Origin of the sequence: Bradyrhizobium sp. GCM10028915 (assembly GCF_042666195.1) — a bacterium.
Taxonomy (GTDB): Bacteria; Pseudomonadota; Alphaproteobacteria; order Rhizobiales; family Xanthobacteraceae; genus Bradyrhizobium; species Bradyrhizobium canariense_D.
Map to the genome: position 1 here is coordinate 1 of NZ_JBHTFN010000001.1, position 115,343 is coordinate 115,343.

100 protein-coding genes and 2 pseudogenes (1 of these 102 running past the window's edge) are annotated in these 115,343 nt (G+C 63.1%); 61 read left to right on the forward strand and 41 right to left on the reverse strand.

What is annotated here, in order from left to right; translation table 11 throughout:
* From ACFQX9_RS00005 to ACFQX9_RS00090, 18 genes are all read left to right on the forward strand, one after another.
* Positions 1-3,964: beta strand repeat-containing protein (locus ACFQX9_RS00005; protein ID WP_377785958.1), on the forward strand; the 3,964-nt coding region annotated here is incomplete at its 5' end.
* Between the two features lie 94 nt (positions 3,965-4,058).
* Entirely contained in the window at positions 4,059-5,771 is a 1,713-nt protein-coding gene (locus tag ACFQX9_RS00010; RefSeq protein WP_377785960.1) for a type I secretion system permease/ATPase, read from the forward strand.
* A 9-nt stretch (positions 5,772-5,780) separates the two neighbouring features.
* A complete protein-coding gene (locus ACFQX9_RS00015; protein WP_026233538.1) occupies positions 5,781-7,151 on the forward strand; it encodes an HlyD family type I secretion periplasmic adaptor subunit in 1,371 nt (456 codons plus the stop codon).
* A gap of 405 nt (positions 7,152-7,556) precedes the next feature.
* Positions 7,557-7,796, forward strand: coding sequence for a hypothetical protein (locus tag ACFQX9_RS00020; protein WP_377785962.1), 240 nt, complete (start codon positions 7,557-7,559; stop codon positions 7,794-7,796).
* Positions 7,797-7,813: 17 nt separating this feature from the next.
* Positions 7,814-8,029 (forward strand): hypothetical protein, encoded by a 216-nt coding sequence (locus ACFQX9_RS00025; RefSeq protein ID WP_018458240.1) that lies wholly within the window; start codon positions 7,814-7,816, stop codon positions 8,027-8,029.
* A gap of 101 nt (positions 8,030-8,130) precedes the next feature.
* Entirely contained in the window at positions 8,131-8,637 is a 507-nt protein-coding gene (locus ACFQX9_RS00030) for a prepilin peptidase (protein WP_162496568.1), read from the forward strand.
* A gap of 1 nt (position 8,638) precedes the next feature.
* Positions 8,639-9,604 carry a Flp pilus assembly protein CpaB gene (gene cpaB, locus ACFQX9_RS00035; protein WP_018458242.1) on the forward strand — a complete coding sequence of 322 codons (966 nt, stop codon included), beginning with the start codon at positions 8,639-8,641 and terminating at the stop codon, positions 9,602-9,604.
* On the forward strand, positions 9,604-10,809 hold the full coding sequence (locus tag ACFQX9_RS00040; RefSeq protein WP_018458243.1) for a Flp pilus assembly protein, ATPase CpaE: 1,206 nt from the start codon (positions 9,604-9,606) through the stop codon (positions 10,807-10,809). Before cpaB ends, ACFQX9_RS00040 begins: the two co-directional genes overlap by 1 nt.
* Entirely contained in the window at positions 10,806-12,230 is a 1,425-nt protein-coding gene (locus ACFQX9_RS00045; RefSeq protein WP_377785966.1) for a CpaF family protein, read from the forward strand. The genes ACFQX9_RS00040 and ACFQX9_RS00045 overlap by 4 nt, the downstream gene beginning before the upstream one ends.
* Positions 12,227-13,159 carry a type II secretion system F family protein gene (locus tag ACFQX9_RS00050; RefSeq protein WP_018458246.1) on the forward strand — a complete coding sequence of 311 codons (933 nt, stop codon included), beginning with the start codon at positions 12,227-12,229 and terminating at the stop codon, positions 13,157-13,159. Before ACFQX9_RS00045 ends, ACFQX9_RS00050 begins: the two co-directional genes overlap by 4 nt.
* Positions 13,156-14,064: a type II secretion system F family protein gene (locus tag ACFQX9_RS00055; protein WP_018458247.1), complete on the forward strand. Its 909-nt coding sequence runs from the start codon at positions 13,156-13,158 to the stop codon at positions 14,062-14,064. Before ACFQX9_RS00050 ends, ACFQX9_RS00055 begins: the two co-directional genes overlap by 4 nt.
* 2 nt (positions 14,065-14,066) lie before the next feature.
* On the forward strand, positions 14,067-14,714 hold the full coding sequence (locus ACFQX9_RS00060) for an isoprenylcysteine carboxylmethyltransferase family protein (RefSeq protein ID WP_018458248.1): 648 nt from the start codon (positions 14,067-14,069) through the stop codon (positions 14,712-14,714).
* A 51-nt stretch (positions 14,715-14,765) separates the two neighbouring features.
* A complete protein-coding gene (locus tag ACFQX9_RS00065; RefSeq protein WP_051113041.1) occupies positions 14,766-15,212 on the forward strand; it encodes a hypothetical protein in 447 nt (148 codons plus the stop codon).
* A gap of 9 nt (positions 15,213-15,221) precedes the next feature.
* The gene (locus ACFQX9_RS00070; protein WP_247454318.1) at positions 15,222-16,559 is read left to right on the forward strand and encodes a TadE/TadG family type IV pilus assembly protein; all 1,338 of its coding nucleotides are present in this window, start codon (positions 15,222-15,224) and stop codon (positions 16,557-16,559) included.
* Positions 16,556-16,975 carry a TadE family protein gene (locus tag ACFQX9_RS00075; RefSeq protein ID WP_018458251.1) on the forward strand — a complete coding sequence of 140 codons (420 nt, stop codon included), beginning with the start codon at positions 16,556-16,558 and terminating at the stop codon, positions 16,973-16,975. The genes ACFQX9_RS00070 and ACFQX9_RS00075 overlap by 4 nt, the downstream gene beginning before the upstream one ends.
* Before the next feature lie 494 nt (positions 16,976-17,469).
* Positions 17,470-19,125, forward strand: a complete 1,656-nt coding sequence (locus tag ACFQX9_RS00080) for a type II and III secretion system protein family protein (RefSeq protein WP_377785970.1) — start codon at positions 17,470-17,472, stop codon at positions 19,123-19,125.
* 12 nt (positions 19,126-19,137) lie between these two features.
* Positions 19,138-19,536 (forward strand): hypothetical protein, encoded by a 399-nt coding sequence (locus ACFQX9_RS00085; protein ID WP_018458253.1) that lies wholly within the window; start codon positions 19,138-19,140, stop codon positions 19,534-19,536.
* A gap of 202 nt (positions 19,537-19,738) precedes the next feature.
* The gene (locus ACFQX9_RS00090) at positions 19,739-20,155 is read left to right on the forward strand and encodes a tetratricopeptide repeat protein (RefSeq protein WP_018458254.1); all 417 of its coding nucleotides are present in this window, start codon (positions 19,739-19,741) and stop codon (positions 20,153-20,155) included.
* Between the two features lie 37 nt (positions 20,156-20,192).
* Here ACFQX9_RS00090 and ACFQX9_RS00095 read toward each other — a convergent pair whose 3' ends face one another.
* Positions 20,193-20,963, reverse strand: a complete 771-nt coding sequence (locus ACFQX9_RS00095; protein ID WP_247412792.1) for a hypothetical protein — start codon at positions 20,961-20,963, stop codon at positions 20,193-20,195.
* Positions 20,964-21,561: 598 nt separating this feature from the next.
* Complete coding sequence (locus ACFQX9_RS00100; RefSeq protein ID WP_204510522.1) at positions 21,562-22,824, reverse strand: ROK family protein; 1,263 nt, start codon at positions 22,822-22,824, stop codon at positions 21,562-21,564.
* 256 nt (positions 22,825-23,080) lie between these two features.
* Here ACFQX9_RS00100 and ACFQX9_RS00105 point away from each other — a divergent pair, with 256 nt between their 5' ends.
* The 4 genes from ACFQX9_RS00105 to ACFQX9_RS00120 all read left to right on the forward strand — a co-directional run bounded on the left by ACFQX9_RS00105 (position 23,081) and on the right by ACFQX9_RS00120 (position 28,180).
* Positions 23,081-24,046, forward strand: a complete 966-nt coding sequence (locus ACFQX9_RS00105) for a sugar-binding protein (RefSeq protein ID WP_377785973.1) — start codon at positions 23,081-23,083, stop codon at positions 24,044-24,046.
* Between the two features lie 65 nt (positions 24,047-24,111).
* Positions 24,112-25,638, forward strand: coding sequence for a sugar ABC transporter ATP-binding protein (locus tag ACFQX9_RS00110; protein ID WP_247394706.1), 1,527 nt, complete (start codon positions 24,112-24,114; stop codon positions 25,636-25,638).
* Positions 25,635-26,696: an ABC transporter permease gene (locus ACFQX9_RS00115; RefSeq protein WP_377785975.1), complete on the forward strand. Its 1,062-nt coding sequence runs from the start codon at positions 25,635-25,637 to the stop codon at positions 26,694-26,696. The genes ACFQX9_RS00110 and ACFQX9_RS00115 overlap by 4 nt, the downstream gene beginning before the upstream one ends.
* A 137-nt stretch (positions 26,697-26,833) precedes the next feature.
* Entirely contained in the window at positions 26,834-28,180 is a 1,347-nt protein-coding gene (locus tag ACFQX9_RS00120; protein WP_204510525.1) for a carbohydrate porin, read from the forward strand.
* Between the two features lie 109 nt (positions 28,181-28,289).
* Here the strand turns inward: ACFQX9_RS00120 and ACFQX9_RS00125 are convergent, their stop codons facing one another.
* Complete coding sequence (locus ACFQX9_RS00125) at positions 28,290-29,177, reverse strand: VOC family protein (protein WP_018458262.1); 888 nt, start codon at positions 29,175-29,177, stop codon at positions 28,290-28,292.
* A gap of 166 nt (positions 29,178-29,343) precedes the next feature.
* Here ACFQX9_RS00125 and ACFQX9_RS00130 point away from each other — a divergent pair, with 166 nt between their 5' ends.
* Positions 29,344-30,531, forward strand: coding sequence for a CaiB/BaiF CoA-transferase family protein (locus tag ACFQX9_RS00130; protein WP_204510526.1), 1,188 nt, complete (start codon positions 29,344-29,346; stop codon positions 30,529-30,531).
* Here the strand turns inward: ACFQX9_RS00130 and ACFQX9_RS00135 are convergent.
* Entirely contained in the window at positions 30,528-31,313 is a 786-nt protein-coding gene (locus ACFQX9_RS00135) for a DUF72 domain-containing protein (RefSeq protein ID WP_018458264.1), read from the reverse strand. The genes ACFQX9_RS00130 and ACFQX9_RS00135 overlap by 4 nt on opposite strands.
* On the opposite strand from ACFQX9_RS00135, the gene ACFQX9_RS00140 reads away from it, so the two are divergent.
* Complete coding sequence (locus ACFQX9_RS00140) at positions 31,312-31,623, forward strand: hypothetical protein (RefSeq protein WP_018458265.1); 312 nt, start codon at positions 31,312-31,314, stop codon at positions 31,621-31,623. The genes ACFQX9_RS00135 and ACFQX9_RS00140 overlap by 2 nt on opposite strands.
* 6 nt (positions 31,624-31,629) lie before the next feature.
* Here ACFQX9_RS00140 and ACFQX9_RS00145 read toward each other — a convergent pair whose 3' ends face one another.
* The 4 genes from ACFQX9_RS00145 to ACFQX9_RS00160 form a co-directional block, all read right to left on the reverse strand.
* Positions 31,630-32,778 carry an amidohydrolase gene (locus tag ACFQX9_RS00145; protein WP_204510527.1) on the reverse strand — a complete coding sequence of 383 codons (1,149 nt, stop codon included), beginning with the start codon at positions 32,776-32,778 and terminating at the stop codon, positions 31,630-31,632.
* A gap of 105 nt (positions 32,779-32,883) precedes the next feature.
* A complete protein-coding gene (locus ACFQX9_RS00150) occupies positions 32,884-33,972 on the reverse strand; it encodes a mandelate racemase/muconate lactonizing enzyme family protein (RefSeq protein ID WP_018458267.1) in 1,089 nt (362 codons plus the stop codon).
* Positions 33,973-34,046: 74 nt separating this feature from the next.
* Positions 34,047-35,240, reverse strand: coding sequence for a M20/M25/M40 family metallo-hydrolase (locus tag ACFQX9_RS00155; protein ID WP_204510528.1), 1,194 nt, complete (start codon positions 35,238-35,240; stop codon positions 34,047-34,049).
* 24 nt (positions 35,241-35,264) lie between these two features.
* Complete coding sequence (locus ACFQX9_RS00160) at positions 35,265-36,518, reverse strand: MFS transporter (protein WP_018458269.1); 1,254 nt, start codon at positions 36,516-36,518, stop codon at positions 35,265-35,267.
* Positions 36,519-36,661: 143 nt separating this feature from the next.
* Between ACFQX9_RS00160 and xylB the strand changes: the two genes are divergently transcribed.
* The 7 genes from xylB (at position 36,662) to ACFQX9_RS00195 (ending at position 46,415) form a co-directional block, all read left to right on the forward strand.
* Positions 36,662-38,107, forward strand: coding sequence for a xylulokinase (xylB, locus tag ACFQX9_RS00165; RefSeq protein WP_377785981.1), 1,446 nt, complete (start codon positions 36,662-36,664; stop codon positions 38,105-38,107).
* A 210-nt stretch (positions 38,108-38,317) separates the two neighbouring features.
* On the forward strand, positions 38,318-39,853 hold the full coding sequence (locus ACFQX9_RS00170) for a sugar ABC transporter ATP-binding protein (protein ID WP_377785984.1): 1,536 nt from the start codon (positions 38,318-38,320) through the stop codon (positions 39,851-39,853).
* Positions 39,846-40,901 (forward strand): ribose ABC transporter permease, encoded by a 1,056-nt coding sequence (locus ACFQX9_RS00175; RefSeq protein ID WP_018458272.1) that lies wholly within the window; start codon positions 39,846-39,848, stop codon positions 40,899-40,901. The genes ACFQX9_RS00170 and ACFQX9_RS00175 overlap by 8 nt, the downstream gene beginning before the upstream one ends.
* 153 nt (positions 40,902-41,054) lie before the next feature.
* A complete protein-coding gene (locus ACFQX9_RS00180) occupies positions 41,055-42,002 on the forward strand; it encodes an ABC transporter substrate-binding protein (protein WP_018458273.1) in 948 nt (315 codons plus the stop codon).
* A gap of 247 nt (positions 42,003-42,249) precedes the next feature.
* On the forward strand, positions 42,250-43,629 hold the full coding sequence (locus ACFQX9_RS00185; RefSeq protein WP_247455988.1) for a TadE/TadG family type IV pilus assembly protein: 1,380 nt from the start codon (positions 42,250-42,252) through the stop codon (positions 43,627-43,629).
* Between the two features lie 404 nt (positions 43,630-44,033).
* A complete protein-coding gene (locus ACFQX9_RS00190; RefSeq protein WP_247368254.1) occupies positions 44,034-44,981 on the forward strand; it encodes a phosphatase PAP2 family protein in 948 nt (315 codons plus the stop codon).
* Positions 44,982-45,368: 387 nt separating this feature from the next.
* Positions 45,369-46,415, forward strand: coding sequence for a sensor histidine kinase (locus tag ACFQX9_RS00195; protein WP_247363506.1), 1,047 nt, complete (start codon positions 45,369-45,371; stop codon positions 46,413-46,415).
* 156 nt (positions 46,416-46,571) lie between these two features.
* Here the strand turns inward: ACFQX9_RS00195 and ACFQX9_RS00200 are convergent, their stop codons facing one another.
* The 6 genes from ACFQX9_RS00200 to ACFQX9_RS00225 all read right to left on the reverse strand — a co-directional run bounded on the left by ACFQX9_RS00200 (position 46,572) and on the right by ACFQX9_RS00225 (position 51,887).
* The gene (locus tag ACFQX9_RS00200; protein WP_377785987.1) at positions 46,572-47,645 is read right to left on the reverse strand and encodes an adenylate/guanylate cyclase domain-containing protein; all 1,074 of its coding nucleotides are present in this window, start codon (positions 47,643-47,645) and stop codon (positions 46,572-46,574) included.
* 103 nt (positions 47,646-47,748) lie between these two features.
* On the reverse strand, positions 47,749-48,300 hold the full coding sequence (locus ACFQX9_RS00205; protein WP_368508411.1) for a hypothetical protein: 552 nt from the start codon (positions 48,298-48,300) through the stop codon (positions 47,749-47,751).
* A 130-nt stretch (positions 48,301-48,430) separates the two neighbouring features.
* Complete coding sequence (locus ACFQX9_RS00210) at positions 48,431-49,837, reverse strand: invasion associated locus B family protein (RefSeq protein WP_368508410.1); 1,407 nt, start codon at positions 49,835-49,837, stop codon at positions 48,431-48,433.
* Positions 49,838-50,195: 358 nt separating this feature from the next.
* Positions 50,196-50,546, reverse strand: a complete 351-nt coding sequence (locus ACFQX9_RS00215; protein ID WP_039799972.1) for a hypothetical protein — start codon at positions 50,544-50,546, stop codon at positions 50,196-50,198.
* A 406-nt stretch (positions 50,547-50,952) separates the two neighbouring features.
* Entirely contained in the window at positions 50,953-51,234 is a 282-nt protein-coding gene (locus ACFQX9_RS00220; protein ID WP_085362219.1) for an HGGxSTG domain-containing protein, read from the reverse strand.
* Complete coding sequence (locus ACFQX9_RS00225; RefSeq protein WP_377785991.1) at positions 51,231-51,887, reverse strand: hypothetical protein; 657 nt, start codon at positions 51,885-51,887, stop codon at positions 51,231-51,233. The genes ACFQX9_RS00220 and ACFQX9_RS00225 overlap by 4 nt, the downstream gene beginning before the upstream one ends.
* Before the next feature lie 439 nt (positions 51,888-52,326).
* Between ACFQX9_RS00225 and ACFQX9_RS00230 the strand changes: the two genes are divergently transcribed.
* Positions 52,327-53,301 carry a Bug family tripartite tricarboxylate transporter substrate binding protein gene (locus ACFQX9_RS00230; protein ID WP_377785993.1) on the forward strand — a complete coding sequence of 325 codons (975 nt, stop codon included), beginning with the start codon at positions 52,327-52,329 and terminating at the stop codon, positions 53,299-53,301.
* Here ACFQX9_RS00230 and ACFQX9_RS00235 read toward each other — a convergent pair.
* Positions 53,288-53,770, reverse strand: a complete 483-nt coding sequence (locus ACFQX9_RS00235) for an NUDIX domain-containing protein (RefSeq protein ID WP_085352065.1) — start codon at positions 53,768-53,770, stop codon at positions 53,288-53,290. The two genes, ACFQX9_RS00230 and ACFQX9_RS00235, sit on opposite strands and share 14 nt — an antisense overlap.
* A gap of 102 nt (positions 53,771-53,872) precedes the next feature.
* On the opposite strand from ACFQX9_RS00235, the gene ACFQX9_RS00240 reads away from it, so the two are divergent.
* On the forward strand, positions 53,873-54,997 hold the full coding sequence (locus tag ACFQX9_RS00240) for a DUF1236 domain-containing protein (RefSeq protein ID WP_018457184.1): 1,125 nt from the start codon (positions 53,873-53,875) through the stop codon (positions 54,995-54,997).
* A 49-nt stretch (positions 54,998-55,046) separates the two neighbouring features.
* On the opposite strand, the gene ACFQX9_RS00245 is transcribed toward ACFQX9_RS00240, so the two are convergent.
* Positions 55,047-56,003, reverse strand: coding sequence for a lytic transglycosylase domain-containing protein (locus tag ACFQX9_RS00245; RefSeq protein ID WP_018457183.1), 957 nt, complete (start codon positions 56,001-56,003; stop codon positions 55,047-55,049).
* Between the two features lie 183 nt (positions 56,004-56,186).
* On the opposite strand from ACFQX9_RS00245, the gene ACFQX9_RS00250 reads away from it, so the two are divergent.
* Positions 56,187-57,221 (forward strand): L,D-transpeptidase family protein, encoded by a 1,035-nt coding sequence (locus ACFQX9_RS00250; RefSeq protein WP_368508406.1) that lies wholly within the window; start codon positions 56,187-56,189, stop codon positions 57,219-57,221.
* Positions 57,222-57,567: 346 nt separating this feature from the next.
* On the opposite strand, the gene ACFQX9_RS00255 is transcribed toward ACFQX9_RS00250, so the two are convergent.
* Together ACFQX9_RS00255 and ACFQX9_RS00260 are read right to left on the reverse strand one after the other, a co-directional pair.
* Positions 57,568-58,425: a VOC family protein gene (locus ACFQX9_RS00255; RefSeq protein WP_231188748.1), complete on the reverse strand. Its 858-nt coding sequence runs from the start codon at positions 58,423-58,425 to the stop codon at positions 57,568-57,570.
* Positions 58,426-58,572: 147 nt separating this feature from the next.
* The gene (locus ACFQX9_RS00260; RefSeq protein WP_204510541.1) at positions 58,573-59,763 is read right to left on the reverse strand and encodes a urate hydroxylase PuuD; all 1,191 of its coding nucleotides are present in this window, start codon (positions 59,761-59,763) and stop codon (positions 58,573-58,575) included.
* 234 nt (positions 59,764-59,997) lie between these two features.
* Between ACFQX9_RS00260 and ACFQX9_RS00265 the strand changes: the two genes are divergently transcribed.
* Entirely contained in the window at positions 59,998-61,338 is a 1,341-nt protein-coding gene (locus ACFQX9_RS00265) for a PQQ-dependent sugar dehydrogenase (RefSeq protein WP_377785996.1), read from the forward strand.
* A gap of 168 nt (positions 61,339-61,506) precedes the next feature.
* On the opposite strand, the gene ACFQX9_RS00270 is transcribed toward ACFQX9_RS00265, so the two are convergent.
* Genes ACFQX9_RS00270 through ACFQX9_RS00280 form a run of 3 tightly spaced genes read right to left on the reverse strand, consistent with a single transcriptional unit; the run spans position 61,507 to position 63,685 of the window.
* Positions 61,507-62,307: an SDR family NAD(P)-dependent oxidoreductase gene (locus ACFQX9_RS00270; protein WP_085352069.1), complete on the reverse strand. Its 801-nt coding sequence runs from the start codon at positions 62,305-62,307 to the stop codon at positions 61,507-61,509.
* Positions 62,298-62,858 carry a carboxymuconolactone decarboxylase family protein gene (locus ACFQX9_RS00275; protein ID WP_377785998.1) on the reverse strand — a complete coding sequence of 187 codons (561 nt, stop codon included), beginning with the start codon at positions 62,856-62,858 and terminating at the stop codon, positions 62,298-62,300. The genes ACFQX9_RS00270 and ACFQX9_RS00275 overlap by 10 nt, the downstream gene beginning before the upstream one ends.
* Before the next feature lie 14 nt (positions 62,859-62,872).
* The gene (locus tag ACFQX9_RS00280; RefSeq protein WP_377786000.1) at positions 62,873-63,685 is read right to left on the reverse strand and encodes an SDR family NAD(P)-dependent oxidoreductase; all 813 of its coding nucleotides are present in this window, start codon (positions 63,683-63,685) and stop codon (positions 62,873-62,875) included.
* 232 nt (positions 63,686-63,917) lie between these two features.
* Between ACFQX9_RS00280 and ACFQX9_RS00285 the strand changes: the two genes are divergently transcribed.
* From ACFQX9_RS00285 to cyoD, 4 genes are read left to right on the forward strand one after another with little or no spacing between them, the layout of a single operon-like run.
* A complete protein-coding gene (locus ACFQX9_RS00285; protein WP_377786002.1) occupies positions 63,918-64,751 on the forward strand; it encodes a cytochrome ubiquinol oxidase subunit II in 834 nt (277 codons plus the stop codon).
* Positions 64,741-66,741, forward strand: coding sequence for a cytochrome o ubiquinol oxidase subunit I (gene cyoB / locus ACFQX9_RS00290; protein WP_377786147.1), 2,001 nt, complete (start codon positions 64,741-64,743; stop codon positions 66,739-66,741). The genes ACFQX9_RS00285 and cyoB overlap by 11 nt, the downstream gene beginning before the upstream one ends.
* Positions 66,741-67,382 (forward strand): cytochrome (ubi)quinol oxidase subunit III, encoded by a 642-nt coding sequence (locus ACFQX9_RS00295; protein ID WP_027568767.1) that lies wholly within the window; start codon positions 66,741-66,743, stop codon positions 67,380-67,382. Before cyoB ends, ACFQX9_RS00295 begins: the two co-directional genes overlap by 1 nt.
* A complete protein-coding gene (gene cyoD, locus ACFQX9_RS00300) occupies positions 67,379-67,768 on the forward strand; it encodes a cytochrome o ubiquinol oxidase subunit IV (RefSeq protein ID WP_018457172.1) in 390 nt (129 codons plus the stop codon). The genes ACFQX9_RS00295 and cyoD overlap by 4 nt, the downstream gene beginning before the upstream one ends.
* 217 nt (positions 67,769-67,985) lie before the next feature.
* Here the strand turns inward: cyoD and ACFQX9_RS00305 are convergent, their stop codons facing one another.
* On the reverse strand, positions 67,986-68,774 hold the full coding sequence (locus ACFQX9_RS00305; protein WP_377786005.1) for a thermonuclease family protein: 789 nt from the start codon (positions 68,772-68,774) through the stop codon (positions 67,986-67,988).
* A gap of 196 nt (positions 68,775-68,970) precedes the next feature.
* On the opposite strand from ACFQX9_RS00305, the gene ACFQX9_RS00310 reads away from it, so the two are divergent.
* The 4 genes from ACFQX9_RS00310 (at position 68,971) to ACFQX9_RS00325 (ending at position 73,921) form a co-directional block, all read left to right on the forward strand.
* Positions 68,971-70,569, forward strand: a complete 1,599-nt coding sequence (locus tag ACFQX9_RS00310) for a GMC family oxidoreductase (RefSeq protein ID WP_377786007.1) — start codon at positions 68,971-68,973, stop codon at positions 70,567-70,569.
* 7 nt (positions 70,570-70,576) lie between these two features.
* A complete protein-coding gene (locus tag ACFQX9_RS00315) occupies positions 70,577-71,026 on the forward strand; it encodes a hypothetical protein (RefSeq protein ID WP_377786009.1) in 450 nt (149 codons plus the stop codon).
* A 91-nt stretch (positions 71,027-71,117) separates the two neighbouring features.
* Positions 71,118-72,137: a S1C family serine protease gene (locus ACFQX9_RS00320; protein ID WP_377786011.1), complete on the forward strand. Its 1,020-nt coding sequence runs from the start codon at positions 71,118-71,120 to the stop codon at positions 72,135-72,137.
* A gap of 59 nt (positions 72,138-72,196) precedes the next feature.
* Positions 72,197-73,921 carry an FAD-dependent oxidoreductase gene (locus tag ACFQX9_RS00325; RefSeq protein ID WP_377786013.1) on the forward strand — a complete coding sequence of 575 codons (1,725 nt, stop codon included), beginning with the start codon at positions 72,197-72,199 and terminating at the stop codon, positions 73,919-73,921.
* A gap of 205 nt (positions 73,922-74,126) precedes the next feature.
* On the opposite strand, the pseudogene ACFQX9_RS00330 reads toward ACFQX9_RS00325, so the two are convergent.
* Positions 74,127-77,602, reverse strand: a pseudogene (locus tag ACFQX9_RS00330) (indolepyruvate ferredoxin oxidoreductase family protein).
* Positions 77,603-77,778: 176 nt separating this feature from the next.
* Between ACFQX9_RS00330 and ACFQX9_RS00335 the strand changes: the two are divergent.
* The 3 genes from ACFQX9_RS00335 (at position 77,779) to ACFQX9_RS00345 (ending at position 81,320) form a co-directional block, all read left to right on the forward strand.
* Complete coding sequence (locus ACFQX9_RS00335) at positions 77,779-78,747, forward strand: hypothetical protein (RefSeq protein WP_377786015.1); 969 nt, start codon at positions 77,779-77,781, stop codon at positions 78,745-78,747.
* A 205-nt stretch (positions 78,748-78,952) separates the two neighbouring features.
* Entirely contained in the window at positions 78,953-79,654 is a 702-nt protein-coding gene (locus ACFQX9_RS00340) for a cysteine hydrolase family protein (RefSeq protein WP_018457164.1), read from the forward strand.
* 10 nt (positions 79,655-79,664) lie between these two features.
* Positions 79,665-81,320 (forward strand): regulator, encoded by a 1,656-nt coding sequence (locus tag ACFQX9_RS00345; protein ID WP_377786017.1) that lies wholly within the window; start codon positions 79,665-79,667, stop codon positions 81,318-81,320.
* On the opposite strand, the gene ACFQX9_RS00350 is transcribed toward ACFQX9_RS00345, so the two are convergent.
* From ACFQX9_RS00350 to ACFQX9_RS00395, 10 genes are all read right to left on the reverse strand, one after another.
* On the reverse strand, positions 81,321-82,145 hold the full coding sequence (locus ACFQX9_RS00350) for a carbohydrate ABC transporter permease (RefSeq protein WP_204510551.1): 825 nt from the start codon (positions 82,143-82,145) through the stop codon (positions 81,321-81,323).
* On the reverse strand, positions 82,142-83,080 hold the full coding sequence (locus ACFQX9_RS00355; RefSeq protein ID WP_204510552.1) for a carbohydrate ABC transporter permease: 939 nt from the start codon (positions 83,078-83,080) through the stop codon (positions 82,142-82,144). The genes ACFQX9_RS00350 and ACFQX9_RS00355 overlap by 4 nt, the downstream gene beginning before the upstream one ends.
* Complete coding sequence (locus ACFQX9_RS00360; protein ID WP_204510553.1) at positions 83,077-84,399, reverse strand: ABC transporter substrate-binding protein; 1,323 nt, start codon at positions 84,397-84,399, stop codon at positions 83,077-83,079. Before ACFQX9_RS00360 ends, ACFQX9_RS00355 begins: the two co-directional genes overlap by 4 nt.
* Positions 84,400-84,477: 78 nt before the next feature.
* A complete protein-coding gene (soxA, locus tag ACFQX9_RS00365) occupies positions 84,478-85,257 on the reverse strand; it encodes a sulfur oxidation c-type cytochrome SoxA (RefSeq protein WP_018457159.1) in 780 nt (259 codons plus the stop codon).
* Positions 85,254-85,571 carry a thiosulfate oxidation carrier complex protein SoxZ gene (gene soxZ, locus ACFQX9_RS00370; RefSeq protein ID WP_085352082.1) on the reverse strand — a complete coding sequence of 106 codons (318 nt, stop codon included), beginning with the start codon at positions 85,569-85,571 and terminating at the stop codon, positions 85,254-85,256. The genes soxA and soxZ overlap by 4 nt, the downstream gene beginning before the upstream one ends.
* Positions 85,571-86,038, reverse strand: coding sequence for a SoxY-related AACIE arm protein (locus tag ACFQX9_RS00375; protein ID WP_085352083.1), 468 nt, complete (start codon positions 86,036-86,038; stop codon positions 85,571-85,573). The genes soxZ and ACFQX9_RS00375 overlap by 1 nt, the downstream gene beginning before the upstream one ends.
* A gap of 8 nt (positions 86,039-86,046) precedes the next feature.
* Positions 86,047-86,499 (reverse strand): sulfur oxidation c-type cytochrome SoxX, encoded by a 453-nt coding sequence (gene soxX, locus ACFQX9_RS00380; protein ID WP_085352084.1) that lies wholly within the window; start codon positions 86,497-86,499, stop codon positions 86,047-86,049.
* Positions 86,492-87,763, reverse strand: a complete 1,272-nt coding sequence (locus ACFQX9_RS00385; RefSeq protein ID WP_018457155.1) for an NAD(P)/FAD-dependent oxidoreductase — start codon at positions 87,761-87,763, stop codon at positions 86,492-86,494. The genes soxX and ACFQX9_RS00385 overlap by 8 nt, the downstream gene beginning before the upstream one ends.
* Positions 87,764-87,817: 54 nt before the next feature.
* On the reverse strand, positions 87,818-90,004 hold the full coding sequence (locus tag ACFQX9_RS00390; RefSeq protein WP_085352085.1) for a molybdopterin cofactor-binding domain-containing protein: 2,187 nt from the start codon (positions 90,002-90,004) through the stop codon (positions 87,818-87,820).
* Between the two features lie 11 nt (positions 90,005-90,015).
* Positions 90,016-90,465, reverse strand: a complete 450-nt coding sequence (locus tag ACFQX9_RS00395; protein WP_007594050.1) for a (2Fe-2S)-binding protein — start codon at positions 90,463-90,465, stop codon at positions 90,016-90,018.
* A 257-nt stretch (positions 90,466-90,722) separates the two neighbouring features.
* On the opposite strand from ACFQX9_RS00395, the gene ACFQX9_RS00400 reads away from it, so the two are divergent.
* On the forward strand, positions 90,723-92,342 hold the full coding sequence (locus ACFQX9_RS00400) for a B12-binding domain-containing radical SAM protein (protein WP_018457153.1): 1,620 nt from the start codon (positions 90,723-90,725) through the stop codon (positions 92,340-92,342).
* A 4-nt stretch (positions 92,343-92,346) separates the two neighbouring features.
* Here the strand turns inward: ACFQX9_RS00400 and ACFQX9_RS00405 are convergent, their stop codons facing one another.
* A complete protein-coding gene (locus ACFQX9_RS00405; protein ID WP_018457152.1) occupies positions 92,347-93,735 on the reverse strand; it encodes an MFS transporter in 1,389 nt (462 codons plus the stop codon).
* A gap of 169 nt (positions 93,736-93,904) precedes the next feature.
* Here ACFQX9_RS00405 and ACFQX9_RS00410 point away from each other — a divergent pair, with 169 nt between their 5' ends.
* Complete coding sequence (locus ACFQX9_RS00410; protein WP_085352087.1) at positions 93,905-94,966, forward strand: isocitrate/isopropylmalate dehydrogenase family protein; 1,062 nt, start codon at positions 93,905-93,907, stop codon at positions 94,964-94,966.
* A 299-nt stretch (positions 94,967-95,265) separates the two neighbouring features.
* Positions 95,266-95,556 (forward strand): UBP-type zinc finger domain-containing protein, encoded by a 291-nt coding sequence (locus ACFQX9_RS00415; protein ID WP_198959270.1) that lies wholly within the window; start codon positions 95,266-95,268, stop codon positions 95,554-95,556.
* Between the two features lie 109 nt (positions 95,557-95,665).
* Here ACFQX9_RS00415 and ACFQX9_RS00420 read toward each other — a convergent pair whose 3' ends face one another.
* Positions 95,666-96,409: an SDR family NAD(P)-dependent oxidoreductase gene (locus ACFQX9_RS00420; RefSeq protein WP_085352088.1), complete on the reverse strand. Its 744-nt coding sequence runs from the start codon at positions 96,407-96,409 to the stop codon at positions 95,666-95,668.
* Between the two features lie 163 nt (positions 96,410-96,572).
* Between ACFQX9_RS00420 and ACFQX9_RS00425 the strand changes: the two genes are divergently transcribed.
* The 5 genes and pseudogenes from ACFQX9_RS00425 (at position 96,573) to ACFQX9_RS00445 (ending at position 102,739) form a co-directional block, all read left to right on the forward strand.
* Positions 96,573-97,343, forward strand: a complete 771-nt coding sequence (locus tag ACFQX9_RS00425) for a methyltransferase domain-containing protein (RefSeq protein WP_018457149.1) — start codon at positions 96,573-96,575, stop codon at positions 97,341-97,343.
* Positions 97,344-97,553: 210 nt separating this feature from the next.
* Positions 97,554-98,555 (forward strand): DctP family TRAP transporter solute-binding subunit, encoded by a 1,002-nt coding sequence (locus ACFQX9_RS00430; RefSeq protein WP_018457148.1) that lies wholly within the window; start codon positions 97,554-97,556, stop codon positions 98,553-98,555.
* Positions 98,556-98,706: 151 nt separating this feature from the next.
* Positions 98,707-99,183 (forward strand): annotated as a pseudogene (locus ACFQX9_RS00435) (TRAP transporter small permease); the annotation flags it as partial.
* Between the two features lie 207 nt (positions 99,184-99,390).
* The gene (locus tag ACFQX9_RS00440) at positions 99,391-100,683 is read left to right on the forward strand and encodes a TRAP transporter large permease subunit (RefSeq protein WP_039799985.1); all 1,293 of its coding nucleotides are present in this window, start codon (positions 99,391-99,393) and stop codon (positions 100,681-100,683) included.
* A 124-nt stretch (positions 100,684-100,807) separates the two neighbouring features.
* Positions 100,808-102,739, forward strand: coding sequence for an alkyl/aryl-sulfatase (locus ACFQX9_RS00445; RefSeq protein ID WP_247394681.1), 1,932 nt, complete (start codon positions 100,808-100,810; stop codon positions 102,737-102,739).
* Between the two features lie 133 nt (positions 102,740-102,872).
* On the opposite strand, the gene ACFQX9_RS00450 is transcribed toward ACFQX9_RS00445, so the two are convergent.
* Positions 102,873-103,943, reverse strand: a complete 1,071-nt coding sequence (locus tag ACFQX9_RS00450; RefSeq protein ID WP_018457145.1) for a glycosyltransferase family 4 protein — start codon at positions 103,941-103,943, stop codon at positions 102,873-102,875.
* 110 nt (positions 103,944-104,053) lie between these two features.
* Positions 104,054-104,299 (reverse strand): hypothetical protein, encoded by a 246-nt coding sequence (locus ACFQX9_RS00455; protein WP_018457144.1) that lies wholly within the window; start codon positions 104,297-104,299, stop codon positions 104,054-104,056.
* Between ACFQX9_RS00455 and ACFQX9_RS00460 the strand changes: the two genes are divergently transcribed.
* Genes ACFQX9_RS00460 through ACFQX9_RS00475 form a run of 4 tightly spaced genes read left to right on the forward strand, consistent with a single transcriptional unit; the run spans position 104,222 to position 110,127 of the window.
* A complete protein-coding gene (locus ACFQX9_RS00460; protein WP_026233312.1) occupies positions 104,222-105,985 on the forward strand; it encodes an ABC transporter ATP-binding protein in 1,764 nt (587 codons plus the stop codon). The two genes, ACFQX9_RS00455 and ACFQX9_RS00460, sit on opposite strands and share 78 nt — an antisense overlap.
* Before the next feature lie 56 nt (positions 105,986-106,041).
* A complete protein-coding gene (locus ACFQX9_RS00465; RefSeq protein ID WP_377786026.1) occupies positions 106,042-108,246 on the forward strand; it encodes a glycogen debranching N-terminal domain-containing protein in 2,205 nt (734 codons plus the stop codon).
* Between the two features lie 22 nt (positions 108,247-108,268).
* Complete coding sequence (locus ACFQX9_RS00470; RefSeq protein WP_026233310.1) at positions 108,269-108,790, forward strand: PRC-barrel domain-containing protein; 522 nt, start codon at positions 108,269-108,271, stop codon at positions 108,788-108,790.
* A gap of 23 nt (positions 108,791-108,813) precedes the next feature.
* The gene (locus ACFQX9_RS00475; protein ID WP_204510563.1) at positions 108,814-110,127 is read left to right on the forward strand and encodes an MFS transporter; all 1,314 of its coding nucleotides are present in this window, start codon (positions 108,814-108,816) and stop codon (positions 110,125-110,127) included.
* Positions 110,128-110,165: 38 nt separating this feature from the next.
* On the opposite strand, the gene ACFQX9_RS00480 is transcribed toward ACFQX9_RS00475, so the two are convergent.
* From ACFQX9_RS00480 to fixL, 4 genes are all read right to left on the reverse strand, one after another.
* Positions 110,166-110,864, reverse strand: coding sequence for a helix-turn-helix domain-containing protein (locus ACFQX9_RS00480; protein WP_026233309.1), 699 nt, complete (start codon positions 110,862-110,864; stop codon positions 110,166-110,168).
* A gap of 103 nt (positions 110,865-110,967) precedes the next feature.
* On the reverse strand, positions 110,968-111,390 hold the full coding sequence (locus ACFQX9_RS00485; RefSeq protein WP_018457138.1) for a response regulator: 423 nt from the start codon (positions 111,388-111,390) through the stop codon (positions 110,968-110,970).
* Between the two features lie 59 nt (positions 111,391-111,449).
* Positions 111,450-112,067: a response regulator FixJ gene (gene fixJ / locus ACFQX9_RS00490; RefSeq protein ID WP_377786029.1), complete on the reverse strand. Its 618-nt coding sequence runs from the start codon at positions 112,065-112,067 to the stop codon at positions 111,450-111,452.
* Between the two features lie 3 nt (positions 112,068-112,070).
* On the reverse strand, positions 112,071-113,588 hold the full coding sequence (fixL, locus tag ACFQX9_RS00495) for a sensor protein FixL (protein ID WP_085352093.1): 1,518 nt from the start codon (positions 113,586-113,588) through the stop codon (positions 112,071-112,073).
* Between the two features lie 205 nt (positions 113,589-113,793).
* Between fixL and ACFQX9_RS00500 the strand changes: the two genes are divergently transcribed.
* The 3 genes from ACFQX9_RS00500 to ccoN form a co-directional block, all read left to right on the forward strand.
* A complete protein-coding gene (locus ACFQX9_RS00500; RefSeq protein WP_018457135.1) occupies positions 113,794-114,627 on the forward strand; it encodes a universal stress protein in 834 nt (277 codons plus the stop codon).
* Between the two features lie 38 nt (positions 114,628-114,665).
* Positions 114,666-115,091, forward strand: a complete 426-nt coding sequence (locus tag ACFQX9_RS00505) for an HPP family protein (RefSeq protein WP_085362242.1) — start codon at positions 114,666-114,668, stop codon at positions 115,089-115,091.
* Positions 115,092-115,301: 210 nt separating this feature from the next.
* A protein-coding gene (gene ccoN, locus ACFQX9_RS00510; RefSeq protein ID WP_007607681.1) for a cytochrome-c oxidase, cbb3-type subunit I crosses the window boundary here: on the forward strand, positions 115,302-115,343 show its 5' portion. 1,608 nt of this gene lie beyond the right edge of the window; only the first 42 of its 1,650 coding nucleotides appear in the window; it begins with the start codon at positions 115,302-115,304; its stop codon lies beyond the right edge, outside the window.

Genomic DNA, 115,343 nt, shown 5'->3' on the forward strand with positions numbered 1-115,343 from the left:
CGTGGTTGCGAATTACACGGTCACCGACGAGCATGGCGCCAGCGCCCCCTCGACGCTGACGATCACGCTGACCGGCACCAACGACACGCCGGTTGCGGTTGCCGGTCATACGCTCAACTACACGGAAAACCACGCCGCCACCGCGATCGACCCGGCGCTGACGGTGTCAGACGTCGACAACGCCAATCTCGTCTCGGCGACGGTGCAGATCACCGGCAATTACGTCAACGGCCAGGATGTGCTGGGCTTTACCAACCAGAACGGCATCACCGGATCGTTCAACGCGGCGACCGGGACGCTCACTTTGACCGGGTCATCCAGCGTCGCGAACTACCAGACCGCGCTGGACTCGGTGACCTACTTCAACACCAGTGATAACCCGTCGGGCCTGGCCCGCACTGTCACCATCATCACCAATGACGGGGCCGCCAACAGCGTGGCCGTGACCGACACGATCAACGTGACGCCGGTCAACGACGCGCCGGTGTTGAACGCTAATGGTGGCACGCTGTCCTATACCGAGAACCAGGCGGCGACGGCCATCGACACCGTGCTGACGGCGTCGGATGTCGACAGCACGAATCTGACCGGGGCGACAGTATCGATCACAACCAACTTCGCCTCAGGCCAGGATGTGCTCGGCTTCACCAACCAGAACGGCATCACGGGCAGCTACAATGCGGGGACCGGCGTGCTGACGCTGACCGGTTCTGCGACTGTGGCGAACTACCAGGCGGCGCTACGTTCGGTGACGTATTCGAGCTCAAGCGATAACCCCTCGGGTGCGACCCGCACCATCAGCTATCAGGTGGACGATGGGGCCGGCGCCAATCACGCCAGCAACATCGCGACCTCGACGGTGGCGGTGACGCCGGTCAACGACGCGCCGGTGTTGAACGCTAATGGTGGCACGCTGTCCTATACCGAGAACCAGGCGGCGACGGCCATCGACACCGTGCTGACGGCATCGGATGTCGACAGCACGAATCTGACCGGGGCGACGGTATCGATCACAACCAACTTCGCCTCAGGCCAGGATGTGCTCGGCTTCACCAACCAGAATGGCATCACGGGCAGCTACAATGCGGGGACCGGCGTGCTGACGCTGACCGGTTCTGCGACTGTGGCGAACTACCAGGCGGCGCTACGTTCGGTGACGTATTCGAACTCAAGCGATAACCCCTCGGGTGCGACCCGCACCATCAGCTATCAGGTGGACGATGGGGCCGGCGCCAATCACGCCAGCAACATCGCGACCTCGACGGTGGCGGTGACGCCGGTCAACGACGCGCCGGTGGCGCAGAATGACGCATATATCCTCGACACTTCAGGCGGAAATATCTTGACGGTTACAACGCCAGGAGTTCTCACCAACGACTCTGATCCAGACAGTGCAATAACTGCGGTCAAAGACACCAACCCGACCCACGGAACGGTGACGCTTAACCCCAATGGCTCATTTACTTACACGCGGACAGACTCTTTCTTAGGCACGGATTCGTTCACCTATCATACTTCAGATGGCTCTCTCTCTTCCAATCCTGTGACCGTCACAATAACGTTGGCCGGTAGCGTCAGTGGACACGTGATCAATTTTGGAAACGGTACTGACATTGCCAATTTCGCCAACAATACTTTTGATGGAAATACGCCGGCCCCTTCAGGCAATTGGTCTGTCTTGATGGGCAATGGCGGCGATACTCTGGTGACAGCATGGAATCACATCAACGGGACAACCACCTATAACGGTGGAAATGGTGCAGACGACATCACCCTGGTGTTCTCCTCCACTCAGCTTGAGCAAGTTCTCTCGAATGCAACGTTCGAAGGAGCGTTACAAAACTACTTTAACGGTTCTCCGACAGGAACTCTCGACCTTTTAGCTTCGAGCTGGCAAGCGAGCGCCACCGCTTTCGAAAACGGAAATCTCGCGCTCGCACTCAATGGAGGTGGCGCTGCGACCTATTCCGCGATCGCCGATGACTTGCCCAATCTCCTTGCGGGGTTAACCGGCAATCCTTCGGATAATACCCTGGTTGGAACTGCCAACGGTGAGACAATCTCGGGTAACGACGGCAACGATATCGTGGTGGGTCTCGGCGGCGACGATACCCTGAATGGCGGAAACGGCTCCGATCTGCTTCTCGGCGGTTCTGGAAACGATACGCTCACCGGCGGGGCCGGCATTGATATTCTGTCAGGCGGCACCGGAAACAATACGTTCAGGTATACGGCCGTTACCGACTCAAACCATGCCGGCTTCGATATTGTCACCGATTTTGCGTCGGGGTCTGACAAAATCGCGGCCACCTCGGGCCTTGCAATCACATCGATCGGCACGTCGTTGGCCACGGCGACGAGCTCAGTTGCGGCCCATACATTTGCCTGGTTTGTCGATACTGCCAACAACCAGACGATCGTCTACGGTAACGCCACGAATGGCGCCCTCAACGGCGGCACCGCCAGCCTGCTGGAAATACACCTCGCAGGGGTGACGTCATTGACTGCCACCGATTTTGCGACGGGAGTAGCTCCGGCCGGCATCGCCGGCGAGCAGATCAACCTTGGTCTGACCGATCCCTCGTCGGACCTGAACGACCTGATAACGGTCACAGTCAGCGGTGTTCCGTTGGGGTGGAGTTTGAACGCGGGGACGAACGAAGGCAACGGCACCTGGACGGTGCAAACAAATGATGTCCGGTCGCTAGCAGTTACCACGCTCACCGACTTCGCGGGTGCGGTTGTCCTGAACGTTGCCGAAACGTGGACGGAGGCAGACGGCAGCACGGGAACCAGGGTTGTTTTCGACAATATTGAAGCTTACGCGGCCGGTTCACCAATCTTCGCCATTTCGGGCGACGACAACCTGACCGCTTCGAGCGGCAACGACTTGCTCGTTTTCGCTCAACCGATTGGCCGGGATACGATCTACAATTTTGACACCGCGCACGACCAGATCGATCTGGTCGGTTATGCCGAGTTCACCGGCTTTGGCGACATTCAGGCGCACACGGCCAATGACAGTAACGGCAACGCGGTGATCTCAGCGGGAGAGGGGCAGTCGATCACGCTGCATGGGGTCGATGCCTCGTCGCTCACGGCAAGCGACTTCATCTTCGATCAAACGCCGGTCACTGAAAACGCCGGCCACATGGTGATCGCCGATGGTGCAATCCTGCCGCTCTCCGGCATCATCGACAATACCGGCACGATCGAGTTGAACTCGAGCGGAAGCGAGACCGATCTCGAACTGATCGAGCACGGCATCACGCTGCAGGGCCACGGGCAGGTCATCCTGTCCGACAGCAGTGAGAACGTGATCACCGGAACGGTTTCCGATGTTACGCTGACGAACGTGGACAACACGATCTCGGGTGCCGGCCACCTCGGGGATGGGATGATGGTGCTGGTCAACGAAGGCACGATCATCGCCACCGGCACCAATGCGCTCGACATCGATACCGGAGCTAACGCCGTCACCAACACCGGCACGATCGAGGCAACAGGAACCGGTGGACTGGAGGTCCACAGCGACCTCGTCAACACCGGCGTGTTGTGGGCCAATGGCGGCAACGTCACAATCGATGGCAATGTCAGCGGTAACGGAACGGCTCAGATTAGCGGTTCGGCCACACTCGAATTCGGAGCGGCCTCATCTGCGCATGTCACGCTTGATGCCCAAGCGACCGGGACAATCGTGCTCCATGACTCCTTCGACTTTAGCGGGGTCGTGTCCGGATTTAACGGGGATGACCACCTTGATCTCCTCGATGTGGCATTCGGGGCCGGCACGACCGCGAGCTATGTCGCAAATCAGGCTGGTGCTGGAGGAACCCTGTCGGTGACCGACGGAGTCCATACCGCCAATATTACCCTGTTGGGCCAGTACGACCCCGCGGGCTTCCAAACCGAGGCAGACAAGAACACGGGAACGCTCATCAGCTACCACGACCATCTGGCCTGATGCGCGGCGGGGAAATGGGTCGGGGCGAATGTTGCGGCCCTGACTTTGGATTACGGCGTGATTTTGAAGAGGGGCGGATTTTCCGCTGATCTGTGTGAGTACTCCGTTCAAAAGACCCGACGAACTCCGGCGTTTGCTGCAAAGCTGCCGGGGCTATTTCGTCACTGCCGCGATCTTCAGCTTGGCGATCAATCTGCTTTACCTGGCCGGACCGCTCTACATGCTGCAGGTCTATGACCGGGTGATCGCAAGCGCCAGCGAGATCACGCTGCTGATGCTCACGATCGCGCTGTTGATGGCGTTGCTGGCGCTGGCAGGGCTGGATGCCGTACGCGCCCGCGTGCTGACCCGCGCCAGCATTCGCCTCGACCAGACGATCGCGGCGCGCGTGATGACGGCGATCATTCATCGCTCCGCTGGCGCCGGCGGCGCGCGCAGCCAGCTGCTGCGCGATTTCGACACCTTCCGCCAGTTCGTCACCGGCATGGGGATCCATGCGATCTTCGATCTGCCCTGGGCGCCGATCTACATTGCCGTGATTTTTGTGCTGCACCCGTTCCTGGGGGCGTTCGCATTGGGCTGCTCCATCCTGCTGATTCTTATGGCCCTGTTTAACGAGTGGCGGGTCAAGCTGCCGTTGACGGAGGCCGGCGAGGCGGCTTCCCGGAGCTATAGCTTTACCGAGATGAGCCTGCGCAATACCGAAGTGGTGCGGGCGATGGGCATGACCGAAGGGCTGCTGAGGCGTTGGGCCCGTGATCGCACCCGTATGCTTGAACGGCAGGTCTCTGCGAGCGATCGCGCCGCCACCATGCAGAGCATCATCCGTTTTCTGCGGCTTGCCATGCAGTCGATGATACTTGGCCTCGGCGCCTATCTCGTGATCGAGCGACTTGCAACCGTCGGCGCCATGTTCGCCGCGAGCATTCTGCTCGGAAGAGCCCTGCAGCCGGTAGAGCAGATCGTTGGATCCTGGCGCAATCTTGTATCTGCTCGTGGAGCATTCCTGCGCATCCGCGAGCTCTTGAAAGCCGATCCCCAACGGGAGGTCGGTTTGACGCTGCCGCGCCCGCAGGGCCGACTCTCGGTCGAGGGGCTCTCCTATGTGCCGCCGTTTGGTTCGAAGCCCATCCTGCGCGGGGTATCGTTCGCAATCGAGCCGGGCGAAGTGCTGGGCATCATTGGTCCTTCGGGCGCCGGGAAATCCACGCTTTCGCGTCATCTGGTCGGTGTGCTTGCGCCATCTGCTGGCGCGGTGCGACTGGACGGGGCGGACGTCTCGAGCTGGATCAAGAAGTCACTCGGCCAGCATATCGGTTATCTCCCCCAGGATATTGAGCTGTTTGCTGACACTGTTGCCGTCAACATCAGCCGATTCCAGGAGGGCGAAGACAGGGAGGTGATTCTGGCGGCGCGGATGGCGGACGTGCACGAGATGATCCTGCGCCTGCCGGATGGCTATGATACGCAGGTGGGAGAAGGCGGCGCCATACTCTCGGGCGGTTATCGTCAGCGTATTGGTCTTGCCCGCGCCATCTTCGCCAATCCGAGCCTTCTCGTGCTCGACGAGCCGAGCTCCAATCTCGACGCCGAAGGAGACGCCGCGCTCGCCGATTGCATTCTTCAACTCAAGAAGCGCGGCACGACGGTGGTGATTATCTCCCATCGGCCGGCCACCATCGGCGTGGCTGACAAGATCCTGGTGCTGCGTGAAGGCGTCGTCGAGATGTTCGGACCGCGCGCCGAGATCCTGGCCCGTCTGACGAGGCCCGTACCGATCCACACGGTCCGCGAGACGACGGGTTAGGACATGGTCATGGCGCTGATGGAGTTTACAAGCTGGTCGAAACCACGCGCATTAGCGCCGAGCTCGACGAGTGATCAACTCAGGAGCGGTGCACCGAGCGACTCGATTCGTCGCGTAGCACTCGCGGGATGGCTGATCATCGCCATCTTTTTCGGCGGATTCGGCACCTGGGCGCTGACGGCACCACTCAACGGCGCCGTGGTTGCAAATGCTATCGTAAAGGTCGACGGCAACCGCAAGAGCGTTCAGCACCTCGATGGCGGCATTGTCAGGGAATTGCATGTCCGGGAAGGGGAGCGGGTGCTGGCAGGCGATCTCCTGATCGTTCTGGACGATACGCAGGTCCGTGCCGAGTATGAGGTGCTCACACAACAATATGCCGTGCTTCGTGCAACGGAAGTACGGCTCCTGACGGAGCTCGATCATGGATCCGAGCTGGCCATGCCGGCCGATTTGAGGGCGCGCTCTGATGACCGCTACTTTAAGAGCGTATGGACCGGTCAGCTCAATCAGTTCGACAGTCGGCGAGCATCGCTTGACGGGCAACGAAGCGTCATTCGCGAGAAGATCAACCAGCTTGGGTCACAGATTGTGGGCGCCGAGGCACAGGTCAAGGCCTTCACCGATCAGATCAACTCGGTCCGCAACGAGGCAAAGGATCTTGCGCCGTTGGTCGAACGGGGCCTGATTGCGCGTCCGCGAATTCTCCAGCTGGAGCGGACGGCGTACGGTTTGGAAGGCCAGATCGCCGATACAAAAGCCGGTATCGCGAAGGCCCGACAGGCCATCGCCGAGCAAGAGCAGCAGATCGCCCAACTCGACAATGATCGGATGACAGATGTCACCAAGGACTTGCGTGACACGCAGGCCAGATTGCTCGAGGTCATTCCGAAGGCGTTGAGTGCAAAGTCGGTCCTGGGTCGCATGGAAATTCGGGCGCCCTATACCGGCCGGGTCGTGGGATTGACCGTGTTCGCCGTCGGCAGCGTCATCCAGCGCGGCGACAAGATCCTCGACATCGTACCGGCCGAGGACGCACTCACCATCGAAGCCCAGGTTGCGGTGGAGGACATCAGCGACGTACATCCCAATATGCGCGCCGAAGTCCATCTCACTGCCTACAAGCAGCGCATCGTCCCGATCATTCACGGCGACGTCATTCAGGTTTCGGCTGACCGCCTCACTGATCCCAAGACAAATGCGCCGTACTACACGGCCTTTGTCCGGATTGATCAGAGTGAGTTGGCGGACATGCCGAACATTCGCCTGTACCCTGGCATGCCGGCGACCGTTATGATCCCGACCGTCCAGCGAACCGCGTTTGATTACATCGTCGGGCCGCTCGCGATGTCATTCAATCAGTCGTTCCGGCAGAAGTAACCGGTCAAGCAACCGATGGACGAGGCAATCCAGTAGCGACGCCGAGCCGGACGACGAAGGATCAAATGGCCTCGTCCCGGAGGCCAACTTCGCTTGACGACGCAAATCGCTGCAAAGCCAGAGGCCGAGGAGGTGCGGTGTGAGAGGCACGAGGCCATCAAGGCATTCATAGCGCTTACCGCACGGGCGATATCAACGGCTTGCAGACGGCGCGCTAGGTCATCCGGCCGACCTCGCGAAATTTGATCCATGCACGCTGGTGTCGTCGCTGCATCCGCCGGTCATATGCGAGTGGATTGAAAGGGTTGGATGCACTCCGACAACTCATCGGCTTTGCATAAATATCGAATTTCCGAATAATCAAATTATATCGCCGTCCACCCGTAATAATCCGGTGATTCTTTAATGACTCTCAGCCAGCGCTCTGCCCAGGATTCCGATTGTTGGCCGGCTATCGTCTTTGTATTACGACGTTTTATCGATTTTTGGAATGTCACGACGGCGCGTTTTGCGGCGGTTAATTCAGTATGGTATTATATATTAAATATTGACGCTAATAAACATTTAATGGATAGTTTATCGCTGGCGGCCGGATATAATCCGCAGCCGCTGGAAGTTGCCGAGGTGTCTGCAAATTCATCTTGAAAGAAGGGATTCTTCCAATGTTGCAATATTACATCGAGACCAAGGAAGCGTTGAAGCGTCTGCGGACGGACCAGGATGGCGTGGTGTCATTCGAGTACATCATCGTCGCGGTTTGCATCGTTGGCGCAGTGGGTGCTGTGTTCGGTGGCGGAGCCGGTGGACAGATCGGGGCGGCGTTAACGACCGGGATCACCGCAATCACCACCGCTTTCACCACCGCGATCGCTGGTTGATACGGCCATCTTGGCGCCAGAGGGGGGCAATCCAAGCTGCCCCCCTCCCGCAGGAGTGCTCCCGCTAGTTTGCCTTCCACCTTTTTTGAACCGTGCATTTCATGAGTTGGATTGCTCCCACAGCCTCGACCCTGGAAATCCTGTTGTTGCTCTATGTCGCAACGATGGACGTTGCGACGCGCCTGATCCGAAACGAAATTTGTCTCGCGCTGGCGCTCCTCGGGATCGCCGGTCAGTTGCCTAGCCCGATTCAAGTCGCTGTGTCGCTGATCGCAGCCGCGATCCTCTTTCTGCTGCTTTTTGTCCTATACGCGCGCGGAGGAATTGGTGGCGGCGATGTCAAGCTGCTGGTTGCCCTGGCGGTTGGTCTCCCCCCGAGCGGCGTGATGCAGTTGCTAACGGTCACCGTGCTGGCCGGCGGCGTTCTTGCCTTGGGGCATCTGATGATGCGCCACCTGCCATATCCCAGGTTGGCACCCGCCGGATCGTCGCTCGTACGGCGGATCTACGCGATCGAGCGTTGGCGCCATTTGCGACACGCCCCGCTGCCTTACGGAGTTGCTATCGCATGTGGCGGTATCTGGACCATACTGAGCAAAGGATCGTGAAATGTCATCCGCGCTGCGTCTGTCGATCATCGTGGTGCTTTTGCTTGCAACCACAGCGTTCGGACTGATTGCCTATAGCATGAACCTGCCGAAGGCCACGCCTCCGGTCCCGGTACAGGTGACAGCGACGACCCTCGCGCCGGCGGCGCCGGCGACGGCCGGATACTTTATCGCGGTACGGCCGTTGCCGAGGGGGACGTTGGCCCGCGAAGAGGATTTCGCCGTGCGCGCGGTGCCGCCGGAGCGCGTTCCCCAGGGAGCTATCCTTGAAACCCCCGAGTCCAAGTCCGGACTTCCGGGGTCACTCATCCGCAACTTCGTCGAAGCGGGCAGTCTCATTACATTGCAGGATATCCTGCGTCCGCGGGATCGGGGTTTCCTCGCCAGTATCCTGGCGCCAGACAGCCGTGCCATCAGCATCAAGGTTGACGAGGAGGCCGGTGTCTCGGGCCTCATCAGGCCGGGCGATCACGTGGACGTCGTGTTGACCCAGGTTTTCGAGAAAGTCGATACCGCGCGTCGCGCCCTGAGCGAAACCGTTCTGCGCAATGTTCGAGTCATCGCGATTGATCAGGAGATCGTGCAGGGCGCGCGACCCATTAGCGGGATGGCAGGTAAGCAAACGCAGACTGTTTCACTGGAGCTTACGCAGGTCCAGGTCAAGAAAGTCACCGTCGCAAAGCAGCTCGGGACGCTCTCCTTGGCCGTACGCGCAGCAGTCGATCAGTGGGACAAGGCAGACACCGGCGCGATGTCGAGCTGTGATGTGTCGCCTGAACTTGCCCGCCAGTATGCAATTTCTGCACAGAGAACGGCAGTAGTCGTTCATTCAGGCGGTGAGGTCAAGCAATACACGGTCAGAAAGCAAGTGGAAGACGCTCTCGTCAGCTGCGACGGTGCATCGGATGCCGTAGGCCCGACTGCAACGGCGGTGGGTTACGATAACAGGTTGTCGGAGAAACGCTGATGAACATTGCCATAGCCACTCCGCCTGAAGAATCGACCTCAATCGTCACGCGTAACCGCATCGTCGGTTTCGTAAATGATGAGCTCAGCGCTGCGGCGTTGCGCAAGGGGCTCGAAGGCGCCAACCTCTCGATCAGGCGCGGCACGATCCGCAATGCCATACGGATGCTTGAAACCGACACCGACCTGTTTGCGCTGGTGGCAGACATCAGTGGCATCGATGATCCTTTTACTGAACTGGAAAGGCTGTCCGGCGTCTGTCCACCCGATGTCCGAGTAGCCGTGATCGGCGATAACAGGGAGATTACCTTCTACCGTGAGCTCCTGGAGCTCGGCTTGACGGAGTATCTGCCGCGGCCGCTCACGCGCGATATGGTGCTGGACAAGCTGCGCCCCAAGCTGCTCGGCGACGTGGCAGCCAACCACATCGATCGTGGCGGGCACGTGGTCTCGATCTGCGGGGCGCAGGGCGGCGCCGGCGCCACGAGCATCGCGATCAATCTGGCGCTGCAACTCGCCGAGACAACCAAGGCCAAAGTGGCGCTGCTTGATCTTCATTTGCAGGGCGGCGAGGCCGCCGTGATGCTGGGTGTTCGTCCCGGGCCGGGGCTGCGCATCGCTCTGGAAAATCCGATGCGGGCGGACACACTCTTCCTCGAGCGCGCGGCAATCGAAGTCAACGAAAGGGTTTGCTTGGTCTCGGCCGACGAGGACCTCGATGCGCAGCTCGAAATTACGGAAGCTGGCATACGACACGTGCTGGGTCTGCTGCGTCAACGGTTCAACTACATCGTCGTGGATGTACCCGTCCCGTTTCCGCCGTCGATCTATCCCGTGATTAAACTTTCCCGTCATGTGATGGTGCTGCTCGAATCCGAGGTGACCGGACTTCGCAATGCCCATGCGCTACGCGCCGCCGTGATCAACATCGCGGGCAAGGACCGGGTCTTTACCTTGCTCAACCGGGCCGGTCGTCCCGGGGGCCTGCCGAGGGCGGCGGTCGTCAAGGCGTTGGGTGCAGAGCCCGACATCGTCATTCCCGATCTCGGCAAGGGCATGACCGAGGCGCTCAATCTGGGCATTCCAGCTCTGAAGCACGTCAGAAAATTGCGGCGCCACCTGGCACCGATCGTACGGGAGATCAGCGGTGTCGCTGCTGAGCGGAGTGGCTGGTGGAGGAGGGTGCTCACAGCACATCTGCGATGAAAAAGTTTGGTAGGCGTGAAGACGACGCACCAGCTCACGTATCTTCATTGGCGACAAGCCTCCCTGCATCTGCGATGGGCTTGCCTTTGCCGCCGCTCAGCACGGCTGCATCCGCACCGAGCGTGCCGTCGCCTGCGCCAAGGCGCGACGAACCGCCGATCGACCAACCCATAATCCCGCCTTCGCTGCGTGAACGGGTGATTGAGCAGATCGAGCCATCGGTGGCCGCAACCGTCTCGCGGGAAGTTCTCCGGCGGCAGATTGAGGAGATCATCCATCAAATTGCCAACCAGGAACGGCTCGAGCTGTCGGGCCGTGAGCAGCTGCAGCTCGCAGACGAAATTGCCGACGACATGACGGGCTACGGGCCGCTCCGTCCGCTACTACTGGACCAATCGATCAACGATATCATGGTGAACGGTCCGAGTAATGTCTACGTGGAGCGAAACGGCAAGCTGGAACGAGTTGCGGTGCGATTCCGGGACAATGGTCACATTGCTTCCGTCGCTCAGAAGATTGCCGCGCAGGTTGGCCGGCGTGTCGACGAGTCCAGTCCGATGGTCGATTGTCGCCTGCTGGATGGCAGCCGGGTCAACATCATCCTCCCGCCGCTGGCGATCCATAGTCCGTGCATTTCCATCCGAAAATTTCCAAGCCGCCGTTTGGACATAGCCGGATTGATTGAAAACGGCTCAATGACCGCGGCCATCGGACGTTTGCTGGAGATCGCCGCCCGCTCGCGGCTCAATGTTCTGGTCTCCGGCGGTACCGGATCCGGCAAGACGACGCTCCTGAACGCTATGAGCCAGTTCATCGATCACACCGAACGCATTGTCACGATCGAGGACGCGGCGGAGTTGCAGCTTCAGCAGCCGCACGTGATCAGCCTGGAGACCCGGCCCCCCAGCCTCGAGGGCACAGGGCAGGTGACACAGCGCGATTTGCTGGTGAATGCCCTGCGCATGCGTCCCGACCGGATCGTCGTTGGCGAGGTGCGCAGTGCCGAAGCATTCGACATGCTGCAGGCGATGAACACCGGCCATGATGGTTCGATCTCCACGGTACACGCGAACAGTACCCGGGATGCCCTGACCCGCATCGAAAACATGGTGCAGATGGGACAGGTCAATCTACCGTCGCGCGCCATTCGAAGTCAGATCGTCGCTGCGCTGGATCTCATTGTGCAGGTCGAACGCATGCGGGACGGACAGCGCCGCATCATTCAGATCAGCGAGGTGATCGGCCTTGAAGGGGAGGTGATCACCACCAATGACATCGCAGCCTTCGAGTATCAAGAGGAGGATGTGAACGGGCGGATATCGGGCAGCTATAAGTCCAACCTTGCAACTCCGAAGTTCAAAAGCCGTCTTGTCTATTTCGGGCTAGATGGTGCTTGGGCCGAGGCCATGAGGCAAGTATGATGCTGGAGTCCGTGATCGTCACTGTTCTGGCCCTCGCGATGTGTGCAGCAGCCATCTCGTTGTGGCTCGACGCTCGGGAAAGACGCATCAATCGCCAGTTGGCGATTGCTCTGCCAACGTCGCATCCGGCTAACCTACCATCCATTCGCCGCTTGGAGACCGGGTCCCAGGCTCAGTTTCTCAATCGGCTGTCCAATTACAATCCCGATATACCCTACGTGTTGCATCCGGCCTATGTGCTGCTCGCCGGTGCATTCGGAGCAGCAGCGATCCTTTATGCGAACAGCCAGCTGGGATATTCCCTGGTCTACGTGTCCATCGTCGCCGCAATCACGGCCATTATTGTGATACGAGGCCTGTTTGGATGGCAGAAACGTCGGTTCGCTCTTCAGCTTTTTCGACAGCTGCCTGACGCGATCCAGCTGGTGACAAGTACCGTGCGATCAGGCCTGCCTGTGCACGAGGCATTTCGTGCCCTCGCGCGCGATATGCCGCAGCCAACGGCTGGGCAGTTTGCCATCGTATGCAGCGAAGTGAATCTGGGTAGACCTCCAGAGGAAGCTGTCCAGGCTGTCTATCGGCGAACTCAGGTGGCGGAGTATGCGATCTTTGCGGTGACACTTGCCGTTCAGATGAAGTCCGGTGGCAGCCTGGCCGAGACCTTGCAGAACCTGGGAGACACTGTCAGGCAACGTGTTGCGCTGGCTGCTCGCGCCAAGGCACTGGCGGGAGAGGTGATCTTTTCCTCACGAGCGCTGACGGTCTCGCCATTGATTGCAGGTGGGGTCCTATACGCAGCCAATCCGCAAACCGTCGATCTGTTGTTCACCGATCCGGTCGGAAACAAGCTGCTGGTCTACGCAGTCGTTTCGGTGCTTGTTGGAGCCCTGGTGATAAGTTGGATGGTCAGAAGGGAAACAGCACTATGACCTCTGGTCTCAGTCTGGTGGCCCTCGCAGTCGTGGCTGGGACTGCGTCCTGCATGTTGATTATCCGCGAAATACACGTTCGTACATTGGACGCCCGGGTGTCGAACGCTGTGATGGGCGTTGCTGGCCAGTCTGCCCCCTTCCAGGATGTGACCGGTTGGTTTTCGTCACTCGGCATGCGGTATCGTCGCTTCTATGCTGAGGAAAATCTGGATCAGCTACGAACCATCCTTCAATCATCAGGTTTCAATCATCATCGAGCCTTGCCGACCTGGATCGGTGTCAAAGCCGTCAGCATGGCCCTCTGCCCGATCATCGCCGGGTGTGTCGCTCAGCTTTTCGGGAAGGCACTGCTGGATGTGCTGGTCTTCACACTTATTGGCGTGGCGATCGGCATTTTAGCGCCGCGATTGATACTGGCGGTGCTGAAGCGGCGGTTTGATGCCGCCATTCGACTGGGCACGCCGGATATGATCGATTTGCTGGTTGTGTGCAGCGAATCGGGAATGGGCCTGGAAAGCGGGCTGGCACGCGTAGCGCAAGAAATGCATGAGACCAATCCTGCTATAGCCCGGGTCATGAGCGGCCTTCTTGATGATCTCCGAATCCTGCCAAGGCGCAGCGACGCATTCGATAAACTGGGATCTACGTCGGATGGGCTCCGCCGGTTCGGACTCATGGTCGCCCAAAGCCTGCAATACGGAACGCCGGTGGGCCAGGCTCTGCGGAGTGTCGCTGTCGACCTCCGGCGCGAACGTATTACCAAGCTTGAAGAAAGAGCACACAAGTTGGGCGCCAAGCTGACTATTCCGATGGTGTTGTTCCTGCTTCCAGCCATGTTCGTCATTTTGGGAGGAAGTCCCATTCTGCACCTCGTGCGTTCGTTCGCCAGCTTCGGTAAGTAGCCATGAGCACGATTGCCCTGTCGAAAACCTCCTCTTACGATCGGACGATGCAACTGTTCGGCGGCATGTGGTTCATGTTGCTGGCGCTTGGCGTCGCCATCAAGATCGGATCGTCGGCTCATGATCCCTGGCCGTCGCTCCTGTCGAGTGTTTGCCTCGCTGTCTTCTACGTGCTCCTGGCGCTGTTGATCATCACGCGGCCTCCGGCGAAGGCGCAAGCGAACGGCCGTCTGCCAAGGATAGCGGCGTTCGTCGGTACCTACATGCCGTGGACGATCGCCTTCTTCGGCGAAACCGACAAGGCGTTACCAAACCTGGCGTCCACCGCGTGCGTGTTGATCGGCATGATCATGATGCTGGTCACCATCCGACATCTTGGCAGGTCGTTCAGTCTGGTGCCACAGGCGCGCAACGTGGTGCAAACGGGCCCGTATCGGTGGATCAAGCACCCGCTCTACCTTGCGGAGGAAATCGCCGTGTTGGGCGTGGTGCTGAGAAGCCCGACGCCGCTGACAGCGGCCTTGCTCGTCTTGCATATCGGCGTTCAGGTTTGCCGCATTTATTACGAAGAGGACCTGCTTCGTCGCAACTGCCCGGAATATTCCGGTTACGAAGCATCGCGCTGGAGAGTGGTCCCTTACGTTTGGTGAGTGCTGTTCCGGTCGGAGACCGGAAGGGTGAGTATCGGTGGAGGTCAACTCATGAGCCACAAGAAGTCGTTGATCGTGGATCAACGCGGCGCCGTCGGGCTTGAGGCCATGATCGTCTACATTTTCTTGGCGTCGTTCCTGCTTGTGCCGCTCGCCGACCTGGCTGCTGCGGGCTTCCAGTTTATCTCCGCATGGAGCGCATTGCGCTCCTTCGGGCAGTATGTGCAGTACGCTAATCCGCTCGCCCCTGACGGCACGGTGAGCTGGAAGACAGGGCTACAGACCACAGTCGCAGGTCATGCGATCAGCAACCTTCAGGTTTTGTGCGGCGACGCAGGGGCCACCTGTTCGCCGAGCAATCTTGCTTCTCCAAAGTACATTACATTTTCGACAACCGTCACTTTGGCCCCGCTTGGGGCACGCCCGCCTTTTGTGGGTTCGCTGCTGTGTCCGACCACCTGCACGTACACGCTGCGTCACTCAGAACGCTTCCAGTAGGGTGTTTCCATGCGTGATCTGCTCCGTTCCCAACGAGGTTCCGCCGCATTAGCAACAGTCATCGCTCTCGTGCCGCTCATCGGAGTAGTCGCGATCGGGGCCGAGGCCGGATCGTGGTACGTCACCCGCCAGCACGCGCAGAACGCCGCGGACTCGGCGGCCTATTCGGGCGCATTGCGGCTTTCATGTACGATGGCGGGCGCGGCCTGCGAAACCCAGACAGTGGATTATCGCGGCAAGGAATTCGCGGCACAGAACGGGTTTTGCAACTACAGTCCCAACGACGCTACCGGCTATCCGGGGAGAAACTGTCCGACGAGCCTACCGACCAGAACCTCGCGGGCCGTGCAGATCGATATCGGCGATTACAATGCGGGCGCGTTCACAACGCCACCTGCAGGCACCGGCAATGCCGTTCGCGCCAGGGTCAGCCAGCAACAACCGGCGTACTTGGCGGCAGTGCTGGGTTTGACAACCGTCAACATCCCCGCCCAAGCGATTGCCATGGTTCAGCAGCCGACAAAGGCCTGCGTCCTGGCGCTTGGACCTGACTCAGGCGCGCTCAAGCTTGCTGGCAACCTCAGCAACAACGGAACCGGCTGCGCGCTGATGTCGGATAGCAGTATTCAACTTGCCAGCACTCCAACGTTCACCGGCTCGGGATGGGCAGTTTATGGTGTAAGTGGCTGCACCCCCACGGGCAGCTGCAGCAATGTCAGCGTGCCGCACAACTATTTCATGACGTACGCTAGCAATCCGCTCAGCAAACTGGACACCGCATCGTTTAACAGCAGGACGGGCAATACAAGTATGCCCTGCACCCTTCAGGCGGATGGGTGGAAGCATTGCGCGCCCAATAGCGCGGGGACTGGAGCTTACGGCAATTTCACGGTGCAGAATGGCGACAAGTACGTTTTGGATCCGGGAACATATTTCTTCTACAAAGCAAATATAAAGATGACCGGCGGACAACTGAAAGGCGCAGGCGTAACCCTCGTCTTGCTCGGAGACTCGCAGCTCACCATCAACGGGGGGACGGCTGATCTCTCCGCACCTGCCACTAACACCTTCTCCTCTGATCTAAATGGCGTCTTGATTGATGATCAGGCCCCGAGCAAGACCAGCAACAAGGTCACTATAAACGGCGGCGGCCAGGTTAGCCTGGGCGGGGCTATCTACTTTCCCAAGGTCGACGTTAGCTGGGCCGGTACGACTTCAAGTGCGAATACGACCTGTTCGCAAGTGATCGCCAAAACGATCGACATGAGCGGTGGCGGCTACCTCAGCACGCAAGGCTGTGCGCCGGCCACCATCATTTACACCCAAGTTGTCGCTTTGGTGCAATGATGAGAAAGCTCGACAATCGCGGTATCGCGCCCTTTGAATTCATCGTGGTGTTCGTGGCGCTTTTCACATTGATGTTCGTCATCTTCGATCTTGGGCGCTATGCCATCACGATGCAATCCTTGCGGACGCTTGCGAGTGCTGGCGCCCGTGCGGTCATGATCAGCTGCTATACGCCTGCCTTGCTTCAAAGCCCGCCGCAGTCGCCGGCCGGCTGCACCGGGGATCCCCTGTCCACCGCCGCCAAGAAGAACGCGGCTCCCTTCCTGTTTTTCGGAGGTCTGACGCCAACGCTGACCGTGGGGGCCAACAGCAACAGCTTGAGTGTTACAGCTTCCCAAGCAAAGTTTACGATGCTGATGCCCATATGGGGCACAGCGCTCAATGCGCCGAGCGCCTCCAACCAGATTCCCTTCTAGGGGCGAATATGGCAGCACGCCTGACATGTTTCGCCCGACAGCGCTACGTGGCCACGCCGTTCGGGCGTCCGCTTTTCGATCGGGGATTAAGAAGTTGGTCGAGTTTGGTCAAACGCGCGGGTGCGGAATTTCACCAGAGGGATTTGCACTCGGCCAAGCGAATCTCCGAGCGTGCGACCGAATGTCCTTCGATAGCAAATGCCGCGACGCAAGCGCGCGCCAATTGCACTCGTGCGGCGGGATAGTTCCCCACAGCCAGTGGGAATGATGCGCGCTGGCAACATTGAAGAGTTTTCTTTCCGCTTGCGGCGGTGCGGTAAGTATCTCGTCTTGCAAGCTGCCTGCATCAGGGAGGATGATCTTGGAAACACGAAGTAACGAATTGTAGTGGGACAGATTGTAAGCTCTGCGACGTGGTGCGCAGAGGGGAAATGTTGAGGACGTCGAGCACGTAGATTTGCGGGAATCTTCGTGGATCGCAGTGGGGGACTCGGATGAGTGGCGATGGCGTTTCGGGTAACAAGGTCGGGAGGCTTCTCGCCTTCGGCGTGATGGGTCTGGGCGCGGCGCTCGCCTCGTCTGGGTTCGCTGACCGCGCGGCGGCTGCAGACCGGCGGGGCTCATCCGGCGGCGTCATCGTCAGCGAGATGAACGACGTCCAGCGGGTCAAGCTCGTCCTCAACAAGTCACGTACCTTCAAAGTCGACACGGCCTTTGCGACGATCGTGGCGGGCTCGTCTGACATCGTCGACGTGAAGTCGCTGAGCGATCACCTCATCTACGTGCAGGGCAAGCAGACCGGCACTACCAACGTCATCCTGTTCGACAGCTCGATGAAGCAGATCGGGATTCTCGACGTCGAGGTCGTGATCGATACCGGCAATCTGCAGCAGAACATCCGGACCAGCACCGGCGGGCAAGGTATCCGCGTGTCGGCTTCCGAGGGCCAGGTGGTGCTCAGCGGGGTCGCGGCCGACGCAGTTACGGCCGAGCGGGCCATGGCGATCGCCACCAGCACGGTCGCGAAAGGGGGGGTCGTCGTCAACGCGATGAGCGTCGCGGCCCCGCAACAGGTGATGCTCGAGGTGCGCTTTCTCGAGGTCAACCGAGAAGCCGGCCGCAACCTCGGTGTCAATCTTTATGCGGCCAATGCCAACGGCACGAACGTTGGTAACACCGGGCTGGGTCGTGTGACCGCCGCCGGTCGATCAACGATTGGTGGGATCAATACCGCCAACGGTCCTCTCGGTGCCGGGGGAGGGGATGTCGGCGCTCCCCCGACGGGTAGCCTTCCGGTCCTAGGAACTCTGGGAACGCTCGCCGGTACAGCGGGGGGCATCGCGCCGGCCCCGTTCGGAAGCTTGTTGACCAGCATTGTCAGAACCAGCAGCGGCGGCTCGGTGGACCTATTGATCTCGGCGCTGGAAACCAAGGGGTTGGCACGCCGGCTGGCGGAGCCAAATCTGACCACGCTGTCCGGCGATGCCGCGCGCTTTCTTGCCGGCGGTGAGTTTCCGGTACCGATACCGACCCAGACAACAAACGGCTTTCCCACCATCACGATCGACTACAAGAAGTTCGGTGTTGAGCTCGCCTTCGTCCCCACTGTGCTCTCGCGCGGTGTGATCAATCTTCGGGTCGAGCCGTCGGTCAGCGAACTTGATTTCGCCAACGCGGTGACGATCCAGGGGACGACCGTTCCTGCGCTGACCCGTCGCGACGCGCGAACCACGGTGGAGTTGCGCGATGGCCAGAGCTTTGCCATCGCCGGCCTGTTGCAGACCCGCAATCGCCAGGACGTTTCGCAGTTACCTTGGATCGGCTCGGTGCCGGTGATTGGAAGCCTGTTCAGCAGCAAATCTTATCAGCAGGAAGAAACCGATCTGGTGATCATCGTGACGCCGCGCCTGGTCGCGCCGGCGGCGCCCGGTCAGCAATTGGCCTCGCCGCTCGACTCCCGCCTGCCGGCCAACGACGTCGATTTCTTCCTCAATGGTCAGATGGAAGTCCGCAAGCGTTACAATGACTACGTCAATTCCGGAGGCGAAGTGAAGGGACCGTATGGCCACATCATCGCGCCTGAAGTCCGGGCCCCCATCGTCGTCCCGGCCGCTAGTGCCGATCAGACGGTCGTCAAAACTCTAAACTAAAGGACGCGCGAGATGACGATCAGGCATCTGGTTCTGTTTGCGCCCATCCTGCTCGGGGGATGTTACGGCGTCGCCGGTCATGACGAGGTGGACCGCTACTTTCAGCGTTCCAACAGCATCACGATGACCGCCGGCGATGCCAAGCAGGTCAACGCCGTGACCCATACCATCCACCCATGGCCGCGATACGTGGGCGATCGCCGGATCGCGTATGACGCGCGACGTGTGGGCTCGGCCGTGACGCGCTACGGCAACCAGCAACAGCCGGTGGATCAGCTTCCCGATAACGGTGATCCGACGAAACTAATGGGCCAGCGCCCGCCCGTCACGCAGAATGTCAACGTAACTGGATTGGGAGCGGGAGCATCGTCGGGCATATCGGTGCCAGTCGGCGGGGCAGGGGGCAGGTAGCGGCTTTTGGTAGTTGAGTTCAGCGACGGGACATTGAGTGCGGTGCAGTGAGTCCGCTGGGCCGGGCGGGGGACAAAAAATTATGCGACGTGCCATTCTACTGCTGACCTGTTGCTGGCTGGCGCCAGGCCTTGCGGCATGTGACCAGACCACGAGGGTGGCTGCCGTCGTGGCTCCCGTAGACCCACCGGGTGGGGACCCGGTGCAGGAGCCGACCGACGTCAAGTACTACCCGTCGGACGAGCCTGTGCGGCTGGGGCTGGAGCATTACAATCGCGGCAGTTACGGGCTCTCACAGCGCTATTTCAAGGACGCCGTCGAGAAATCACCCAAGGACGTCACCGCCTGGATTGGTCTCGCAGCGAGCTACGACAAGCTGCGTCGTTTCGATCTGGCCGATCAGGCCTATGCGCAAGCGATCCGGCTGGGAGGCGAAACCGTTCAGATTCTGAATGACCAGGGATATTCGTACATGCTGCGCGGCAATCTGAATGCAGCGCGACGGAAATTCGAGAAGGCCTATTCACTCGACCCAGGTAATCCGGTCATCGCCAATAACCTCGAGCTTCTCAATGGCAGCCGGCGGTTCATTGAAAGACCACCAAACAACCAGCCATAAGCAATCGACCGGATACTGCGATCACGGCCAGTTCTCGTCAATTTGGCCCAATCACAGCATCAGCGTGACGGCTGCCGCTGCGGACGATGACAACAACGCCATTGCGAACGGTAAATCGTGCGCCGAGCAGTTTCCGCACCTTCTCCGTGATCGGAGAGGGAAACGGAACGGTGTCTCCCACGACGGGTTCGCCGACCTTGATCGTCTCAGTCGCGGAGCCTGCAACTGGTGCAGGCTTGATATAGTCTCGGATAAGCTGAATCTCTTCACGTGATAGGATGAGCGGAGCCTGGTCAGGACGGGTCTCCGACGGCGGCTTGGATGTTTCACTGCTTGCTTTTTCACGTATCTCATTGGTGCTTGCGATCTGATCGAGCCTGGCTACGCGTAGCTTGAGCGCGATGATGTCACGTTGCAGTGCTGCGATCTCCAATTTGCGCGCGTTGGCCTGCATGAAGACAATGATCGCGCAAACGCAGCCCACGACAAAGCCGACGCTCAGCAATGCGATCAACCACCGCTCAAAGTTTCCCATCGACCGTCCGGCCGTCCGGGGGAGTTGTTCGCGCTGGAGATGGCTCCGCCAGATGCGGCGTGCTCGGTGCATCCAGTCGGTAGAGCCCGTTACGCTTGCCGCCGGCCGGCCTGACCCAAAATGCGCGGGCGACGAGGCGGCTTCCTCTCGGGCCGGATCAACTAACGACGCCGTGTCGACTTGCTCAAGCTCTAGATCCTCGGGGACGCGATCCTCCGTAGTCAGATGAGCGGCAGGGTGGAAGGGATCCATCTGCTTATCGAGCCGGCCCATCTCCATTCTCCGTGGAGCCATCTATCAACTTCAGCAGTTCCGCCGACGCGGATAGAATAGGGTACCCGAAGATTGGATCAATCGGAACGAAAAAGGCGCCAGGCCGCGCCGTGAACCGTTCTGAGGATAGCTTCAGGAGATAGGGCACCAACAGATGCCAAGGTTCGCCCCGCGAATGCACGTTCCGACCACGCGGACCATAGACAGTGCAATGAGGCACCATGTCGTGCGACGAATGCCCAATTTCAGCTGGTTAAGCCCAGGGTGCGACCGGTACGTTATTGGTTGTTCTACCGCTGTGGCTGTCTCTTAATGAGCCGCTTTATCGGGTTCTTCAGACGCTTACGCCAAGGCGCTTGCATGCGTGATAGCGCGCGCCATGACTAAGCGAATCTGAAGGGCAGCTGCGTTGCTCGATCGATCGCTAGCTGCCCCCTTTTCATTTGGAAACACTAGCCAACCTACTGAAATTACTGGAGCGTGTTTCGACCATTTTTTCCAAATGCGCCTTGAAATCACTATATAATCGAGCAGGTGTTGATTCCGCCATTCGGAGGTTCGATCCCTCCCGCCCCAGCCAGCGCTTAGCTCTCGGCGCTTACTCGGTCGCTTCCATATGGTTTTGGTCCACGACCCGCAGCGTCCGTCGCACCATGCCCTCGACAATGACCGCCGATTCGCTTGGACGCAGATGGATCGCCGTGGACCTGAGCAGCCATGGCAACACCGCCTGCTCAAGCCGCTCCTCATAGGCGTGGCGCATCATGTCGAATGCCATCAGGCCTGGACCCGCCAGGATGACATGGTGCGGCCGCAGCACGGATATCGTTGCTGCGACCGCCTCGGCGAGCGCGCGACCCGCCTGCAGGAATAGGTGCTCGAGACGTGGATCGCCGCCCAGCGCGCGCTCGCGCAACAGGGCCATCTGTCCCTCCGATGGCTGCTGCGAGTCCGCCGGCGGCAGATCGAGAAAGGTGCGGGCGTCGCGGTAGAGCGCGTAATCGGCAAGATAAGCCTCGATACAGCCGCGCTGGCCGCAGCGGCATTGCGGCCCGTCCGGCGCCAGCTTGACATGGCCGATCTCGCTGCCGGCGCCCCAGCGTGCTTCACCATCGGCAACGACGCCCATCCCGATGCCGTGACCGACCATGATCGTGGCCGAGAGGCCTTGCGCCAATGCCGGTTCGGCGGCCGTGAGGGCGAGCGCGACCGCGACAGCGTCGTTCGCCATGACGACATCGACGCCGAACGCCTGACGTATCGGCGTCGCCAGATCGACTTCGGTGATCGACAGCGCGGGACTCCACAGTGTCGTGCCGGTGTCGACGTTCACGATGCCTTGCAGCGCAATCCCGATTCCCAACAGCCGATGGCGCGGCGTCGCCGTCGCATCGAGCAGCGCATTGATCTGCGCAATCACGAGATCGCGCAGCGCGCCTGCATCGAGCGCGCGCGTCGACAGTGCAAGTCGCGACTGCGCGACGCCGGAGCCCCGGAAATCCGCGATCAGCGTCTCGATCAGGTTCATGCGCACGGAGACCGCGGCGATGCGCCCGAACTCCGGATTCAGGGTCAGCAGCACGGCCGGCCGGCCGCGGCGGCGGCCATTCAGCCCGTCCGCATCTTCTTCCTCGCCGTCCTCGGACCACGGCGTTGCCGCCGTCTCGGTCTCACAGAGCAGCTCTTCTGCGATCAGCCGCGACGTCAGGCCGGAAACGGCCGGGAAGCTCAGCCCTGTACTCCGGGCGAGCGCCACGCGCGGCAGCGGCCCTTGGCGTCGCAAGACATCGACGAGACGGCCGCGGTTGGATTCACGGGCGGTGTTTGACACGCGTCTGGACGGCTCAATTTGGTCAACCATGCTGCCTCTTTAATTCATCAGGTAAATTTAATGGAGGGGATGGGGTGCGTGTGTGACCGGAAAAGCACAATCGGATTCGGTTTTCAGCAGCCATATTTACTATTATCGTACCATCTGTACTATTTAGACTTGAAGAAGGGGCAAGTACATCCTGATCCGGCTGGTTTGCCCTGCGGCATTTGTTCGCGACGTAAATAAAAGATAGCGCATAAGCGCTGTGAAACCCCTGAACGGGGGTGACCCAAGGGAGGTGTACATGAACGAATCGCTGAAGAAACTAATGGTGTCGCTGTTTGCGACCGCAGCTGCGCTGGCCGTCGCCACGGGGGCGGCGCAGGCCCAGCAGAAAAAGACCATCGCGCTGGTCACCAATGCCGCGGCCGATTTCTGGACGATCGCCGGCCGCGGGCTCGAAAAGGCTCAGAAGGAGCACCCGGAATACGACATCCAGTTGATCGTCACCAACGAAGCGACGGCGGCGGGCCAGCGGCGCGAGCTGGACGACCTGCTGGTGCGCGGCGTCGCCGGCATCTCCATCTCGGTCGACGATGCGCCGCACGCAACCGAAGAGCTCAACAAGGTTGCGGCCAAGACCGTGTTGATCACGACGGATAGCGACGCGCCGCAGAGCAAGCGTCTCGCCTATATCGGCACCGACAACGTCGCGGCCGGGCGCCAGGCAGGCGGGGAGATCAAGAAGGCGTTGCCGAACGGTGGCAAGATCGCGCTGTTCGTCGGCACGATGGACGCGGACAACGCCCGCGAGCGGGTGCAGGGTATCAAGGACGCGATCGCCGGCACCAAGGTCGAGCTGGTCGACGTGTTCACCGACCAGGTGGACTTCGCCAAGGCCAAGGCGAACATGGAGAACGTGCTGGTCAAATATCCCGACATCGCGCTTTTGTCCGGCCTCTGGAGCTACGAGACTCCGCTGATCTATGACGCAGTCAAGGCGGCTGGCAAGGCCGGCAAGGTGAAGATCGTCGGCTTCGACGAGGATCAGCGCACGCTGCGGGGAATATCCGACGGGACGATCGAGTCCACTGTCGTGCAGCAGCCGTACGAGTTCGGGTATCTCTCCGCCATCAACATCATCAAGACGCTGAACGGCGACAAGTCCTGGATTCCGGCTGATAGCAAGCTGATCGTGCCGACCCAGGTGGTCAGCAAGTCCAACGTTGCGGAGTTTACCGCTCATCTGAAGGAGCTGCTGAAGAAGTGACTTCAGCGTGCTTCACGGCCCGGCCGCCGCGGTGGCCGGGCTTTGGGCGGGAGGGAAGCGGAGAGATGGCAGAGACACTGCTGGAGCTCAGCGGGATCAGCAAGACCTATCCCGGGGTCAGGGCGCTCGACGACGTCAATCTGCGCGTCTATCGCGGCGAAGTGTTGGGTTTGATCGGCGAGAACGGCGCCGGCAAATCGACGCTGATGCGCGTGCTGGGTGGCGTGATCGCGCCGAGCGAAGGCGTGATCCGCATCGGCACCAGCGAGTATGCCCGAACCACGGTGACCGAGGCGACGCGGGCCGGCATCGCCTTCGTGCACCAGGAGCTGAACTTGTTCGAGAATCTCGACGTCGCAGCCAACGTGTTCATCGGGCGCGAGAAGCTGATGGGCGGGCCGCTGAAGCTGGTGGACAATGCCGAGATGCGTGCTCGGGTGACCCCGCTGCTGGAGCGGCTGGGTGCCGATTTCGCGCCGGATACGCTGGTCGAAGACCTCTCCATCGCCGAGCGGCAAATGGTGGAGATCGCCAAGGCGCTCTCGATCGACGCCCGCGTGATCATCATGGACGAGCCGACCTCCAGCCTGACGATCTCGGAGACCGAACGGCTGCTGGAGGTGATTGCCGATCTGAAGGCGCACGGCATTTCGGTGATCTATATCTCTCACCGGCTCGGAGAGATCATGACCTGCGCCGACCGCGTCGTGGTGCTGCGTGACGGTCGCACCGTGGGAGAACTGGCGCTGAACGAGCTAAGCCATGCCGCGATGATCCGGTTGATGATCGGTCGCGACCTCAAAGCGCTGCATACCCCGCCGAAACAGGCGCCGCAGCCGGGCGGCTGCGATATCGTCGGCGTCGTGACGTCGGCCTTTCCCGACCGGCAGGTTGATCTTTCCGTGCGGCATGGCGAGATCCTGGGACTGGCGGGGCTCGTGGGCGCTGGCCGCACTTCTCTTGCCCGCGCCGCCTTCGGCATTGACCCGCTGCTGGGCGGCGAGATCAGGATCGACAACGCACCGGTCGCTGTCGCATCGCCGCGCGACGCGATCAGCCAAGGCATCTATCTGGTGCCGGAGGACCGCAAGAAATCCGGGCTCGTGCTGGAGCTGCCGATCCGCGAGAACATGACGCTGGCGAGCCTATTGGATCACGCGCGGATGTGGCTGGTCAGCGGCGCGGCCGAGCGCAAGGTCGCGAAGCAGCAGGTGAGGCGCCTCTCCATCAAGGCGCCAAGCATCGATATGGAGGCCGTGACGCTCTCCGGCGGCAACCAGCAGAAGGTCGTGCTCGGCAAATGGCTGTCCATGCAGCCGCGCGTGATGTTCTTCGACGAGCCGACCCGCGGCATCGACGTCGGCGCCAAGGGCGAGATCTACGCGTTGATGCGCGAGCTTGCCGACCAGGGCGTCGCGATCGTGATGATCTCCTCGGACATGGAGGAGGTCATCGGCGTCTCCGACCGCGTGGCGGTCATGCATGAAGGCGGCGTCAGCGGCGTGCTCGAGCGGGAGCAGTTCAGCGAATACAACGTGTTGCGGCTAGCCATGGGCCAGGCGCTGGAAACCGCGGAAGCGGCCGCGCCATGATCAGGAAAGAGCTCGGTCTGGCATTGCTGCTGGTGGTGATCGCCGCCATCACCGGCGCGATCAATCCCGCCTTCCTGTCGCTGGTGAACCTCTTGAACATGGCCAATCTGATCGGCCTCTTCGGTGTGTTCGCGCTCGGCGAGGGACTCGTGATCATCACCGGCGGCATCGACCTGTCGCTCGGCTCGATGTTTGCGCTGCTCGGCGTCGTGTTCGTGGATCTTCTGACGACCTACCAGGTGCCGTGGCCCCTGGCACTGCTGGCCGTGCTGCTGGGCGGGCTGGTGCTCGGCGGCATCCAGGGGTTCCTGATCACCCGCCTGAAGATGCAGCCCTTCATCGTGACGCTGTGTGGGTTGCTGATCTATCGCGGCGCCGCCCGCTATTACACGAGCGATTCGACCCGCGGCTTCGGTTACGGCGACGAGGCGGCGACACTGAGCAACATCGCCTCGGGCCATTTGGCGGGAATCCCGAACACCTTCATCCTCCTGATCATCCTTGCGCTGATCCTTGGCGTGCTGCTGCACCGCTCGGTCTACGGGCGCTGGCTTTATGCCGTCGGCAAGAACGAGGAGGCGGCACGCTTCTCGGGCATCAACACCAATATCGTGATCGCAACCGCCTATATCATCAGCGGCGGACTCGCCGGAGTTTCGACGGTCTTGTTCGTGTTCTACACGAACTCGGTGTCGCCGAGCTCCTTCGGAAATTTCTACGAGCTCTACGCGATTGCGGCCGCCGTGCTGGGCGGGTGCAGCCTGCGCGGCGGGGAGGGGTCCATTCTCGGTATCGTGCTGGGCACGGCGCTGCTGCAGGTGTTGCAGAACCTCGTGAACATCCTGGGCATCCCGAATTCGCTGAACTTCGCGGTGATGGGCACGGTCATTCTGATCGGCGTGTTGGCGGATCAGCAATTGCAGGCGCGACGGCGGCGCAAGCTGGCACTGGCCGGCGTCGCCCGCATCGCGCCGAAATCGACATTGGCGGAGCAAGTCCAGGGCGCGTCACCGCGCCCCGCGGATGCATTGCCGGCGAGAACGGTTGATCAGGCATGACAGATCCAGGCTCCAGTTGACACAAGGCTGCCTGGTCGGCGGCCGCTGGGGGAGGGAGCGCGTTCCAGGCTCGAGGGCTTTGGGCAGGGGCGTGAGGCGAAACAAGTAAAGCCTGAGACGGCGGGAGGACGAGTAAAATGTTGCGCAGGTTTATGAACACCGCAGGGGTGTGCGGTGTGGGGATTGCTTTCTCATCGCTGTTTTGCGGTGGAGTGTATGCGGCCGACTTTTCGACGAAAGCTGCGCCTGTTCCTTATGCGGCTGACGATTTCTGGACGAGACCGTATCTGTTCGGCGATCTCGGCAGGACCAGGCTGAAGGAGCAGGGCATCGATATCGGCCTGACGCTCGGTAACGAATCGGTCGGCAATGTCTCCGGCGGAAGCAGGAATACCGCGGCCAACGCCGGCCAGTTGTGGTTCGGCGCGAAGCTGGACATGGGAAAACTCGCCGGCATTCCCGGCGGCACCGTCGGTCTCACGCTGGTCGACCGCTTCGGCAAGAATCTGAATACCGAAGCGGACATTCCCGCCCTGCAGCTGACCAACGAAGTGTTCGGCCGCGGCAATATTCTGCGCCTGACGCAGCTCTATTACTCGCAGAAGCTTTTCGATGACCGCCTTGAACTCAAGGGCGGCCGTCTTCCGGTCGGCTCCGACTTCTTCTTCGGCCTGTGCGAGTTCATCAACCTGACCTTCTGCGGCGGTCAGCCCGGCAACATCCAGGGCGGCTACATCTACAATTGGCCGGTGAGCCAGTGGGCCGGTGTCGTCCACTACAAGATCGCGCCGGAATTCACGGTGTCGGTCGGTGTCTACGATGCCAATCCGGGTTACCTGACGACGTCAGACCCGGGCGTCTACTTCTTGCCCGGCATTCCCGCCTCGAACCCCGCCAGTGGCGTGATGGTGCCGGTGGAGTTGGTCTGGACGCCGAAGGGGCCCTTGACCGGGACCTGGAGACTCGGCGGCTGGTACGACAGCGCCTCGTCCATTGATGGCGGCCTTCCGGGTGTTATCGGCACCATCCCGGGCGTCGGTGGTGTGCCCGATCAAAATATCAGCGATCAACGCGGCCGCTTCGGCGTCTACGAGTCGATCCTGCAGCGGTTGACTGTTGACGGCCCGGGTGCGGTAGGCTGGTACACCTTCCTCAATACCACCGTCGCCGATCACCGGACCTCGTACCAGGATTACCAGATCGCCCTCGGCTTCAGGCATACCGGAACGTTCTCCTGGCGTCCCCAGGACGAAGTCGGCTTCGCGGTCGGCACGACGCACGTGAACACGGCTGCCCTCAGTCCGAACGCCGGCGGCAACGAAGTGCCGCTTGAAGTCTGGTACGGATGGCAGGCGACCGGCTGGCTGAACCTCAAGTTCGACGCTCAGTATGTCATCAATCCCGGTGGGCGCGGCTATAACGCGGCGGGCGTGAAGACCGACAACGCCGTGGTTCTTGGCATGCGCACCGAGGTCCACTTCTGACGGGACGCTCACCCGTCTGATGCGAAAGGTGGGGCATGCCCGTCCCACCGGAGCGCACGCAACGTGTGGCGGCTCCACTCAGCGGAGCCGCCCGGGACTTGGTTATCACCTATCCCTCGTATTGATCCGGTCCCATCGCCCAAGACGCCTGATCGTGACCGAACGCGTAATTGCGGTTGTTGATCGCCGGATTGCGATTGACCATCGGCCGCATGAACATCGGGTGGGTGGCGCTGCGCACCTCGTGCTCGACCGTGAACAGCGGCTTGCCGCTGTCGAGATCGACGATGTCGCAGAAGCGGTACTGGTACTGATTGTCCTCGCGCGAGATCAAATCGCGCGCCAGCAGCTTGCGGTAAGGGCCGGAAAAATCGGTGATGTACATCTGCACATGGTGGCCGTCATAGTCGCCTTGCGGTCGATCGGTCTCGCGAAACAACAGATGCTGGTCGCGGCCGGTCTTCACGGCGGCAACCGTACCGTCGCCGTTCCGTAACTCGGATGGCATGCCCATGATCTCGGGGTAGAAGGCGCAGATGCGAGCGGCCGATCCCACCGGCACGTCGAACTCGACATAGGGAACGCCGAGCGCGACACGGCCGAAGCGCGCGGCGTCGGGCTCGTAGCAGCGCAGGCGGTTGCCCCACGGACAAATCGCCTCGACATGGTCGTTATGCTCGGCGAAGGCGAACGCGGTGCCCTCGAGCTTTTTGGCGACCGACGCCAATCGCGCCAGCAGCGCCTCGCGGCCCGCGATGACGAGTCCGACATGACCGCGCAGCACCTGCGGCCGGCCGCTCGGCAAATGAAACTGGCTCCGTCCGGCGTTGATCCACATGTTGGTGTCGGACACCATCAGATACGGATCGCGGGTGAGCCCGAGACCTGCGACATAGAACAGCGTGGCGAGGCGCTGGTCCGGGACCTGGATGTTGACGTGCTCGAAATGGATCGCGTTGCCGAGATCTTCTTTGGATCGATCGAATTGTTGCGGCATGGACGGGGCTCTGATGGGGGAGGGACAGGTCCATACTAGAGCACAATTTCCGCCAGTCGAAATGATTCGCCGATCACATCTCGAGGGTGGGGCATGGCGTCCATTGCCACCTTGCCGCAAATGCCAATCCCTGTAAGCTGACAAAAAGCACAAAGGAAAGAGATCGATGGGAGGGGTTCTGGCGGGCGTCCGCGTTCTTGATTTCGGGCGCTATATCGCGGGGCCCTATTGCGCGACCTTGCTGGCCGAATTCGGCGCCGAGGTCATTCGCGTGGAGAAGCGCGACGGCAGCGAGGATCGTTTCGTGGCGCCGGTCGGCGAAACTGGCGAAGGCGCGCTGTTTCTTCAAGTCAACCGCAACAAGAAGTGCCTCACGCTCGATCCGATGAAGCCGGAAGGACAGGAGGTGATGCGCCGCCTGATTGCGACCGCGGACGTGGTCGTCGCCAATTTGCCGCCGCAGACCTTGCGCGCGATGAAGCTCGACTACGATTCGCTCAAGGCGATCAAGCCGGACATCATCCTGACGACGGCCACCGCGTTTGGCGGGCCGGGGCCATGGTCCGACCGTGTCGGCTTCGATGGTGTCGGCCAGGTCATGTCGGGCTCGGTGTACATGACGGGCGCCGGCGATCCACCCTACCGGGCCGCGGTCAACTGGGTCGATTTCGGGACCGCGCTACATTGCGCGTTCGGCACGCTCGCCGCACTGATCGAGCGCGGCAAATCCGGGCGCGGGCAGATCGTCGAGGGCGCGTTGCTCGCAACCGCCTTGTCCTTCACCAACGCGACGCTGATCGAGCAGGCCGTCATCAACGTCAATCGCGTGCCGACAGGCAATCTCGGCCAGACCGCGGCGCCCGCCGACATCTACCGCACCAGGGACGGCTGGGTGCTGTGCCAGGTCACGGGGCATCCGCTGTTCAAGCGCTGGGCGAAACTGATGGGCGAGGAGGAGGTCTGGCTGAACGATCCGCGCTTTGCCGACGACATCAGCCGCGGCAACAATGGCCCTGTCATCAGCGAGCGCATGGCGCGCTGGTGCGCCGAGCGCACCACGCAGGAAGCCGTCGACACCCTGGGCAAGGCCATGATTCCGACCGGCCCCGTGCTGAGCCCGCAGCAGGCGCTGGATCATCCGCACGTCCGCGCCGCCGGATTCATGCAGGACGTCGACTATCCAGGTCTGCCGAAGCCCGCACCGGTGGCACGCGCCGCCGTCCGCCTGTCGGAAACGCCCGGCGAAATCGCGATGCGCCCGCCCACGCTCGGCGAGCATACCGATCTTATCCTGACCGAGCTCGGCTACGACAAGGCCGCGATCGCGGCGCTCCGGCAAGGCGGCATCGTCTAGCGGTGAACAACGGCACCTGCACGGCGGCTTGCCGTCGTGATCGCCGCGCTTTGCCGCACGTTGAGCAATTGCTTCAACGCCTGTGCATCGGCCGGCGCCGCGCTCTTCTGGTCGTTGTCGAAATAGACGTAGACGTCGCAGCCCTGCCGCTTCCAGGATTTGATGCGCCGCGCCCATTGCGCCAGCGTGGGTTTCGTATAGTGCCCGTGATAGCGCCCGCTGGGCCCGTGCCCGCGCACATAGACGAAATCCGCCGTGCGCTTCCATGGCGCGGGCGCGTCGTGATGATCGGACAGGCACAGCGAGATGTTCTCGTCGGCCAGCATCCGCAAGATGCGCGGCTGATACCAGCTCGGATGACGGAATTCGAAACTGTAACGCCGCTTCCGCGACAACAGCTTGAAGAAGCCGGCGAGGCGGTCCGCGTCGGCCTCGAATTGCGGCGGGAGCTGGAACAGGATCGGGCCGGCCTTGCCGCCGAGCCGTGAGATGCGATCCTCCAGCAGTTCGAGGCTGTTCACCGAGCGATCCGACAGGCGCTTCCAGTGCGTGATGAATTTCGAGGCCTTCCAGGCAAAGACGAAATCGCGGCCGGTCTGCTCCCGCCAACCCTCGACGGCCTCCGGCGTCGGGGTGCGGTAGAACACCCCGTTCAGCTCGGTGGTGTCGAACTGTCCGGCGTAGTAGCTCAGCTGCTGCTTCAGCGTCACGCCCTTGGGAAAGAACGGGCCTCGCCAGGAGGCGTAATGCCAGCCGGAAGTTCCGATCAGAACGCGCGCCATGTTCGACGTGTCCATCCATTGCGATTTGCCGGATGGGAACGTCCGTGCGGCCGATACGTTGCTCGTGAGCTTGATCAACGCAGGACCGGAACCGATGTACGCGCTGTTCGAAGGCAACAAGCAGATCGGCGATCCCTTTCCGACGGAGAAGGAGGTGTGGGAAGCCGCCTTGATCGAGGGGCTGGTAACCGACGTACCGGTCGCGGACGAGGAGGGCGGCCGCCTTCTGCCCGCCGGCTATCACGTCGCGCAGGTCGAGGAGACGTTCGAGCCGAAGCCCGGCTGGAAGTTGCCGCGCGAGATCTCGTGAGCGGGCCTAGTTCGAGGCCAGCGCCGCCTTGGCGAGTTCCGCCATCCAGCTCGATGCCACCGGTAGGATCGCGTCGTTGAAATCATAGCGCGGGCCGTGCAGCTCGGCGCCATCCCGCAATTCGCCATTGCCGATCCAGACGAAGGCGCCCGGACGCCGCGAGAGATAGTGGGCAAAATCCTCGCCGGCCATGCTGGGCGCGAGGTCGCGCCGCAACTCGGCCCGTACCGTGTCCGCCGCGAGGCGCGCGAGATCCGCTTCTGCCGGCGTGTTGATGACCACGCCGACGCCAATGACGATCTCGGGCGTGACCTTGACGCCGAAGCTCGTGGCAATCCCGGCGCAGATCTGTTCGATCCGCGCCAAAACGGTGTCCTTCACCGCATCGCGATGGTAGCGCAGCGTGCCGCCGATCGAGACGCGTCCGGCGATTTGGTTGCGTGCCGTGCCGCCTTCGAGCGTGCAGAGCGAGAGCACGGCGGTGTCGAGCGGATCGACGCTGCGCGAGACGATCGATTGCAGCGCCACGATCAAATGGCCGGCCGCCATCACCGGATCGCGCGTCAGATGCGGCATGCCGGCGTGACCGGCATGGCCATCGATGGTGATGGTGATGCGCCCGCCGGAGGCCATGACGACGCCGTCATGGACCGCGATGGTGCCGGCGGCGAGCCCCGGCCAGTTGTGAAAGCCGAACACCCGTTGCATCGGAAAGCGGTCGAACAGCCCGGCCGCGACCATCGCGCGCGAGCCGCCATAACCTTCCTCGGCCGGCTGGAAGATGAAATCGACCGTCCCGCTCCAGCTGGTGTCGGCGGCGAGCAGCGCGGCCGCGCCGAGCAGCGAAGCGGTATGCCCGTCATGGCCGCAGGCATGCATCACACCGGGGTTTTGCGAAGCGTAAGCTAGCCCCGTATCTTCGGTGATCGGCAGCGCATCCATGTCGGCCCGCAGGCCGACGCGGCCCTGGGCGTGGCCGCGCGTCAGGGTCGCGACGATGCCGTGACCGCCGATGTTGGCCTCGAAGGAAATGCCGAGCTCGGTGAGCTTGTCCTGCACGAAGGCCGCGGTGGCTTTCTCCTGGAGGGACAGTTCGGGATGCGCATGCAAATGCCGGCGCCACGCGGTCAGTTTCTGGTGCAGCTCGGGGGTCAAGGCGGGAATCTCTCGGCTTGTGTGTCGGCGTCGACACCATAGCCGAATAACCGCAGCTTGCATCAAGCCTCAGCGAATGCCTCGCGTGCAGCAACGCGCTCCCGTCTACGCCGACAGCTTCGCCAGCCCGTCCCAATCGAAGCTGATGCCGTGGCCGATACGGTCCGGCGCGAGCGCAAGCCCGTCCTGCAGCACCAGTGGATGCTCGATAAATTTGTCGAGCCCAAAACCGTGCGCCTCCAGATACGACCGGTTCGGGCAGGCCGCGAGCAGGTGCACGGTGACGTCATGCGCGCCATGGCTGGTGACGGGCAGGTTGAACGCCTCCGACAGCCGCGCGATCTTCATGAAGGCGGAGACGCCGCCGCAATTGGTGACGTCAGGCTCGGGATAGGACACCGCGCCCGCGACGATGTAGTTCTTGAACTCCCAAAGCGAACGCAAATTCTCGCCCGCCGCGATCGGCACGCCGCCGGCCTGCATGATGCGAGTGTGGCCCGCGACGTCGTCGGGAATGATCGGCTCCTCGAGCCAGGTGAGGTCATACGGTTGGAACGCGCGGGCGGCGCGGATCGCTTCCTCGACCGTCCATTTCATGTTGGCATCCACCATCAACGGAAAGCCGTCACCGAGATGCTGTCGCATCGCCGCGACCCGCGCCACATCCGATTTGAGATCGGGGCGGCCGGCCTTCATCTTGATGGCGCGAAAGCCCTTGCTGAGATTGCCGTCAGTCTGCGCGAGCAGTGCCTCGACGGAGAGATCGAGATCGATGCCGCCCGCATAACACGGCACGCGCGCGTCGAACCCGCCGAGCAATCGATACAGCGGCAATTGCGCGCGCCGCGCCTTCAAATCCCACAGCGCGATGTCGAGTGCCGAGAGCGCCAGCACCGCCGGCCCGCCGCGCCCGCCATAATGCAGTGCCCACCAGACCTGGTGCCAGATCGCCTCGGTATCATCGGCCTCGCGGCCTTCGACGAGCGGCGGGATCTCGCGCTTGAGGATGTCGGCGACGGCGCCGCCATTGCGTCCGACCGTGTAAGTGTAGCCGACGCCCTCGGCGCCATCGGCATCCCGGATGCGGCAGGTGATCAGCTCGAACGCCGCCATGTCGCCATGCATCGAGTCCGACAGCGTGACGGGAAGGGGGATCCGGTAGAATCCGGTCTCGATGGTCGAAATGCGCGGCATGCGGCCTCCCTGCGTTTTCTTTGCAGGCTAGGCCGACGCGCACCGCCCGGCAAGCGCGCGCCATGCAAGGCAGCTCACCGCATCGTCGCGAGCTGCACGGCCAGCGCGCAGGCGCGGTCGTATTCGTCGAGATTGATCCACTCGTCGATCGTGTGCACCTCGTTCTGGCCGGCGCCGAAGGTCACGGTCGGAACGCCGTGGCGGACCATCCAGTTGGCATCGAGGCCGCCATTGGCGGTGCGCACGTTCGGGGTGCCGCCGACGGCGGACACGGCCTCCACCGCGCGTCTGACGACGGGAAGGTTGTCCTTCATGCGGAACGGGAAATAGTCGGTCTCGGCCTTGAACTTGACCTTGCCGGACTTGCCTTGCGCGTTGGTGACTTTCTTGGCCGCCTTCTCGAACGCGGCCTTGTAGGCTTTCGTGATCTCCTTGAAGAACTTTCCGTCGTGGCTGCGGCTTTCGCCGCGCACATGCACGTAGTCGGTGACGACGTTGGTGGCGTCGCCCGCGGGCCTTCCCTCGCCGCCGGTGACGGGGCCGACATTGCTGGTGCCTTGCTGCTTGCGCTTGACCACCTTGCCGAACCAGCCGCCGGCCTTCACGTCGGCGAGCGCAAGCGCGAGGATCATGGTCGAGGAGATGCCGCGCTCCGGCGCGACGCCGGCATGCGAGGCGCGGCCGAAGATTTCCACGGTCCAGCGGTCGGCACCCACGGCGCCGATGACGACGTTGGAGGCCGAGCCGCCGTCATAGTTGAAGGCCATCACCGGCGAGCCGAGCTCGTCCAGCTTGACGTGGCGCGCGCCATAGAGCCCGCTCTCCTCGCGCACGCAGAACAGCAGCGTGATCGGCGGATGATCGAGTTGCTGCTTTTCGAGCTCGGCCGCCAGCGTCACCAGCACGCCGCAGCCGCAGCGATTGTCGCCGCCGAGCGCGGTCTTCGCATCATTGACGATCTTGCGACCCGACTTTTTCGGCTTGGCGCCGGCGCATAGCGGCACGGTATCCATGTGGGTCATGAACATGATGCGCGGCTGGTTGTGCAGCGCGCCGCGGCCGGGCAGGTCGACGATGAGGTTGCCGGTCTCGGTCGGCACCGGAATGCGGGTATTGGCGTCGTCGAGCCGGATCGCTTTCGCCGGCACGCCGCTCTCCTTCAGCGCAGCCGTGAGCTCACGCCCGATCGCGGCCTCCTGTCCGGTGACGCCCTCGACGGCGAGAAAGCGCAAGAGGCGGTCGGTGGCGGCTTTGGTGTCGACAGGCATGAGATGTCCCCTTGATGCAGGGCTCTACTCTATCGTCGGTCTTGGCGAGGTATAGACCAGAAAGATCAGCGCGCCGATGCCAAGCATGGCTGCCATGAAAAGCAGCACCGCCGGCAACCCTGCAAACGCCGCCACCGCACCGGTGATCGATTGCATCAGCGCCGCGCCGAGGAAGAAGGCGAGGTTGATCGCCGCGAGCGCCTTGCCCGCAACTTGGGCGTCGACCAGCTGCCGCGACATGCCGAACAGCAGCGGCTGTGCGGAAGTGGCAAGCCCGATGAGCACGAACAGCACGAGGTCGTATTGAGGCGGCATCACCGCAACACCAGACAACACGGAAATGGCATAGCGCGGGGCCCCTAACGCCATCAGCGCCAGCAGCAATGCCCCGACGAGGTGCGTTCCCGCCACCAGCGCGCGGCGGCGTCCCAGCCTGCGGTCGATCATGCCGATGACAAGCGGACCTGCGATCATGGCCAGCGTGAACGCGCCGAGCTGGTTGCCGGCCTCGACCCGCGACAATCCCTTGACCTGCATCAGCCACGGTCCGCCCCACAGGCCGCGCAGCACCAGCGAGGTCGCAAGCGACACCAGGGCCAGCGCGATCAGGCCGCGCAAGGGCCGCGACAGTCCGAGCCTGAGCACCTCGATCATCTGCGACAGCGGCGAGGACTCGTCCTTGTGCTCGGCCGGCTGGCTCGGCACCAGCAGGAACACCGCGAGCGCCACGGCGACGCCGCCGAGCGCCGAGATCCAGAACCCGGCGCGCCAGCCGTAAGTGTCGACCACGAAGGCGAGCGGACTCGACGACAACAGCATGCCGATATTGCCGATCGAGAGGATCGCGCCCGACCACAGCCCAAAGCGCGCGGCCGACAATTGCTTGGCCGCCAACGTCATCGGGCACATCAGCATGCCGGAGGTGGCAATGCCCAGCAGCACCTGCCCGATGGCGAAGCTTTCGGGTCCCGTTGCGAACCCGGACGCGATGGCGCCGACCACGGTTCCCGCGAGCAGGCTCAGCGACACCGGCCGCACGCCAAAGCGGTCCATCGCCGCACCGACCGGGATCTGCGCGGCCGCAAACGCGAACGGGTAGACCGAGGTGAGGCTCGCCAGCGCCTGCGGTTCGATGCCGAAATCCGCCGCCATCAGGTCGAGGCTGACCGCCGGAATGGTGCGCAGCAAGGTCGAGAGCATGTGCCCGCAGGCCAGCGCAAGCAGCGCAAAGATCAGCGCGCGGGTGGCTCCCGCGTCGTGGGTGGCGGCGGTGGTCATGGGCGTTGCGTCCCGGCAAGGTTTCGGGTGGGGTTACATGATTGACGGGTGCATGCCAACATCGGGACCGCCATGGCCGCAATGTCGTGGATGCACAAGGCAACGGACGCGCAAGATCCTAAACGTGCAAGGCTAGTGACATCATGTATCTCGGCATCGACCTCGGCACCTCCGCCGTCAAAATCGTTCTGGTCGACGACGCGCAGCGCGTGGTGGCGAGCCGCAGCCGGTCACTGACGGTCTCCTCGCCGCGTCCCGGCCATTGCGAGCAGGACCCGGCACAGTGGATCGAGGCGACGTTCGCGACGCTGGACGCGCTGAAGGCGGATCACGCGCGCGAGCTGTCCGAGGTCGAGGGCATCGGCCTGTCCGGCCAGATGCACGGCGCGACGCTGCTCGACGCCAGCCACAGGCCGTTGCGGCCCTGCATTCTCTGGAATGACGGACGGTCCTTTGCGGAATGCGCCGAGCTGGAGCGGCGCTGGCCCGCCTTGCGGACCACGACAGGCAACAAGGCGATGCCGGGATTCACCGCGCCAAAATTGCTGTGGGTCGCTAGGCACGAACCGGAGATCTTCGCGGCGACAAAACTCGTGCTGCAACCAAAGGCCTATCTGCGCCTGGTGCTGACCGGCGAGGCGATCGAGGATGTCTCGGACGCCTCGGGTTCGCTGTGGCTCGATGTTAGCAGCCGCGATTGGTCGGATGAAGGACTCGCCGCGACCGCGCTATCGCGCCGGCAGATGCCCCGTCTGGTCGAGGGCTGCGCGCCGGCTGCACGGCTGCGGAGCGAGTTGGCGCAGCGCTGGGGCATGACCGGGCGGCCGATGATCGCGGGCGGGGCCGGCGACAATCCGGCGGGAGCCATCGGCATCGGCGCCATCAATCCCGGGGCAGCCTTCATTTCGCTCGGGACCTCCGGCGCATTGCTGGTGCCGACCGAGACGATCGCGGCCAATCCGGAGCGGGTCGTGCACACGTTCTGTCACGCCGTCCCCGACAGGTGGATTCAAGCCGGCGCGATCCTCTCGGCGGCCTCGTGCCTGGCCTGGATCGCGCGGCTGTTGGGGACCCCTGAGACTGAGCTGCTGGCGCCGCTCGGGTTGCGCCCGCGGGCGCCGTCGCCGGTCAGCTTCCTGCCGTACCTCTCCGGCGAACGCACCCCGCACGATGACCCCGACGTGCGCGGCATGCTCGATGGGATCAGTCACGCCACCGATCGTGACGCGATCGTGCAAGCCGTGCTCGAAGGCGTCGCCTTCGCGCTTGCGGATTGCCGGGACGTGCTGGCCGAGACCGGACTGGTAATCGCGGAGGCGGATGTCATCGGCGGCGGCTCACGGTCGCGGTTCTGGCTTTCGGTGCTGGCCAATGTCCTGAACGTGCCGGTGCATCGCTTTGCCGACGGCGAGACGGGCGCGGCGTTCGGTGCGGCGCGGCTTGGCCGCCTCGCCGTCACCGGGGAGGCGATCGACGCCGTCTGCACCGCGCCACAGCGCGTCGAGACCTTCGAGCCCGACGGCGCGCTTGCGCAGGCCTATGCCGAGCGGCTGCCGCAATGGCGCCGCCTGTACCGGCCGCGGCGCTGATCGCGATACGCGATGATGTGGCGAAGAAAAGGCATCACGCGCGGGATCGGTTCCGTCTGCAAAAGATAAAAGCAGCGCCGGACCGTTGGTCGGTATGCCGGAGGTATTGCCCTGCGCCACAACCTTTTGTTTAATGCTTGCGCGCGCGCCAGGGACCAACGAGACGCGGGTGAGATTGCGATGCCGCCGTCGGCGCATCGGGGAGGTGTGATGAGCGAGCCCATCCTCGAGATGCGCCGGGTCTCTAAATCGTTTTTCAGCATCAAGGCGCTGCGCGACGTCGACCTCACCGTCTACTCGGGCGAAATCCACGCTTTGATGGGCGAGAACGGCGCCGGCAAATCCACCCTGATGAAGATCCTGTCGGGCGCCTACCGGCCGGACCCGGGCAGCGAAATCCGCATCGACGGCCAGCCCGTGCAGATCAGCGGTCCGCTCGGCGGCCGCGCAGCCGGCATCGCGATCATCTATCAGGAACTCTCGCTCGCCCCCAACCTGAGCGTTGCGGAGAATATCTATCTCGGTCGCGAGGTCTCCCGCGGCGGCTTGCTGGCGCGCGAGGCGATGCAGGCCGGCGTCGGTCCGATCCTGGCGCGGCTCGGCGCGGATTTCACGCCGCAGACGCAGGTCGCCAATCTCTCGATGGGCCAGCGCCAACTGGTCGAGATCGCGCGCGCGCTGCACGCCCGCTCCAGGATCCTGATCATGGACGAGCCGACCACCGCGTTGTCGGCCGGTGAGAGCGAAAGGCTGTTCGCGCTGATCCGCCAGCTGCGCGCCGAAGGTCTCGCCATCATCTACATCTCGCATCGCATGGACGAGGTCTATGCGCTCGGCGACCGCGTCACGGTGCTGCGCGACGGCACGCTGGTCGGTTCGCTCGACAAGGGCGACATCCGCGCCGACACCATCGTCCGGATGATGGTGGGACGCGACGTCTCGTCCTTCTACAAGAAGGAGCATGATCCCAGGAACGATCCCAACGCGCGCTCGGGAGCTCCCGTGCTTGCGGCTGTCGATATCGCCGACGGCAGGCGCGTCAAGGGATGTTCGCTGACGGTGCATGCGGGCGAGGTGGTAGGGCTTGCCGGCCTGGTCGGCGCCGGCCGCACCGAGCTTGCGCACCTCATCATCGGCGCCGCGCCCATGATCTCCGGCCATGTCGAGATCGACGGGCGCGCGGCCTCCATCCGCACGCCCGGTGAGGCGCTGGACGCCGGCATTGCCTACCTCACCGAGGATAGGAAGGCGCTCGGCCTGTTCCTCGACATGTCCTGCCTCGACAACATCAATCTCGCGGTGCTCGGCCGCGATGCGAAATTCGGCGGCATTCTCGACCGCGACAAGGCCCGTGACCGCGCCAAGCGCGCGTTCGCGGGGCTCGGCATCCGCGCTGCGAATGTCGGTGTTCCCGCCGGCGGGCTCTCCGGCGGCAACCAGCAGAAAGTGCTGCTGTCGCGGCTGCTCGCGATCGGCCCGAAGATCCTGATCCTCGACGAGCCGACGCGCGGTGTCGACGTCGGCGCCAAGTCCGAGATCTATTCGATCATCGACAATCTCGCGAAGTCGGGCACCGCGGTTCTCGTCATCTCGTCCGACCTGCCCGAGATCATCGGCATCTGCGACCGCGTCATCGTGATGCGTGCAGGACATATCGCCGGACAGATCCGGCGCGACGCGACATCGCCGCTCAATCAGGAGGAGATCATGGCCCTCGCCACCGGAACGGAGCAGCTCGATGCCTGAGAACGGCGCTTCCGCCAACACCGCCCCCGCCAAAGCCGTCCCCGTCGCGCCCGGTCTTGCCGCCGCGCAGGAGACGAAGCGGCAGCGGACGCGGATGATCATTCGCGCGGTCGGCATGCTGCCGGTGCTGCTGCTCTTGTGCATCGGCTTTCACGTGCTGTCGGACGGCCGCTTCTTCACCGGCCAGAACATCGGCATCGTGGTGCAGCAGTCCGCGGTCAATACCGTGCTGGCCGCAGGCATGACCTTCGTCATCCTCACCGGCGGCATCGACCTGTCGGTCGGCTCCATCTTGGCGGCGGCGGCGATGGCCGGGCTGATCATCTCCAAATTTCCAGATCTCGGGGCGCTGTGGTTGCCGGCCGCGGTGCTCACCGGCACCGTATTCGGCATTCTCAACGGCGGCTTGATCGCGCTGTTGCGCCTGCCGCCCTTCATCGTCACGCTGGGATCGTTGACCGCCGTGCGCGGCGCGGCGCGCCTGCTCGGCGCCGACACCACGGTGTTCAATCCGTCGATCCCCTATGCCTTCATCGGCAACGGTGCTCTGACCCTCATTCCCGGCGTATTGTCGATTCCCTGGCTCTGGGTGATCGCGTTGCTGGTCATCCTGGTGTCGTGGCTGGTGCTCAAGCGCACCGTGCTCGGGGTGCACATCTACGCGGTCGGCGGCAATGAGAGCGCGGCGCGGCTCGCCGGCATCAAGGTCTGGGCCGTGTTGATTTTCGTCTATGGCGTGTCCGGCCTGCTCGCGGGCCTCGGCGGCGCGATGCAGGCAGCGCGCCTCTACGCCGCCAATGGCCTGCAGCTCGGCCAGTCCTACGAACTCGACGCCATCACCGCCGTGATCCTGGGCGGCACCTCCTTTGTCGGCGGCATCGGCTCGATCTGGGGAACGCTGGTCGGCGCGCTGATCATTGCCGTGCTGTCGAACGGCCTGATCCTGATCGGCGTGTCCGACGTCTGGCAATATGTGATCAAGGGTCTGGTCATCATCGGCGCGGTGGCGCTGGACCGCTATCGGCTGCAGGGCTCGGCTCGGACTTGAGAGCATGATCCGAAAAAGTGCGAAGCGGTTTTCGAAAGGATCATGCTCAAACAAGGAGGCATGAAAATGCAGCCGGCACTGCGCCGTCATGTTCATTCCGTCACGGCAACTGGTCGCCGCGCCGGAGCTTCAAACAGACCAGGGAGGAAGCCAATGTTGAAGTCGATCTCGCTTGCCGGCGCCGCGATGGCGCTCGTCCTGAGCTCCGCGCCGTCCTACGCCAAGGAGCTTAAGTCGATCGGCATTTCGCTGGGCTCGCTCGGCAATCCATTCTTCGTCGCGTTGTCGAAGGGCGCCGAGTTCGAGGCCAAGAAGACCAACCCCAACGTGAAGATCACGACGGTGGGCTTCGAATATGATCTCGGCAAGCAGGTCACCCAGATCGACAATTTCATCGCCGCCGGCGTCGACCTGATCCTGCTCAACCCTGGCGATCCCAAGGCGATCGGACCAGCGATCAAGAAGGCGCAGGCCGCCGGCATCGTCGTCGTTGCCGTCGACACCGCGGCCGAAGGCGCCGACGCCACGGTGACCACCAACAACGTCCAGGCCGGCGAGATCTCCTGCCAGTACATCGTCGACAAGCTGGGAGGCAAGGGCGACGTGATCATCGAGAACGGCCCGCAGGTCTCCGCGGTGATCGATCGCGTGGTCGGCTGCAAGAACGTGCTCGGCAAGAATCCCGGCATCAAGGTCCTGTCCAGCGACCAGGACGGCAAGGGCTCGCGCGAAGGCGGCCTCACGGTGGCGCAGGGCTATCTGACCCGCTTCGCCAAGATCGACGCCATCTTCGCCATCAACGACCCGCAGGCGATCGGCACCGACCTCGCCGCGCGCCAGCAGCAGCGCACCGGCATCGTCATCACCGCGGTCGACGGCGCCCCCGACATCGAAGCGGCCCTCAAGGACCCGCAGGCGACGCAGATTCAGGCCTCCGCCTCGCAGGACCCGTTCTTCATGGCCCGCCGCGCCGTGCAGGTCGGCGTCAGCATTCTCAACGGCCAGAAGCCGGCGTCCACGGTCGAGCTGCTGCCGTCGAAACTCGTGACGCGCGACAATGTCGGCGAGTACAAAGGCTGGACCTCGGATCGGTCGCAGTAGCGGGCGAGAGGCGGCCGGCGCCGGATGCGGCGCTGGTCGGCTCGCGTGGCACCAGCGGAAGATGTGGCAGCGATCCCTGCAGGATGGCCCCGTTCGCATATCACCAAAGCGGCCTGCGGAACCCGCAGGAGGTCCGGGTCTCCTTGGCGGCGCCGCGCATGCGGAAGGCGGTTTGCCAGCATTTTCGCGCGTAACTTAACGTATACTTTAGAGTCCACTGCCTATTGGAGGTTGCAGAGGATTCCCGATGACCTTGAGCCCTTCTTCCGCCGCCACCACGTTGGGTCGCCTAGCCCGGGACGAGCGCGGCAATATCGCCGTCATCTTCGCCATCGCCTTGTTGCCGGTCTTGTCATTCGTCGGCGCTGCGATCGACTACAGCCGCGCCGCCCACGCCCGCACCGCGATGCAGGGTGCGCTCGATTCGGCCGCGCTGATGGTCGCCAAGAACCTGTCCGATGGGAAGATCACGGCTGACCAGGTTCCGACCGCTGGCGCCGCTTACTTCGCCGCACTCTATACCCACACCGGCAGCCAGAACGTCAAGGCGTCCGCCACCTACACCGCCAACAATAGCGGCAAGGGATCGACGGTGACGATGGCGGCGTCGGGCGAAATCAAGAGCCAGTTCATGCAGATTGCCGGCTTTCCAACCCTCGACTTCAGCGTCGGCTCGACCTCGACCTGGGGGAACAACCTGCTGCGCATCGCGCTGGTGCTCGACAACACCGGTTCCATGGGGGGCACCAAGATCAGCAACCTGAAGACCGCATCCAAGAACCTTGTCGACAAGCTCGGGGCGCTGGCGAAGACCCCGGGCGATGTCATGTTCTCCGTGATTCCGTTCGCGAGCGCCGTCAACGTCGGCATCGACAAGGTCTCGGCCACGTGGCTGCGCTGGGATCTATGGGACCCCAGGTCGGAGGATTCCTCCAGCAACTCCTATTGCAGCAGCGGACGGAGCTCCTGGTACACGATGGCGATGTGCAAGGGGCATGGCTACACCTGGAGCCATTCCGTAGGCTCGCCTTCAACTTCGAACTGGAACGGCTGTGTGACCGACCGCGATCAGAGCTACGACGTCTCCGACGCATTGCCATCGGCGCTGACAACGCAATTTGTCGCCGACCAAGACCCGTACTGCCCGGCCAAATTGCTGGCGCTGACCAGCACAGCCAGCACCGTCAAGAGCACCATCGACGCGATGTCGGCGAACGGCGGCACCAATCAGACCATCGGGCTGCACTGGGGCTGGCTGTCGCTGCTGCAGCAAGCGCCGCTGAACGCGCCGGCCGAGGACGTCAACAACGTGTACCAGCACGTGATCATCCTGTTCACCGACGGCCAGAACACGGTCAATCGGTGGAACGGCGACGGGTCCATGACCTCGTCCTCGACTGAACGCGGCAAGATCGACACGCGAATGGAGGCTCTGTGCACCGCCGTCAAGGCCAAGAACACGACCATCTACACGGTCCAGCTCGACGACGGCACCGGGGTGTCGCCCGTGCTTCCCAAATGTGCGAGCGGCTCGGCAAACTTCTTCATGCTGAGCAACCCCAGCGAAATCGACGCCGCCTTCACCCAGATCGGCACATCCATTTCCAAGCTGCGCGTTTCGAAGTAGCCCCACATATCCATTTTGCTTGAGATTGGCCCGGGGAAGCAAAGGCTGAAACAGCAGGCAGAGCCCGCCAAGGGCGAAATCGCATCCTCACGTGAGCGCCAACGCGCGTCACATGTTGGCTCGGCGGCTGACCTTCGCGCGAGCGATCGTGACGTCCGTTCGCGAGCTAGACCGGACCGTCGCTCATGGAAAGCGGAGTCGCAGTTGACCCGAAGCGGACGTGAGCTCCCTCGGAGCCTACGGTCAGCCGATGAATGCGAACACGCGTAGTCAGATTTGATGAGCAGCGCGGAACCCATCGAGTCCAACACGCTGAATTTGTATAAGCCAAATTAAACAAGCATTAGATGAGCACCAGATATTGATGCTCCAGAAGGGGTCAGGGATCCCAAACGATGCGATAGATGGACAGAGTGATGCGAAATGAAGGCTTTGTCTTTGCCGTCCTCAATGCTTATCGGTTCAGCGAAATTCTGCGCTTGTGGATCGCAATTGCGATTGTTGCAGCCGTTGACCTCATATGGCTTCGCGCCGCTGGGATGACGATGGCTATCGATCCGACGCAAGCGATTGCGTTCTGTGCTGCTGCTCTTCTCTCCTTTGTTTACACGAGGTTGAGGCCGGATCGGCGTATCGCTGAGCTTGCCACGGCTTTGGCTCAGATCATTGCCTTTACAGTCGTGGGCGCGATCCTGAGTTATCTAACCATCACGGCAAAGTTTCCGTTGGTCGATTCCCAGCTGGCCGGCGTCGACACCCTGCTGAGACTGAATTGGCTGGCTTTCTTTGAGTGGGTTGAGGTCAGACCAATTATCAAAGCGGTCCTCGCAGTCGCGTATCACAGCTGTATGCTGCAGGTCGCCATCTTGTTGGTGTGGCTGAGTGCGTGCGGGCGATTTGAAAGGATGCGAGAGTTTGTTTGGCTGTTCGTAACATCGCTCCTCGTGATTCTTCCGATCTCATGGAGACTGCCGGCAGCGAGCGCATGGGTCTACTTTGGCGTCGTCGAACGCGTCGACGCGTATCATTTGATCGATTTCAACGCACTCCGAAGCGGCGAGATGACACGCATTTCGTTGACGCACGTGAATGGTCTGATCACATTTCCTTCGTTCCACGCTGCGCTGGCCACAATACTTATATACGCCAGCCGAGGCGTGAAGATGCTTTTCCCACTATACCTTGTCTTGAACTTGCTGATGCTTGCTGCAACACCTACTGTAGGCGGCCACTATTTCATCGATATCATCGCCGGTGCGGGCATCGTTCTCTGCCTCGCTTGCCTTCGACAGCTTCGCTGGGGCGTTTTGTTTGCGCGATGGAACACCTCGCCATCGCACGCGGCCGGATAGTCATCCACGCTCTGCAAGCGACAGAGCGATTTGTCTTGGCAGAGGTCATCAAACGACAAACAGATTGAAGTTCGCTTGTGGCCCGAAGGCGAAGGTCGCCATCGCCTGCGGTACACCGGAGCGGGGGCCAGCCGACATCGAGAACACGCGGGCAAACTGACCCGGAACGGACATCGCCAGGGTCTGGTCGATGTCGCCGGCGCGCCCGGTGTAGTGGCACCCCCATCCGGCCCGAAACTGATCTATCGCAGCGCCCGGCGTGGACCGCTTTGACCAACCATCGACATTGCATTGCCGAGAATTTTGGCTTTACGCTTGGGCAACGTGTCAGGAGTTGCGCGCATGGGCGGGGACACAGGTAGCCTTTTCTTGTCGGGGGGCGGCGAGATGGGCGCTCTCACAAGAGCGTTTGACTGGTCAAAAACATCGCTCGGCTCGCCGGAAGCGTGGCCGCAAAGTCTTCGGGTCACGGTGCGGCTCGTTCTTACCTCACGCCACCCGATGTTCATTTGGTGGGGACCGGACCTCATCCAGTTCTATAACGATGCGTATCGCGAAACGATGGGTCCCGAGCGGCATCCGAGCGCCTTGGGCGCGGGCGGCCGTGAATGCTGGGATGAAATATGGGACATCATTGGTCCCCAGATTGAATACGTCATGGCAGGTAAGGGGGCGACGTGGCATGAGGATCAATTGGTGCCTGTAACCCGCCACGGTCGGCGCGAGGATGTCTGGTGGACGTACAGCTTCGGTCCAATTGACCTTGAAGATAAAGTCGGCGGCGTACTCGTTGTCTGTAAAGACGTCACCTCCGAGCACATGGCAAGGGAAGCCCTGAGGCTTATCAACGAAGAGCTAAAGCACCGGTTCAAGAACACCTTTGCTGTGCTTGGTGCTGTTGCCAGCCAAACATTTCGTGACGTATCGAGCCGCGCCGATCTTGAAAAGTATAAGGCACGACTTGCCGCGTTCGGACGAGCACACGCCTTGCTGACTGCGGCGAATTGGGCTGCTGCCCCACTTCGAGATGTCGTCAACACGGCCCTGAGCCCTTACAGAACAGGCGAAGGCCGGATTACGACGTCCGGTCCTCCGCTTGTTCTCAGATCGCAACAGGCTCTCGCCCTTTCCTTAGCGGTTCACGAGCTCGCCACCAATGCAGTAAAGTATGGCGCTCTGAGCGTGACAGGCGGCCGGGTGTCCATCGTGTGGTCAACCGAAGATCAGGCGGGTGATCAAAAATTCGTCTTCGTCTGGCAAGAATTCGGCGGTCCATCTGTGTCGGAGCCCACCGATAAAGGCTTCGGTTCGCAACTCATTTCGGGGGCGCTGGAATACGACTTCAGAGGGTCGGTTGCGGTGTCCTATGAATCGACCGGACTCACTTGCCGCCTCACGGCTCCGCTCGAAAATCTGGAAATGTCACCACAATAGTGGGAGCTTTTACCCGACCCATGTTGACTGCCGCGAGGACGAGGAGCCCCTCACGGGCCCGCATGTCGGGTCCTGTCCCGTAGCTGACCTGCCGCGCGCAGCCGGTGGAGGACCGCTTGTGACCCATTGGAGACGTCCGCCGTATCAGCCCGGCGCTCATTTTTCGATGTGCCACGACCCGTCCCAGTCGTTCGGAGGCGGTTCTGCTTTGAAGCTTCCGATGCGCTCGATTAGGGCCCTTGCAGGCCCGTCGTCGGGCATCGCTTCAAGCGACGCATTGAACGCAGCAAGCGCATCATCCCATCGCCGGTTGCGATAGTTCGAGAGCCCTTCCAGATACTTGTCCCGCAAGACCAGTTGTTGTGGCGTGACATCAGCTCGGCTTCCGAGGATTTCAAAAACGGCCTCGAAACGAGTTTGACCCGCCACCACAATGCGATCGATCTCCCGCGCCTCAAGTGAAGTGCCCACGGCAGCAATAGTTCTTTCGGAAACGAGATTGCGGGTGCCGTACACCTTGTTCGCGCCTTCCAGCCGCGAGGCGAGGTTCACCACATCGCCCATGACGGTGTAGCTCATCATCACGTCGGAGCCGATGCTGCCGACCAGCGCCTCGCCGGTCGCGATCCCGATCCTTAGATCGCATTGCTTCATTGGAGTTGCGCGAACGCCAAGTAGCTCAGGAATCTCCTCGCGCAATTTTCCGATACGTTCGATCATTTCCAGGGAGGCGAGGCATGCAAGGCGGGCATGATCGGCCTCGTCGACGAAAGGTGGGCCCCAATAAGCCATGATGCCGTCGCCGATATACTTGTCGATGATCCCTCGGTTGTTCCGGATTGGTTCGGACATGACCGAAAGGTAGTGGTTCATGACCTTGACGAGACCTTGCGGGGTCATGCCTTCGCTAAGGCTGGTGAAGCCCTTCAAGTCGCAGAACAACACAGTCATCACCCGGCGCTGGCCTTCGGCGGCCGTCAAATTTGGGTGATCGATCAGCCCTTCAACGACGCGCGGATCGATGTATTTTCCGAATGTTTCCTTGATGCGTTGGTTGTTGCGCAATTGCACAACCATTCGATTGAAGGCGGCAGCCAGTTGTCCGATTTCGTCAGTCGCCCTTACATCGATTGATTGATCGAGCTGACCCGCTTCCACCGCGCGGGCACCTTCAAGCAATAGTCGGACAGAGCGAATGATGCCGCCGCTGCCCAGATTGGCGAAGATCAATCGACGATCGCGGCAAGCAGCGTCACGATGGCCGAGGTCAGCGCCACCTGGGTCTGTTCCGACCTCACTTTTGCGATAGCCCCCTCGCTGACGGTCAGCATACTCAATCGAATAGCACTGACCTTCTCATCCAGTCGTCGCGAACAGCGTCTGCTCGCGCAAGGCTGCGTCTCGCCGCTGGAAAGTCTCTCGCCTCAAGGTGTGAAAGTAGCTCTCTGGTCTCCTGCTTCAGCTGGCGGCGAGTATCGCTCAGATTTTCAATCCGGTTGTCGATGCGCGCCAGGGCTGCATTGTCCGAGGGTGTACTTGCGTCCTCAATGATCGAATTGATCAGTGTCCGCGCGGCTTGCGCTTCGCTTTCGACCTCGGCTCCCTTCTCGTTGTAGAGCTCCAAGCGGGCTCTATATCCGAGCACATCGGGCGGCTCCTGCATCTTCGCGATCACCATGCGGCGGACTGCGAGACCTCGTTCCAGAGACAGAGTATTGATCCGCGTTAGATGCCCGTTGATCGGCGCGTACCGTGCAGAGAGTTCATCAAGCAGATGGCCGACCCGCCTGACCATCACTATCGATAGGACCGACGTCGCCAGCATGAGGATGATCAATCCGACGGAGATCGCAACAATCCGCCGCCGTATCGACTGCTTGATCATCGATCCGGAGAATTTCTGCAATCCTTTAAGAGCAGGAATCTTTGAATGTCTCGTGCTCCGTAGAGAAACGTCCGATGTACTCACAGTCGAGCTTCCTTTCGGTCAGCCCCGTCAGGCGGTCCAACTTCATTCATTCTTCAGTCAGGCTGAAATCGAAAGTTTCGGCAGGCGGGTCTTGGTGAACAGCCCCGAACTGGCTCAGCGGCAACTTTATCGTCACCGAAGAGGAGTAAAGGTCTGTGAGTTCGAGTTTGAGCTGTTGGCCGGCTTCCATTTGCGCCGCCACCGTTGGTTCAATTCCACGTGCTGCGATGCAGATGTTGGTGAGACACCAGGTGAAAGGAACCTGGACAGGACTGCCTTGATCTACCGTCACCTTGACTCCCTGCTGCAGATTTGCCCCTTGCGGAACGAACAGCTGCAGGCGAGCGGGACCGTCAGCTCGTTCGATCAGATCGACACGGGCCACGACCTGATCGAGATCGTCCGTGGCGGTTGACGTCGATCGGCATATGTTGGTTCGATCGGATGAGGCGAAACAAAGCTTTTTCCAGGTTGAGAAATGGATGTTCTCAGGCAGCCGCAATCGTCGCGGCTTCGACGGAGGCTCCCGCTGGGCAGAAGGGCCGTTGACTGGCTGCCCAAGCGGCGGAGCGGTCGCTGAATGCCTCTCCAGAAATCGCGATACCAAGGGCGACCAGATCGGCACCGCGTCGGCGGAATCGATCATGAAGTGCCCGTCGGTCCCAAAGGACGGGAGCATACGATAATCGGCATTTCCGCCCGCTTCGACAAAGGCCTGATGCATCCGCATCGTCAATTCCGGACCGAAGTAGCTGTCGTTTTCCGCGTAGATCCAAAGCATCGGTACGCGTGCGGTGCGGCCGAATTCGCTGGTGGCGGCAACGAGCTTGTCGGGAGCACAATTGTTGTTGGGTTTGCCGTCAACTCGGCCTCCGCGTCCCGCTGCAAAGGTAATGATGGCCTGAACTGATGACGGGTTTAGGCTCCCAAGAGCAATCGAGCCCCATCCGCCGCCCGACTGGCCAACGACGATGACCTTACCCGGCTGTATCATCTTCTTCTTGCTCATGTAGTCGATGACCCACTCGTTCAGAGTGGCGATGGCGAGCCCGGAACCGCGGAAGTTTGGGTTGTCGCAGCTACCGACGTGGGCAAAGACGGCTCCGTAGAGACCCTGATCTTTATCATCGAGACTGCTGGCCCCGTACCTGATGGGCGAGATGACCACATAACCGCGACGTGCAAACCAACGTGCCGCGTCCCGATACTCGATCGCCGGAAACATCGTCCGCTGGTTGGCTTCCAGCGAAATTCCATGGTTCATAACCACTAGCGGAAACGGACCATCTCCGACCGGCCGTACCAGGAAGGCAAGCACCGGCAGTGGAAACGGCAGCGCCCAAATTTCCTCTTGGATTACTTGTCCCGCAGTTCGGTCATCTGCCGCGGCTGGGGAATGGACTGCCGAGGGGAAAGCCAGCAAAAGAAGAATGGCCAGCAAGTGCTTCAGCATCTTCTTTCTCCGACGATCTGGTCTGGGTCTGACGCTAGGTCTCGGAGGCAGGAATCCGTTGATTTGGATCAAAGCGACCAACCGCAAGTTCCCGACGTCGTGCGGCTTAGTGGCCTAGCAAAAAAAGCGTCGTCGGAAACTCGGATGAGCGTGCACGGCCTTTCATGCGGCTCCTGGCTTTTTGACGGCCTTAGGGGCTGTTTCGAGCTTTAACCCCGCCGCCGCTATTGTCGTTGGTCTGCTTGTGGGCCTGAAGGCGAAGTATCCGGCACGCCGGCAGCTAGGGCCATAGCGGACATCGAGAATACGCGGGCAAATCGGTGCGAATGACCCGAAGCGGAGCACCTTGAAAGTGAGGTCAAGTCATGAATCCGGGCATGAAGCATCGGACGCGCGGATGGCCGTCTATGTAATGCCTCCAGACCATTGTACGGCCGAAGCGGTTTGGTTCTGTGACAACCGCACCGTCAGGTACGAGCACCCATTCGCCATCGATGAGGACGCGGTAACGGCCCCGACTGGACTCCCAATCGGCATCGGACACTATGTATCCGTCGGCATCAGTACAGCACTTTCCAAATTCGCTCTGCAAGCTTTCAAACCAAGACTTCAGCGGAGAGTGGTCGTATCGGCCATCGTCGCGTGCAAGGACCGGCGTCAGTAGCAACGCTGAACCCAGCAACGATGCCGCAAGTTTCGCTGGAAACATCTGTTTGCCTCCGCGATATTCGCCGGCCGATCCGCTGGCTTGGTGCGGCTTAGGCTGGCAACCCGGAAACTAAATCCGTTGCAACTGCCGCTGACGATCCTCGATGCTGTGATGGGACAGTTCATTCCCATCCCCACTGAGGTGAGTCCGGAAATTCGAGCGAAGGTTCAAATACGACAACGCTTCAACTAAAGGTCAGTGCAGCTGCTTCTTTGGCCTAGCCTGCCCTTAGCCGACCTCTGGGCTGGCGCCGAGCTTGTCCGCTCATGACGGCGTAGCCGACCAAAGCCCTCACAGACTTAAGGAAATGACCCACGCTGCATGAGTCTGCACGGCATCTGTTGCGGATCTCCACAACCGCGTTCGTCAACGACGATTGCGATCTACGGTGCATCGCCTTTATGGCCTATTCGGCAACTCGCGACAGCTCCGCAAGGAGCTTCAACGCATCATTCAGCACGGCCCGATCCCGCGCTCGTTCAGCGGCCGCATCACCCGTGAATTCGCCATGCGTTCGCGCATTCTGATTTCCCTTCGGCGCGCCTGATCTCCGTGCGCCGCCGTGCATGCGGCAGCGAGACTTGCCGTGCACTGCAGGCGCGCGGCAGGCGAGGCCGCTGCGCGTCCCGGCGCCGCAGCGCGGGCTCGTCCACATCGCGCCAGTGTTGCGGATGTGATCGCCGCTCATGCATTGCTGCCCTGTCTGGATTCGGCCCGTTCGTATTCGCCGGCCTCACGCGGCGGGACCAGTCCTGCGGCTGCCGCAGCGTGCGGCTCCGCGACGATCATGCTGGCGTGCTGGGTCACGTTGCCCACGATCGCCCTGCCGCCGTCCTGCACCGACAAATTCCGGACCGTGATCGCGCGCTCGCCGTTGTTGCGGTGGCGGCTGAGTGCCTCGATCTGGCTTGCGAAGGTGCGGGCCAGCCGGGTCAGCGCGCGTGTGAGGCTCTCCTGCTGCGGAACGTCGTCGGTGAGGGCGAGGCGGCAGGCAGAACGCATCGTTGCGGCGTGAACGGACACCATCTGCACCGCGAGCATGGCCTCGATCGAGTCCTTCGGCGCGATGCTCTTCACCAGCGAGATCATGAAGGCGAGATTGGCTTCATCGGGCTTCCGTCCGGTCACGCTGGCCTTCACCAATTGCTTGAGGAGACCATGCAGCGCGTCGCGGTCGGCGGCACCGAGCGCCTCGGCCAGCAGCCGTTCGCCGGCTTGGGGGTCGGCATGGCGGATCGCAATCCCCCGCTTGTAGAGCTTGATCCGCGGGCTCGCGTCGGGGCCGCTGCGATCGTTTGCCGCAACCGGCAGCGTGCTGTGGCGTTTGGCAGATGTCGTCATGTGCTGTGTCCTTTGCCCGCGCGGGCTCACTGCGCGCGACATCGATCGCTCGCTGCGCGCTTATTTGATTTTCGAGATGTTGATGAAGGGCTTACGCGCAATCGCCGCGCGACGCCCCGTGGTCGGGCGGCGTGGACGCTGACGATTGTTGCGATGATGGTATTCTGCCGGTGTTTTGCCCGACGTGTCAAACGAAGATTGCGAAGCGCGCAATCCTTGTTCGTGCAAATCCTCGTTCGTGCAAGTCCTTGATCTCGCAAGCGTCGGCTACTGTGCATGGGGTTGTTTTTGCGTTTTTTGTTTCGAACCGGCTCCGACCTGCCGCGCGACGGAATGCCGGCTTGCAAACGCGATTGCGAAATCCGGCGCGGCCGCTCATCATGATCCGCGAATGCGCCGCTACCTGCAAAAGCGGCGAGAACTTCTGGGGAGAGAACGAATGCAACGAACGCTTCGCCTGCTGGCGATCGTCGCCGGATTGTGCGTGACGACGGAGGCCTTCGCGCAAAAATATCCGGTGCGGCCGGTCAAGATCATGGTCGGCTTCAGCGCGGGCGGCCCGGTCGACCTCGTCGCGCGCATCGTTGCCGATCGGCTGAGCAACAAGCTCGGACAAGCTTTCGTGGTCGAGAACCGCGCCGGCGCCAACGGCATGATCGCGGCCGAAGGCGTCGCGCGTGCGGAAGGCGACGGCTACACGATGCTGGCCTGCAACTCCTCCACCATCACGCTCAACAAGACGCTGTTCAAGGATATCCGCTACGACCCGGAAAAGGACTTCGCGCCGCTCACCACCGTCGTGTCGGCGCCGCTCGTGCTGGTGGTCAATCCGGAGAATCCCAGGACGGCCAACATCAACACCGTCGCCGATCTCGTCGCCGCGGCAAAGGCTGCGCCCGGCGCGCTTGCCTACGGCTCGGGCGGCAACGGCAACCTTGCCCATCTCGCCATGGAGCTGCTCAGCGAGAGGGCCGGCGTCAAGATGATCCACGTGCCCTATCGCGGTGGTGCTGCGTCCGAGGTCGGTATCCTCGCGCAGGAGGTCCTGGCAGTGTTCGATCCCTTGTCCGCCGTGCCGCTGGTGAAGGCCGGCAAGCTGCGCGCGCTCGCGGTGTCCTCCGCCGAGCGGCTGCCGGCGTTGCCTGATGTGCCGACCGTCGCGGAAGCCGGCTATCCCGGCTTCGACATCTCGTTCTGGGTCGGCTTCTTCATGCCGAAGGCAACCCCCGCGCCGACGCTCGAGATGCTGCACCGGGAGATCGTCGCCGCAGCCAACGATCCGCTGTTACGGGAGCGGCTGGAGACGCAGGGCATCGTCAGCGTGCTGAGTTCGGCCGACTACGCCGCCAAGATCCCGAAGGAGATCAAGGAACTCGCCGAAGTGGTGGCGGCGGCGAACATCAAGGCGGAGTAGGGCGTCTGCTTGGCGTGCTGCCGGCCACCTGAGCCAGCCGCTCGAGCAGCGGGCGCTGTCCTGCGTTGATCTTCTCGTGCGCTGCTGCGAGCGTGAACCATTCGGCACGATCGACCTCCGGGAAGGTCTGACGTTTGCCGCTGCGTGGCGGCCATTCCATCTCGAATGTGTTGCTGCGAATGCTGCGCAAATCGACGTCGAACTCGGCCGCGAACGCGGTGACGATCTTGCCGCCGCGCTGCCTGACCTGGCCAAGCGAAGTCAGCGGCGTGGACAGCTCAAGCCCAAGCTCCTCGGCAAACTCCCGTCGCGCGGCGGTTTCTGCGTCTTCGTCTGCGTACTCGCCCTTCGGAATCGACCATGCCCCGAGGTCCTTGTTGCGCCAGAACGGTCCTCCGGGATGAACGAGCAGAACCTCGAGCTCCCCACGTTTGCGATAGGCAATGATCCCGGCGCTTTTCGATGGCATCGCAGGTTCCGTTCAGGCGGCGCATTCGGCCGGGAAAAAGTGGAACAGACGCTTTTAGCGCAGGTTAATAGCTAACGCTTTGACCGAACAAGGGAGTGAACCATGATCCGCCTGTTGGCAACGACCGCCTTAGGGCTGGTGCTGGCGAACGCCGCCTTTGCGCAATCGCCAAGCAGCAACACCAAGTCTGAGCAAACGCCGCAATCCCAGTCCAATTCCGCAGCTCCGTCCAACACGTCGCCGTCTGGCGCGGCACAAACACAGCAGTCGCGATCGCAGCCGCAGCAATCATCAACGCCCGGAGCGTCGACACAGAATACCCAGGCGACCACTCCGTCTTCCGGATCGGCCAATTCCGGCTCCGGGACCAACGCCACCAACAGCGCGGACACGTCCTCGCGGCCGCCCAGTGGTACGGCAAACTCCAACGCGGCCGGTAACCAGCCCGCCTCGCAGCAGAGCGCCAATCCGCCGGCGGCGAACTCGAACCAGACGCAGGATCGCTCCAACCCTCCGTCGAACAATACCAATCAGGCGCAGCAGGCGCCTGGTTCATCTGGTACCAACCAGGCCCAGCAATCGCCAAACACGCCGAGCAGCAATCAGGCGCAAGACCAGCGGACCGGTGCCAATTCACAGGCCGCCGCCCGCACTGACGTCAACCTCAACAAGCAGCAGGAGACCAAGATCAGCGCGTCCATCTCGCATCTCAACGTGCGGCCGCTGACCAGCGTCAATTTCTCGCTCAACGTCGGCACGGTGGTGCCGCGCGATGTCCAGCTATCGACGCTGCCACCCGATGTGGTCGAGATCGTGCCGCAATATCGCGGCTACAGCTTTGCGCTGGTGAAGGATGAAATCGTCGTGGTCGATCCGGCGACATACAAGATCGTAACCGTGCTGCCGTACTCGGGACAATCCACCGCGACAACGACGACCACGCGTGAGCGCAGCGCCAGCAAGTTTTCGGATCGCGATCGCGAAGTGATCCGCAAGCATGCGAAGACCCGCACCGAGGGACGGAGCGAACGACAGACCACCGGCAGCACCGCGCGGTCCGAGATCCATGTTGGTGACCGCGTTCCCGAGAGTGTCGAGGTCGAGGAATTCCCGAGCACCGTCTATCGGGACGCGCCCGACCTGCGCGAGTACCGCTACATCCACCGCGATACGCGGACCTATGTCGTCGAGCCCCGCGAACGCCGCATCATCGAGGAGATCGACTAGTTCGCGGCCACTGGAAGCCGCTCCATCGAGCGGCTTCCGGATTTGCGCATCAGCCCGAAGATCGTTCGCGCGCTGCAAAACGGATGGCGCGGGCCTTCGCGCTCTTTCCCGCCGCACGCGCGGCGATCATGCTGCGTGCCTTGCCGTGGGTGTTCTTCCGGATCAGAGACGCGAGCCGCTTGCGTGCGTGGCTGGCGGTCAATCGCGCCGCCAGTTGCTCGGCCTTGCGAATGATGGTGGCGACCGAGGGCGTCAGGTTCACCGGAACCCAGGCGACGTCCTTCGTCTTGGACAGGCTGCCGATGCCCTCGCAGGGTGCTTCGCGCGGCAGGTCGATCCGGATCGCGAGGGCTTCCGCGCGTTCGGTCCAGTCCTCGGCCCTGGTGCCGGTGATGATGCGGACATAGTCGCGTGTCTCACGCGGCAGCTCGCTCTCTTTGGCGAGCCATTTCTGGATTCGGCCGGGACCTGCGTTGTAGGCGGCTGCGGCAAGGCCGAGATTGCCGAAATCGTCGCGCAGCTTGCGCAGGAACTTGGCCGATGCCGGCAGCGCCTTCATCGCATCGAACGGATCATCTAGCCCGACCTCCGCTGCCGTTTCCGGCATGAACTGCGCGACGCCCTGCGCGCCGGCCTGGCTGACCTCGTTGGACTTGAAGCGGCTCTCCTGCCAGATCAAACGCGCGAAGAACGGCACGGGAATGCCGCTGGCTTCGGCAGCTCCGCGAAGCGCGTGGCAGAAGCGTTCCGTCGGCGAAACCGGCGCCTGCGCGACGGGTTCGACCGTATCCGGCGGCTCGGGGGTCTCCTCATAGGCCGCACGCGCATTGGCGAGCTCGAGGGCCTGCACGCTTGCAAGGAACAGCTCGACCACCGGAACAAGTGACGAGGCCTGAGTGTTTTGAAGAACGGCGTGATCGAAAGCTGATGGTTGGCGGGACGCCGACGGATCGAAGTCGCACATCAGAATCATGAACGCGGCGCACGCCGCGACGACAAATCGCATTGCTGGAGCAACCTCGAACTGTGGGTGAACGGCCAGCGATGCGCCGGCGATAAGGAGTTATTAACCGAGCGATTGCGGCAAAGCTGCGGTCTCGTCGGTTCCCACGGTGTTACTACGGTGTTCCCGCCGGAAACTCTTTGCTCCGCGAATTTGCGGGGGCGTTGGCGAATGGGGACGAGCGAGATGATGCGGTGGATGCTTGGCGCGGTGATTTCGCTGGCGGCGATCTCTTCGGCGCTTGCGGGCAATCTCGATGCGGCAGCGGTAAACGATGCTGCGCGTCCCGCAAAGCAACCTGCTAGCGACAAGCTCAACGCCGCGATCGTGAAGCTTCAGATTCTGCTCGACCGTGCGCGGTTCTCGCCCGGGGAGATCGACGGCAAGCTCGGAGAGAGCGCGCAGAAGGCACTGAAAGCATTCGCCGAGCAGAACGGCGTTGCATCGGATAAAACGATCGCGCCCGAGCTTTGGGACAAGTTGAACGCCGCGAGCGAAGGCGCCGTCCTCGTCGAATACAAGATCACGGACGCGGATGTGAAGGGCCCGTTTCTGAAGGAGCTGCCCGGCAAGCTTGATGACATGAAGCCGCTGAAGGCGCTGAGCTACACCAGCCCGCTCGAAGGGCTTGCCGAGAAATCCCACATGAGCGCCGATCTGCTCAAGGCGCTCAACCCGGACAAGGCCTTCGACAAGGTGGGAGCGACCATCGTCGTTGCAAACGTTCCGGCGCGGCGAGAGCTTCCGAACATCGCGCGGCTCGACGTCGACAAAAGGAACGGGACGCTGAAAGCATTCGACCAGGGCGCCACCCTGATCGCGTTCTATCCCGCGTCAATCGGAAGTCCGGATCGTCCGACGCCGAGCGGTACGCTCAAGGTCACCAGCACCCACGAGAATCCGGTTTATCACTACAACCCTGACTACAAGTTCAGAAGCGTCAAATCGAAACAGCCGTTCGATGTTCAGCCGGGCCCGAACAATCCGGTGGGAGCATACTGGATCGGCTTGTCCGCACAGGGGTACGGCATCCACGGAACGTCGGAGCCCGACAGGGTCAGCAAGTCCGCGTCGCATGGCTGCGTCAGGTTGACCAATTGGGACGTGCGCGCGCTGGGCGAGCACGTCAAGCGCGGCACACCGGTGGTCTTTCTGGATGCGCCGACGGACTCCTCGTCCGAGCAGCGGCGGAAGTCCGGCGGTAGGCGCGCCTCGAACTAGTCTTTGGGAAAGTCCTTGCGCATCGCGATTTCGGCGGCATCACCGGGCGACAGCACGGTCTGGTCGAACGCTGCTTGCCCTCGTCATGATATCGTAGAGCGAGATGCCCTTGATGGCTTGCCCATGAGCTCGCGGACGCAGTCGGCGAGCGTGCCGTTGTAGACGGGATAGGGCGGACCTCGATCCTTTTGCCTCTGGCCCTTCAGCGACGGTCACTTCTTCAGTTCGGCCGGCGCGTCATAGGCGACCGGCGATATCTCTTTGAACATGCGCTCGGCCCTGAAGGCGCGGGTAGCCCCGAAGCCTGGGGCCGCCCTGTAGACGCTCGTTGAAGAATTAGTTCAAATCAGCCGGCAACAAAGGCGAGCAGGGTGCCGTTCGCCTTGGCCGGCGGCACGCAGATCGCAGGTCCGCTGCGCACGGCTGCCGAACCAAGCGCCTTGTCGGTGGCAGCGAGATCGCCGCTGACAAGCACCAGGGCAGCGCCACCGCGTTCGGAAAGACCCGCGAGCGGCACGCCGGGATAACGTTTGCCGAGCTGCTCCAGCGTCAAGTAAACGAATTCGGCACGATCGCCACCGGAGGGCACGGTCACTGCGCCGTCGGCTTCAGCCTTCGGCTCGCGGTCGATCAGCTGTCCCAGATCCGCGGCTTCCTTCGCGGGCTCGGGCGTCGCGATCAATGTCTGCTTGATCCGCTTGGCCGCATTGGCGTGCTTCATCAGCTCGGGAATCCACACCGTCTCTGGCGTCTTGTGCTGGCAGGCAAAAATGCGCACGCCGCCGGGCGCTTCTGCGGTCGGCCACATGAAGGTGCGGAATTTCGCCGCCGAGATCGTGCCATCAGGCAGCGTCACGGGCCGTTCGAAATCGGTCGGGCCGATCGGCTCCAGGCCACGCGCGCGGATTTCCTCCGCGCCGGCGGTGGAATCGACCGCTGTGAAGGCGATGCGCTCGATGCCTTCGCCGCGCTGGTCGAGGAAGGCACGCGCCGGCGCGTTGTGCTCGGTCGCCGCGAGCACGCCGAGCAGCTCCATATAATCCGGGTCGAACATGATCGTGTAGTTGCCGGTGCCCATATGTGTGCTGTGGGTGCCGCGCGGCGAGATGGTGAAGCCGAGCTGCCGGTAGTTTTCGGCGGCTTTGTCGAGGTCCTGCACCATGACCACGGCGTGGTCGATACCGATGACGTTCTTGAGGGCCACTGTTCTTTCCCCGAGTGCAAACTGACTGGACCGCCGTCGGCGGCCGCAAATCCTGTCTACGCCGGATAGGCGGTCAAGTCATTTTCAAATCGGTGGGACATGCGGAAATTTCATTCCGTGAAGCGCGATATCTGACACTTGATGGCGTCAGCGCGCCTGCTCGATATAGGCGGCGAGGATGGCGCGCTCCTCGCTGGTCATTTCCGTGATGTTGCCCGGCGGCATCGCGTTTGACCAGGCGGCGACGCGGCCGATCAGGCGGATGTTGCGATGGATGTGCTCGGGCGCGTCCAGCAATATGCCCTTCGGCGCGGTGACGATGCCGGCCCAGACCGGTTCGGCGGCGTGGCACATGCTGCAGCGGGACATCACGATCTCCTCGACATTGGCAAGCGTCGGCTGCGCCGACAGCGCGCTTGTCTTGACCTCGCGCGGGCCGGCCGCCGAGAGGAACAGGATCGCGATCACGCCGACCGCTGCGACGCCCCACACCCACCACGGCGATTTGCGCCCGGCGTGCCGCTCGTTGAAGAAATGGCGGATCACGGGGCCGAGCGCCAGGATGATTGCGACGATGATCCAGTTGAAGCGGGTGGCATAGAGCAGGGGATAGTGGTTGCTGATCATCAGCACGACGACAGGCAGCGTCAGATAGTTGTTGTGGACCGAGCGCTCCTTGCTGGTCTTGCCGAGCTTCGGATCGGGCGCCTGTCCTGCGATCAGGGCGGCCGCAATCTTCTTCTGGTTCGGGATGATCAGGGTGAAAACGTTGGCGACCATGATGGTGCCGATGATCGCCCCGATCTGGTTGAAGGCGCCGCGCCCGCTCAGCACGTGGGTGAAAGCATAGGTCAATGCGACCAGAAACAGATAGCCGCCGATGGCGAAGGGCAGCTCGCGCTGCGCGAGCCCGGTACGGCAGGCGCCTTCATAGAGCAGCCATGCCAGCGCGAGGCTCGAGAGGCTGAACAGGCCGGCCTCGAATGGCGTGAGGTCGAGGATCGACTTGTCGACCAGGAACAAATCGGCCTCGAGATAATACACCACCACCATCAGCGCGAAGCCGGACAGCCAGGTGGTGTAGGCCTCCCATTTGAACCAGGTCAGCTCGTCCGGCATCTGCGCGGGCGCGACCAGATATTTCGTGATCCGGTAGAAGCCGCCGCCATGGACCTGCCAGGCCTCGCCCTGGACGCCCTCCGGCAGCTTGCTGTCAGGCCTGAGGCTGAGGTCGAGGGCGATGAAATAGAAGGAACTGCCGATCCAGGCAATCGCGGCGACCACGTGCAGCCAGCGGAGCAGCAGGCTCGCCCATTCCGATATGATGGATCCCCACATGATCACCCCAACGGATGCGACTCCAATGCCGCAGCTTCATGACCGCTACCGGCGGTGCCGCCCTTACAATGTGTCGCACCGATCAGCCGCATTTTCCAGTACGATGGGCTGCGGCTGATGCACATCGTGTGGGCATGAGCTGACGTGGGATTCGGCAGGCATTTGACCTGTCGCAGAACGTTTGCGCGTCGATCGGCGTTGATGCGCAATACGTGAAGGCCGGGAGGAAACGATTTGAAGAACAGGATTTCATTCGCGGCGATGTCCGCGGGATGGCTGGCCGCGGTCGCGACCTGCGCACAGGCTGAGCCGGTGCTGCAAGGCAAGGACGCCTACGGCGATTGGCAGGCCGACAAGCCCGGCACGGTCAGGTTGATCCGGCCGCAGGATCTGGTCAGGCCCGGCGCCACGCGGTCGGTTGCGAGTTCGTCGCGCGTGGTGCCGCGCCCACCGGAGGGGGCGCTTCAGGTACCGGCCGGCTTCAAGATCGAGCTGTTCGCCGAGGGCCTGCGCGCCCCGCGCATCGTGCGCGTGGCGCCGAACGGCGATGTCTACGTCGCCGAGACGCGCGCGGGCAACGTCCGCGTGTTGCGCGCCGGCGAAGGCGGCAAGGCCGCGACCAACGAGGTGTTCGCTGCCGGACTGCGGCAGCCGTTCGGCATCGCCTTCTTCCCAAACGGCGACAATCCGCAGTGGGTCTATGTGGCCAACACCGACAGCGTCGTCCGCTTTCCCTACCAGGCCGGCGATCTCAAGGCGCGCGGCAAGGCGGAGACGATCGTGGCAAGCCTGCCCCACGACGGCGGTCATTCCACCCGCGACATCGTCTTTACGCCCGACAACAAGCGCATGCTGGTGTCGGTCGGCTCGCTCAGCAACGTCGCCGAGGGCATGGGCACGCCGCCGGGTGGCGTGGAAGCCTGGTCGAAAGCGCAACCGCTCGGTGCGGCCTGGGCCAGCGAGACCGAACGCGCCACCGTGCTCGCCTTCACCCCCGAGGGCAAGGAGCGGAAGATCTACGCCAGCGGCATCCGCAACTGCGTCGGACTTGCGATCCAGCCGCAGACCGGGTTGCCCTGGTGCTCGACCAACGAACGCGACGGGCTCGGCGACGATCTCGTGCCTGACTACGTCACCAGCGTGAAGGAAGGCGCGTTCTACGGCTGGCCGTGGTTCTATATCGGCGGCAACGAAGACCCGCGTCACGCCGGAGCGCGGCCGGACCTCAAGGGCAAGGTGACGGTGCCCGATGTGCTGGTGCAGCCGCACTCGGCCTCGCTGGGCATGACCTTCTATCAGGGCACGCAGTTTCCGTCAGAGTATCAGGGCGATGCTTTCGCGGCCGAGCACGGCTCGTGGAACCGGTCGAAGCGCACCGGCTACAAGGTGATCCGCATCCGGATGAAGGACGGCAAGCCGACCGGCGAGTATGAGGATTTCGTCACGGGATTCGTGGTGAGCGACACCGAGGTGTGGGGGCGGCCCGTCGGTGTTGCCGTGGCGAAGGACGGATCGCTGCTGGTGTCGGAGGACGGCAACGGGACGATCTGGCGGGTGACAAGCGTGCCGCGATGAAGGTGTACCCTCGCCCCTTGCGGGAGAGGGTGGCTCGCCGCGCAGCGGCGGGACGAGTGAGGTTCTATCGGCGAACTCCTCTGCGTGTGCGGAGAGAAACCCCTCATCCGGCGCCTCGCGCCACCTTCTCCCGCAAGGGGAGAAGGAAGAGCAGCGTGCTTAGGATGTCTACCCCCGTCTCACACTCGCTCCGCCATCCACCGGCAACGTCACACCGGTGATGAAATTCGCCTCGTCCGAGGCCAGGAACAGCGCGGCATTCGCGACGTCCCACCCCGTGCCCATCTTCTTGCGCAGCGGCACCTTGCTGTCGCGCTCGGCTTCGACTTCGGCGCGGGTCTTGTGCCATTCGCGGGCCCGGGTGTCGACGGCCATCGGCGTGTTCATCAGGCCCGGCAGGATGACGTTGGCGCGGATGCCGTATTCCGCATTCTGGTAGGCGAGCTGTTCGGTGAAGGCGATCATCGCCGATTTCGTCGCCTTGTAGGCGACGTAAGGGTAGGTGGTGATCGCCGCCATCGAGGAGATGTTGATGATCACGCCGCTTCCTTGCGCGCGCATGATCGGGATCACCTCTTTCGCCGCCAGAATGCAGCTCTTCAGATTGATCGCGACGACGCGGTCGAACGCCTCCTCGGTGATTTGCAGCAGCTCGGCGTCGCCGCCGGACAGGCTGACGCCCACATTGTTGTGCAGCACGTCGATCCGGCCCCAGCGCGCCTGTGCCTCCGCGACCATTGCCTTGATGTCGGCAGACTTTGTGACGTCGGCCCTGAACGCCGCTGCCGTGCCATGCTGCGCGGCGATCATGGCGGCGGTTTCCTGCGCTGATTCCAGATGATGATCGACGCACAACACCTTGGCGCCCTCGCGCGCGAAGGTCAGCGCCGTGGCGCGGCCGTTGCCCATGCCTTCGCCCGGGCTCTGCCCGGCGCCCACAACGACCGCAACCTTGTCCTTCAAGCGCATGTTAGTTCACTCCCGGAATCGGGTACTGCTGGAGTACCTCTTTGTAATATGGCTCGTTGTCGATCTTCATGGTGGCGAGCACGCGCACCACGCCGCAATAGAAGGCGATGGTCAGCACGAGGTCGATGTTCGTCCGAGAGATGCTGCTTGATCTCGGCAAAGGTCACATCCGAGATCGCGAGTTCGCGCACCATCTCGCGGGCACCTTTCAGGATCGCCTTGGCCTGTGGCTCGAGCGTCGAGGGCCTACCGTCGGTCTCCGCCATCAGGCCGGCGATGTCACCGTCGGTGACGCCGAACTCCCTGCCGATCTTCACGTGATGAGTGAACTCGTATTCCGACTTCTCCATCCAGCCGACCTGGAGGATCGCAAGCTCCCGCAGGCGCGGGTCGAGTTTGCTCTTGAAGCGGATGTAGCCGCCGATGCCGTTGAAGGCGCGCGCCATATCCGGCGAATTGATCAGCAGCTTGTGCAGATTGGTGTTGCGCTTGAGCATGTCGCGATATTCGGGCGCGACCTGGTCGGCCTCGAGATAGGGCAGGCGAGCCATCCCTGATGTTCCTTTCAGTGTTCTTGTGATTCACGTTCGGGGGCTTGTAGCGTCACGCCGCCGTCGACCACCAGCACCTGGCCGGTGATGTAGCGCGCAAAATTGCTGAGCAGGAATTTGACGGCATGGCCGACGTCCCAGCCGGTGCCTTCCGTTTTCAGCAAGGATGCCTTTTCCCGCTGGGCGCGGGCCTGCTCACTCATGCCGCGGGCATAGACCATCGGCGTGTACATCGGCCCGGGACAGATGCAGTTGACGCGGATGTTGTCGCGGCCGTGATCGACCGCCATCGCGCGGGTGAGACCGATGATGGCGGCCTTCGAGGTCGTATAGCTCGTGAGCCCGCGTGGCCGCAGCGCCGAGATCGAGGAGATGTTGACGATCGCACCGCCCTGCGCGGTCCGGATCATCGCAGGGATCGCGTGCTTGGAGAGCAGGAACATGCTTTCGACATTGACCTGCATGACGCGGCGATATTGCTCGGGCGCTTCGTCGACCACGCTGCCGCGGCTCCCGATGCCGACATTGTTGTCGAGGAAATCGAGCCGGCCCCAGCGGTCGAGCGCGGCTTCGACCAGTGTCTTGCAATCGCTCTCGCTGGTGACGTCACCGCCATGCGCCGCGGCCGTGCCACCTTCGGCTGCGATCATCTCCACGGTGCGTTCGGCGAGCTTGAGGTCGCGATCGGCCACCAGCACTTTGGCGCCGGCGCGAGCCAGTAGAATTGCGGCGGCGCGGCCGTTGCCTATGCCGTCGCCCGCAGCGCCCCCGCCGCTGACCAGCGCCACCTTGCCGGCGAGACCGGGATCGTCCTCGGGCCCCTGCATGTCGTTTCATCCCAAATATTTTCGTGCAGTCTAGCAATCGCGCGGAGCGGCGAGAAGGGCCGGCTCCCGCTTTCATGTCATTGACATCGCATGGAATTGCATGCCGCCGCGCGAGAAGGGCGAACGATCGACCCGCGCCGTTAGGAACCGACCTCACGCAATCGCGTTTGTTGCGGGGCCTTTCCCGCGCTAGGCTCTGTCCCGGGGCTTCCCAAACGCCAGTGGCTTGCCGATGAATCTGCTCGATCCACAAGGGCCTGTGGCTGCGGCCAACAGCACCATCCTGGTCGATTCCGTCTTCATCATGCTCGCGATCGTGGTGCCGACCATTTTCGCGATTCTGGCCTTTGCGTTCTGGTTTCGCGCCTCGAATCCCAAAGCAAAGTTTCAGCCCGACTTCGTCTATTCCGGGCGGGTGGAGATGGTGGTGTGGGCGATCCCCGCGCTCACCGTGATCCTGCTCGGCGGCGTCGCCTGGATCGGCTCGCACCAGCTCGATCCCGCGGCACCCGTGCCCGGCACCGGCAGCGCGGTTCGCATCCAGGCCGTCTCGCTCGATTGGAAATGGCTCTTCATCTATCCGGACCAGCGCATCGCCACCGTCAATACGCTGACGGTGCCGGCAGGCGCCGAGCTGAATTTCCAGCTGACGTCCTCGAGCGTGATGAACACCTTCTTCATCCCGCAGCTCGGCAGCATGATCTACACCATGAACGGCATGGTGACGAAGCTGAACCTACGCGCCGACAACGAAGGCAAGCTGCAGGGACTGTCGGCGCATTTTTCCGGCGACGGATTTCCGGACATGATGTTCGACGTCAACGTGGTCTCGCCGCTCGCCTTTCCGGACTGGGTCGCGACCACGGCGAAGAGCGATGCTGTCCTCAATGAGGACAGCTACAAGAAGCTGATGCAGCAGGGCGTCGAAAAGGGCAGGCCAAGCTACAGGCTCGACGATCCCCGACTGTTCGACCTGATCGCGACCCAGCACATTCCGCCGGGACCGGGGCCGGAGCTCGCATCCGAAGCAGGCCGGTCGCACAGTGGAGGCCATGATGCTCGGTAAGCTCGATTGGTCGGCCATTCCGTTCGATCAGCCGATACCGCTGGTCGCAGGCGCCGTGGTGTTGGTCGGGATTCTCGGCGTGCTGGCCTGGGTCGTGGTGAAGGGGCATCTGCCCTATCTCTGGCACGAGTGGATCACCAGCGTCGACCACAAGCGGATCGGCGTGATGTACATCCTGCTGGCCTCGGTGATGCTGCTGCGCGGCGGCAGCGACGCCATCATGATGCGGATTCAGCAGGCGGTCGCCTACCAGTCGCAAGGCTATCTGCCGCCGGAGCACTACAACCAGATATTCTCCGCGCACGGCACCATCATGATCTTTTTCGTAGCGATGCCGTTCGTGATCGGACTGATGAATCTCATCGTGCCGCTCCAGCTTGGCGTACGAGATGTCGCTTTCCCGACGCTCAATTCGGTCGGCTTCTGGCTGACCGCGACCGGTGCGCTGCTGGTCAATCTCTCGCTCGTGATCGGCGAGTTCGCCCGCACCGGCTGGCTCGCCTTTCCGCCGCTGTCGGAACTGTCCTACTCGCCGGGCGTCGGCGTCGATTATTACGCCTGGTCGCTGCAGATCTCCGGCGTCGGCACGTTGGTGGCCGGCATCAATCTCGTGACGACGGTGCTGAAGCTGCGCACCAAAGGCATGAACTATCTGCGCATGCCGATGTTCTGCTGGACCACACTGGCCTCGAACCTCCTCATCGTCGCGGCTTTCCCGATTTTGACCGCCACCCTCGCGATGCTGCTGCTCGACCGCTATGTCGGCTTCCACTTCTTTACCAATGAGGGCGGCGGCAATGTCATGATGTTCATGAACCTGATCTGGGCCTGGGGGCATCCCGAGGTCTACATCCTAGTTCTGCCGGCCTTCGGCATCTTCTCCGAGGTGGTCTCGACCTTCTCCGGCAAGGCGCTGTTTGGCTATCGCTCGATGGTGCTGGCGACCATGGCGATCTGCATCATCTCCTTCATGGTCTGGCTGCATCACTTCTTCACGATGGGAGCGGGTCCCGACGTCAACGCTATCTTCGGCATTGCCAGCATGATCATCGCGATACCGACGGGAGTGAAGATCTACAACTGGCTGTTCACGATGTATGGCGGACGCATCCGCTTCGAGACGCCGATGCTGTGGTCGATAGGCTTCATGGTCACCTTCATCATCGGCGGATTGACGGGCGTGCTGGTCGCGGTGCCGCCGGCCGATTTCATTCTCCACAACAGCATGTTTCTGGTCGCGCACTTCCACAACGTCATCATCGGCGGCGTGCTGTTCGGCGCCTTCGCCGGCTTCGAGTACTGGTTCCCGAAGGCGTTCGGCTTTCGCCTCAACGACCGCTGGGGCAAGCTCGCATTCTGGTTCACTTTCCTCGGCTTCTACGTCACCTTCATCCCGCTCTACGTCGCCGGCATGCTGGGCATGACGCGGCGCATGCAGCACTATGACGTCGCGGCGTGGCGGCCATGGATGCTGGTTGCGGCGGTCGGCATGGCCGTGCTGACGATCGGCGTGATCTGCCAGATCGTGCAGCTCGTGGTCAGCATCCGCAACCGCGAGGCCCTGCGCGACCGCACTGGCGATCCCTGGGACGGCCGCTCGCTGGAATGGGCGACGTCGTCGCCGCCACCCGTTTTCAACTTCGCTTTCAATCCCGATGTGCGCGGCGAGGATGCCTATTGGGACATGAAGGCTCATGCCAAGCAGCAATCGCTCGATCATGATGCGCCCGAGTATCATGACATCGAGATGCCCAGGAACTCGCCGACCGGGTTCGTCTGCGCCTTCTTCGCCACCGTCATGGGCTTTGCGCTGATCTGGCACATCTGGTGGATGGTGATTTTGGGCGGTATCGGAGCGTTCGCGACATTCGTCGTGTTCGCCTGGCGCGACCATGACGAATACGTCATTCCGGCCGAGGAGGTCGCGGCGATAGACCGCGTCAACCTCGAGGAGCGGCGCAGCCTCGTCAGCATGGCGGGGACAGTCTGATGTCAATGACCGCGACCGCCGGCCGAGCGCACGCCGATCCCCATCACATCGGCCTCGTTATCGAGCATCCCGGGCCGGCGCCGAAGCGCATCGTGACCGCCTATGGCTTCTGGGTCTTCCTGCTCTCCGACATCGTGATGTTCTCCTGCTTCTTTGCGGCCTATGCGGTGCTGGCCGACCAGACCGCCGGCGGCCCGAAGGGTTCGGAGATATTCGAGCAGCGGAACGTCGCGATCGAGACGGTCTGCCTGCTGCTGTCGAGTTTCACGTGCGGCATGGCGAGCATCGCAGCCGACGTGCGCAACCGGTTCTGGTTCTATCTCGGGATGGCGGTGACGTGTTTGCTCGGCCTCATCTTTCTCGTCATTGAGTTTCGCGAATTCGCTGATCTCGTTGCCCGCGGCTATGGCCCATCGCGCAGCGCTTTCCTGACCTCGTTCTTCTCGCTGGTCGGCTGCCACGGCCTCCACGTCTCGGCCGGCATATTGTGGCTCCTCACCATGATGGCCCAGGTCTTCGCAAAGGGTTTTCGTGCCGACGTGCTGCGCCGGATGATGTGCTTTGCGTTGTTCTGGCATGCGCTCGACATCGTCTGGGTCGGAGTCTTCTCCGTCGTCTATTTGCTTGGGAGTGGCGTATGAGCGATCAGACGCATATGCCGGCCGGCCATGACCTTGCGCCGGGCGATGAGGAGCAACACAGCGTTGGGACGCGTATCCTCGGCTACGTGGTCGGTCTTGTCCTCGCGCTGCTGCTGACGGCGACCTCGTTCTTTATCGCCGGCACGGATCTGGTCTGGCAGCCTTCGATTCCCGTCGCGCTGATCGTGCTGGCGATCGCGCAGATGGGCGTGCACCTCGTGTTCTTCCTGCACATCACCACCGGCCCTGACAACACCAACAACGTGCTGGCGCTGGCCTTCGGACTGCTGGTGGTGTTCCTGGTGGTCGGTGGTACCGTCTGGATCATGGCGCATCTGAATGCGAACATGCCGGCCATGGATCAGATCATGCCGATGCGCCGCTAAGGGCGCACAAAAAAGAAGAGCCGCTTGTTGTGACAAGCGGCCCAAGTCTAGGGAGGAAACGCCCGAGCAAAGCAATCGGGCCGGAGCCGGATTGCCGCCAAGGAAACGCTCGCGCAAAGCGCTTGCGTATGTTTACAAATGCAGCAACTCCCGATGGAGTTCAATTCCGGATGAATACTGTCTCCGACTACCGCTCACGGCTGCGTGATGGGCTTCGCTATTTCGGCCGTCGGCAATTGTAGGCCTTGCGGAAGCCCGCAGCCTGAGCGTCGTTCTCTGAGCAGAACCAGCGATCCGGCTTGGTGGTCGCGGGGTAGCTCGGGCAGCCCCGCAAATGGTAGATGCCGATATTGCCGGTCACGCGCGCGCGGACCGCAAGCTTGCCCTTGATGCCACAGCTCGGCGGCATCGTTAGATCCTCGGGAAACAACACCGCGCGAATCTCCTTGTCACGGTCGGTGCGGCAGGCGGCGCCCAGGAGCGCGCCGTCCTTCTTGCCGGTGCGGAATTCCTGCGGTGCAACAAAGCAGCCCTTCCAGATTCCGGCCGAGGTTGATTTCGCGTCGGCCGCGGCCGACTTGACGTTCGCCTTGACCGGCTCGCGGGCGATGGCAAAGCCCAGCTTGACCAGCTGCTCGTTCAAGCTGGTCTTGTCGCCTTCGGCCGTGCAGATCGCGCGGTGCCGCTTGCCAAAACTCTTTTCCGGTCCGACATCGTCGCAACGCACCGATCGCTTGCCAATCAGCTTGGCGAGCTGGTCGCGGGCCTCGATGCCGCAGGTCCAGGGATCGGCGTGATCGTCGATGCAGACCTGGTCCAGCTCGGGTGCGTCGACGCCGTCGAGGCGATAGGTGACGTCGCCAAGCTGGACGGCGTTGCCATCGCGGACCGTCGCGGCGGCGGTCAGCGCCGCGGCGGGGCCGGTGGTGCCCAGAAATCCGGACAGGGCAATAAAGGAAACGAGCGCAAAAGCGCGGGCGCTGGCAAAGGATTTTCGGAAGGACATAAGGTCTCGCTATCGATGGCTCGTGCGCCTTGTTCCTAGCATCCGGATGTGGCGATACCAATGGTCTGCGCCCCGCGAAGTGCGACATTCCGGCCCCGCGGCTTTACTCAGCCGTAGCTCTGATCCTATCGTTCGCCGGCCTTGCGGAGCGGAGGCCGAATCGCCCGGGAAGCGGCGAAGGGAGGAAAATTTCGCGATGAAAGACCCCGTGGACGTCCTGATCATCGGCGCCGGCGCTTCGGGCGCGGCGGTGGCGTGGTCGCTGGCCGAGACCAAGATGCATATTCTCTGCCTGGAGCAGGGCGGCTGGATGAACCCGGCGGAATATCCCAGCACGGGCCGGGACTGGGAGGCCAAGTTCTACGGCGAGTGGTCGTCGAGCCCCAACGTCCGCGGGCGGCCCGAAGACTATCCGATCAACGACGACGATTCGCCGATCAAGGTCGTCAACTACAATGCGGTCGGTGGCTCGACGGTGATGTACACCGCGCACTGGCCGCGGCTGCACCCCTCCGATTTCAAGGTGAAGACGCTCGACGGCGTCGCCGACGACTGGCCGATCGACTACGACGCGCTGACCCCGTTCTTCGAAGAGAACGACCGGATGATGGGCACGTCCGGCCTCTCGGGCGACCCGCTCTCACCGCTGACGCATCCGCCGATGCCGCCACAGCCGATGGGGTTGTCCGGTGCGATCATCGGCAAGACCATGAACAAGCTCGGCTGGCACTGGTGGCCGTCGGATACGACGGTCGCGACCATGGACTACGAGGGGCGTGCGCGCTGCATCAATCTCGGCCATTGCACGCCGGCCTGCGCGCAAGGCGCGAAATCCTCGACCGACATCACCTATTGGCCGCACGCGGTCCGCGCCGGCGTCGAGCTGCGTACGCACTGCCGTGTGCGCGAGATCACCACCGACGAGAACGGCATGGCCACCGGCGTGGTCTATTACGACAAGGACGGCGTCGAGCAGTTTCAGCCGGCGCATGTGGTTATCATCGCCTGCAACGGCGTCGGCACGCCGCGGCTGCTGCTGAATTCGGCATCGGACCGCTTTCCGAACGGGCTTGCCAATTCGTCCGGCCTCGTCGGCAAGAACCTGATGTTCCATCCTTATGCGCAGATCTACGGCTACGTAAAAGAGCCGACCGATAGCAACCGCGCGCCGCCGACCTGCCTGTGGAGCAAGGAATGGTATGACACGGACCTCTCGCGCGGCTTCGTGCGCGGCTACGGCGTTCAGTTCGTGCGCGGCGCGGGGCCGGTGTTCGAGGCTGTCGTCAGCGAGCAGAAGGGGATATTGCCGTGGGGCGCCGATCATCACCGCATCTTCCGCAAGCTCAACGGCCACCGGCTCGGCTTTTCCGCGATTTGCGAGGACCTGCCGGAGGAGCACAATCAGGTCACGCTCGATCCGGTCTTGAGGGACGGCCACGGCATTCCCGCGCCGAAGATCAACTACACGATCAGCGAGAACAGCCAGAAGATGATGGAGCATGCGCTGGCGCGCGGGCGGGAGATTCTCGAAACCGCCGGGGCGAGCGACATCTGCGTCAACTCGCCGATCCCGTGGGGCGGCTGGCATCTGCTCGGCACGGCACGCATGGGCACCGACCCCGAACGCTCCGTCGTCAACGAATGGGGCCGCTCGCACGACGTGAAGAACCTCTTCATCGTCGACGGCAGCATCTTCGTCACCTCGGGCGGCGTGAACCCGACGTCCACCATCCAGGCCCTCGCGCTCTACATCGCCGACCAGATGAAGCAGCGCCTCGCCAATTTGTTCGATTGAGGCCGACATGTCCGCAGACAATCAACTGACACGCGTCCAACGCGACGACCTCCGCGCTATCGCCGCGATGATCGTTCCCGCCAGCGATGAGTACAAGGTGCCCGGCGCCGACGACCCCGCGATCCAGGCTGACATGCTGGCGACGCTGGGGCGTGACGCCAAATTGGTGGCGGCGGCGCTCGACCATCTGGCGCGGCTCGCGGGCCAACCGTTCGCCGAGCTCGATGCGGCCAGGCGCGATGCGGTGGCGCAGGAGTTTCGCAGTTCCGGCGGCGCGGCTGCCGCGACGCTCGTCCGCGTGGTGCTGCAATGCTACTACCGCGACGACCGTGTGCTGCGCTCGCTCGGCCTCGAGCTACGCGCGCCGTTCCCCCTGGGTTACGTGCTGCCGGATGGCGACTGGTCGCTGCTGGACCCGGTCAAGGCAAGGGCGGGCACGCTGCGACGGGCACCCTAGCCACCTGGGCAGTCCAGCCTTGCACCCCGGGCGGGTCCCTTGCGCCTAAAGGAGCAGGCCACCATCTGTGTGAGCCTCAAGGACTCCTACCATGTTGGATTTTACCTCAGACATCGCCGATGACGGTTCGTCATCGCGGGCGACAGCGGCTGTTCCGGACAATGACCGGGCCCTGCTGGACGCCTATTCCAACGCCGTGATCGACGTGACCGACCGCGTCGGTCCGGCGGTCGTGCGCGTCGAGACCGGACCAAAGGTGCCGAACGGCCGCGAGCGCGGCGGGCTCGGCTCGGGCATCGTGATCTCGCCGGACGGGCTCGTGCTCACCAATAGCCACGTGGTCGGCTCGTCGAAGGAGATCCGGCTGCGCGACGTCGAGGGCCATGTCGGCGACGCCCGGGTGCTCGGCGTCGATCCCGACACTGACCTTGCGCTGCTTCGCGCCAACGGCGTGCGGGACTTGCCCTATGCGGCGCTCGGCAACTCCAAGACCTTGCGGCGCGGCCAGCTCGTGATCGCGATCGGCAATCCCCTCGGCTTTGAATCGACCGTCACCGCCGGGGTTGTTTCGGCGCTTGGGCGCTCGATCCGCTCGGTCAGTGGCCGGACCATCGAGGACGTGATCCAGACCGATGCCGCGCTCAACCCCGGCAATTCGGGCGGGCCGTTGGTATCGTCGAATGCCGAGGTGATCGGCATCAACACCGCGATCATCAATGGCGCGCAAGGCATCTGCTTTGCGGTCGCCAGCAACACCGCGCAATTCGTGCTGTCGGAGATCATCCGCCACGGCTATGTCCGTCGCGCCTATATCGGCGTGGCCGGCCAGACCGCGCCGATCCCGCGGCGGCACGCGGTGCTGGCCGGCGTCGAGAATAAGATGGGCGCGCTGCTGGCGCAGATCGAGCCGGACGGGCCGGCCGCGAAGGCGGGCCTGTTGTCCGGCGATGTCGTGATCGGCCTCGACGGCGTCGAGATCAACGGCGTCGACGATCTGATCCGTGTGCTCGATCGCGACCGGATCGGCCGGCGACTGGCGATGGACGTGCTGCGGCTCGGCCGCCTGCGGGCGATCGACATCGATCCGGTCGAGCGCAAGCCGGCCCGCTAGCGTGTGGGCGCCGAAGCGGGGTATGACGGTGTCATGCCTCGCTTCGGGACCCCCGCCGCATGATGCCGGCGCATGAGACCTACGATGTCATCGTCGTCGGCGCCGGCGCCGGTGGCATGACGGCAGCGGCGGTGGCCGCCGCCGAGGGCCTGCGCGTGCTGGTGATCGAGAAGACCGCCTTCGTCGGCGGCACCACCGCATGGTCCGACGGCATGGTCTGGATTCCCGCCAATGCCAAAATGAAACAGGCGGGGCTCTCCGACAGCGTCACGGACGCCGTGCAATATTTGTCGAACACGGTGCCCGAGCCCGCCAATGCGGGCCTCCGCGCCGCCTTCCTCGCGCGCGGGCCGGAGGCGGTCGCTTATCTCGAAGCCAACACGCAAGTGCGCCTCCAGCCGGTGAAGGCCTGTCCGGACTATTATCCGGAGCGATTGGGCGCGACGCCGGGCGGGCGCGTGCTCGAGCCGGTCGTCTTCGACGGCACGCGGCTGGGCGCGCATTTCGCGCGGCTGCGCGCGCCGCTGCCGGAGTTCACGCGGTTCGGCGGGATGATGGTCAACCGCCTCGACATCCCGCATTTGCACCGGGCCGGAAGATCGCTGCGCTCGACTCTTCGCGCGGCGCGGCTGGTTTCGGAGCATGCGTGGCAGCGGCTGCGCGGCCCGCGCGGCACGACGCTGCAGCTTGGCAACGCACTCGCCGCACGGCTGTATGCCTCGCTGCTGGCCCGGCAGGTCGAGATCCTCTTCAGTGCGGACGTCGAAGGCCTGTCCACGCAGGGCGAACGGGTCGGCGGGGTAATTATCCGTCATGGCTCGCGCGATCGCCTGATCGCCGCGCGGCGCGGTGTGGTGCTGGCGACCGGCGGCTTTTCGCACGACGCAACCTTGCGCAAGCGCTTCTTCCCACCCGCTGCCGGATTCATCTCGGCGACCCACCCGTCCGCCACGGGTGACGGGCTCCGCCTCGCGACTGTAACCGGCGCAGCGCTCAATACGGATGCGACGAGCCCGGCCTATTGGGTGCCGGCCTCGCTGTTCCGGCGTGCCGATGGAAGCCGTGGTGTTTTCCCGCATACAGCGACCGACCGCGCCAAGCCCGGCGTGATCGCGGTCAATGCGGCCGGCCGGCGCTTCGCCAACGAGGCGCTGTCCTACCACGAGTTCGTGCTCGCGATGCTGCGTGACGGTGACGGCGAATCGGACCGGCCGTTCTATCTGATCTGCGACCGTCCGTTCCTGTGGAGTTACGGCCTAGGCCGCATCAAGCCGTTCACCCGCAATATCAGACGCTATGTGGCGAGCGGCGAGTTGGTCGAGGCCGCTGATATCGCGCAGGTCGCAGCGAAGATCGGCATCAAGCCGTCGATACTCGCGGCGACGATCGCAAACTACAATTCCGATGCGAAGGACGGCCGCGATCCCGAGTTCGGTCGCGGCAGCACCATCTCTCAGCGACACCTTGGTGATATCAGCCACAAGCCGAACCCTTGCGTCGCGCCCATCCTCTACGCGCCGTTCTTTGCGATGCGGATTTATCCGGCCGATCTCGGCACGGCGATCGGCATGAAGGTGGATGCCCAGGCGCGCGTATTGCGCGAGGACGGCACGCCGGTTGCGGGCCTCTACGCCTGCGGCAACGACATGGGCTCGATCATGAACGGCAATTGTCCCGGGCCGGGGATCGCGTTGGGACCGGCACTGACGTTCGGGTACATCGCAGGAAGGCATCTGGCGGAGGGGAGTGTGGCCGGGGCGAGTGCGGCCACAGCGTTGGTCTAGCCATTTCCACCGCTGTCATGCCCCGCGACCCGGCTACGCCAAGGCTTCGCCGAGGTCGAAGTCTGGGCGCGCCGAAGCTTTAGCGTAGGCGGCAGGCGGGGCATCCAGTACGCCGCAGCCCATCGGACTAATCACAACCGCCTCGGAGTACTGGATCGCCCGCCTTTGCGGGCGATGACACCGAGAATGTGGCGCCAGTCTTCCGCTACTCCGCAGCCGCAGCAAAGCGGCTGTTCTCCAGTTCTGCTTCCAGCCGCGCCTTCTCCGCCGCCGCCAGTTTGATGTTGGCTTCCTTGACATGCCCGAAGCCGCGGATCGTCTCCGGCAGCCGCGCGAGCCTCGTCAGCAGCGGGATCTGCTCCGCTTTCAGCCCGGCGATGCGCTGATCGATCATGTCGAAATAATCCGCGACCAGCTTCCGCTCGGTGCGGCGCTCCTCGGTGCGGCCGAACGGGTCGAACGCGCCGCCACGCAGGAACTTCAGCCCGGCGAGGAGGCGGAAGGCGTGAATCATCCAGCCGCCGAATTCCTTCTTCTGGAGGTGTCCCGTCGTCTTGTCGCGCTGCGCGAAGATCGGCGGGGCCAGATAGAACTTCAGCTTGAAGTCGCCGTCGAATTTCTCCGAGACTTTCTTGGAGAAGCTGCCATCGGTGTAAAGCCGCGCGACTTCGTATTCGTCCTTATAGGACATCAGCTTGAACAGGTTTTTCGCGACAGCCTCGGTCAGCTCCGTGCTAGCAGGCGAGGTTGCTGCTTCCGCCTTGCGCACCTTGGCGACGGCGGCGAGGTAGCGATCGGCGTAGGCCCTGTCCTGATAGCCGGTCAAAAACTCCGCGCGCGTTGCGATGATGTCGTCGAGCGACTTTGTCGGCGCGGAGGTTCGGCTCCTGAATTGCAGCACGCTCCGCACCCGCGACATGTCGTGGGCGGCGAGGCGTCCCCAGGTGAAGGCGAGCTTGTTCATTTCGATCGCGGCGCCGTTGATCTCGATGGCGCGAAGCAGCGCTTCCAGCGACAGCGGGATTGCGCCCTTCTGGAAGGCGAAGCCGAGCATGAAGGGATTTGTCGCGATCGAATCGCCATCAGTGCCGAGGCAATGCCGGTGGCATCGATGATGTCGAGGTTCTTGTCGCCGACGGCGTCGCGCAGCACGGTCTGCATCGTCCCCATCTCGAAATCGAGGTCGGGGTTTTGCACGAAGCTCGCGGTCGGCTGCAGGTCGGCGTTGATATACGCTTTCGTCGTTCCGCGCTCGGCGCGACTGAGCGCGGAGGGACCGGCCGAGACGATCATGTCGCAGCCGAGGATGACGTCGGCGCCGCCCGTCGTGATCCGGACCGCGGAGATGTCTTCCGGCTTCGCGGCGATGCGCACATGGCTCATCACCGCGCCGTTCTTCTGCGACAGGCCGGTGAAGTCCAGCGCCGAGCAGCCGCGGCCGTCGACATGGGCGGCCATGCCGAGCAGCGCGCCGATGGTGATGACGCCGGTGCCGCCGATGCCGGTGACGAGGATGTTGTAGGATGCGTCCAGCTCACGCGCGGGTGGCAGCGGCAGGTCGGCAAACAACTGGCCTGAATCCACCGCCGAGGTCTTGATCCGCTTGAGCGTGCCGCCGTGCACGGTGACGAAGCTCGGGCAAAAACCCTCGACGCAGGAGAAGTCCTTGTTGCAGTTCGACTGGTCGATCTGGCGCTTGCGGCCGAACTCGGTCTCCAGCGGCTGCACCGAGACGCAGTTCGACGCTTGCGAGCAATCGCCGCAACCTTCGCAGACGAGCTCGTTGATGAAAGCGCGCTTGGCGGGATCCGGATAGAGCCCGCGCTTGCGGCGGCGGCGCTTTTCCGCGGCGCAGGTCTGGTCGTAGATCACGACCGTAAGACCCTGGATGTCGCGCAGCTCGCGCTGCACGGCGTCGAGCTCGCGGCGATGATGGACGGTCGCGCCTTGCGGGAAGTAGTTGGTGTCAGGGTATTTGGTCGGATCGTCCGAGACGATCGCGAGCCGCTTGACGCCCTCGGCCCAGACCTGATGCGCGATCTGGGCGACGTTGAAGCCGCCCTCGGCCGGCTGGCCGCCGGTCATCGCGACGGCGTCGTTGTAGAGGATCTTGTAGGTGATGCTGATGCCGGCGGCCGATGCCGCGCGAAGGGCGAGCAGCCCGGAATGGGTGTAGGTGCCGTCGCCGAGATTCTGGAAAATGTGCTGCTCGGTCGTGAAGGGCGCTTGTCCTATCCAGTTCACGCCCTCGGCGCCCATATGCGAGATCAGATCGGTGCGGCGCGTCGGCATGCTCAGAGCCATGCCGTGGCAACCGATGCCGGCCATGGCTCGGCTTCCCTCGGGCACGCGCGTGGAGGTGTTGTGCGGGCAACCCGAGCAGAAGAACGGCGTGCGCGCGAGCTTGATTTGCCCGGAGGCCGGAACAGGAGTGTCGAAGGCCTCGAGCCGGGCGAGGCGCTGCTCCAGCACTGGGCTGTGGTGGCCGAGCTTGCGCAGCCGCGCCACCAGTGCGGATGCAACGATGGTCGGCGTCAGCTCGCCCTCGCTCGGCAATAGCGGCGCGCCGCGTTCGTCGCGCTTCCCGGTAGCGGTTGGGCGCCTGGACGCATCGATATTGTAGAGGATGCGCATCAGCTGGTCTTCGATGAAACCGCGCTTCTCCTCGACCACCAGCACGTCCTGAAGCCCTTCGGCGAAGCGCTTGGCCCCGCTTTCTTCCAGCGGCCAGGTCATCGCGACCTTGTAGATGCGCAGGCCAAGGTCCTCCGCGTCCTTGTCGGAAATGCCCAGATCGGCCAGCGCCTGCCGCAGATCAAGATAAGCCTTACCGGTCGCGACGATGCCGAGCCGTGCCGGCCTGGAGTCGAGCACGATGCGGTCGAGCTGGTTGGCGCGCGCAAAGGCCTGCACCGCCGCCATCTTCGGGCCGAACAGGCGCCTCTCTGCGTCCAGCGGCGGATCGGGCCAGCGGATGTTGAGGCCGCCGGGCGGCATCTCGAAATCGTCGGGGAGCTTAATCTGGATGCGTTCGGGATCACTGTAGATCGACGCCGAACTCTCCACGGTTTCGCTGATCGCCTTGAAGCCGACCCAGCAGCCGGAGAAGCGCGACAGCGCAAAACCGTAAAGGCCGAGGTCGAGATAATCCTGCAGCGTCGCCGGGTTGATCACGGGGATCAGCGCCGCTGCGAAGACCTGCTCGCTCTGGTGTGCCAGTGTCGAGGATTGGCAGCCATGGTCGTCGCCGGCAAGCGCGAGTACGCCGCCATTCAGCGAGGTGCCGGCGGCATTCGCATGCTTGAGCGCGTCAACCGAGCGATCGACGCCGGGCCCCTTGCCGTACCAGATGCCGAACACGCCATCGACCTTGGCGCCGGGAAACAGGCCGACCTGCTGGCTGCCCCAGACGGCGGTCGCCGCTAGGTCCTCATTAAGGCCGGGGACGAAGGCAATGTCGTGCTGCTGGAGGTATGACTTCGCGCGCCACAGCGCGTGGTCGTACATGCCGAGCGGGGAGCCCCGATAGCCCGAGATGAAGCCGCCGGTGTTGAGGCCCTGAAGTCGATCGCGTTCGCGCTGCAACATGGGCAACCGGACCAGCGCCTGCGTGCCGGACAGGAAGATCCGCTTCGATTCGAGCCGGTATTTGTCGTCCAGCTCGACCTGCATCAGCGTCATTTCGGAAGTCCTCGTCTCTTGGTCGGCTCTTATTCGACTTGGGGTTTGCGCTGCGGGAGGGAGGAGCGGCTGCGCGACGCGAATTGTGACAGTCAAGGGCATGCACAGGCGAAGTCAATATCGCTGGCCGCATCCGTGGCGCTCCTGCTAGTCATGGCTTGCTTGCGGAGGACACCATGACGGCACAAGTGTTCGATACCGAGATCACGGAGACCGACGGCGCTCTGATCGGGCCGTGGCGTCAGCCGCATCAGATGCTGCAATCCCAAACCTACGACGCGCACGCCTCGATCCACGACGACGCCACCGCGCAGAAGCTCGGCTTCAAGGGCGGCACCATCGAGGGCCCGACCCATTTCAGCCAGTTTGCTCCGCTCGGCGCGCGTTTGTGGGGACAGGTCTGGTTCGAGAGCGGCTGTCTCTCCGCGCATTACCGCAGCGTCTGTTACGAAGGCGAGGAGGTGCAGGCGATCCTGTCGAAGCCGCTGCCCGGCACCAGCCAGTGCCAGATCCAGATGGTCAAACGTGACGGCACCGAGGTGCTGCGTGGCACGGCCTCGGTCGGAGAACCGCAGGCCGCAACCGCGCTGGAGGCGCGTCTTGGCGAACTCAAGCCGCTCACTGATCCCGTGATCCTGCGCGACGTGAAGGTGGCGCAGACGAGCCGGCGCCAGGCGGTGCGGATGGCGTTCGACCAGATCATGGGCGAGCTCTATCCGTTCTCGCTGCGGCAGAAGCTCGCCGTCATCACCGAGACCTCGCCGTATTATTCAGGCGCCGGCAATCCTTCTGCGAATCCGTGGGGCAGGGCGATCATCCCGATGGAGATGCTGAGCGTGCTGTTCCAGTACCGCTCCAAGGACGATCCTCTCCCGGCCAAGGGCCCGGCCGTCGGCCTGTTCGCCGACCAGGAGATCAGGCTGGTGAAGGGCCCGCTGTTTGTGGACGAGGACTACGAAGTCGAGCGCGAGGTCGTCGCGCTCTCCGGCAGCCGACGCACCGAGAGCGCCTGGGTGAAGACGCGCGTGTTCGACAAGACGAATTCGGTGGTGGCGACCATGCTGCTGAACATGGCGACGCTGAAGGATTCTTACGCGCCGTATGAGGAAGAATATCGACGGCTGTACGGAGATACTGCCCGGTAGAAGCGAGCTTCGTTGTCGCTCATCCTTTGGGCAAATGCACGTCGCAAAAGCCGCCGCACAGCGAATAAGCAGACCCCGGCTTTCCTCATAACATTCTGACGGCGCAGGAAATTTTCCCGCGCTGTCCGCCCGATTGCCATTGTACACAATGGCACGGCGCTTGCAGAACTCCGGGCAACGAGAGTTCTCGCGGGGGCCTTGAGTCATGTTGAACTCAACCAAGCCGACATTGGGTGTCATCATCGCCGAACCGGAGCCGGTCAAGCTCGACTGGTCGGCTACCGCGCTCCTCATCATCGACATGCAGCGCGACTTCATGGAGCCTGGCGGCTTCGGCGAGACGCTCGGCAACGACGTCAGCCAGCTCGCGCGCGCGGTGAAGCCGATCGGTGCGGTGCTGAAGGCCGCGCGGGAGACCGGCATGCTGGTGATCCACACGCGCGAGGGCCATCTGCCCGATCTCTCCGACGCGCCGCCGGCGAAAGTCGAGCGCGGCGCGCCATCGCTTCGCATCGGGGACCCCGGTCCTATGGGCCGCATTCTCATTCGCGGCGAGGCGGGCCACGACATCATCCCGGAGCTCTATCCGCTCGACAGCGAGATCGTGATCGACAAGCCCGGCAAGGGCGCGTTCTACGCCACCGAGCTCACCGACGTGCTGGAGAAATACGGCATCGAGAATCTGCTGGTGTGCGGCGTCACCACCGAGGTGTGCGTCAACACCACCGTGCGCGAGGCCAACGACCGCGGCTATCGCTGCATCGTCATCTCGGACGGCTGCGCATCCTACTTCCCCGAATTTCACGAGATGGGCTTGAAGATGATCAAGGCCCAGGGCGGCATCTTCGGCTGGGTTGCAAGCTCAGCCGCGGTTCTGGAGGCGATGAAGATTTCCACATCAGCGTAGGGGCATCACGATGAGCACAGGCACGACAGGGACGGCCGGCACCTCCGAGTTCAAGCCAGCACTATGGACACCGGGCGACTGGAACGCGTTTTTCGGCTTCGGCACCAACATCCTCGTCAACATGCTGGTGCTCACAGGCCTGTTGCGCTTCGTGTTGAAGATGCCCGACTCACTGGTGTTCGGCCGCATCCTTCCCGCACTCGGGCTGATGATGTGCCTTTCCACCTTCTACTACGCGTTCCTCGCTTATCGTCTGGCACAGACGACCGGCCGCAACGACGTCTGTGCGTTACCGTCAGGCGTCAGCGTACCGCACATGTTCATCGTCACCTTCGTGATCATGCTGCCGATCACGATCAAGACCGGCGATCCGCTCAAGGGCTGGTCGGCGGGCCTGGTCTGGGTGTTCTTCCAGAGCTTCATCCTGATGATCGGCGGCTTCATCGCGCCGTTCATTCGAAAAATCACGCCGCGCGCGGCGCTGCTCGGTACGCTCGCCGGCGTATCCGTCACCTTCATCTCGATGCGGCCGGCGCTCGAAATGTACATGACGCCGCAGATCGGCCTGGTCTGCTTCGCCATCATTCTGGTGAGCTGGTTCGGTGGCGTGAAATATTGGCGCGGCATTCCCGCCGGTCTCGTCGCGATCGCGGTGGGCATGGTCATCGCATGGGGTTCGAACCTGTTCGGCCTCGGTCTCGGTGGACTGAGCGTCAAAGGCGTCGGTGATGCCTTTGCCAATTTCGGCTTCTCGGTGCCGATCCCGGCGGTAGGCTACGTCTTCTCCGGTTTCGAATTCCTCGGAATCATTCTGGTTACCGCCATTCCGTTCGGCATCTATGATCTCGTCGAGGCCATGGACAATGTCGAGAGCGCGGAGGCCGCCGGCGACGAATATCCGACCACGCGCGTGCTCACCGCCGACGGAATCGTCAGCCTGATTGGCTGCCTGATGGGCAATCCCTTCATCAACGCCGTCTATATCGGCCATCCCGGCTGGAAGGCGATGGGCGGCCGCATTGGTTACTCGGCTGCGACCGGCATCATGGTGGTGGTGCTGGCTTGGTTCGGCATCATCTCGGTGCTGCTGGCGCTGGTCCCGGTCGTCGCGATCTCGCCCATCCTGCTCTATATCGGCATGCTGATCGGCGCGCAGGCGTTCCAGACCACGCCGGTCAAGCACGCGCCCGCGATCGTGCTGGCGCTGACGCCGCATCTGGCCGCCTGGGCCAAGCTCCAGATCGACACCATGCTGGGCTCGACCATGAACGCGGCTGCGACCGTCGGCGGAATGGCCGCCGACAAGGCCGACGCGGTCAAGGCTGCGGCGATCGCAGCACTGCCTCAGCAGGGCGTGTTCTATCACGGACTCGAAGTGATGGGCGGCGGCTCCATCCTCGGCGGCCTGATCCTGGGTGCGATCGGTGTCTTCATCATCGAGCGCGACTTCGAGAAGGCCTCGGCGTTTGCGCTGGTTGGTGCGATCCTGACCTACTTCGGCTTCATGCACGGCGAAGCCGTCGGCATCGGCGGCGGCTTTGGCGTCACGCCCGCGGTCGCGTTCGCCTATGCCGTGATGGCCGCCGGTTTGTTCGCGGCCAGCCGGCTCGGCGCGAGCGAGTCCTACATGCCGCACGCGGACATGCACGCGGCACCGGCGGAGTAGCTACCCGCCCTTGACGGCACCCGCGGTGAGCCCGGCGACGATCTGTCGCTGGGCGAACACCGTGAGCAGCAGCACCGGAAGGGTGACGATCAGGGCGGCGGCCGCGAGCGGCCCCCAGCTCAATTGGTCGAACGAGATCATGTTGTAGACCGCGACTGGCAAGGTGCGTGTCTCGCGTCCGGCCAGCACGATGCCAAAGACAAAGTTGTTCCAGGAGAAGATCACGGCGAGAATGAAAGCGACCGCGATGCCAGGCTTGGCGATCGGCAGCGCGACATGGCGGAAGACCTGCCAGCGCGTGGCGCCGTCGATGAGGGCTGCTTCTTCCAGCTCCATTGGCGTCGTCTCGAAATAGCCGATCATAATCCAGATCACGATCGGCACCGTGACCACGAGGTGGATGATGATCTGCGGCACCAGCGTGCCGAGCAGTCCCAGCCACTGGAACATGAGAAACAGCGGGATCAGATAGGACAGGCCCGGCGTGATGCGGGCGATCAGGATCACGATCGCGGATTTATGCGCGGCCATGCGTGCGATGCCGTAGCCGGCGGGAACGCCGACGAGCAGGGCAAGCAGCGTCGCACTGCCGGTGACGATCAGGCTGTTGATGAAATAGGTCAGAAAGCGGTTGGAGGCGAGCACGTCGGCATAGTTTTTCCAGGCGACATGCTCGGGAAAGAACACCGGCGGGTATGCGGCGTTGTCGATCTCGAATTTGAGCGACAGCGACAGCATCCAGAGAAAGAACAGGATCGCCGGCGACACGATGAGGAACACCGAGAACCACAGGCCGATCTTGCCGATGATTTGCCTTGGACTCATGTGCCGCTCGCGATCTCGGTCCACAGCATGCGTTGGCGTGCATAAAGCATCACCGCCGCGAGCAGAACGATCAGCAGGAAGAACACGACCGCGATCGCCGAGCCGTAGCCGAGGTCGTAATAGGAGAAGGCGACGCTGTAGAGATAGATGTTGATCGTCTCCGACGCCGATCCCGGACCGCCCTGCGTGATCGCGAAAATGATGTCGAAGCTCTTCACGGCATCGATCATGCGGATCATGCCGGCGATGAACAGGAACGGCATGATCAGCGGCAGGGTGATGAAGCGGAACACCTGCCAGATGCTGGCGCCGTCGATCTGTGCACTTTCGTAAGGCTCGGTCGGGATCGCTGCCAGGCCGCCGAGTACGATCAGCATGACCAGCGGCGTCCATTGCCAGGTCTCGACCAGCACCAGCGAGGGAATGACGGTCGCGGGATGGAATACCCAGAGCTGCGCGGGGATTCCGACCAGTGACAGCAGATAGTTCAGTACGCCGAGCTGCGGGTGGAACATCATGGTCCAGACCAGCGCGATCGCCACCGGCGTCGCCATCATCGGCATGATGAAGACGCCGCGCAGAAAGCCGCGGCCAGGGAATTTCTGGTGAAACACTACGGCCGCAAACGTGCCGAGCACGAGCGGCAGCAGCACGGACAGTATGGTGTAGACCAGTGTGTGCCCGACGGCCTCGATGAAGCGGGGATCGCTCGTCAGCCGCAGATAATTGGACAAGCCAACGAAGGTGGTCGAGGAGCCGACCTTCCACTCGTTCAGGCTCATCCAGATCGTGAAGACCCACGGAAAGATGATGATCGCGATCACGACGACCAGCGCCGGGACCACGAACGGCCAGTAGGACGGCGGCCGCAACTCCTTCTCCGGCGCGGCTTCAGACTGTGCCGCGCCCGGAGTCGATTGTGTCAACGCACTCACGCCTTCTCGCTACGCTCCAGGATCGGCCGGTACTGATCGTTGGCCTTCTTCAGCTCGGCGGCAGGATCGGCGCCGGACAAGGTCGCAGTGACCGCGGCGCCGACGATATCGCGGAATTCGGCGACGGGAATAACGACGGGCAGGCCCAGCTTGCTGATCTTGCCGGAATCGATCACCGATTGCAGCCATTCCTTGGTCTTGACGCCCTTCTGGACCTCGGGATCGCCAAGGATGGAGTTGCGGAACGGCACGCCGCCGCCGGCCTGCAGCAGCCGCGCGCCCTGGGTTTTCGAGACCACCCATTGGCAGAGCAGATAGGCGGCTTCCTTGTTCTTGCTCGCAGCGGCAACGCCGATGCCGTCGCCATAGGTCGAGGAATATTGGCCCTTGGGGCCGGCGGGCACGACGGTGTAGCCGACCTTGCCGACGACGCGCGAGGCGGCCGGGTCTTCCAACGGCGGCGCCCAGCCGACGCCGTCGATCCACATCGCGGATCGGCCTTGCGTGAACGAGGCCATCGACTCCATCCAGTTGAAGCCGGCGACGCCTGGAGGTGCCGATTTCGTCAGGAGCGTCTGATAGAGCTTGGTCGCCGCAATGGCTTCCGGACCGTCCGTCAGGATGTTGCCCTTGGCGTCGAGGAATTCCCCGCCATAGTTGAGGAAGAAGTTGCTCCACATCGCCATGTTGGCGTTGCGTAAGCCGCGCCCGACAAAGCCGTAGATCCCTTCCTTGGTATCGGTGAGCTTCTCGGCCGCCGCAGCCATCTCGTCGAGGGTCTTGGGAACGGTGACGCCCTTCTTCTCGAACAGCTCCTTGTTGTAGTAGAGGATGAAATAATCGACCGACCACGGCAGCGACAGCATCTGGCCCTTGTCGTTCCTGGCGTATTGCAGGCCGGCTGCCGAGAAGTCGCCCTCGACGAGATCGGCCGCGGTGAGCGCCGGGTCCTTCATGAAGGGCGTCAAGTCGGCGAGCCAGCCGGCCTTCTCGAACTGCCGCTTCTGCACGTGGTAGCTGAGATGGACGACGTCGAAGCTCGGACGGCCCGAGGTGAACTCGATCACCACCTTCTGGCGCTGCTGCTGCTCGGGAATCTGCTCCGCTTCGACCTGTATGCCGGTGAGTTCGGTGAACTCCTTGACGTATTTTTGCAGGTTGTCGCCGCGGGGGCCCTTGGCAAGGATCACCTCGAGCTTGGTCCCTGCGTATTTCTTCCAGTTCACCTCGGCGCGCGCCGGCAATCCCGTCAGGCTGAGCGCGCCAGCTGCGGCAGTGCCGGTCAATAGCGTACGACGCGAGATTTTGTGGTTGACCACTTGAGGTCCCTCCCTGTGACTCAATTTGGGCGGATACTAGCGGCCGTTGCGCGTCTGCCTAGTCCTAATCTGTGGAATTCAGGGCCGCACGGCCGGCGTTTCCATCGGCAAGCCATGCGCTCGCGACATCAGATAGAGTTCGAGCGCGACCAGCTCGGGCGCGCCGAAATCATAGGCCTGGGCGCGGACACCCGTCATGCAACTGCGTAGCCGGCGCTCCAGCGATCCCAGCGTCTGCCATTCCAGCCGATAAAGCGGATAGCCGGTCGGCTGTCCCTGCGTGATCGGCGCGCCGGCAAGCCGGTTGTTGAAATTGTCGTCGTGGCAATTGGTGCAGGCAAGGTTGAGCTGCCCTTCGCGCTGCATGAAGAGGTCGCGGCCCTGCTCGACGAATGGCTTCAATTGCGGATCGTCGCCGGCCGTGATCGTGATGCCGCGCGATTGATGCGCGACGAAGGCGGACAGGGCCAGCAGGTCGCGGCTTTCGTAGGGGAGCGCCGGTGCTTGTTGATGATTGCTGCGGCACAGATTGATGCGCTGGTCGAGCGTGACGGGCCGCGCCAGCGCCTTGTCGAAGGCCGGATAGCGCGCCGCGACGCCTTTCATGCTGCCGCGTGCATCGCCATGGCAATCCGCACAGGCCTTGTCGGCGCTGCCGGTCTTCTTCGTCCACAACGCCTCGCCGTCGAGCACGAACAGCATGCCGGGATTTGAGGTGTCGTCATCCTGCATCGCGCGGGTGTCGGGCCCCATGAACGAATAGCCGGAGCGGCGCGCGTCCGGCGGAATCTCGCCGGCGAGCAGGGCAGGGGCCGTGGCGAGGAACGCCGCGGCCGATATCGCGCGCCAAAAACTCATTCGACCGTGATCGACGCCGATGCGCTGGACAAATAGCCGTTGTCGCCGATCCATTCGAACTCGAACTTGCCGCTCTCCTTCGCGACCGTGAAGAACGACAGATAGGGATTGGCCGCGATCGCGGGGAAGAGATCGGCGCGAAAAATCTCGGTGCCGTTGTAGCGGCACGTGAAACTCGTGATGATGTCGCGGGGCACCAGCGCGCCGTCCGCGGTATGGCGGAAGCCCGTCTCCATGATGTGCGAGGTCAACGTGCGGATCTCGATGATTTCGCCGCGCCTGGCTTTCGCCGGAACGTTGATGAGCGCGGCCATCAATTCATCTCCTCGGTGCAGGCGGCCAGCGTCACCACGATCTCGGCCGTGACCTGCCAGAACGTGTCGTCGGAAAGACGCGCGATCGCCACCACCTTCTGGGTGTCGGCGAGCCGAATCCGGGTCGAGATTTGGGCGCGGCCGGACGAGGGGCCGAGATAGAAATTGCCGATGTTCGGCTGCGGGTTCTTCTCGTTGAAGACGTGGATGCTCTTGACGTAGTCGCCCGCCGTCATCGGGCTCGCGACGCGCACGGTCAGCGGCACCGTGTTGCCGTTCTCGACCAGCGGCGGAATGTCGAGCTTCACCTTGCCGGTGCGGACAGGTGCTTCGCCGACGACGTTGCGGATCGCGGCAGTGAGCATCGCCGGTGTCGCCTCGAGCGGCCGCAGCGTGACCATCGGGATCGCCCCGGCGAACGTCACGCTTCCGGCAAGATTCAGGAATTGTCGTCGCGTGGTCGGCATGAACAGTCCTAGTCCCGAAGCGTTGCAAGGAAAGCCACGATGTCCTCGATCTCGGCGGCGGACAAGATCGGTTTGCCGACGAAGTTTCGCCCGACCCGCACGAGGTGATCGGTGCGATAATAGGACGGCATGATGGTCTTCGGGTTGAAGCGCGCCGCATCGACCAGTCGAAGCCGCAACTGGCTCACCGTCCAGCGGTTCCCCGCACCCGAGAGGTCAGGCGCGAGGTCGCCCTGGAACCGGGTCTCCGGGAAGGGGCCGGAATGGCACAGGATGCAGGTCGTCGTGCGCGCGAGCACCAGCGCGCGCCCGCGCGCGGCATCGCCGGACGCGCCGGTGAGCGATTCCGCGATGCCGTCGCCGGCGACGTTGTAGTGCCGGAGCTCCTCGGCCCCTGCATGGCAGGCGAAGGCGCAACTGGCGGCGATCAGCGCTGCGATATGGACCGATGTTCTAGCCAAAGGTGTCCGCCGTGATGGCTCGAAACCAGCGCTCGGCTTCAGTCGCCTCGCGGGCGCGCAATTCGCGCGGCGCATCGGCCGGGCTGGTCGCTCCGCCCTCGACCTCGGCGAAGATGTCGCCCCTGGGCTGGTAATTGCCCGCGAGTGAAAAGCCGTAGCCGGGTGCGACAATGTTGTAGCACACGCCTGTCAGTCGCGGCGTTTCTGGTGCGCGGCCGGCAAGGAGGTTCACGATCGCGGAAGCGCAGGCCTTGCCCTGTGCGCTTGCCGCGGATGCCGATTTGGGAATGCCCCCGCCGAGGCAGGCATCGCCGATGACGTGGATGTTCGGGACAAGTTTCGATTCGAAGGTAACGGGATCGATCGGGCACCAGCCGGTGGCATCCGCCGCGCCCGCGACCTCAGCGATGCGTCCGGCACGCTGCGGCGGGATGACGTTGGCGACGTCGGGGGTGTAATTGCCGAATTCGGTGACAATGGTCCTGGTCGCAGGATCGACCGAGGTCACGCGGCCGCCTTGCGACAGAGCGATGCGTTCGATCATGTCCCCGTAAAGCTCCTTCCACGCCTTCTCGAACAGCCGCTGCTGGGAGAAAGTGTCCTTGGCATCGAGAATCAAGACCTTTGAGCGCGGCTTCGTCGTTTTCAGGTAATGCGCGATCAGGCTGGCTCGCTCGTAAGGCGCCGGCGGACAGCGCGAGGGATTGGCGGGGATGGCAATGGCGACAGTGCCGCCGTCCGGCATGGCCTCCAGCTGCCCACGCAGCAATAGCGTCTGCGCACCGGCCTTCCAGGCATGCGGCATCTTTTCTGATGTGGCGTCGTCGTAGCCGGGCAGAGCCTCGAAATGGAAGTCGATGCCGGGAGAGAGGACGAGACGATCATAGGGCAGCGCAACGCCATCGGCCGTCACGACGCTGCGCAGCTGCGGCTCGATTGTGGTTACGGCTTGGCTGATCACCGTGACGCCTTCGGCGGCGACCTTGTCATAGCCAAACTGCTGCACGTCGATCTCGCGCAGACCCGCGATCACCTCGTTGCTGAACGGGCAGGAAGTGAAGACGGTACTGGGTTCGATCAGGATGACTTGCAAGTTTGCCTGCGCGCGCTTCAGCGCGCGGGCGCACGCCGCACCACCGAAGCCGCCGCCGACCACGACGACGCGGCCCGCCGATTGCGCGCGCAGGATCGTAGGGGCGGCGAATGATGTGGCCGCAGCGGCGATGCCGAGGACGGCATCCCGCCGTGTCACCGGCGCATTCATGAGTCTTGTCCGGAAAGTGTGCCGCGGCGGCGATTGCGGCCGCCGCGGCGTTTCTCAGGCGAAGGTGATGTTCTGGTCGCGCAGCGGCACCGAACGGATGCGTTTGCCCGTCGCCGCGAAGTACGCATTGAGCACCGCCGGCGCCGCGACGCCGATGGTCGGCTCGCCGACACCGCCCCAGAACCCGCCGCTCGGCACCATCACCGACTCCACCTTCGGCATCTCGTTGATGCGCATCGAATTGTAGGTGTCGAAGTTGGTCTGCTCGATCTTGCCGTCCTTGACGGTGCAGCCGCCGTAGAACAGCGCGGAGAGGCCATAGACGAAGGACCCCGCGATCTGCCGCTCCACCTGGGCCGGATTGACGACGTAGCCGGGATCGGTGGAGGCGACGATGCGATGCACCTTGATCTTGTTGCCGTCGGTCACCGAGATTTCGGCAGCGCCGGCGACATAGCTGCCATAGCCCATCACCTGCGCGATGCCGCGATAGATGCCCTGTGGCGCCGGAGTGCTCCAGCCGATCTTCTCGGCCACGGCATTGAGCACCGCCAGATGCTTGGGGTGATTGCCCATCAGCTTGCGGCGGAATTCGAGCGGGTCCTGGCCTGCGGCCTGGGCCAGCTCGTCCATGAAGCATTCCATGTAGATCGCGTTGTGATTGACGTTGACGCCGCGCCAGAAGCCCGGCGGAACGTGCGGGTTGCGCATCGCATGCTCGACCAGGAGGTTCGGCACGGAGTAACCGAACGCGGCTTCGCCGGACTGGGCGACGCCCTGGAATGCGGCCGGATCCATGCCGTTCTGCAGCGCTTCGGGGCGGAGCGAGAACAGGATCGATTGCCCGGACAGGCGGTAGTGCAGCGCGACCAGATTGTTGTCGGCATCGAACGCGCCGGTCATCTTGCACTGGGTGATCGGGTGATATCTGCCGTGCGCCATGTCCTCTTCGCGCGACCACAACAGCTTGATCGGCGTGCCCGGCATCTCCTTGGCGATCAAGACGGCCTGGCGGACATAGTCGGTCTGGCCGCGCCGGCCGAAGCCGCCGCCCGGCATCACCTTGTGCACGTCGCACTTCTCCGCCGGCAGGCCCGACGCTTCCAACGTGGCCGCGAAGGCTGCCTCGCCATTCTGCGTGCCGCACCAGACCTCGCATTTGTCCGCCGTGTAGAGCGCCGTGGCGTTCATTGGCTCCATGGTGGCGTGGTTCTGGTAGGGATAGCTGTAGACGGCCTCGATTTTTTTGGCGGCACCGGCAATCGCCGCCTTCGCGTCGCCGTTCTTGTTGCCGACATAGGCCGGCTGCCCGTTATCGAGGCCCTCGGTCAGCCATTTCGCGATCGACTCGCTCGAGACCTTGGCGTTGTCGCCCTCGTCCCAGACGATCGGCAGCGCCTCCAGTGCGGTCTTGGCGTGCCACCAGGTGTCGGCAACGACGGCGACCGCGGTGTCGCCGACCTTGACGACCTTCTTGACGCCTTTCATGCCGGTGATCTTGGCTTCGTCATAGCTTTTCAGCTTGCCGCCGAACACCGGGCAATCCTTGATCGCGGCGTTCAGCATGCCCGGCAGCTTGACATCGATGCCGTAGACCATGGTGCCGGTGGTCTTCTCGGCGGTGTCCAGCCGCTTCACGCCCTTGCCGATCAGCTTCCAGTCCTTGGGGTCCTTCAGCTTGACCTCGGCCGGCGGCGTCAGCTTGGCCGCGGCCTCGGCGACCTTGCCGTAGGTCGTGGTCTTGCCGGACGGCGTGTGGGTAATGACGCTGTTGGCGGCCGTGCATTCGGACGCCGGCACTTTCCACGCCTCGGCGGCGGCCTGGATCAGCATCACGCGTGCGGTGGCACCGCCCTTGCGGACGTAGTCTTGCGAAGAGCGGATGCCGCGGCTGCCGCCGGTCGAGAAATCGCCCCAGACGCGCTTGCGGGCGACGCTCTGGCCCGGTGTCGGATATTCGGTCGAGACCTTCGACCAGTCGCATTCGAGTTCCTCGGCGACGAGCTGGGCAAGGCCGGTGAGGGAGCCCTGGCCCATTTCGGAGCGGGCGATGCGGATGACGACGGTGTCGTCGGGCCTGACCACGACCCAGGCGCCGATCTCCGGGGAGCCGTCGGCCGCGCGGACCACGGCGGGACCGCCGAAGGGGATATCGAGGCCGATTGCGAGACCTGCGCCGACCGCGGCGGTGCCGATGACGAAGGCACGGCGGTTCATCCTGGGAGAGACATGCTTGTTCATGTGGCGGCTCCTTACGCGCTTGCGATCGTGTGGATCGCTTCGCGCACCTGCTGGAAGGTGCCGCAGCGGCAGATATTGGTGATGGCCTCGTCGATGTCGGCGTCGGTCGGCTTCGGCTTCTCGCTCAGCAGCGCCGCCACCGCCATGATCATGCCGCTCTGGCAATAGCCGCATTGCGGAACGTCCTGGGCAATCCAGGCTTCCTGCACCTTGTGCAGCGCGTTGCCGGAGGCGAGCCCTTCGATGGTCGTGATCTTCTTGCCTGCGGCTTCGCCGACCGAAACCCCGCAGGAGCGGGTGGCGACGCCGTCGATGTGAACGGTGCAGGCGCCGCATTGTGCAATGCCGCAGCCATATTTGGTGCCGGTGAGGCCGGCATTCTCGCGGATCGCCCAGAGCAGGGGCGTATCCGGCTCGACGTCGAGCGTGAAGGTTTTTCCGTTGATTGTTAGGTTTGCCATCGCAGTCCCCTGATTGGCCCAATCCACCGACTGGACTCAGCGGCGCAATGTGTCCGGCAAATTGGAAACGTTCAAATCAATAGTCCGAGGGGTAACCGGCGGGGATTCCTTCCCCGGGCGCCCGCGGCATGGCTTGGAGCGACGTCTACTGGCTTCCGCGCCGACGCCCCCGGAACCGAGAGCGACAGTTTGTCCCTTTTGGCAGGGTGCAAGTCGAGAATGCTCTGCTACAGTGGAATCAGCCAAAAAGGGGTTCCATGAACGTACCGCAGCCTTGCAAAGTCCTGATGCTCTATCCGCTGTTCTCGGCAGAGTCCTTCTGGAGCTTTGGCGAATCCTGCAAAGTGTTGGGTGTGAAGCGGCCCGCGGCCCCTTTGGGGCTGATCACCGTTGCCGCGATGCTGCCCGAGAGCTGGACGGTCCGGCTGATCGATTGCAACACGGAATCCTTCAGCGACGAGGATCTTTCCTGGGCCGACGTCGTCTTCACCGGCGGAATGATGCCGCAGCAGGCCGACACGCTGCGCCTGATCGAAATTTGCCGTGCCGCGGGCAAGCCGGTGGTCGTGGGCGGTCCCGATCCCACCTCGAGCCCCCATATCTATGAGAGGGCCGACTTCCAGGTGCTCGGAGAGGCCGAAAGCGTTCTCCACGAATTCGTCGCGGCCTGGGACAGTGGCGCACGCTCCGGCGTCTTCATTGCGCCGAAATTCCAGGCCGACGTCACCAAGACGCCGGTGCCGCGCTTCGATCTGCTGAAGTTCGAGGACTACCTTTATCTCGGTGTGCAGTATTCCCGCGGCTGCCCGTTCACCTGCGAGTTCTGCGATATCATCGAGCTCTATGGCCGGGTGCCGCGAACCAAGACGAACGAGCAAATGCTGGTCGAGCTCGACAGGCTCTATGCCATGGGCTACCGCGGCCATCTCGACTTTGTCGACGACAATTTCATCGGCAACAAGAAGTCGTTGCGGCTGTTCCTGCCCCAGCTGGCCGAATGGCAACGTGCTCACGGCTATCCCTTTGAATTGTCAACTGAGGCCTCGGTCAATCTGGCCGACGATCCCGAGCTCCTGAACCTGATGGGCCAGGCGAACTTCTTCGCCATCTTCGTCGGTATCGAAAGTCCGGATCCGGCGACGCTGGTCGCCATGCGGAAGAAGCAGAACACGCGGCGCAACATCGCCGAGAGCATCCACAAGATCTACGCCGCGGGCATGCTCGTCACCGCGGGTTTCATCGTCGGCTTCGACAATGAGAAGCTCTCGATGGCGGATGCCATGATCGACTTCATCGAAGAGGCAGCGATCCCGGTCAGCATGGTCGGCCTGCTCTATGCCTTGCCGAACACGCAGCTGACGCGCCGCCTCGAGCGCGAGGGCCGGTTGCATCCGGGCCACGACCTGGCGCCGACCATCGGCGCGGATCAGTGCACCGCCGGGATCAACTTCGATCCGGTGCGTCCATTGCGCGACATTCTGACGGACTACAAGCGCGTGCTGGAGCACATCTACAGCCCGGCCGCCTATGCAAGGCGTATCGACCGACTGATGACGCTGCTCGACCGCTCTCGCCAGCGCCAGGAGCTCGCGGAAGGCGATATCCGTGCCCGGATCGGCGCGATGGAAACGGTGCACAAGGTGGTCACAGCCCTTCCCGAGGCGCGCGGGCCGCTGTGGCAGACCTTCATGAACTGCGCCAAGCGCGACACAACATCGGCGCGGATCGCCGTGCAGATGATCGCTGCCTATGCGCATCTCGGGCCGTTCTCGCGCAAGGTCATCGCTGCCATCGATGAGCGCCTCGCTGCGCTCGACGAGGAGACTGTCATTCCGGCCGCGACAGTCGAGGTGACGGCGGCCCGACATCTGGCTTGACCGTCTACTCCACCGCCAGCCGCAAAAAGCTCATCACGCTGCCGAGTACGGCGAAGCCGGCGCCGAGTGCCAATGCCACGACTGCGCCGTCGTGACCGGCCAGCGAGAAGCAGAGCGCGGCCAGCGCCGCCCCTGTCGTTTGCCCTGTCAGGCGCGCGGTGGCGACGATGCCGGAGGCGCTGCCGCTGCGATGTGGCGGCGCGCTCGACATCACCGCTTTCATGTTCGGCGCCTGGAAGAAGCCGAATCCCATGCCACAGATCACCATCCGCCAGATGATGTCGGGAATCGCAGGATTGGCAGGCAGCATCGCCAGCAGCGCCGTGCCGAGGCCGAGCAGCACGAGCCCGATGCCGCCGAGCAGTCCGACCGCGTGCCGGTCGGAGAGGCGCCCGGCGATCGGCGCCATGATGCCGACCACCAGCGGCCATGGGGTCATGAAGAAGCCGGTCTCGACCTGCGAACGCCCCAGCACGTCCTCGAAATAGAACGGCAGCGAGACGAAGGCGAGGCCCTGCACTGCGAACGAGCACACCGCGGTCGCCGCCGACAGCGCGAACATCGGCCGGCTGAACAGGTCGATCGGCAGCATCGGCGCCGGATGGTCGGCGTGGCGGCGCGTCAGGATGAAGCCGAGCGCGAGGGCAGTGACCAGCTCGATGCCCACGACCATCGGTGAGAGATTGTGCGCGGCACTGCCGATGCCCGTGATGAACAGCCCGAGACAGGCCGACGCCAGGGCCGCGCCGAGAAAATCGAAGCCGTGATCGGCGCGCGGCGTCTTCGGCAGCATCGCAAAGCCGATGCCGATCGCGACCAGGCCGAACGGGATGTTGACGGCGAACAGCCATGGCCACGGGCCGAGCGCGAGGATAGCGGAAGCGATCGAGGGACCAAAGGTGAAGGCGGTCGCGACCACCAGCGCGTTGTGGCCGAAGCCGCGGCCGAGCATCCGGCCGGGATAGACGAAGCGCACCAGCGCCGTGTTGACGCTCATGATGCCGCTCGCACCTAACCCTTGCAGCGTGCGCGCAACCAGCAGGCTCTCCAGCGACCAGGCCACCGCGCAGAACAGCGAGGCGATGGTGAACAGGATCAGGCCGCCGAGATAGATGCGCTGGTGCCCGACGATCTCGCCGAGTGCTCCCAACGGCAGCAACGTCGCCACCAGCGCGATCTGGTAGACGTTGACCACCCAGACCGATTGCTCCGGGCTCACATGCAGGTCGCCGGCAATGGCGGGCAGCGCGATGTTGGCGATCGCGGTGTCGAGCGACGCCATCGCCAGCGCGGTGAAGATCGCGGCAATGGCCCAGCGCCGCTGTGCGGCTGGAAGGCCGTCGGAAATGGTGTGGTCGGGCTCGCGCGCGCCGGCGGGTAACGTGATTGTCATTGCGTTAGCGCGTTGCTCCGGCGGCCGGCTCCAGGGGACTCGGCGTGTACTACGGCGCGGCCGCCTTCCACAGGCATATGCTTGCATGCTGTGTATGCGCGAAGGCTGGGCGATGAACCTGCGCGCCGGCGTATGATCGCGCGAACTGCTGCAATGTCAGGGGACCGCCATGCACATCGTCGTTTTGCCCGGTGACGGCATCGGGCCCGAGATCACGGCCGCGACATCAGGCGTGTTGCGCGCGGCCTCCGAACGCTTCCAGCTCAATCTGCAGCTGGAGGAGCACGCGGTCGGGCATGCGAGCCTCAAACAATTTGGCACGACGGTGCGCCCCGAGCTGCTCGACATCGTCCGCGCCGCCGACGGCCTGATCCTCGGGCCGACCGCGACCTTCGACTTCAAGGACGAGGCCCATGGCGAGATCAACCCGTCGCGATATTTTCGCAAGAACCTCGACCTCTACGCCAATGTCAGGCCCGCACGCACCTATGCGGGGCGGTCCGGCCGGGTGGGCGATTTCGACCTCGTCGTGGTGCGCGAGAACACAGAAGGGTTTTACGCCGACCGCAACATGGAGCAGGGCAATGGCGAGATGCTGGTCACGCCTGACGTCGTGATCTCGCTGCGCCGGATCACGCGCCTGTGCTGCGAGCGCATCGCGCACGCGGCGTGCCGGCTGGCGATGAAGCGGCGCAAGCATCTCACCATCGTGCACAAGGCCAATGTGCTCAAGCTCGGTGACGGCATGTTCCTCGAGATCTGCCGCGAGACGGCGAAGGCCTATCCCGGCCTTGGGATCGACGACATCCTCATCGACGCCATGATGGCGCATGTGGTGCGCAACCCCGACCGCTTCGACGTCATCGTCGCCACCAACATGTTTGGCGACATCCTGTCCGATCTCACCGCCGAACTCTCCGGCAGCCTCGGTCTCGGGGGCTCGCTCAATGTCGGCGACAGCTTCGCCATGGCGCAGGCCGCGCATGGCTCGGCGCCTGACATAGCCGGACAGGATGTTGCCAATCCAGTCTCGCTGATCCTGTCCACGGCCCTGCTGCTCGGATGGCACGGCGAGAATAGAGGCGCGGTGCGCTACGAGGAAGCCGCACGTGCGATCGAGGCGGCGGTGGCAAAAGCGATCGGCGAGGGCAGGGCAACGCGCGATGTCGGCGGAAAGCTCGGCACGATCGCCACGGGGGCGGCGATTGCGGAAATCCTGCAGGCCGGGTGAGTGGTTATGCGGGGGCCTTGTTTTTTTAAGGGCTCAAAACAAAAAAGCGCGAAAACAACCCCATGCACAGTAGAAGGCCCCTTGATTAATAAGGGATTTCCGAACCGCGCAGCGGCGGCATTCGCCGCTGCCATGACGTTGACCCGTCGGGCAAAACACTGGCAAAATGCGATCGTGGCGGAGATCGCGGCGTGAATGCATCGGTGGTGGCTGCGGGCAATTTCAGTGAGCTGACCTATGAAGTCTGAGAGGGGTGGCATCAATCTCGCGGCCAAACCAAGCGGAACGGGGTGCGTGGAATGCTCGGCTGCGGGCGGGTGGTGGTTTCACCTTCGCAGATTGTCGAATGCGGTCACATCGGCTGCTGTGATGCGTCACCAAATCAGCACGCAACGAAACACAGCGCGGCGACAGGTCATCCGATCATCACGAGCTTCGAGCCGGACGAACGATGGTTTTACGACTATCGCACGGGAGAGGCTTTCGCCGGCCCGAAGCTTCAAGGTCCTCACGCGCATCCGTTGGATCAGCCGGTGCCCGGACCGGACGGCGCGGTGCCTCCGGACTGGCAAACGCTGCTGCATGAGTAAGGCGGTAGGCCGTAGGATGGGTAGAGCGCAGCGAAACCCATCAGGTTCACGTCGTATGCTGTCGATGGGTTTCGCTGCGCTCTACCCATCCTACGAAGTCCAATCGGTTCTAGAACTGATACCTCCGCAACCCCCCATCCACCGGGATCACCGTGCCCGTGATGTAGCGCGCCACGGGTGATGCCAGGAACACCGCGAGCGCGGCGAGGTCTTCCGGCTCGCCCCAATAGCCGACCGGGATCTCTTCTTCCGCGAAGCGCTCGCGATAATCAGGCGCGTAGTTGCGGCGGATCTGTTCGCTCATGATGCGGCCGGGCGGGATGCAGTTGATGGTGATGCCGTGCTCGCCGATCTCGCGCGACAGGCCTTTGGCCCAGGCGTGCACGGCGGCTTTGGCGGCAAACGCGGCGTTGAGGCCTTCCGGCTCGGACTTGCCGGTGATGTTGACGATGCGGCCCCATTTGCGCTCGATCATCTGCGGCAGCAGCGCATGCGCGATGCGGCGGTAGCTGGTGAAATTCAGCGCGATCGCCTCGTCCCATTGGCTGTCAGGCGCATCGACGGGGAGGGGGCGGCTTCCGCCGGCATTGTTGATCAGGATGTCGACATGGCCGAGCTCTTTGAGCGCGAACGCCGAAATCTTCTCGGCCGCGTCCTTGGCCATCACGTCCTGCTCGAATGGCGTGATCAGACCGGAGCCGACTTCCGTTACCAGCTCGGCGAGCAGGTCGGTGCGCCGTGCCACGCCGACGACGCGCACGCCTTCGGCAGCCAAGCCCTTGGCGATGGCACGGCCGATGCCGACGCTCGCTCCGGTGACGACGGCGGTTTTCGATTTGAGCCCGAGATCCATGGTGACACGCCCTCTTGTTCGCTTTTCTGCTTGTCGCTGGGCTGTTCGTTCTTCTGTTCGTTTTCCTGCCCTGTCCCCGTCAGCCTGATTTGCCCGACCGGGAGGAGCAGTGGTAACCAAGAGCCGCGTTGAAGGGAACACGAAAAAGAAAAGGCGCCGAGCGATGGTCTGGGATCCGCAGCAATATCTGAAATTCTCCGGCCACCGGCTCCGGCCCGCCGTCGACCTCTTGATGCGGATCCCGGATTCTGGTCCGCGTGCGATTGCCGATCTCGGCGCCGGCGCCGGCAACGTCACCAAGCTGATCAAGGAGCGTTGGCCGGACGCGACGGTGACCGGTGTCGAGGGTTCGGCCGAGATGGTCGCCGCCGGCCGCAAGGCGGCGCCGGACGTGGAATGGTCACACGAGGATCTCGGCCACTGGCGTCCGACGAAGCAATATGACGTCGTCTACTCCAATGCCGCGCTGCACTGGCTGCCCAATCATGCGGCCCTGTTTCCGTCGATCATGGAGAAGGTGACGCCCGGCGGAATGCTCGCTGTGCAGATGCCGCGCAACTTTCTGGCGCCCTCGCATGTGCTGATCGGCGAGACCGCGCTGAACGGTCCCTGGCGGTCCAAGGTCGAGCATCTCGTCACGCCGCCGCCGGTCGAAGCGCCGGCCTATTATCACGGTCTTCTTGCTCCGATGTCGGCCAATATCGACATCTGGGAGACCGAATATCTGCAGGTGCTGGAAGGCGAGAATCCCGTGAAGGAGTGGACCAAGGGGACCTGGCTGACGCGCTATCTCGACATCTTGCAGGGCGACGAGAAGGCCGCGTTCGAAGCCGCCTATGGGATGCGGGTCGCGAAAGCCTATCCGAAGAACGCCGCGGGACAGACGCTGTTTCCGTTCCGGCGTCTGTTCATGGTCGCCCAGCGCAACGGCTGATCGCACTGCCGCAATGCGACATAAGCGCTCGTTTCCGGGAGCGGCAGCAGGTGCCGGGTTGCGCATTCAGCAGCGGCCAAGATAGCTTGAAGGTTGCTTGGCTGCGGCAAATTGGGCTTAGGTCTAGTTGTTCGGGTGGCGGATTGCTGTCAGTACTGAAATCGGAAAACAAAAAAGACCCGGTTTTAGAGGTTGTTGGGAGGTTCGTTCATGCGCAAGCTGCTTCTTGCGGTCGCCGCCGCAGCTGTTCTCGTGGGGCCCGCCGTTGCCGAGGCCCAGAGCCCGATCGTCATCAAATTCAGCCACGTCGTCGCCAACGATACTCCCAAGGGCAAGGGCGCCCTGAAGTTCAAGGAACTTGCGGAGAAGTACACCGACGGCAAGGTCAAGGTCGAAATCTACCCGAACTCCACGCTGTACAAGGACAAGGAGGAGATCGAGGCGCTGCAGCTCGGCTCGGTGCACATGCTCGCCCCCTCGACCGCGAAGTTCGCACCGCTCGGTATCAAGGAGTTCGAGGCGCTCGACCTGCCCTGGTTGTTCAAGGACGATCAAACCTATTCCAACGCGATGAAGGGCACGATCGGCAAGTGGCTGTTCGATAAGCTCGAGACCAAGGGCATCACCGGGCTCGCTTATTGGGACAACGGCTTCCACATGCTCTCCGCCAACCGTGCCCTGATAAAGCCGACCGATTTCCAGGGTCTCAAATTCCGCATCTCCGGATCGAAGGTCGCCGACCAATATCTCCGTATCATGGGTTCGATCCCTCAGATAATGGCGTTTTCCGAAGTCTACCAGGCTTTGCAGACGGGCGTGGTCGACGGCTGCGAGAATACCGCGTCCAATTACCTGACTCAGAAGTTCTACGAGGTGCAGAAGGACATCACGGTGTCCTATCACGCGCACCTGCAATATGCCGTCATCGTCAATTCGAAATTCTGGTCCGGCCTGCCGCCCGATATCCGCGCCCAGCTCGAGAAGGCGATGAACGAGGCGACCGACTACACCAATTCGATCGCGCGTCAGGAAAACGAGGATGCGCTGGCCGAGATCAAGAAGACGGGCAAGACCACGCTGCATTATCTGACTGACGCCGATCGCAAGGCGTGGCAGGAGGCGATGCAGCCGACCTACAAATGGGCAAAGGGGCGGGTCGGGCAGGAGGTGCTCGATCTCCTCGCCAAGGAACTCGACGTCAAGATGAACTGACGCCGGCGCGCTGGAAGAACAACCATGAACGGTCGGGGGTGATCGCACTCCCGGCCGTTGCTCTTGAATGATGAGCCAAGCTGAGGGGACCAAGTTGCTGCGTGCATTGAATCGTGTGCTCGATCATCTCGAGGAATGGCTGATCGCGACGATGATCGCGGCCGCGACATTGCTCATCTTCGTTGCCGTGCTGCACCGATATGGCGCCGGGCTGTCGATCGACATCGCCAAATGGGCGGAGGCGCGCAACCTGTCCTTGCTGGCCGCGCCCGCGCGAGCGGCGTTCGTCTGGCTTGCCGCTCTCGACTTGTCCTGGGCGCAGGAACTCTGCATCTACATGTTCATCTGGATGGCGAAGTTCGGTGCGGCCTACGGGGTGCGCACCGGCATCCATGTAGGCGTCGACGTCCTGGTCAATGTCCTTCCCGGCGGATCGCGCCGCCGCGTCATCACGTTCGGCCTGATGTGCGGCGCCCTTTTCACTGCCATCGTGTGCTATTTCGGGGCCGCGTTCGTCGGCCAGATGTGGCAGACCGGCCAGCAATCCAACGACTTGGAAGCACCGATGTGGCTGGTGTATCTCACCATCCCGCTCGGCTCCGGGCTGATGTGCTTCCGCTTCCTGCAGGTCGCCTGGTCGTTCTATCGCACCGGCGAACTGCCGCATCACGACATGGCAGGCGTCGAGGGCGTCGAAATAGACCCGGTCCATCCGGCCCCGGTCACGCGCAGTCAGGTCGTCCGCGACGAACGCAGCCCGCTCGGCTGGGTCCTGATGTTGTTGCCGGTCCTGATCGTCGCCGTGTGCTTCGCCCATTCGGCGCACGTGATCACGATGCCGCAGGGCTTGCGTGTCGCCGTGGTTTTCGGCCTTCTGCTGTCGTTGATGCTCACGGGCATGCCGATCTCCATCGCGCTCGGCCTGACCGTGCTCAGCTTCATGTTCACGTTGACCGACGTACGGACGGAATCGGTGGCGCTGAAGCTGTTTACCGGCATCGAGAGCTTCGAGATCATGGCGATCCCGTTCTTCATCCTTGCCGGCAACTTCCTGACCCATGGCGGCGTGGCGCGCCGGATGATCACGTTCGCGACTTCGCTGGTCGGCCATTGGTACGGAGGCCTTGCGCTCTCGGGCGTGGTCGCCTGCGCGCTGTTCGCCGCGATTTCCGGCTCGTCGCCGGCCACCGTGGTGGCGATCGGATCGGTGATCCTGCCCGCGATGGTCGCGCAGGGATTTCCCAAGAAGTTCGGGGCGGGCGTGATCACGACCTCCGGCTCGCTGGGAATTCTCATTCCACCGTCGATTCCAATGGTGCTGTTTGCCGTCTCCACCAACACCTCCGTCGGCAAGCTGTTCATCGCCGGCATCGTGCCGGGAATGGTGCTCGCCATGCTGCTTGGCGCCACGACGTTCTACCGGGCCTGGCGTAACGACTATCCGAGGATGCCGAAAGCAACCCTCTACGAACGCTTCGATGCGTTCCGCAAGTCGATCTGGGGTATCCTGCTGATCGTGATCGTGATCGGTGGCATCTACAGCGGCCTGTTCACACCGACCGAAGCTGCCGCCGTCAGCGCGGTGTACGCCTTCATCGTCGCAGTGTTCATCTACAAGGATCTGAAGCTGCGAGACGTGCCGCGGGTGCTGCTGTCGTCGGCAAATCTTTCAGCGATGCTGCTCTACATCATCACCAACGCCGTCTTGTTCTCTTTCCTGATGACTTACGAGAACGTGCCGCAAGCGCTCGCGCAATGGATGATCGACCAGGGCCTCGGCTGGATCGGCTTCCTCCTCGTCGTCAATCTCCTGCTGCTATTAGCCGGCAACGTGATGGAGCCATCCTCGATCATCCTGATCATGGCGCCGATCCTGTTTCCGGTTGCGATCAAGCTCGGCATCGATCCGATCCATTTCGGCATCCTGATGACGGTCAACATGGAGGTCGGGCTGTGCCATCCGCCGGTCGGCCTCAATCTCTACGTGGCCTCAGGCATCGCCAAGATGGGTATCACCGAGCTCACGGTCGCGGTGTGGCCATGGCTGCTGACGATGTTGGGATTCCTGGTGGTCGTGACCTATTGGCCCGGCCTGTCGCTGTGGCTGCCGAGGCTGTTGGGCATGTAGCCCGCGAACACGCTGCTTCTCTCCACCTGTGGGCGCGGGGCTACGCATTGCTGCGCCCTCCCGTCATGGCAATCGGCCGCGGGATGCGGTTAGATGCCGCGCAACAGGCGGGGAGGAGATCGAGATGACGGACACGTCCAGCAACGAGCCGAAGGGCGCAACGCCGTCCGTCATCGCGCAGCAAACGGCGATGCTGAATGCACTGCCGTTTTCCGACACGCGCGATTTCGACGACGCCGCGCGCGGCTTCCTCGGCACGATCGAGAATGCGGAGATCACCAATCCGCAAGGGCGGACGGTCTGGAGCCTCGAGCCGTACGCCTTTCTTGCCGCCGAGCAGGCGCCGACCACGGTCAATCCGAGCCTGTGGCGGCAGTCGCGGCTCAACATGCAGCACGGCCTTTTCGAGGTCGTGCCCGGCGTGTACCAGGTGCGGGGGCTCGACATTGCCAACATGACGCTGATCGAAGGCGACAGCGGCGTCATCGTCGTCGACACCCTGACCTCGATCGAGGGCGCGCGCGCCGCGCTCGATCTCTACTACAGGCATCGTGGCCAGCGGCCGGTCGCGGCCGTGATCTTCACCCATACCCACACCGACCATTGGGGTGGTGCGCGCGGCGTGCTGGAGGAGGATGCACTCGCGAGCGGCCGCGTGCCGATCATCGCGCCGAACTTGTTCATGGAGCATGCCGTCTCCGAGAACATCATCGCGGGACCTGCGATGCTGCGCCGGGCGCAGTACCAGTTCGGGCCTCTCCTCGCCAAGGGCGCGCGCGGGCAGGTCGATTGCGGCCTCGGCAAGTCGATGGCGGCAGGTTCGGTGGCGCTGCTGCGGCCGACCGACCTGATCACGGCGACCGGCGACCGGCGCGTGATCGACGGCGTTGAATTCGAATTCCAGATGGCGCCGAACAGCGAAGCGCCGGCGGAGATGCATTTCTTCATCCCGCGCTACAAGCTGTTGAACCTCGCCGAGAACTGCACCCACAATTTCCACAATCTGCTGCCGTTCCGCGGCGCCGACGTGCGCGACGCGCTGGCCTGGTCGAAATATCTGGGCGAGGCCTTGCAGCTCTGGGATGGCAAGGCGGAGGCGATGTGCGGCCAGCATCACTGGCCGGTGTGGGGACACGAACGCATCGGCACGATGATCCGGCAGCAGCGCGACCTCTACAAATTCGCGCATGACCAGACCATCCGCCTGATGAACCACGGCCTCACCGCGGCCGAGATCGCTGAAACGATCCAGCTGCCCAAGAGCCTGGAGGGCGCCTGGCACGGCCGCGGCTATTACGGCCACATCCGGCACAATGTGAAGGCGATCTATCAAAAATATCTGGGCTGGTACGACGCCAATCCGGTCAATCTCGATCCTTTGCCCCCGGTTGAGTCGGGCAAGAAATACGTCGAGTACATGGGCGGCGCCGACGCCATCCTCGCGCGGGCGCGTGTCGATTTCGACAAGGGCGAATTCCGCTTCGTGGCGCAGGCGCTCGGCCATCTCGTCTTTGCCCAGCCGGACAACGCGGCGGCGCGTGCATTGCTTGCGGATACGCTGGAGCAGCTCGGCTACGCTGGTGAAAGCGCGACCTGGCGCAATGCCTATCTGTTCGGCGCGCAGGAATTGCGCCAGGGCATGCCGAAGGTGCCGGCGCGCCCGCCGATGCCGCGCGAGACGCTGGCGGCGCTGCGCACCTCACAGCTCTGGGACGTGCTCGGCATCCGCCTGAACGGACCAAAGGCGGAAGGAAAGCACATCGTGCTGAACTGGAGCTTCTCCGACACCGGCGAGACCTTCGTGCTCAATCTGGAGAACTGCGCGCTGACTTACACAGAGGGCATGCAGGCGCACAATGCCGATGCCAGCTTCACGCTGGCGCGGTCGACGCTCGACGAGGTGATCGCAAAACTGACCAGCTTCCCGGAGGCCGTGGCCGCCGGCAAGGTCAAATTCGCCGGCAACCCGATGCGCCTCGCCGAGCTGATGGGCCTGATGGACGAATTCCCGCGCATGTTCGAGATCGTCGAGCCGAAGCGGGCCGTGGTGAGGTAGGGCAGCCGTCACCGCGTTCCTACTGTCATCATCCGGCTTGACCGGACGATCCAGTACTCCGCGGCGGGAGTTGCGTGAGCAAACTGCTGCCGCGGCGTACTGGATGCCCCGCCTACGCGGGGCATGACAGTGGCTACTCCGCGCTGCTCACCAGCTTGATCCGCGGCGCCTGTTCCTCGCCGAGGCTGCGATAGGCCGCGAGATAATCCAGCGCCATGCGACGCGCCGTGAAACGCGTCTCGAACTGCTTGCGAATGACGGAGCGGTCGAGTTGCTGCAGGCGGCCGACGACGCCGGCCGCGCTGAGGACGTCCTCGACGACGAAGCCGGTGAGGCCCTCGTCGATGATCTCCGGCACTGAGCCGCGGTTGAAGGCGATGACCGGCGTTCCGCAAGCCATGGCCTCGATCATCACCAGGCCAAACGGCTCCGGCCAGTCGATCGGGAGCAATAAGCCCAGCGCGCCGCTCAAAAAGTCCGACTTCTCGTGATCGCTGATCTCGCCGATGAATTCCACCAGCGGATTGTTCTCGATCATCGGCCGGATCAGCTCGTCATAGTAATCCTGGTCGGCACGATCAACCTTGGCGGCGATCTTGAGCGGAATGCCACAATGCGTCGCGATCTTGATGGCGCGGTCGACGCCCTTTTCCGGTGCGATGCGGCCAAGCACGGCGAGGTATTCCTGTTTCGCCGGCTTCGGCGTCAGCAGGTTCTCCGGCAGGCCGTGGTGGATCGTCCTCACCCAGTTCGCCTGCGGCACCGGCCGGCGCTGCGCGTTCGAGATCGAGATGACGGGGACCTTCGAGAAGGTGTTGAAGACCGGTTGATGCTCCGGCAGGTCGAGCCGGCCGTGCAGCGTGGTCAGGAACGGTGTCGGCTGCCGGTAGAACAGCGACCACGGATAATAATCGAGATGGAAGTGGAGGAAGTCGAACTCCTCGTCGTCACATTTCTGCCGCACCCGCTCCAGCATCACCATGTGCAGCGCATTGGGATCGCGCACGGAACCGTCGAGGCGGAGCGCCCGGGGCCATAACGCGTCCAGCTTCGCCGAGGTCTGCGAGTCGCCGCTGGCGAACAGCGTTACGTCGTGCCCAAGGGCCACCAGCTCTTCCGTCAACCAATGCACCACCCGCTCGGTGCCGCCATACAGCTTGGGTGGAACAGCCTCCGTCAACGGAGCTACCTGCGCGATGCGCATCTCACCATCTCCTCTGTGCGATCATGATTGTAGAAAGCCCCCGCCTGTTCAGCACCGGCACGCCAGACAAGGGAACGTTCCCGCACTTGCGAAGTTCCTCCTTCCGAACGTTACTTATTCGACACGTCGGACGCCTGTCGCGATGCTGCCATCACATCTTCGCAGAACGCCCGCATCCGCATGTCGTGATGGCGTTGCCCGGGAACCGAGGCGAAGTGGTCGATGTTCAGCCGGCTAACAACAAAAGTTTGAATCATCACGACGGGGTCAATAGTCACATGGATCATCTTTCTGGGTATGCGCACCGGCCGTTTGCCTTTGTTTTGCGCTATCTTCGGCGTCGGCTCGCGTCGCATCTCGTGATCCTGACCGCTGTGGTGGCGGCCGTTGCCTGCTCAGTAGGCACTCAGTATGGCGTCAAATCCCTGGTCGACAGCTTGTCGGCCGGCGCTTCGCATGGTGGGAGCGTATGGCTGGCATTCATTTTCCTCATGACGTTGATCGCCGCCGATAATTTCCTTTGGCGGATCGCGAGCTGGACCGCCAGCTTCACCTTCGTCCGTGTCACGGGTGATTTACGCCGTGACATATTTCGTCATCTGACCGGCCACGCGCCGAGCTACTTCTCCGACCGGATGCCCGGCATGCTGACGAGCCGCATCACGGCGACGTCCAATGCGGTGTTCACGGTCGAAAACATGTTCGTCTGGAATGTGTTGCCGCCGTGCATCGCAACAGTTGCGGCCATCGCGCTGATTGGAACCGTCAGCCCTTACATGGCACTCGGCCTGATGGTGATTGCCGGCGGCATGGTGCTTGCGATGTTCCGCCTTGCGGCCGCAGGGAAACCTCTGCATGACGACTTCGCCGACAAAGCCGCCGTCGTCGACGGCGAGATGATCGACGTCATCAGCAACATGCCGCTGGTGCGCGCCTTCTGCGGCATCGGGCACGAGCATGAGCGGTTCGACGCGACCGTGAACCGGGAGCTCACCGCGCGCGGCCGCAGCCTGCGCTATCTGGAGAAGCTGCGGCTTATCCATGCCGGCGTCACAGTCGTGCTCACGATCGCCCTGATGGCCTGGGCGATCATGCTCTGGCAGGACGGCAGGGCAACGACCGGCGACGTCGTGCTGGTCTGCACCCTCGGTCTCTCCATACTGAACGCGACGCGCGATCTCGCGGTGGCGCTGGTCGACGTCACCCAGCACGTTGCGCGGCTGACCGAGGCGATCGCCACACTGCTGGTGCCGCATGAATTGCGCGACCACCCCGAGGCCGAGCCGCTGGTGAAGAGCGGCGCCGCGATCGCGTTCAACAATGTCACCTTCGGCTATCCCGGCGGCGAAAAGATCTTCGAGCGCTTCAGCCTGCGGCTGCAACCCGGCCAGCGCGTCGGCCTGGTCGGCCAGTCCGGCGGCGGCAAGTCGACGCTGTTCACGCTGCTCCAGCGCTTCTACGATACCGACGAGGGAAGTATCACCATCGACGGCCAGGACATTTCCAAGGTGACGCAGCTGAGCCTGCGCGAGGCCATCTCGGTCGTGCCGCAGGACATTTCCTTGTTCCACCGCTCGATTCGCGAGAATATCCGCTATGGTCGCCCGAACGCGACCGACGACGAGGTGCTGCGCGCAGCCATTGCGGCGCGCTGCGATTTCGTCGAGAGTCTGCCTGGTGGTCTCGACACCATGGTCGGCGACCGCGGCGTCAAGATGTCCGGCGGCCAGCGCCAGCGCATCGCAATCGCGCGCGCCTTCCTGAAGGACGCGCCGATCCTGCTGCTGGACGAGGCGACCGCCGCGCTCGACAGCGAATCCGAGGAGGCGATCCGCGAGGCGTTGTCGCGGCTGATGCGCGGCCGGACGGTCATCGCGATCGCGCATCGCCTCGCGACCCTGCGCAATTTCGATCGCGTGGTCGTGTTGAGGGGTGGTAAGATCATCGAGGACGGGTCGCCCGAGCGTCTGATGCAGGGCCACGGGCCCTATCGTGAGCTGGTCACGCAGGAAATGAGCCGGCTCGCCCAAGCCGCCGCGTAAACCAATAGTCGCGTTCGAGTCGGTTGCGTGTCGAAACAAGCGCAGGGGAGCTGCTGATGTCGGCTGAAGCCGTTACCCAATTCGTCTCCGTGACGCGGACCGTGGACCAGGTCGCGGAGCAGCCTTTCTATATTCCGATGACGGGACCGTCAGCGCGGCCGCGGCGTTCGCTCAAGCACGACGACACCTTTATCGTGCTCGACAGCCATGGTGACATCGGCGCTTCGGCCGGCGGGCCCGATGGCCTGTTTCATCACGACACGCGCTACCTTGCGAGGCTCGAGCTCGTGCTCGACGATCTCCAGCCGTTACTGCTGGGCTCGAACCTGCGCGACGACAACTCAGCCCTGACCGTCGATCTCACCAATCCGGACATCTACCGGCAGGGCAGCCTCGTGCTGCAAAAGGACCTGCTGCACATCGTGCGCACGATCTTCCTGTGGCGCGGCACCGCGTATCAGCGCATCGGCGTGCAGAACCACGGCGACCGCCCAGCCGGCTTTGCGCTGACGCTGCTGTTCGACAACGATTTCGCCGATCTGTTCGAGGTCCGCGGCGAACGGCGCCCGCGCCGCGGCATCGGCTCGAGCCGGCTGTTGGGACCGACCGACGTGCTGTTCGATTACCGCGGTCTCGATGACGCCGAGCGCACCACGGGCCTGCATTTCGACCCGCGCCCAACCAAGTTGTCGGTGAATGCCGCGACCTGGCAGCTCGAACTCGACCCGCATGAGTCGAAATCCTTGTTCGTGGCCGTGTCCTGCAATCGGCCGGTCGCGGAGAAGCCTGCGCGCTTTTTCAGAAGCCTGCTCGCCCATCGCCGCGAGATGCGGCAATCGACGATGGGGGCGGCCAGCATCGAGACCTCCAACAACATCTTCAACGAGGTGCTGTGCCAGGCCATGGCCGACCTCAACATGCTGATGACGGAGACGCCGCAGGGCCGCTATCCCTATGCGGGAATTCCCTGGTACTCGACGACGTTCGGCCGTGACGGGCTGATCACCGCGTTGCAGATGCTGTGGGTCGATCCGCGAATCGCCAAGGGCGTGCTGCGGCGGCTCGCCCATTTCCAAGCCAAGGCGGTCGACCCGCTCGCCGATGCCGCGCCGGGCAAGATCCTGCATGAGATGCGCGGCGGCGAGATGGCGGCGCTGCGGGAGGTACCGTTCGCGCAATATTACGGCAGCGTCGATTCCACGGCCTTGTTCGTCCTGCTGGCAGGAAGCTATTTCGAACGCACCGGCGACGAGGCGACATTGACCGAGCTGTGGCCGGCGATCGAGGCGGGGCTGGCCTGGATCAATGGCCCCGGTGATCCCGACAAGGACGGCTTCGTCGAATATCAGCGCGCCACGGAAAAGGGCCTCGCCAACCAGGGCTGGAAGGATTCCTACGACGCGATCTTCCATGCTGATGGCCAGCTCGCGGAAGGCAATCTCGCGCTGGCCGAGGTGCAAGGTTACGTCTTTGCGGCCAAGCGGCTCGCCGCGCGCTGCGCGCTTCGGCTGGGCAAGCCTGATCTCGCCAAGAAGCTCGAGGCCGAGGCCAAGACGCTGGCCGAGCGTTTCGAGGCCGCGTTCTGGTGCGAGGAGCTCGGTACCTATGCGCTTGCGCTCGACGGCAAGAAGCGGCCCTGCAAGGTGCGGACCTCCAACGCCGGCCAGGTCCTGTTCAGCGGCATGATCCGCGAGGACCGCGCGCGCCTCGTCGCCGCCGATTTGATGCGGCCGCATTTCTTCTCGGGCTGGGGCATCCGCACCGTCGCGCAAGGCGAGGTGCGTTACAATCCGATGTCCTATCATGACGGGTCGATCTGGCCGCACGACAATGCGCTGATCGCGCTCGGGCTCGCGCGTTATGGGCTCAAGCATTCGGTCGCGCATGTCTTCAAGGGATTGTTCGACGCCGCGACCTACATGGACCTGCGCCGGTTGCCCGAATTGTTCTGCGGTTTCCGGCGCGAAAAGCGGCGCGGCCCGACGCTCTATCCGGTCGCCTGCGCGCCGCAGGCCTGGGCCAGCGCAACGGCGTTCACGCTATTGGAGGCGGCGCTGGGCATCGAGTTCGACGTGGCGCGCGGCGAGATCCGGCTGCGCAATCCGCATCTGCCGGCGTTCCTGCACGAGGTGATCTTGCGCGATCTGCGTCTGGGTGAGTCCAGCGTGGACCTGCGCGTCAGCCGCCATGGCGACGACGTGGCGCTGGAGGTGTTGCGCACGCGTGGCCAGATTCAGGTCTCGATCGTGCTGGCGCGCTAGCGGCGCGCCGTGAGGAGGGTGCATGCGTACCGCCGGATGGTTGGCTCTGGGCGTCGTGATCGTCTGCGGAACGACTCTCGCCGTGTCACGCGCCGCGGAGGAGTCGCCCGCACCCTCGACGGAAGCGAATGCACCGCCGACGGCGCAGCCGCCGGCGTCATCGGTCCCCGTCACGCCAAAGAATGCCGCGCCACCGCCGTCGGTCACGATCATCGGCGCGAGCGATGCGCACGGTGTGCTTGGCCGTGACGTGCTCAGCGCGGCGAACGAAGACATGGGCCGCATCGTCGACGTCATCGTCGATCGGAGCGGGCACGTGCGCGCCGCCGTGATCGATTTCGGCGGCTTCCTCGGCGTCGGCAGCCGCAAGATCGTGGTGGACTGGAACGCGCTCCGATTCGGCAAGATCACCAACAAGAAGGACAGCATCACGCTGGAATTGACCAAGGCACAGGTCGCAGCCGCGCCGGAATACAAGGAGGACACGCCGATGGTGGTACTCGGCGCGTCCGGCAGCCTGCAGCCGCTGCAAGCTGTTCAGTGAGGCGCGGGGAGGGATGGCCGCCGGTGCTGTTGTCGAGGAAGCCGAATGATGCAGACCGCGAGGGCCGCGTTGAGCAGGATAAATTCTCGGCGCCGTCGCCTGCCGGCATTCCGGCTCCGTCGCGCCAGAGCCTGCGTGGCCTCGACTGGTTCATCTTCTTCCTCGCCGACGTGCAGACCGGATTCGGGCCGTTCATCGCAGTTTATCTGACGACCCAGAAATGGACCCAGGTCGAGATCGGCCTCGTGCTGTCGATCGGCGGCATCGTTGCCCTGATCGGTCAGATGCCGGGCGGCGCCATCATCGATGCCGCGAAATCCGAGCGGCTGGTCGCCGGCCTCGCGATCGGCACGATCGGCTGCTGCGCGCTCGCCTATGCGGCGATGCCGATCTTCCCCGTGGTGGTGGCTGCGGCCACCTTGCACGCGGCAGCGAGCTGCGTGCTCGGACCGGCGATCGCGGCGATCAGCCTCGGTCTGGTCGGCCCGCTCGCGATCGGCGAGCGTCTCGGCCGCAACGCGCGCTTTGCTTCGCTCGGCAACGGCGTTGCGGCCGCCGTGATGGGTACTGCCGGCTATCTGCTGTCGAGCCGGTCGGTGTTCCTGGTCACCTTCCTGCTCGCAATTCCCACCTTGATCGCACTCTCTCGCATCCGCGAGCACGAAGTCGACATCGCGCGCTGTCACGGCGAGATGCCGCGCGAGGCGGAGGATCGCGGCGACACCAATATCTGGCATCTGATCCGGCAGCGGCCGCTCATTGTCTTTGCACTCAGCGTGCTCCTGTTGCAGCTCGCGAACGCCTCGATGATGCCGCTGATGGCAAGCGCGGTGACAGCGCGATCGAGCGAGTGGGCGACGGTGCTCGTCGCTTTTTGCATCGTCGTGCCGCAGGCGATCGTGGCGCTGCTGTCGCCGAGCGTCGGGCGCAAGGCGCAAGTATGGGGCCGCAGGCCGCTGCTGCTGATCGGATTCGCGGCGCTGACGATTCGCGGTCTGCTGTTCGCGACAGTGCGCGATCCGTATCTGCTGGTGCTGGTGCAGGTGTTCGACGGCCTCACCGCGGCGGTGTTCGCGGTGATGATCCCGCTGATCGTGGCCGACGTCGCCTTCGGCAGCGGCCATTTCAACCTCGCGCAGGGCATTGTCGGCACGGCAATGGGCATCGGCGCGTCGCTGAGCACCGCGCTTGGCGGCTATGTCAGCGATAAATTCGGCAATGCCATGGCGTTCACCGGACTGTCCGGCGTCGCGGCGACGGGACTTCTGCTTATTCTGCTTGTCATGCCGGAGACGCGGCGCAAGGGCATGATCGCAGCAAAAGAAATGGCCGGCTGAATCAATCAGCCGGCCATGAGGGGGTGGGAGAGGGGAGATCAGGCGTCGAGATTGTGCAGGCGTGCGCGGTTGCGCAGCACGATATGGCGGGCGCCGGAGAAGCCGAGAATGCCCTGGGCGTGAAGCTGCGACAGCGCGCGCGAGACGGTCTCGAGCGTGAGACCGAGATAGTCGCCGATGTCGCGGCGGCACATCGGCAGCGCCATCATGCCTGCAACCGCGAGGCGGCGGTCCATTTCGAGCAGGAAGGTTGCGACGCGCTCCATCGCGGTCTTGCGGCCCAGCAGCAGCATGTGGTCCTCGGCGTGGCGAAGCTCACCGGCGGTCATCGCCCAAAGCTTGCGGGCGACCTGGACGTCGGTGGCTGCGGCCTTCTCGAGGCTCGCGCGCTTCACGAGGCGCACAGTGGTGTCGATGATAGCTTCAGCAGCAAGGCGGTGGGTGGTGCCGGATTCGAGGCCGAACACGTCGCCGGGAAGGTGGAAGGAGCCGATCTGGCGGCGGCCGTCGGAGAGAAGCTTGTAGCTGCGCACGGCGCCGGTGACGACCTGATAGACATACTCGGCCGATTCGTCCTCGCCATAGATTTCCTCTTCCTTGCGGTAGGAGAACTCGGTGGCAACGAGGCCGACATGGCCGGCGATCGCACCGAACTGGTCGGAGACGGGATGGGCGGGTGCGATCTTGCCGCCGATCTGGGTCTTGATCGCCGGGGCGTTGAAGGTCTGGGTCAGCATCTGCGCCATCTCCGTTGTGATGACGCTTAGGTACGCGGTATCGGGTGCTTCGAAAATTTCGCGAGATATCTTAAGGAGATTGCCTTACGTAGAATCCCGTAGGTCAGCTATGGACCCGGTTCTGGATGGCGTGGCGAATGCGTTTGACCAGGTTTTCGTCCAGAAGCGGCTTCAGAATCACTTCATTCACGCCTGCGGCCGCCGCCCGGGCCGAGATATTCGAGTCGGGATAGCCGGTGATCAGGATCACGGGGGTATCGCCCTCGGACTGGCGCAGTCGCCCGGCCAGCTCGATGCCGTTGATGTCAGGCATTTTGTAGTCGATCACGTAACAGTCTGCACCGGACGGGCGCGCCGCATTGAGCAGCGCCGTGGCGTTCCTGAAGGTCCGTACGGCAAAACCGTCGGTTTCCAGCAAAAACCTCAGCGAGCCAAGCACAGCGGCATCGTCGTCGACCACATAGACAGTTGGCTTTGCGGGTGACGACATCTGGAGCCGCTCGGGATGGGAGCTGATCGCAATCATTCCGATCTGGTAGCACAGGGCGAGCGGAGGGTTTTGACTTGCCTCAACTCCTGTTGACTTCAATCATTGAGCATTCCGGCGCGCATCGCTAGCCGGACCAGCTCCGACAGGCTGTTGGCCTGCATCTTGGTCATTACGTTGGCCCGGTAGACCTCGATGGTGCGCGGGCTGATGTCGTACTCGCGAGCGATCAGCTTGTTGGAGAGGCCCGCGATCAGCCCCTCCATGACCTGTCGTTCTCTGGGGCTCAGGGACGCGACGCGAGCGGCGACGTCCTGGCCCATGGCCTCGTTCCTGGCGGCCGGCTCGCCCTCGCGGATCGCGGATTCGATCATGGCGACGAGGCGGTCATCCTCGAACGGCTTTTCCAGGAAATCCATCGCACCGAGCTTCATCGCCTCGACCGCGAGCGGCACGTCGCCATGACCGGTCATGATCAGGATCGGAAACCGGCTGCGCTGCGCCTTCAGGCGCTTCAGAAGCTCGATCCCATCGATGCCGGGCATCCGCACGTCGGAGACGACGCAGCCGAAGGCGAGGCCGGGCAGGGCATCGAGAAAACTCTGCGCGTTGTCGAACAGTGTGACGGCGAAGCCGGCTGAATCCAGCAGGAAGTTCAGCGAATCCCGCATCGCCTCGTCGTCGTCAATGACGTAGATGGTTCCCTTGGTCGTCATGGATCAGTTCTCGTCGGCTGCCGGCAAGGTGAAGCGGAATGTCGCCCCACCCGATGCATTGCTCTCGGCCCACATCCGGCCGCCGTGAGCCTCGATGATCGAGCGGCTGATGGACAGTCCCACGCCCATGCCGGTGTCTTTGGTGGTGAAGAAAGTCTGAAACAGGTTTGGCATGACGTCGTCCTGGAAGCCGGAGCCGGAGTCGGAGACCTCGATCTCGATCATGTCGTCGGCGGCGCGGGTGTTGGTGACGACGAGCTCGCGCCGTGGCGACTTCGCCATCGCTTCCAGCGCGTTGCGGAAGAGGTTGACCAGCACCTGCTGGATTTGCACCCGGTCGGCGAGCACGAGATCGGCATTTGGATTGAGGCTGAACCGAAGCTGCACGTCCTGCTCGCGCGCGCCGGCGAGCCCGAGCGCGCCGGCCTCCTCGATCAGCTTGGACAGGCTCTCGACCCTTTTCTCCGATTCGCCGCGGGAGACGAAGTCGCGCAAGCGGCGGATGATCTGGCCGGCGCGCAGCGCCTGCTCGGCGGCGCGGTCCAGCGCGCTCTCGATCTTCGGCGTATTCGGATCCTGGCTTCCGGCGAGGAGCCGCCGCGACCCCTTCATGTAGTTGCTGATCGCTGCCAGCGGCTGGTTGAGCTCGTGAGCGAGCGCGGACGCCATTTCGCCCATCGCGCTCAGCCGCGAGACGTGGACAAGTTCGGACTGCAGTTCCTGGAGCCGCGCCTGGGTTTTCTGATGCTCGGTCAGATCGCGGACGAAACCGGTGAAATAGGGCTCGCCGCCCGACTGCATCTCGCCGATCGACAGGTGCATCGGAAAGGTCGTGCCGTCGCGGCGCTTGCCGGTCACGATGCGGCCGATGCCGATGATGTGTGGGTCGCTGGTGGTCCGGTAGCGCGCGATGTAGCCGTCGTGACGTGAGCTGTCGGGCTCCGGCATCAGGATGCGGACGTTCTGGCCGATTGCCTCCGACTCGACCCAGCCGAACAGGCGCTCGGCCGCCGCGCTGAAGAGCTGGATGACGCCGTGGCCGTCGATGACGATCATGGCGTCTGGAATCGTCCGGAGGATCGAGCGGAGGTGACTCTCGCGCGTGCGCAGGGTTTCCTCGACCTGCTTCTCTTCATCGACGTCAAGAAAGATGCCGCTGAGATGTCGGGCGGCGCCGGCGTCGTCCCGAATCAGCCCCGCGCGCGCACGGATCCACTGCGCTCTGCCCAACGCCCCCGCGACCCTGAACGACACGTCGAAGCTGCCGCCCCGTTCGGAGACGTGTCGGATCGCACTCTCGATCCGCTCGCGGTCGTTCGGCTCCAGCCGGGAAAGGAACAGCGCGTAACTCACCGATTGGCCAGATTCGATTCCGAACAGGATCCTGGCCGTCTCCGACCACTCCAACTCCAGTGTCTTGAGATCGAGATCCCAGGTCCCGACGCCAAATCCTTCGATTCGAACGCGGAAATGTTCGCCCCGGCCGTCATCTTGCGGATGAATCACGCGGGTCGGCGCCAAACGATCACTCCCATTCTGATGCGGGGAACCGCACAGCGTTACCGTTGGCAATGTACCCAAGGAGGGGCCAGAGGCAAGTTCCGATGTCTTATACCATCGGCAGATTTCCGGCCGGCGCGGTGATCCAAGGTTTTGATCTATCTCATCCTGCCCCGGCGGCGGTGGGCTTACGATCGGATCAAAGCTCATTGCCCCGGAGACTCCGATGACATACGCGACCGTGATGGTCAGCCTGGCGCTCGATCAGCCCAACGAGGCGCGGCTTCAGGTCGCGGGCGAGCTTGCCGAACGATTTGAGGCGTCGATCATCGGCGTTGCTGCGGCGCAGTTCGCCCCGCCGCTCTACTTCAGCGATGGCGCCGCAGCGCAGGGACTGATCGATGAGGGAGAAGCCTCGGTCAAGCGACGCCTGGGCAGGCTCGAGGCGCAATTCCGCGCCGCGATCAGGAATCGCGGCGGGCATGTGGAATGGCGCAGCGCCATGGATTTCCCGGCGCGCTTTACGTTCGCTCAGGCACGTTGCGCCGACATCGTCGTCGCCGGCGGGCAGAGCCCGGCCTTCTCCGACGCCTTCGCGCTCGCGAGCCCAAAGGATCTGGTGATGCAAGCCGGCCGACCGATCCTGGTCGTGCCTGACGGGGTCAACTGGCTCGATCTGCGCAGCGTCCTGGTGGCGTGGAAGGATACGCCGGAAGCGCGGCGGGCGCTCGCCGATGCGCTGCCATTACTGCGCAAGGCCAGGGATGTCACCGTCCTCGCAATTCCCGAAGGTGACGACGACCGCACTGCCGCGGTCGCTGGCGCGACCGACGTGACGGCGTGGCTTGCCCGCCACGGCGTGACCGCGATCACGCGCGTTTCCGAAGCGGCCCGGAACGAAACCGTCGCCGGGCAACTGGAGAAAATTGCCGGCGACGTCGGCGCCAGCATGATCGTCGCCGGTGCCTACGGTCATTCGCGCTTCCGCGAACTGATCCTCGGCGGCGTCACCCAATATCTGGTCACTCAATCTGCCCGCTGCGTGCTGCTGTCGCACTGACGCTGGAGCGATACAAGACCAATCAAAGAGGACGCGCCGTGTACAGATTCCTTGAACAGACCGTCGAAAGCTACATGACGCAGGACGTCAGGACAGTGAGGCGCGACCTCGACCTGCTCGCGCTGAGCGAGATGTTCGAGCGCGATGATTTCAATTCCTATCCGGTCGAGGACGACGGACAGGTCGTCGGCATCGTCACCAAGTTCGACATCCTGAAGTGCTTCGCCTTCACGCCGAGCCAGATGCTGCCGCGCTACCACGACCTGATGACCCGCAAAATCGGCGACGTCATGACGCCCGACTTTATCTATGTCAGCCCCGACACGCGGCTGACGCGCGTGCTCCAGATCATGGTCGAGCACCGCATCAGGAGCATCATCGTGCTCGACGGCGCGCAGAAGCTGATCGGAATCGTCGCGCGCGAGGACGTCATCGCGGCGCTCAAGGCGACGGCACGCGACTGAGGAGGCGGCTGCAGATTCGCAATTCTCGACTCCGCCATGTCACGCAGGCGGTGGGCTGCCGTTTATGCTCTGCGGTGCCCAAGCGACTGATATCGCTCTGCGATCTACATCGGTCTCACATTAACAGAAATCCACATAGCTTGATTTCAATCAATTCCCCGCGAGGGCGAATGTGGTTTCTGGCCCTGTGTTCTTTCAGAGAGAGTCCGCATGAGCCAGCCCTCCATCTCCAAGTCCATGACGTCAGGTGAA

Bases quoted from the DNA above. Each gene is read 5' to 3' on its own strand.
- ACFQX9_RS00015 (WP_026233538.1), top strand. From the start codon at position 5,781: ATGGCGCTGATGGAGTTTACAAGCTGGTCGAAACCACGCGCATTAGCG.
- ACFQX9_RS00020 (WP_377785962.1), top strand. From the start codon at position 7,557: ATGACTCTCAGCCAGCGCTCTGCCCAGGATTCCGATTGTTGGCCGGCT.
- ACFQX9_RS00025 (WP_018458240.1), top strand. From the start codon at position 7,814: ATGTTGCAATATTACATCGAGACCAAGGAAGCGTTGAAGCGTCTGCGG.
- ACFQX9_RS00030 (WP_162496568.1), top strand. From the start codon at position 8,131: ATGAGTTGGATTGCTCCCACAGCCTCGACCCTGGAAATCCTGTTGTTG.
- cpaB (WP_018458242.1), top strand. From the start codon at position 8,639: ATGTCATCCGCGCTGCGTCTGTCGATCATCGTGGTGCTTTTGCTTGCA.
- ACFQX9_RS00040 (WP_018458243.1), top strand. From the start codon at position 9,604: ATGAACATTGCCATAGCCACTCCGCCTGAAGAATCGACCTCAATCGTC.
- ACFQX9_RS00045 (WP_377785966.1), top strand. From the start codon at position 10,806: ATGAAAAAGTTTGGTAGGCGTGAAGACGACGCACCAGCTCACGTATCT.
- ACFQX9_RS00050 (WP_018458246.1), top strand. From the start codon at position 12,227: ATGATGCTGGAGTCCGTGATCGTCACTGTTCTGGCCCTCGCGATGTGT.
- ACFQX9_RS00055 (WP_018458247.1), top strand. From the start codon at position 13,156: ATGACCTCTGGTCTCAGTCTGGTGGCCCTCGCAGTCGTGGCTGGGACT.
- ACFQX9_RS00060 (WP_018458248.1), top strand. From the start codon at position 14,067: ATGAGCACGATTGCCCTGTCGAAAACCTCCTCTTACGATCGGACGATG.
- ACFQX9_RS00065 (WP_051113041.1), top strand. From the start codon at position 14,766: ATGAGCCACAAGAAGTCGTTGATCGTGGATCAACGCGGCGCCGTCGGG.
- ACFQX9_RS00070 (WP_247454318.1), top strand. From the start codon at position 15,222: ATGCGTGATCTGCTCCGTTCCCAACGAGGTTCCGCCGCATTAGCAACA.
- ACFQX9_RS00075 (WP_018458251.1), top strand. From the start codon at position 16,556: ATGATGAGAAAGCTCGACAATCGCGGTATCGCGCCCTTTGAATTCATC.
- ACFQX9_RS00080 (WP_377785970.1), top strand. From the start codon at position 17,470: ATGAGTGGCGATGGCGTTTCGGGTAACAAGGTCGGGAGGCTTCTCGCC.
- ACFQX9_RS00085 (WP_018458253.1), top strand. From the start codon at position 19,138: ATGACGATCAGGCATCTGGTTCTGTTTGCGCCCATCCTGCTCGGGGGA.
- ACFQX9_RS00095 (WP_247412792.1), bottom strand. From the start codon at position 20,963: ATGGGCCGGCTCGATAAGCAGATGGATCCCTTCCACCCTGCCGCTCAT.
- ACFQX9_RS00100 (WP_204510522.1), bottom strand. From the start codon at position 22,824: ATGGTTGACCAAATTGAGCCGTCCAGACGCGTGTCAAACACCGCCCGT.
- ACFQX9_RS00105 (WP_377785973.1), top strand. From the start codon at position 23,081: ATGAACGAATCGCTGAAGAAACTAATGGTGTCGCTGTTTGCGACCGCA.
- ACFQX9_RS00110 (WP_247394706.1), top strand. From the start codon at position 24,112: ATGGCAGAGACACTGCTGGAGCTCAGCGGGATCAGCAAGACCTATCCC.
- ACFQX9_RS00115 (WP_377785975.1), top strand. From the start codon at position 25,635: ATGATCAGGAAAGAGCTCGGTCTGGCATTGCTGCTGGTGGTGATCGCC.
- ACFQX9_RS00120 (WP_204510525.1), top strand. From the start codon at position 26,834: ATGTTGCGCAGGTTTATGAACACCGCAGGGGTGTGCGGTGTGGGGATT.
- ACFQX9_RS00125 (WP_018458262.1), bottom strand. From the start codon at position 29,177: ATGCCGCAACAATTCGATCGATCCAAAGAAGATCTCGGCAACGCGATC.
- ACFQX9_RS00130 (WP_204510526.1), top strand. From the start codon at position 29,344: ATGGGAGGGGTTCTGGCGGGCGTCCGCGTTCTTGATTTCGGGCGCTAT.
- ACFQX9_RS00140 (WP_018458265.1), top strand. From the start codon at position 31,312: ATGTTCGACGTGTCCATCCATTGCGATTTGCCGGATGGGAACGTCCGT.
- ACFQX9_RS00135 (WP_018458264.1), bottom strand. From the start codon at position 31,313: ATGGCGCGCGTTCTGATCGGAACTTCCGGCTGGCATTACGCCTCCTGG.
- ACFQX9_RS00150 (WP_018458267.1), bottom strand. From the start codon at position 33,972: ATGCCGCGCATTTCGACCATCGAGACCGGATTCTACCGGATCCCCCTT.
- ACFQX9_RS00155 (WP_204510528.1), bottom strand. From the start codon at position 35,240: ATGCCTGTCGACACCAAAGCCGCCACCGACCGCCTCTTGCGCTTTCTC.
- ACFQX9_RS00160 (WP_018458269.1), bottom strand. From the start codon at position 36,518: ATGACCACCGCCGCCACCCACGACGCGGGAGCCACCCGCGCGCTGATC.
- xylB (WP_377785981.1), top strand. From the start codon at position 36,662: ATGTATCTCGGCATCGACCTCGGCACCTCCGCCGTCAAAATCGTTCTG.
- ACFQX9_RS00170 (WP_377785984.1), top strand. From the start codon at position 38,318: ATGAGCGAGCCCATCCTCGAGATGCGCCGGGTCTCTAAATCGTTTTTC.
- ACFQX9_RS00175 (WP_018458272.1), top strand. From the start codon at position 39,846: ATGCCTGAGAACGGCGCTTCCGCCAACACCGCCCCCGCCAAAGCCGTC.
- ACFQX9_RS00180 (WP_018458273.1), top strand. From the start codon at position 41,055: ATGTTGAAGTCGATCTCGCTTGCCGGCGCCGCGATGGCGCTCGTCCTG.
- ACFQX9_RS00185 (WP_247455988.1), top strand. From the start codon at position 42,250: ATGACCTTGAGCCCTTCTTCCGCCGCCACCACGTTGGGTCGCCTAGCC.
- ACFQX9_RS00190 (WP_247368254.1), top strand. From the start codon at position 44,034: ATGGACAGAGTGATGCGAAATGAAGGCTTTGTCTTTGCCGTCCTCAAT.
- ACFQX9_RS00195 (WP_247363506.1), top strand. From the start codon at position 45,369: ATGGGCGCTCTCACAAGAGCGTTTGACTGGTCAAAAACATCGCTCGGC.
- ACFQX9_RS00205 (WP_368508411.1), bottom strand. From the start codon at position 48,300: ATGATCAAGCAGTCGATACGGCGGCGGATTGTTGCGATCTCCGTCGGA.
- ACFQX9_RS00210 (WP_368508410.1), bottom strand. From the start codon at position 49,837: ATGCTGAAGCACTTGCTGGCCATTCTTCTTTTGCTGGCTTTCCCCTCG.
- ACFQX9_RS00215 (WP_039799972.1), bottom strand. From the start codon at position 50,546: ATGTTTCCAGCGAAACTTGCGGCATCGTTGCTGGGTTCAGCGTTGCTA.
- ACFQX9_RS00220 (WP_085362219.1), bottom strand. From the start codon at position 51,234: ATGAGCGGCGATCACATCCGCAACACTGGCGCGATGTGGACGAGCCCG.
- ACFQX9_RS00225 (WP_377785991.1), bottom strand. From the start codon at position 51,887: ATGACGACATCTGCCAAACGCCACAGCACGCTGCCGGTTGCGGCAAAC.
- ACFQX9_RS00230 (WP_377785993.1), top strand. From the start codon at position 52,327: ATGCAACGAACGCTTCGCCTGCTGGCGATCGTCGCCGGATTGTGCGTG.
- ACFQX9_RS00235 (WP_085352065.1), bottom strand. From the start codon at position 53,770: ATGCCATCGAAAAGCGCCGGGATCATTGCCTATCGCAAACGTGGGGAG.
- ACFQX9_RS00240 (WP_018457184.1), top strand. From the start codon at position 53,873: ATGATCCGCCTGTTGGCAACGACCGCCTTAGGGCTGGTGCTGGCGAAC.
- ACFQX9_RS00245 (WP_018457183.1), bottom strand. From the start codon at position 56,003: ATGCGATTTGTCGTCGCGGCGTGCGCCGCGTTCATGATTCTGATGTGC.
- ACFQX9_RS00250 (WP_368508406.1), top strand. From the start codon at position 56,187: ATGATGCGGTGGATGCTTGGCGCGGTGATTTCGCTGGCGGCGATCTCT.
- ACFQX9_RS00260 (WP_204510541.1), bottom strand. From the start codon at position 59,763: ATGTGGGGATCCATCATATCGGAATGGGCGAGCCTGCTGCTCCGCTGG.
- ACFQX9_RS00270 (WP_085352069.1), bottom strand. From the start codon at position 62,307: ATGCGCTTGAAGGACAAGGTTGCGGTCGTTGTGGGCGCCGGGCAGAGC.
- ACFQX9_RS00275 (WP_377785998.1), bottom strand. From the start codon at position 62,858: ATGGCTCGCCTGCCCTATCTCGAGGCCGACCAGGTCGCGCCCGAATAT.
- ACFQX9_RS00280 (WP_377786000.1), bottom strand. From the start codon at position 63,685: ATGCAGGGGCCCGAGGACGATCCCGGTCTCGCCGGCAAGGTGGCGCTG.
- ACFQX9_RS00285 (WP_377786002.1), top strand. From the start codon at position 63,918: ATGAATCTGCTCGATCCACAAGGGCCTGTGGCTGCGGCCAACAGCACC.
- cyoB (WP_377786147.1), top strand. From the start codon at position 64,741: ATGCTCGGTAAGCTCGATTGGTCGGCCATTCCGTTCGATCAGCCGATA.
- ACFQX9_RS00295 (WP_027568767.1), top strand. From the start codon at position 66,741: ATGTCAATGACCGCGACCGCCGGCCGAGCGCACGCCGATCCCCATCAC.
- cyoD (WP_018457172.1), top strand. From the start codon at position 67,379: ATGAGCGATCAGACGCATATGCCGGCCGGCCATGACCTTGCGCCGGGC.
- ACFQX9_RS00305 (WP_377786005.1), bottom strand. From the start codon at position 68,774: ATGTCCTTCCGAAAATCCTTTGCCAGCGCCCGCGCTTTTGCGCTCGTT.
- ACFQX9_RS00310 (WP_377786007.1), top strand. From the start codon at position 68,971: ATGAAAGACCCCGTGGACGTCCTGATCATCGGCGCCGGCGCTTCGGGC.
- ACFQX9_RS00315 (WP_377786009.1), top strand. From the start codon at position 70,577: ATGTCCGCAGACAATCAACTGACACGCGTCCAACGCGACGACCTCCGC.
- ACFQX9_RS00320 (WP_377786011.1), top strand. From the start codon at position 71,118: ATGTTGGATTTTACCTCAGACATCGCCGATGACGGTTCGTCATCGCGG.
- ACFQX9_RS00325 (WP_377786013.1), top strand. From the start codon at position 72,197: ATGATGCCGGCGCATGAGACCTACGATGTCATCGTCGTCGGCGCCGGC.
- ACFQX9_RS00335 (WP_377786015.1), top strand. From the start codon at position 77,779: ATGACGGCACAAGTGTTCGATACCGAGATCACGGAGACCGACGGCGCT.
- ACFQX9_RS00340 (WP_018457164.1), top strand. From the start codon at position 78,953: ATGTTGAACTCAACCAAGCCGACATTGGGTGTCATCATCGCCGAACCG.
- ACFQX9_RS00345 (WP_377786017.1), top strand. From the start codon at position 79,665: ATGAGCACAGGCACGACAGGGACGGCCGGCACCTCCGAGTTCAAGCCA.
- ACFQX9_RS00350 (WP_204510551.1), bottom strand. From the start codon at position 82,145: ATGAGTCCAAGGCAAATCATCGGCAAGATCGGCCTGTGGTTCTCGGTG.
- soxA (WP_018457159.1), bottom strand. From the start codon at position 85,257: ATGAGTTTTTGGCGCGCGATATCGGCCGCGGCGTTCCTCGCCACGGCC.
- soxZ (WP_085352082.1), bottom strand. From the start codon at position 85,571: ATGGCCGCGCTCATCAACGTTCCGGCGAAAGCCAGGCGCGGCGAAATC.
- ACFQX9_RS00375 (WP_085352083.1), bottom strand. From the start codon at position 86,038: ATGCCGACCACGCGACGACAATTCCTGAATCTTGCCGGAAGCGTGACG.
- ACFQX9_RS00385 (WP_018457155.1), bottom strand. From the start codon at position 87,763: ATGAATGCGCCGGTGACACGGCGGGATGCCGTCCTCGGCATCGCCGCT.
- ACFQX9_RS00390 (WP_085352085.1), bottom strand. From the start codon at position 90,004: ATGAACAAGCATGTCTCTCCCAGGATGAACCGCCGTGCCTTCGTCATC.
- ACFQX9_RS00395 (WP_007594050.1), bottom strand. From the start codon at position 90,465: ATGGCAAACCTAACAATCAACGGAAAAACCTTCACGCTCGACGTCGAG.
- ACFQX9_RS00400 (WP_018457153.1), top strand. From the start codon at position 90,723: ATGAACGTACCGCAGCCTTGCAAAGTCCTGATGCTCTATCCGCTGTTC.
- ACFQX9_RS00405 (WP_018457152.1), bottom strand. From the start codon at position 93,735: ATGACAATCACGTTACCCGCCGGCGCGCGCGAGCCCGACCACACCATT.
- ACFQX9_RS00410 (WP_085352087.1), top strand. From the start codon at position 93,905: ATGCACATCGTCGTTTTGCCCGGTGACGGCATCGGGCCCGAGATCACG.
- ACFQX9_RS00415 (WP_198959270.1), top strand. From the start codon at position 95,266: ATGCTCGGCTGCGGGCGGGTGGTGGTTTCACCTTCGCAGATTGTCGAA.
- ACFQX9_RS00420 (WP_085352088.1), bottom strand. From the start codon at position 96,409: ATGGATCTCGGGCTCAAATCGAAAACCGCCGTCGTCACCGGAGCGAGC.
- ACFQX9_RS00425 (WP_018457149.1), top strand. From the start codon at position 96,573: ATGGTCTGGGATCCGCAGCAATATCTGAAATTCTCCGGCCACCGGCTC.
- ACFQX9_RS00430 (WP_018457148.1), top strand. From the start codon at position 97,554: ATGCGCAAGCTGCTTCTTGCGGTCGCCGCCGCAGCTGTTCTCGTGGGG.
- ACFQX9_RS00440 (WP_039799985.1), top strand. From the start codon at position 99,391: ATGCCGCAGGGCTTGCGTGTCGCCGTGGTTTTCGGCCTTCTGCTGTCG.
- ACFQX9_RS00445 (WP_247394681.1), top strand. From the start codon at position 100,808: ATGACGGACACGTCCAGCAACGAGCCGAAGGGCGCAACGCCGTCCGTC.
- ACFQX9_RS00450 (WP_018457145.1), bottom strand. From the start codon at position 103,943: ATGCGCATCGCGCAGGTAGCTCCGTTGACGGAGGCTGTTCCACCCAAG.
- ACFQX9_RS00460 (WP_026233312.1), top strand. From the start codon at position 104,222: ATGGATCATCTTTCTGGGTATGCGCACCGGCCGTTTGCCTTTGTTTTG.
- ACFQX9_RS00455 (WP_018457144.1), bottom strand. From the start codon at position 104,299: ATGCGACGCGAGCCGACGCCGAAGATAGCGCAAAACAAAGGCAAACGG.
- ACFQX9_RS00465 (WP_377786026.1), top strand. From the start codon at position 106,042: ATGTCGGCTGAAGCCGTTACCCAATTCGTCTCCGTGACGCGGACCGTG.
- ACFQX9_RS00470 (WP_026233310.1), top strand. From the start codon at position 108,269: ATGCGTACCGCCGGATGGTTGGCTCTGGGCGTCGTGATCGTCTGCGGA.
- ACFQX9_RS00480 (WP_026233309.1), bottom strand. From the start codon at position 110,864: ATGCTGACCCAGACCTTCAACGCCCCGGCGATCAAGACCCAGATCGGC.
- ACFQX9_RS00485 (WP_018457138.1), bottom strand. From the start codon at position 111,390: ATGATTGCGATCAGCTCCCATCCCGAGCGGCTCCAGATGTCGTCACCC.
- fixJ (WP_377786029.1), bottom strand. From the start codon at position 112,067: ATGACGACCAAGGGAACCATCTACGTCATTGACGACGACGAGGCGATG.
- ACFQX9_RS00500 (WP_018457135.1), top strand. From the start codon at position 113,794: ATGACATACGCGACCGTGATGGTCAGCCTGGCGCTCGATCAGCCCAAC.